At 35.3% G+C, this 115,343-nt stretch carries 99 protein-coding genes, 9 tRNA genes, 3 rRNA genes, 1 pseudogene and 1 riboswitch (2 of these 113 running past the window's edge); of the genes and pseudogenes, 9 read left to right on the plus strand and 103 right to left on the minus strand.

What is annotated here, in order from left to right; translation table 11 throughout:
* The 9 genes from ACYQ3D_RS03585 to ACYQ3D_RS03625 form a co-directional block, all read right to left on the minus strand.
* Positions 1-630, minus strand: the 5' portion of a protein-coding gene (locus ACYQ3D_RS03585; RefSeq protein WP_459836325.1) for a glycerophosphodiester phosphodiesterase. Its footprint begins 72 nt before the window's first position; the window shows 630 of its 702 coding nt (coding positions 1-630); its start codon is at positions 628-630; its stop codon lies beyond the left edge, outside the window.
* Between the two features lie 83 nt (positions 631-713).
* Positions 714-2,111: a YjiH family protein gene (locus ACYQ3D_RS03590; protein WP_459836327.1), complete on the minus strand. Its 1,398-nt coding sequence runs from the start codon at positions 2,109-2,111 to the stop codon at positions 714-716.
* Positions 2,111-3,199: an iron-containing alcohol dehydrogenase family protein gene (locus tag ACYQ3D_RS03595; protein ID WP_459836329.1), complete on the minus strand. Its 1,089-nt coding sequence runs from the start codon at positions 3,197-3,199 to the stop codon at positions 2,111-2,113. The genes ACYQ3D_RS03590 and ACYQ3D_RS03595 overlap by 1 nt, the downstream gene beginning before the upstream one ends.
* Complete coding sequence (locus ACYQ3D_RS03600) at positions 3,199-4,374, minus strand: pyridoxal phosphate-dependent aminotransferase (protein ID WP_459836331.1); 1,176 nt, start codon at positions 4,372-4,374, stop codon at positions 3,199-3,201. Before ACYQ3D_RS03600 ends, ACYQ3D_RS03595 begins: the two co-directional genes overlap by 1 nt.
* A 438-nt stretch (positions 4,375-4,812) precedes the next feature.
* A complete protein-coding gene (locus tag ACYQ3D_RS03605; RefSeq protein ID WP_459836334.1) occupies positions 4,813-5,586 on the minus strand; it encodes a sulfite exporter TauE/SafE family protein in 774 nt (257 codons plus the stop codon).
* 57 nt (positions 5,587-5,643) lie between these two features.
* Positions 5,644-6,189, minus strand: coding sequence for a TetR/AcrR family transcriptional regulator (locus ACYQ3D_RS03610; protein WP_459836336.1), 546 nt, complete (start codon positions 6,187-6,189; stop codon positions 5,644-5,646).
* A gap of 161 nt (positions 6,190-6,350) precedes the next feature.
* Positions 6,351-7,085, minus strand: coding sequence for an amino acid ABC transporter ATP-binding protein (locus tag ACYQ3D_RS03615; protein ID WP_459836338.1), 735 nt, complete (start codon positions 7,083-7,085; stop codon positions 6,351-6,353).
* A 14-nt stretch (positions 7,086-7,099) separates the two neighbouring features.
* Complete coding sequence (locus ACYQ3D_RS03620; protein ID WP_459836341.1) at positions 7,100-7,756, minus strand: amino acid ABC transporter permease; 657 nt, start codon at positions 7,754-7,756, stop codon at positions 7,100-7,102.
* A gap of 14 nt (positions 7,757-7,770) precedes the next feature.
* On the minus strand, positions 7,771-8,547 hold the full coding sequence (locus ACYQ3D_RS03625; RefSeq protein ID WP_459836343.1) for a transporter substrate-binding domain-containing protein: 777 nt from the start codon (positions 8,545-8,547) through the stop codon (positions 7,771-7,773).
* A gap of 223 nt (positions 8,548-8,770) precedes the next feature.
* Here ACYQ3D_RS03625 and ACYQ3D_RS03630 point away from each other — a divergent pair, with 223 nt between their 5' ends.
* The gene (locus ACYQ3D_RS03630) at positions 8,771-9,721 is read left to right on the plus strand and encodes a glycine betaine ABC transporter substrate-binding protein (protein ID WP_459836345.1); all 951 of its coding nucleotides are present in this window, start codon (positions 8,771-8,773) and stop codon (positions 9,719-9,721) included.
* A gap of 33 nt (positions 9,722-9,754) precedes the next feature.
* Here the strand turns inward: ACYQ3D_RS03630 and ACYQ3D_RS03635 are convergent, their stop codons facing one another.
* The 8 genes from ACYQ3D_RS03635 to ACYQ3D_RS03670 all read right to left on the minus strand — a co-directional run bounded on the left by ACYQ3D_RS03635 (position 9,755) and on the right by ACYQ3D_RS03670 (position 19,127).
* Entirely contained in the window at positions 9,755-11,239 is a 1,485-nt protein-coding gene (locus ACYQ3D_RS03635) for a glycoside hydrolase family 32 protein (RefSeq protein WP_459836347.1), read from the minus strand.
* A 312-nt stretch (positions 11,240-11,551) separates the two neighbouring features.
* Positions 11,552-12,916: a sucrose-specific PTS transporter subunit IIBC gene (locus ACYQ3D_RS03640; RefSeq protein ID WP_459836349.1), complete on the minus strand. Its 1,365-nt coding sequence runs from the start codon at positions 12,914-12,916 to the stop codon at positions 11,552-11,554.
* Positions 12,917-13,126: 210 nt separating this feature from the next.
* The gene (locus ACYQ3D_RS03645) at positions 13,127-14,134 is read right to left on the minus strand and encodes a LacI family DNA-binding transcriptional regulator (protein WP_459836351.1); all 1,008 of its coding nucleotides are present in this window, start codon (positions 14,132-14,134) and stop codon (positions 13,127-13,129) included.
* Positions 14,135-14,225: 91 nt separating this feature from the next.
* Positions 14,226-15,176 carry a carbohydrate kinase family protein gene (locus ACYQ3D_RS03650; RefSeq protein ID WP_459836354.1) on the minus strand — a complete coding sequence of 317 codons (951 nt, stop codon included), beginning with the start codon at positions 15,174-15,176 and terminating at the stop codon, positions 14,226-14,228.
* A 350-nt stretch (positions 15,177-15,526) separates the two neighbouring features.
* The gene (gene pnpS / locus ACYQ3D_RS03655) at positions 15,527-17,290 is read right to left on the minus strand and encodes a two-component system histidine kinase PnpS (protein WP_459836356.1); all 1,764 of its coding nucleotides are present in this window, start codon (positions 17,288-17,290) and stop codon (positions 15,527-15,529) included.
* Between the two features lie 14 nt (positions 17,291-17,304).
* On the minus strand, positions 17,305-17,997 hold the full coding sequence (locus tag ACYQ3D_RS03660) for a response regulator (protein ID WP_459836358.1): 693 nt from the start codon (positions 17,995-17,997) through the stop codon (positions 17,305-17,307).
* A gap of 14 nt (positions 17,998-18,011) precedes the next feature.
* On the minus strand, positions 18,012-18,830 hold the full coding sequence (gene pgeF / locus ACYQ3D_RS03665) for a peptidoglycan editing factor PgeF (RefSeq protein WP_459836360.1): 819 nt from the start codon (positions 18,828-18,830) through the stop codon (positions 18,012-18,014).
* 6 nt (positions 18,831-18,836) lie between these two features.
* Positions 18,837-19,127 (minus strand): spore germination protein GerW family protein, encoded by a 291-nt coding sequence (locus ACYQ3D_RS03670; protein ID WP_459836363.1) that lies wholly within the window; start codon positions 19,125-19,127, stop codon positions 18,837-18,839.
* A 103-nt stretch (positions 19,128-19,230) separates the two neighbouring features.
* Here ACYQ3D_RS03670 and ACYQ3D_RS03675 point away from each other — a divergent pair, with 103 nt between their 5' ends.
* Positions 19,231-19,404, plus strand: coding sequence for a hypothetical protein (locus ACYQ3D_RS03675; protein WP_459836365.1), 174 nt, complete (start codon positions 19,231-19,233; stop codon positions 19,402-19,404).
* A gap of 98 nt (positions 19,405-19,502) precedes the next feature.
* Here ACYQ3D_RS03675 and ACYQ3D_RS03680 read toward each other — a convergent pair whose 3' ends face one another.
* From ACYQ3D_RS03680 to ACYQ3D_RS03690, 3 genes are all read right to left on the minus strand, one after another.
* Positions 19,503-20,150, minus strand: a complete 648-nt coding sequence (locus ACYQ3D_RS03680; RefSeq protein WP_459836367.1) for a flagellar brake protein — start codon at positions 20,148-20,150, stop codon at positions 19,503-19,505.
* Between the two features lie 85 nt (positions 20,151-20,235).
* Positions 20,236-22,062: a HAMP domain-containing sensor histidine kinase gene (locus ACYQ3D_RS03685; RefSeq protein ID WP_459836369.1), complete on the minus strand. Its 1,827-nt coding sequence runs from the start codon at positions 22,060-22,062 to the stop codon at positions 20,236-20,238.
* On the minus strand, positions 22,055-22,747 hold the full coding sequence (locus tag ACYQ3D_RS03690) for a response regulator transcription factor (RefSeq protein WP_459836372.1): 693 nt from the start codon (positions 22,745-22,747) through the stop codon (positions 22,055-22,057). The genes ACYQ3D_RS03685 and ACYQ3D_RS03690 overlap by 8 nt, the downstream gene beginning before the upstream one ends.
* A gap of 395 nt (positions 22,748-23,142) precedes the next feature.
* Here ACYQ3D_RS03690 and ACYQ3D_RS03695 point away from each other — a divergent pair, with 395 nt between their 5' ends.
* Positions 23,143-23,664: a D-glycero-alpha-D-manno-heptose-1,7-bisphosphate 7-phosphatase gene (locus tag ACYQ3D_RS03695; RefSeq protein WP_459836375.1), complete on the plus strand. Its 522-nt coding sequence runs from the start codon at positions 23,143-23,145 to the stop codon at positions 23,662-23,664.
* On the opposite strand, the gene pdxR is transcribed toward ACYQ3D_RS03695, so the two are convergent.
* The gene (gene pdxR / locus ACYQ3D_RS03700; protein WP_459836377.1) at positions 23,661-25,127 is read right to left on the minus strand and encodes a MocR-like pyridoxine biosynthesis transcription factor PdxR; all 1,467 of its coding nucleotides are present in this window, start codon (positions 25,125-25,127) and stop codon (positions 23,661-23,663) included. The genes ACYQ3D_RS03695 and pdxR overlap by 4 nt on opposite strands.
* 208 nt (positions 25,128-25,335) lie before the next feature.
* On the opposite strand from pdxR, the gene pdxS reads away from it, so the two are divergent.
* Together pdxS and pdxT are read left to right on the plus strand one after the other, a co-directional pair.
* On the plus strand, positions 25,336-26,214 hold the full coding sequence (gene pdxS, locus ACYQ3D_RS03705; RefSeq protein ID WP_459836380.1) for a pyridoxal 5'-phosphate synthase lyase subunit PdxS: 879 nt from the start codon (positions 25,336-25,338) through the stop codon (positions 26,212-26,214).
* A 12-nt stretch (positions 26,215-26,226) separates the two neighbouring features.
* On the plus strand, positions 26,227-26,805 hold the full coding sequence (gene pdxT, locus ACYQ3D_RS03710) for a pyridoxal 5'-phosphate synthase glutaminase subunit PdxT (RefSeq protein WP_459836382.1): 579 nt from the start codon (positions 26,227-26,229) through the stop codon (positions 26,803-26,805).
* Positions 26,806-26,829: 24 nt separating this feature from the next.
* Here pdxT and pfkB read toward each other — a convergent pair whose 3' ends face one another.
* The 17 genes from pfkB to ACYQ3D_RS03795 all read right to left on the minus strand — a co-directional run bounded on the left by pfkB (position 26,830) and on the right by ACYQ3D_RS03795 (position 39,892).
* Positions 26,830-27,759, minus strand: a complete 930-nt coding sequence (pfkB, locus tag ACYQ3D_RS03715; protein ID WP_459836384.1) for a 1-phosphofructokinase — start codon at positions 27,757-27,759, stop codon at positions 26,830-26,832.
* A 95-nt stretch (positions 27,760-27,854) separates the two neighbouring features.
* Positions 27,855-28,634 (minus strand): LytR/AlgR family response regulator transcription factor, encoded by a 780-nt coding sequence (locus ACYQ3D_RS03720; RefSeq protein WP_459836386.1) that lies wholly within the window; start codon positions 28,632-28,634, stop codon positions 27,855-27,857.
* Positions 28,627-30,345: a LytS/YhcK type 5TM receptor domain-containing protein gene (locus ACYQ3D_RS03725; protein WP_459836388.1), complete on the minus strand. Its 1,719-nt coding sequence runs from the start codon at positions 30,343-30,345 to the stop codon at positions 28,627-28,629. The genes ACYQ3D_RS03720 and ACYQ3D_RS03725 overlap by 8 nt, the downstream gene beginning before the upstream one ends.
* A gap of 144 nt (positions 30,346-30,489) precedes the next feature.
* Complete coding sequence (locus ACYQ3D_RS03730; protein WP_459836390.1) at positions 30,490-31,923, minus strand: carbon starvation CstA family protein; 1,434 nt, start codon at positions 31,921-31,923, stop codon at positions 30,490-30,492.
* 176 nt (positions 31,924-32,099) lie between these two features.
* On the minus strand, positions 32,100-33,830 hold the full coding sequence (locus tag ACYQ3D_RS03735) for an ABC transporter ATP-binding protein (RefSeq protein ID WP_459836392.1): 1,731 nt from the start codon (positions 33,828-33,830) through the stop codon (positions 32,100-32,102).
* A 67-nt stretch (positions 33,831-33,897) separates the two neighbouring features.
* Positions 33,898-33,974, minus strand: a tRNA-Pro gene (locus ACYQ3D_RS03740).
* A 5-nt stretch (positions 33,975-33,979) separates the two neighbouring features.
* Positions 33,980-34,056: transfer RNA gene (locus ACYQ3D_RS03745), tRNA-Gly, on the minus strand.
* A 24-nt stretch (positions 34,057-34,080) separates the two neighbouring features.
* A tRNA-Met gene (locus tag ACYQ3D_RS03750) sits at positions 34,081-34,153 on the minus strand.
* A 4-nt stretch (positions 34,154-34,157) separates the two neighbouring features.
* Positions 34,158-34,233 (minus strand) — tRNA-Lys (locus tag ACYQ3D_RS03755).
* Between the two features lie 15 nt (positions 34,234-34,248).
* A tRNA-Thr gene (locus ACYQ3D_RS03760) sits at positions 34,249-34,324 on the minus strand.
* A 4-nt stretch (positions 34,325-34,328) separates the two neighbouring features.
* Positions 34,329-34,405: transfer RNA gene (locus tag ACYQ3D_RS03765), tRNA-Asp, on the minus strand.
* A gap of 107 nt (positions 34,406-34,512) precedes the next feature.
* Positions 34,513-34,588 (minus strand) — tRNA-Val (locus tag ACYQ3D_RS03770).
* A 215-nt stretch (positions 34,589-34,803) separates the two neighbouring features.
* Positions 34,804-34,879 (minus strand) — tRNA-Glu (locus ACYQ3D_RS03775).
* A 106-nt stretch (positions 34,880-34,985) separates the two neighbouring features.
* Positions 34,986-35,060: transfer RNA gene (locus tag ACYQ3D_RS03780), tRNA-Gln, on the minus strand.
* An 18-nt stretch (positions 35,061-35,078) separates the two neighbouring features.
* Positions 35,079-35,195, minus strand: a 5S ribosomal RNA gene (gene rrf, locus ACYQ3D_RS03785).
* A 104-nt stretch (positions 35,196-35,299) separates the two neighbouring features.
* Positions 35,300-38,262 (minus strand): 23S ribosomal RNA (locus tag ACYQ3D_RS03790).
* Positions 38,263-38,371: 109 nt separating this feature from the next.
* Positions 38,372-39,892, minus strand: a 16S ribosomal RNA gene (locus ACYQ3D_RS03795).
* The 16S, 23S and 5S rRNA genes sit together here with 9 tRNA genes alongside, the layout of an rRNA operon.
* 410 nt (positions 39,893-40,302) lie before the next feature.
* On the opposite strand from ACYQ3D_RS03795, the gene ACYQ3D_RS03800 reads away from it, so the two are divergent.
* Complete coding sequence (locus tag ACYQ3D_RS03800; protein ID WP_459836394.1) at positions 40,303-41,034, plus strand: PHP domain-containing protein; 732 nt, start codon at positions 40,303-40,305, stop codon at positions 41,032-41,034.
* A gap of 376 nt (positions 41,035-41,410) precedes the next feature.
* Here ACYQ3D_RS03800 and pepF read toward each other — a convergent pair whose 3' ends face one another.
* The 4 genes from pepF to ACYQ3D_RS03820 form a co-directional block, all read right to left on the minus strand.
* Positions 41,411-43,207, minus strand: coding sequence for an oligoendopeptidase F (gene pepF, locus ACYQ3D_RS03805; protein ID WP_459836397.1), 1,797 nt, complete (start codon positions 43,205-43,207; stop codon positions 41,411-41,413).
* A 54-nt stretch (positions 43,208-43,261) separates the two neighbouring features.
* Positions 43,262-44,188, minus strand: a complete 927-nt coding sequence (metA, locus tag ACYQ3D_RS03810; protein ID WP_459836399.1) for a homoserine O-acetyltransferase MetA — start codon at positions 44,186-44,188, stop codon at positions 43,262-43,264.
* A 94-nt stretch (positions 44,189-44,282) separates the two neighbouring features.
* The gene (gene pulA, locus ACYQ3D_RS03815; RefSeq protein WP_459836402.1) at positions 44,283-46,505 is read right to left on the minus strand and encodes a type I pullulanase; all 2,223 of its coding nucleotides are present in this window, start codon (positions 46,503-46,505) and stop codon (positions 44,283-44,285) included.
* A 266-nt stretch (positions 46,506-46,771) separates the two neighbouring features.
* Complete coding sequence (locus ACYQ3D_RS03820) at positions 46,772-47,779, minus strand: YeiH family protein (protein WP_459836404.1); 1,008 nt, start codon at positions 47,777-47,779, stop codon at positions 46,772-46,774.
* 113 nt (positions 47,780-47,892) lie between these two features.
* Between ACYQ3D_RS03820 and ACYQ3D_RS03825 the strand changes: the two genes are divergently transcribed.
* The gene (locus ACYQ3D_RS03825) at positions 47,893-48,789 is read left to right on the plus strand and encodes a selenium metabolism-associated LysR family transcriptional regulator (protein WP_459836406.1); all 897 of its coding nucleotides are present in this window, start codon (positions 47,893-47,895) and stop codon (positions 48,787-48,789) included.
* A 50-nt stretch (positions 48,790-48,839) separates the two neighbouring features.
* Here the strand turns inward: ACYQ3D_RS03825 and ACYQ3D_RS03830 are convergent, their stop codons facing one another.
* From ACYQ3D_RS03830 to ACYQ3D_RS03845, 4 genes are all read right to left on the minus strand, one after another.
* Entirely contained in the window at positions 48,840-50,153 is a 1,314-nt protein-coding gene (locus ACYQ3D_RS03830) for a cation:proton antiporter (protein ID WP_459836409.1), read from the minus strand.
* A 79-nt stretch (positions 50,154-50,232) separates the two neighbouring features.
* The gene (locus ACYQ3D_RS03835) at positions 50,233-51,513 is read right to left on the minus strand and encodes a cation:proton antiporter (RefSeq protein WP_459836412.1); all 1,281 of its coding nucleotides are present in this window, start codon (positions 51,511-51,513) and stop codon (positions 50,233-50,235) included.
* A complete protein-coding gene (locus tag ACYQ3D_RS03840; RefSeq protein WP_459836415.1) occupies positions 51,510-51,968 on the minus strand; it encodes a CBS domain-containing protein in 459 nt (152 codons plus the stop codon). The genes ACYQ3D_RS03835 and ACYQ3D_RS03840 overlap by 4 nt, the downstream gene beginning before the upstream one ends.
* Positions 51,969-51,970: 2 nt before the next feature.
* Complete coding sequence (locus ACYQ3D_RS03845; protein ID WP_459836418.1) at positions 51,971-52,918, minus strand: 1-phosphofructokinase family hexose kinase; 948 nt, start codon at positions 52,916-52,918, stop codon at positions 51,971-51,973.
* Positions 52,919-53,192: 274 nt separating this feature from the next.
* Between ACYQ3D_RS03845 and ACYQ3D_RS03850 the strand changes: the two genes are divergently transcribed.
* A complete protein-coding gene (locus ACYQ3D_RS03850; RefSeq protein ID WP_459836421.1) occupies positions 53,193-53,426 on the plus strand; it encodes a LysM peptidoglycan-binding domain-containing protein in 234 nt (77 codons plus the stop codon).
* A gap of 49 nt (positions 53,427-53,475) precedes the next feature.
* Here the strand turns inward: ACYQ3D_RS03850 and ACYQ3D_RS03855 are convergent, their stop codons facing one another.
* From ACYQ3D_RS03855 to ACYQ3D_RS04030, 36 genes and pseudogenes are all read right to left on the minus strand, one after another.
* Positions 53,476-54,669 carry an aspartate aminotransferase family protein gene (locus tag ACYQ3D_RS03855; protein WP_459836688.1) on the minus strand — a complete coding sequence of 398 codons (1,194 nt, stop codon included), beginning with the start codon at positions 54,667-54,669 and terminating at the stop codon, positions 53,476-53,478.
* Between the two features lie 378 nt (positions 54,670-55,047).
* Complete coding sequence (gene argB, locus ACYQ3D_RS03860) at positions 55,048-55,911, minus strand: acetylglutamate kinase (protein WP_459836424.1); 864 nt, start codon at positions 55,909-55,911, stop codon at positions 55,048-55,050.
* A 121-nt stretch (positions 55,912-56,032) separates the two neighbouring features.
* The gene (argJ, locus tag ACYQ3D_RS03865) at positions 56,033-57,223 is read right to left on the minus strand and encodes a bifunctional glutamate N-acetyltransferase/amino-acid acetyltransferase ArgJ (RefSeq protein ID WP_459836426.1); all 1,191 of its coding nucleotides are present in this window, start codon (positions 57,221-57,223) and stop codon (positions 56,033-56,035) included.
* Between the two features lie 285 nt (positions 57,224-57,508).
* The gene (argC, locus tag ACYQ3D_RS03870; RefSeq protein WP_459836429.1) at positions 57,509-58,537 is read right to left on the minus strand and encodes an N-acetyl-gamma-glutamyl-phosphate reductase; all 1,029 of its coding nucleotides are present in this window, start codon (positions 58,535-58,537) and stop codon (positions 57,509-57,511) included.
* Between the two features lie 136 nt (positions 58,538-58,673).
* Positions 58,674-60,233, minus strand: coding sequence for a DEAD/DEAH box helicase (locus ACYQ3D_RS03875; RefSeq protein WP_459836431.1), 1,560 nt, complete (start codon positions 60,231-60,233; stop codon positions 58,674-58,676).
* A gap of 103 nt (positions 60,234-60,336) precedes the next feature.
* A complete protein-coding gene (locus tag ACYQ3D_RS03880) occupies positions 60,337-60,750 on the minus strand; it encodes a hypothetical protein (RefSeq protein WP_459836433.1) in 414 nt (137 codons plus the stop codon).
* Positions 60,751-60,881: 131 nt separating this feature from the next.
* The gene (locus ACYQ3D_RS03885; RefSeq protein ID WP_459836435.1) at positions 60,882-61,337 is read right to left on the minus strand and encodes a hypothetical protein; all 456 of its coding nucleotides are present in this window, start codon (positions 61,335-61,337) and stop codon (positions 60,882-60,884) included.
* Positions 61,338-61,345: 8 nt separating this feature from the next.
* Entirely contained in the window at positions 61,346-61,732 is a 387-nt protein-coding gene (locus tag ACYQ3D_RS03890; RefSeq protein WP_459836437.1) for a TIGR04086 family membrane protein, read from the minus strand.
* A gap of 289 nt (positions 61,733-62,021) precedes the next feature.
* Positions 62,022-63,142, minus strand: a pseudogene (tnpB, locus tag ACYQ3D_RS03895) (IS200/IS605 family element RNA-guided endonuclease TnpB).
* A gap of 16 nt (positions 63,143-63,158) precedes the next feature.
* Positions 63,159-63,503: an IS200/IS605 family transposase gene (gene tnpA, locus ACYQ3D_RS03900; RefSeq protein WP_459836440.1), complete on the minus strand. Its 345-nt coding sequence runs from the start codon at positions 63,501-63,503 to the stop codon at positions 63,159-63,161.
* Between the two features lie 327 nt (positions 63,504-63,830).
* Positions 63,831-65,063: a chloride channel protein gene (locus tag ACYQ3D_RS03905; protein WP_459836442.1), complete on the minus strand. Its 1,233-nt coding sequence runs from the start codon at positions 65,061-65,063 to the stop codon at positions 63,831-63,833.
* A gap of 48 nt (positions 65,064-65,111) precedes the next feature.
* A complete protein-coding gene (locus ACYQ3D_RS03910) occupies positions 65,112-65,852 on the minus strand; it encodes a CPBP family intramembrane glutamic endopeptidase (protein ID WP_459836445.1) in 741 nt (246 codons plus the stop codon).
* A 70-nt stretch (positions 65,853-65,922) separates the two neighbouring features.
* On the minus strand, positions 65,923-66,795 hold the full coding sequence (locus ACYQ3D_RS03915; protein WP_459836447.1) for a helix-turn-helix domain-containing protein: 873 nt from the start codon (positions 66,793-66,795) through the stop codon (positions 65,923-65,925).
* Positions 66,796-67,019: 224 nt separating this feature from the next.
* Positions 67,020-67,751, minus strand: a complete 732-nt coding sequence (locus tag ACYQ3D_RS03920) for a GntR family transcriptional regulator (protein WP_459836449.1) — start codon at positions 67,749-67,751, stop codon at positions 67,020-67,022.
* A gap of 100 nt (positions 67,752-67,851) precedes the next feature.
* Positions 67,852-70,140, minus strand: coding sequence for an FtsK/SpoIIIE family DNA translocase (locus ACYQ3D_RS03925; protein WP_459836451.1), 2,289 nt, complete (start codon positions 70,138-70,140; stop codon positions 67,852-67,854).
* A gap of 56 nt (positions 70,141-70,196) precedes the next feature.
* Positions 70,197-70,964 (minus strand): undecaprenyl-diphosphate phosphatase, encoded by a 768-nt coding sequence (locus ACYQ3D_RS03930; protein ID WP_459836453.1) that lies wholly within the window; start codon positions 70,962-70,964, stop codon positions 70,197-70,199.
* A 24-nt stretch (positions 70,965-70,988) separates the two neighbouring features.
* The gene (locus tag ACYQ3D_RS03935; RefSeq protein WP_459836690.1) at positions 70,989-71,918 is read right to left on the minus strand and encodes a Na/Pi cotransporter family protein; all 930 of its coding nucleotides are present in this window, start codon (positions 71,916-71,918) and stop codon (positions 70,989-70,991) included.
* Between the two features lie 127 nt (positions 71,919-72,045).
* Positions 72,046-72,255, minus strand: coding sequence for a YlzJ-like family protein (locus tag ACYQ3D_RS03940; RefSeq protein ID WP_459836455.1), 210 nt, complete (start codon positions 72,253-72,255; stop codon positions 72,046-72,048).
* Positions 72,255-73,160 carry a ClpP family protease gene (locus ACYQ3D_RS03945; protein WP_459836459.1) on the minus strand — a complete coding sequence of 302 codons (906 nt, stop codon included), beginning with the start codon at positions 73,158-73,160 and terminating at the stop codon, positions 72,255-72,257. Before ACYQ3D_RS03945 ends, ACYQ3D_RS03940 begins: the two co-directional genes overlap by 1 nt.
* Before the next feature lie 213 nt (positions 73,161-73,373).
* On the minus strand, positions 73,374-76,085 hold the full coding sequence (locus ACYQ3D_RS03950) for a cation-translocating P-type ATPase (protein WP_459836462.1): 2,712 nt from the start codon (positions 76,083-76,085) through the stop codon (positions 73,374-73,376).
* Between the two features lie 290 nt (positions 76,086-76,375).
* Positions 76,376-76,507, minus strand: coding sequence for a hypothetical protein (locus tag ACYQ3D_RS03955; protein WP_459836464.1), 132 nt, complete (start codon positions 76,505-76,507; stop codon positions 76,376-76,378).
* An 80-nt stretch (positions 76,508-76,587) separates the two neighbouring features.
* Positions 76,588-76,863 carry a hypothetical protein gene (locus tag ACYQ3D_RS03960; protein ID WP_459836466.1) on the minus strand — a complete coding sequence of 92 codons (276 nt, stop codon included), beginning with the start codon at positions 76,861-76,863 and terminating at the stop codon, positions 76,588-76,590.
* Positions 76,864-76,966: 103 nt separating this feature from the next.
* Positions 76,967-77,707: a tetratricopeptide repeat protein gene (locus ACYQ3D_RS03965; RefSeq protein ID WP_459836469.1), complete on the minus strand. Its 741-nt coding sequence runs from the start codon at positions 77,705-77,707 to the stop codon at positions 76,967-76,969.
* A gap of 221 nt (positions 77,708-77,928) precedes the next feature.
* Positions 77,929-79,035, minus strand: coding sequence for a group II intron reverse transcriptase/maturase (ltrA, locus tag ACYQ3D_RS03970; protein WP_459835761.1), 1,107 nt, complete (start codon positions 79,033-79,035; stop codon positions 77,929-77,931).
* An 839-nt stretch (positions 79,036-79,874) separates the two neighbouring features.
* A complete protein-coding gene (locus tag ACYQ3D_RS03975; RefSeq protein WP_459836471.1) occupies positions 79,875-81,539 on the minus strand; it encodes a ribonuclease J in 1,665 nt (554 codons plus the stop codon).
* A gap of 144 nt (positions 81,540-81,683) precedes the next feature.
* Positions 81,684-82,562 (minus strand): 4-hydroxy-tetrahydrodipicolinate synthase, encoded by an 879-nt coding sequence (dapA, locus tag ACYQ3D_RS03980; RefSeq protein ID WP_459836473.1) that lies wholly within the window; start codon positions 82,560-82,562, stop codon positions 81,684-81,686.
* A gap of 18 nt (positions 82,563-82,580) precedes the next feature.
* Positions 82,581-83,801, minus strand: coding sequence for an aspartate kinase (gene dapG, locus ACYQ3D_RS03985; protein WP_459836475.1), 1,221 nt, complete (start codon positions 83,799-83,801; stop codon positions 82,581-82,583).
* A gap of 9 nt (positions 83,802-83,810) precedes the next feature.
* Positions 83,811-84,818 (minus strand): aspartate-semialdehyde dehydrogenase, encoded by a 1,008-nt coding sequence (locus tag ACYQ3D_RS03990; protein ID WP_459836477.1) that lies wholly within the window; start codon positions 84,816-84,818, stop codon positions 83,811-83,813.
* 133 nt (positions 84,819-84,951) lie between these two features.
* Positions 84,952-85,545, minus strand: a complete 594-nt coding sequence (locus ACYQ3D_RS03995; protein WP_459836479.1) for a dipicolinate synthase subunit B — start codon at positions 85,543-85,545, stop codon at positions 84,952-84,954.
* An 80-nt stretch (positions 85,546-85,625) separates the two neighbouring features.
* Entirely contained in the window at positions 85,626-86,507 is an 882-nt protein-coding gene (gene dpsA, locus ACYQ3D_RS04000; RefSeq protein WP_459836481.1) for a dipicolinate synthase subunit DpsA, read from the minus strand.
* Positions 86,508-86,580: 73 nt separating this feature from the next.
* A complete protein-coding gene (gene dapB / locus ACYQ3D_RS04005; RefSeq protein ID WP_459836485.1) occupies positions 86,581-87,375 on the minus strand; it encodes a 4-hydroxy-tetrahydrodipicolinate reductase in 795 nt (264 codons plus the stop codon).
* A gap of 97 nt (positions 87,376-87,472) precedes the next feature.
* Positions 87,473-87,639: riboswitch (Lysine riboswitch) on the minus strand.
* Between the two features lie 90 nt (positions 87,640-87,729).
* A complete protein-coding gene (locus ACYQ3D_RS04010; RefSeq protein WP_459836487.1) occupies positions 87,730-87,969 on the minus strand; it encodes a YlmC/YmxH family sporulation protein in 240 nt (79 codons plus the stop codon).
* A gap of 38 nt (positions 87,970-88,007) precedes the next feature.
* Positions 88,008-88,442, minus strand: coding sequence for a dUTP diphosphatase (gene dut / locus ACYQ3D_RS04015; RefSeq protein WP_459836489.1), 435 nt, complete (start codon positions 88,440-88,442; stop codon positions 88,008-88,010).
* A 56-nt stretch (positions 88,443-88,498) separates the two neighbouring features.
* Positions 88,499-89,392 carry a VanW family protein gene (locus ACYQ3D_RS04020; RefSeq protein ID WP_459836492.1) on the minus strand — a complete coding sequence of 298 codons (894 nt, stop codon included), beginning with the start codon at positions 89,390-89,392 and terminating at the stop codon, positions 88,499-88,501.
* A 7-nt stretch (positions 89,393-89,399) separates the two neighbouring features.
* Positions 89,400-90,137 carry a polysaccharide deacetylase family protein gene (locus ACYQ3D_RS04025; RefSeq protein WP_459836494.1) on the minus strand — a complete coding sequence of 246 codons (738 nt, stop codon included), beginning with the start codon at positions 90,135-90,137 and terminating at the stop codon, positions 89,400-89,402.
* A 9-nt stretch (positions 90,138-90,146) separates the two neighbouring features.
* A complete protein-coding gene (locus ACYQ3D_RS04030; protein WP_459836497.1) occupies positions 90,147-90,917 on the minus strand; it encodes a polysaccharide deacetylase family protein in 771 nt (256 codons plus the stop codon).
* Positions 90,918-91,093: 176 nt separating this feature from the next.
* On the opposite strand from ACYQ3D_RS04030, the gene ACYQ3D_RS04035 reads away from it, so the two are divergent.
* Positions 91,094-91,777 carry an N-acetylmuramoyl-L-alanine amidase family protein gene (locus tag ACYQ3D_RS04035; protein WP_459836500.1) on the plus strand — a complete coding sequence of 228 codons (684 nt, stop codon included), beginning with the start codon at positions 91,094-91,096 and terminating at the stop codon, positions 91,775-91,777.
* 230 nt (positions 91,778-92,007) lie between these two features.
* Here the strand turns inward: ACYQ3D_RS04035 and sleB are convergent, their stop codons facing one another.
* From sleB to ACYQ3D_RS04140, 21 genes are all read right to left on the minus strand, one after another.
* A complete protein-coding gene (gene sleB / locus ACYQ3D_RS04040; RefSeq protein ID WP_459836502.1) occupies positions 92,008-92,838 on the minus strand; it encodes a spore cortex-lytic enzyme in 831 nt (276 codons plus the stop codon).
* 173 nt (positions 92,839-93,011) lie between these two features.
* Positions 93,012-93,947 carry a cell wall hydrolase gene (locus tag ACYQ3D_RS04045; RefSeq protein ID WP_459836504.1) on the minus strand — a complete coding sequence of 312 codons (936 nt, stop codon included), beginning with the start codon at positions 93,945-93,947 and terminating at the stop codon, positions 93,012-93,014.
* A 29-nt stretch (positions 93,948-93,976) separates the two neighbouring features.
* Positions 93,977-94,816, minus strand: a complete 840-nt coding sequence (locus tag ACYQ3D_RS04050) for a deoxyribonuclease IV (protein WP_459836507.1) — start codon at positions 94,814-94,816, stop codon at positions 93,977-93,979.
* Between the two features lie 83 nt (positions 94,817-94,899).
* Positions 94,900-97,008 (minus strand): polyribonucleotide nucleotidyltransferase, encoded by a 2,109-nt coding sequence (gene pnp, locus ACYQ3D_RS04055; RefSeq protein WP_459836509.1) that lies wholly within the window; start codon positions 97,006-97,008, stop codon positions 94,900-94,902.
* Positions 97,009-97,164: 156 nt separating this feature from the next.
* The gene (gene rpsO, locus ACYQ3D_RS04060; RefSeq protein ID WP_459836511.1) at positions 97,165-97,431 is read right to left on the minus strand and encodes a 30S ribosomal protein S15; all 267 of its coding nucleotides are present in this window, start codon (positions 97,429-97,431) and stop codon (positions 97,165-97,167) included.
* Between the two features lie 125 nt (positions 97,432-97,556).
* Positions 97,557-98,471, minus strand: a complete 915-nt coding sequence (locus ACYQ3D_RS04065; protein ID WP_459836513.1) for a bifunctional riboflavin kinase/FAD synthetase — start codon at positions 98,469-98,471, stop codon at positions 97,557-97,559.
* Positions 98,472-98,499: 28 nt separating this feature from the next.
* Positions 98,500-99,474 (minus strand): DHH family phosphoesterase, encoded by a 975-nt coding sequence (locus ACYQ3D_RS04070; protein ID WP_459836515.1) that lies wholly within the window; start codon positions 99,472-99,474, stop codon positions 98,500-98,502.
* Entirely contained in the window at positions 99,461-99,820 is a 360-nt protein-coding gene (rbfA, locus tag ACYQ3D_RS04075; protein WP_459836518.1) for a 30S ribosome-binding factor RbfA, read from the minus strand. The genes ACYQ3D_RS04070 and rbfA overlap by 14 nt, the downstream gene beginning before the upstream one ends.
* 12 nt (positions 99,821-99,832) lie before the next feature.
* On the minus strand, positions 99,833-101,794 hold the full coding sequence (gene infB / locus ACYQ3D_RS04080; protein ID WP_459836521.1) for a translation initiation factor IF-2: 1,962 nt from the start codon (positions 101,792-101,794) through the stop codon (positions 99,833-99,835).
* 24 nt (positions 101,795-101,818) lie between these two features.
* Positions 101,819-102,868, minus strand: coding sequence for a transcription termination factor NusA (gene nusA, locus ACYQ3D_RS04085; protein WP_459836523.1), 1,050 nt, complete (start codon positions 102,866-102,868; stop codon positions 101,819-101,821).
* Between the two features lie 42 nt (positions 102,869-102,910).
* On the minus strand, positions 102,911-103,369 hold the full coding sequence (rimP, locus tag ACYQ3D_RS04090; RefSeq protein WP_459836526.1) for a ribosome maturation factor RimP: 459 nt from the start codon (positions 103,367-103,369) through the stop codon (positions 102,911-102,913).
* A 200-nt stretch (positions 103,370-103,569) separates the two neighbouring features.
* Complete coding sequence (locus tag ACYQ3D_RS04095; protein WP_459836529.1) at positions 103,570-107,856, minus strand: PolC-type DNA polymerase III; 4,287 nt, start codon at positions 107,854-107,856, stop codon at positions 103,570-103,572.
* 13 nt (positions 107,857-107,869) lie between these two features.
* The gene (locus ACYQ3D_RS04100; RefSeq protein WP_459836532.1) at positions 107,870-108,547 is read right to left on the minus strand and encodes an MgtC/SapB family protein; all 678 of its coding nucleotides are present in this window, start codon (positions 108,545-108,547) and stop codon (positions 107,870-107,872) included.
* Positions 108,548-108,563: 16 nt separating this feature from the next.
* The gene (locus ACYQ3D_RS04105; RefSeq protein ID WP_459836534.1) at positions 108,564-109,196 is read right to left on the minus strand and encodes a glycosyltransferase family 2 protein; all 633 of its coding nucleotides are present in this window, start codon (positions 109,194-109,196) and stop codon (positions 108,564-108,566) included.
* Between the two features lie 34 nt (positions 109,197-109,230).
* Positions 109,231-110,316, minus strand: a complete 1,086-nt coding sequence (gene ispG, locus ACYQ3D_RS04110; RefSeq protein ID WP_459836692.1) for a flavodoxin-dependent (E)-4-hydroxy-3-methylbut-2-enyl-diphosphate synthase — start codon at positions 110,314-110,316, stop codon at positions 109,231-109,233.
* On the minus strand, positions 110,304-110,888 hold the full coding sequence (locus tag ACYQ3D_RS04115; RefSeq protein WP_459836537.1) for an HD domain-containing protein: 585 nt from the start codon (positions 110,886-110,888) through the stop codon (positions 110,304-110,306). The genes ispG and ACYQ3D_RS04115 overlap by 13 nt, the downstream gene beginning before the upstream one ends.
* A gap of 7 nt (positions 110,889-110,895) precedes the next feature.
* Complete coding sequence (locus tag ACYQ3D_RS04120) at positions 110,896-111,297, minus strand: hypothetical protein (protein WP_459836539.1); 402 nt, start codon at positions 111,295-111,297, stop codon at positions 110,896-110,898.
* A 15-nt stretch (positions 111,298-111,312) separates the two neighbouring features.
* The gene (rseP, locus tag ACYQ3D_RS04125) at positions 111,313-112,386 is read right to left on the minus strand and encodes an RIP metalloprotease RseP (protein ID WP_459836541.1); all 1,074 of its coding nucleotides are present in this window, start codon (positions 112,384-112,386) and stop codon (positions 111,313-111,315) included.
* Positions 112,380-113,540, minus strand: a complete 1,161-nt coding sequence (locus tag ACYQ3D_RS04130; RefSeq protein ID WP_459836694.1) for a 1-deoxy-D-xylulose-5-phosphate reductoisomerase — start codon at positions 113,538-113,540, stop codon at positions 112,380-112,382. The genes rseP and ACYQ3D_RS04130 overlap by 7 nt, the downstream gene beginning before the upstream one ends.
* Positions 113,541-113,590: 50 nt before the next feature.
* On the minus strand, positions 113,591-114,652 hold the full coding sequence (gene ytvI, locus ACYQ3D_RS04135; RefSeq protein WP_459836544.1) for a sporulation integral membrane protein YtvI: 1,062 nt from the start codon (positions 114,650-114,652) through the stop codon (positions 113,591-113,593).
* 14 nt (positions 114,653-114,666) lie between these two features.
* Positions 114,667-115,343 carry the 3' portion of a phosphatidate cytidylyltransferase gene (locus ACYQ3D_RS04140; RefSeq protein WP_459836547.1) on the minus strand. It continues 115 nt past the right edge of the window, so 677 of the gene's 792 nt are visible here — the last part of the coding sequence; its start codon lies off the right edge, out of view; the stop codon is at positions 114,667-114,669.

The following is a 115,343-nucleotide window of genomic DNA, read 5'->3' on the forward strand; positions in this document are numbered from 1 at the left end:
TCTCTTATTAACTGTCCAAGTATTAATAAAATAACCTTTCCTCTGTACCTCTGTTACTAATTCTTTGGTTACAGCTAAATAATGAGAGTGGATCCCATCCGCCCTAGCCCACTTAATCATTTTAACTGGCTTAACTGGTAGAGAGGCAACTAAAATAGCCGTCTGTAAAGTAGCATCAAATTCTTTAACTTTCTGTAGTAGCCGATGATTAAAAGAAGAAATCAGAACTTCCGATTTAAAGTCCTCTCTAATTAGTAACCTTAGTAACTTTTTAATCACTAACTGAGGATAGTCTACCCCTGGTTTCAGCTCGATATTTAATTGGACTTTTCCCTTTACTAACTGAATTACTTCTTGTAAAGTAGGTATTCTCTCTCCTCGAAATCTTTCAGCAAACCAACTACCGATATCATATTGTTTTAACTGAGCTAAAGTTAAATCTTTAATTCGTAAATCAGCACCTGTAATCCGCTCTAAATTAGCATCATGAAAAACTACTAACTGATTATCTTTTGTCAGTTGAATATCTAACTCTATCAGATCAACACCTGTCTTTATTGCCTGCCTAAAAGAAACTAGTGTATTCTCCGGGGCCAACGCCCCAGCTCCTCGATGACCTATCTTAAGCATAATTTCCCTCCTTATCTACTAGTTTACCTAATATCCTACCAAATAACAAAAAACCTGTGCCTAGTTGGCACAGGTAAAGAGGATTAAACAAAAATATTAGCCAATAACACAATAATTGGAATCACTATAACTGTCTTTTCCAAGAATATAACTGCTAAATCTTTAAAATCAACAGGTATATTTGAAGTCAATAATAAGGTTCCCACTTCTGTCATATAGATAATCTGGACTAATGATAGAACACCAATAATAAATCTTGTTTTAACTGATTCTATACTAGCAGCTAAGATTGCTGGAATAAACATATCTGCAAAACCTACTATTGTTGCTGGAGCTGCCTCAAAAGCTTCTGGCACTCCTAAAACTTGTAAATAATAAGCAAAAGGTAAAGATAACCAATCAAATACAGGAGTATAAGTTGCTATTATCAAAGCTATCGTTCCCCAAGCCATTACTAAGGGCGCCAGACTGAAAATTATATTTAGGAAAGTCTCTAATCCTTGGTAGAGAATTTCAGTTACACTATCAACTTCTTGAGCTCGTTGCACAGCTTTTTGTAAAGCCCAATCTGTCTTTTTCATCCCAGCTGGTTCTTCTTCAGCAATCTGTTTCCCCACTTTAGAATGATAAGTACTAGGAAATTTACTTAATGGTGGAATCCGAGACATAATCACTACACTAAGAATACCGGTGATTACTACTGTAGCATAAAAAGGAATAAATAAATTATCTACTTCCAATAAAGCTGCTACAACTAAACAAAATGGTAAAGAGACAGCCGAAAAACAAGTTCCTATTGTAGCAGCTTCTCTACCAGTATAAAACCCTGCATCATACTGTTTTCTAGTCAAGACAACTCCTACATTACAATTACCAACCCAAGAAGTTACTAAATCTATAGCAGCCCGACCTGGTAAGGTAAATAAAGGCTTAACAACTCCTCTAACTACTGTACCTGTATAATCCATAGCTCCAAATTCTATTAATAACGGCATTAAAAAAGAAGCTGCAAAGAACCAAGCAATTAATTTCGAGATCAAGGACATCATAGTCCCACCAGTATCAGTAGAATAAATAATTTCTGTTCCCAATTCATTTAAAACTAAAACTGCAAATATAGATCCTATAATTCTAAAAGCTAAATAAAAATTACTAGTTGAAAATAATTTACTTAATAATTGATTATCAGTTATCAGCTTAGGTTTGAAAATAGTTGTTACTGTTGAAACTACAGCTGATAAAATAATTACTGTAGTTACTACTAATGGTAAATAAGCTTCTCCACTTGCCGCTAGCCATTCTGAGATAACACCTACCGGAGCACTAATTGCTCCATCATAAGGAACAGGACATAAAAACATAAAAACACCAATTAAGGAAGGCAGTAAAAACTTTAGTACCTTATACTTATTTATCTCCACCTGTTGATCAGTCTCGTGGGCCAAACCATAATCTAGTTCAGTTTCTAAACTATTATCCATTATGTCTCCTCCTTTTTAACATTTTCTAATCTTTTTATTGCCTTATAAAACATATCCTTAGTAACCTGATAAGGCATATCAACTAGATCCTCACTAGCTACTGCTGCTTTTAATACAGCTGCTAAATAATCTTTATCAACCTTAATTTTTAAATCAGCTACAGAAATAGGGAGTCCTAATTCTGCAAATAAGGAATAAACTCGCTGAAATTCTTCATTCTGCTGATCCATAATTAACTGGACTAAAACTCCATAGGCTACAATTTCTCCATGCAAATAATTTTCTTCTACCTCTTCTACTAAAGTTAATCCATAACATAATGCATGCGCACAAGCTCCATTATATTTTTCTTTAACTAATATAGAAACTAATCCAGTAGTAATAATATTATTTAAAATAACCTGCTCTAACGCAAAAGAATTATGATTCTTCCTACAGTCTTCAACAGCTTCAACACCATACTTGATTATAGGCTCAAGACACATACTACTCATTCTCTTTCCTAAAGCAGAACTATAAGCTAATTGATCGCCTCTAGATTTAATCTCTACTTCATAACGCTTAGCTACTGTATCACCTATACCAGCTCGTAAATAATTAGTAGGTGCATTAGCTATTATCTGGCTATCAATTACAATATGTACAGGTGGGTTAGTTAAATGAAAGAAAGAATCAAAATCGCCACTGGTATTATAAACAATTGAAATTGGCGTAGTTGCTGCACAAGTAGCTGCAATTGTAGGAACTGTAATTATAGGTAAGCCTGATTCTTCTGCTACTCCTTTTGCTGTATCTAAAGCTTTTCCGCCCCCAACACCTATAATTATATCAGTTTGAGTCCTCTTAACCTTACTACTACCTAACTTAATATTTTGATAAGTACACTCTCCTCCATACCACATAAAATCAATAATCTCTGACTTACTATCTTCTATAGTAGCGTTGATTTTTTCTTTTGTTTTTGCTAATGCAGTTTTACCGCCAATAACTAAAACTCGCTTACCATACTGTTGACATAAATCACCTAACTTTTGTATGACATTATCCCCCATAGTATAAGTAGAAAATCCAACTGTTAATTGATCCACTATAATCTTCCTTTCTTATTAAAAATATTCATATTTTTTAACCGATCAAAAGCCAACTTTAATTGTTCCTGCCCTACTGTACAAGCAATCCGAATATATCCTGCCCCACAATCTCCAAAAGCAACTCCCGGAATAGCTAATACTTTAGCTTCTTCTAACATCCGTTTACTAACTTCAACTGAAGTCAATCCAGTCTCTTGAATATTAATAAATAAATAAAAAGTCCCTTCCGGAGCTAAAACTGACAGATTAGGAATCTGCTTAATTCTTTGGTACGCATATGTTACTCGCTCTTTATACTCATCAATCATAGGTGGTTGAATTTGATCTCTCTTTCTTAAAGCATAAATAGCAGCTCTTTGCGAAATAGTAGGAGCTGAATAACAAATTCCTTCATTTATACTCTGCATACAATTTATTATAGGCGCTGGAGCTAATACATAACCTACTCTCCAACCAGTCATAGCATAATCCTTAGAAAAACTAGCTATTGTTATGGTCCGCTCCTGCATTCCTGCAATAGTAGCTAAAGGATTAAAAGAACCTTGAAATGTTAAAGATCCATAAACTTCATCTGCTAACACAATTAAATCTTTTTTCTGAGCCACATCAGCTAAATCTTCTAATGTCTCTTGACTCCAACAAGCTCCTGTTGGATTATTAGGCGTATTAACTATAATAGCTTTTGTCTGCTTAGTAACCACTGACTTTAATTTGTTAATATTAATTTCGAAACCATCTTCTTCAGTTGTTTCTAAAATTATAGGTGTTCCCCCAGCCAATTTAATTTGTTGTAAGTAAGGAGTAAAGTAAGGAGCAGGAATAATCACTTCATCTCCCTCATCTAAAATCGACTCTAGAGCTAAAAACATTCCATGACAGGCTCCTACTGTAACCATTACCTGAGACAAATCAATTTCCAATCCAAATTCTTGTTGATTGTAATTAATAATCTCTTCTCTTAGTTCAGAATCTCCTAAAGGAGCAGTATACCGTGTATGTCCAGCTTGAGCATCCGCAAAAGCTGATTCTATAACTTGGTTGTTAGTTGGATAATCTGGATCACCAAGACTCAAATTAATAATATCATCATATTCTTCTGCTAATTCTCCAATTTCTCCAATAATGGTCTGTTCTTGATCTATATAATCTGTAGCTAAATAATTATTTTTCATTTTCCCCACCTTCTTTGTCTGGTCTTATCTTTTGTTTGTATTATTATAAATGTTATTGAATAAAAATGCAATAGTAGTTTATAATTATCAACTTCTCTAACCCATTAAGAAAATATACTTAAAATTAAAAAATCGCCTCTTAAAAGGCGATTTACTCCCAATATTATACTCTACTCTCTACTTCCTCAAATTCATCTATCATCTGCTGATCTTCTTGTTCCACAAAAACATTAACTCCCGAAATTATGACCACATTACAGATGAAACCAGGGACAATCTCATATAGAGTACTTCCTAAACCTACTTGCTTCTAAACAACTAAAACTAATATAGCAGATTTAAAGTTAATCATAAAACAATTACTGAAATAAGTAACACACACATTCTACTAACTATTATTTCAGTTTCAAATACTTATATATTACATAAAAAGCAAAACTAATTAATAACAGAAATAATCCCCAGAATAACAAATATCCCTCCTACTATTTTAGATAAATTTTTTTCAGATATTGTGTTAGCATAAACAGCAGCCATAACAGCACCAATTAAACCTCCAAAACCACTAACTAAAACCTCAAAATATGGAATATGCTGATTAACAATAAAATGACTTATAGAGCCTAATAAAGCATTAAAAGTCATAATTAAAACTGAAGTTCCCACAGCAACATGAATAGAAAAACCATAAATAAAAGTTAAAACCATAAGAATCATCATTCCACCACCTGCCCCAAAAAAACCAGTCATTAACCCTATTACTCCTCCAAAAATTACAGCTGAAAAAGTCTTTCTTTTCTTCCAAAATGATAAATCAAACTTGTCTTGAAAATCTTTTAATCGTTCATCTAATGGTTTCCGTAAAAAAGATATTCCCATAAATAATATCACAAAACCAGTACTCCCTCCTAAAATAGAAGGAGACATATAATTAGATAGCCAACTTCCAATCATAGCAGCAGTTACAGAAGCCATTGCTAAATAAAATCCTTCTTTTAATTTTAAATTACCATGCTTTTGAAAAGTATAGGCTGAAATAGACGAAGCAACGACATCTGTTGCTAAACTTATTCCAATTGCTACATATGGAGTATACCCCAAAAATGTAATTAATACTGGAGCAACAATTACTACTGCCGAAGCTCCTACAAGTCCTGTAACTATTCCAGCTCCCCAACCTGCTAAAAGAATTATTAAGATTTCAATTTCCATTGCTATACTCCCTTCTTTTTATGAATTTAAATTCATTTAAAAGCAAATAATTAAAAATTAGTACAATAAATTTGATAATAATTTTTTAAGAAATGTCACATTTTCATCATGATAATCATTATAAGCACTTGATAAATTAATAATAGTCACTATAATAGTATCAACTAGCCTATAAGAAAAAAATTGATTCTTTCCTAAATCCAAAATATCAAATAAAGTCATAAATTTCATCTGCAATTTAGATTTTATTTTTTCAAATCTTTCCTCAGCAATAATATTGTTTTTTATTAATTTATTTCCTATCGCTTTTCTTTTAGAAATTTCTTCATAAAGAGTGATAACAAATTTTTCAACCTTTTTATTATTAGCAGAGTCTTCTTCTAATATTTGATCCAATTTTCTAAAAGTATTTTTCCAACTTTTACTAATAACATAAGAAATAAGTTCTTCTTTATTGGAAAAATAATTATAAAGTGTTCCCACTGCTATGTCTGTGTTTTCAGCAATCATCTTCATACTAGTATTTTTTAAACCATTTTGCTTTACCAACTCTATTACAGTATAAAATATTTTTTCCTCCACATTTTCAATTATTTTCGGCATAATCTCCTCCTTTTAAATTTTATGAATTTAAATTCATATTATCATAATAAAAATTGATTGTAAATATTTTTAACAAAGAAGTCTTTGCTATTAGTTATTTGCTCAACAACCTAATTAATATAAAAAGACTGGCAAGCTATTAGCCTACCAGCCATCTAACTTTATCTAATTACTCGCGCTAAAAACTCTTGGGTTCGGTCTACTTCAGGTTGAGAAAGCATCTTCTCTGGACTGCTAGCTTCTATAACTACTCCTTGATCCATAAAAACAATCTTATCTGCTACCTCACGAGCAAAATCCATCTCATGAGTGACTACTAACATAGTCATACCTTCTTGGGCCAACTCCTTAATCACTGCTAGCACATTCCCAATCAACTCAGGATCTAAAGCAGAAGTTGGTTCATCAAATAACATTAAGTCAGGATCAGTTGCTAAAGCTCTAGCAATCCCGACTCTTTGTTGTTGGCCGCCGGATAAAGAGGCGGGGTAAACATCTTCTTTCTCTTTTAATCCCACTTTAGTTAATAAATTCTGACCAACTGTTCTAGCTTCCTGAGAAGATAAATTCTGGACTACTACTAAAGCTTCAGTCACATTCTCTAAAGCTGTCTTATTCTTAAATAAATTATAACTTTGGAAGACCATACCTGTTCTCTGGCGCAATTGATGAATTTTAGTTTTATCTCTTTTACTGAGATCAACTTCTAAGTCTCCTAAAGTAAGTTGCCCTTGATTAGGAATTTCAAGATAATTGATACACCTCAATAATGTTGATTTTCCCGAACCACTAGCCCCAATTAAGACGACTACTTCTCCTTCCTCAATCTCTAAATTAATACCTTTTAACACTTCTAATTGATCAAATGACTTATGCAAGTTTTTTATTTTTAACATATTATCAACCAACCTTACCTATAAGCTCGTTCTAGATAGTTTTCTAGTAACTTTTGACTCTGGTAGATAACAAAGAATAAAATCAGATAAACTAGGGCAGCTGTAATATACATCTCTAAATAATTACCATGTAAAGCTGCTAGCTTTTTTGTCTTAGCCATGATTTCTTCAATACTAATCACAAAGACTAAAGAAGTATTCTTGATTAAATTAATAAAGGTATTACCTGTAGTTGGTAAAGCCACTACAGCAGCTTGCGGGAGAATAATCCGCCGCATGGCCTGCCAATAGGTCATCCCAACTGATAAAGCTGCCTCCAGTTGGCCCTTGTCAATTGATTTAATAGCCCCGCGAAATACCTCTGATAGATAAGCTCCTACATTAACTCCTAAAGCTAAATAAGCAGAATCAAAAGCATTAAACTCAACTCCAATTCGGGGTAACCCAAAATAAACAATATAGATCTGGACTAATAAAGGAGTCCCCCGAATAACAAAGACATATAATTCAGATACTTTATCTAATACTGGAATATTATATAACCTCAGCAAAGCAGTAACTAATCCTAATACTAATCCAATTCCCATTGCTATCAGTGCAATCTGGAGTGTAACTAATCCTAAAGGTAAAATCAATGGTAATTTATCAATTATTGCTGCAGTATTTATCATCTTTATCCCCTCAATTACTTGCTAACATCAACCCCAAACCATTTTTTAGAAATTTCTTTTAGCGTACCATCCTGCTTCATTTCTTGTAATGCTCCGTTGATTTTGTTCAGCAGTTGGTCATTATCTTTGCGTAATACAATCCCATTAACTACTTCCTTAACTGGTTCTCCAGCTAACTTAAGATCCAAATCAGTCTTTTGAATATTAATTCCTGCTACTAATTTATCATTTAAAGCTGCATCAATTCTACCTATTGCTACATCATTTAAGGTATCCAATAATACTTCGTAAGTCTTAACTTCTATTTCATTATGTTTATCAAAGTCATTAACGATTTGTCTATAATTACTACCCGCTCCAACTCCTACTTTTTTACCTTTTAAATCCTCTAAAGAATTAATATCATCCTGTCCTTCTCTAACAATCAATTGCGCCCCTGAATAAACATAAGGTTCAGTAAAAGCATACTTTTCTTTCCGTTCAGGAGTAATAGCAACCTGATTAACAATCAGATCAAACTTCCTAGCTTCTAGTGCCCCAAACATTCCTGACCACTTAGTAGGAACAAACTCAACTTGGTAACCAATTCTTTGGGCAATTTCTTGAGCTACTTCTACATCATATCCGGCTAATTCTCCGGCATCATTCTCAAAGTTAAATGGTGGATAAGTACCTTCTAAGCCTACTTGGAGTACTTTTTCCTCCTCAGCAGTCTGCTGACTAGTAGTACAACCTACTACCAAACCACCTACTAATATTAAAATAGTTAGTATAAAACCTATTTTTTTCATTTTTTCTCCTCCAATCTTTATTATACCTACCGGAATTGTTGGTTTTATTATACAGCACTAAAATAATAAAATCAAGTATAATTAACAAATAATAATAAAAATTAGAGTTAAAAAATTACAAAAAAACCAAATAAGCTCTTGATAAAAAGCAAATTCTATCTTATAATCCTATGGTGAAGGTTACATAAATATATTTTGTATTAATTCTCTAAGGAGGGAAAAAATGAATAACAAACGACTTACAAAAGTTCTTAGTTTAATGGCAATTGTGGTACTAGTCTTTACTATTATCACTGGTTGTACTAGCCAACAACAGGCTAGTCAGCAAAATGAACCACAAGATCAGGAAGAAAGTAAGCAACAAGAACAAGTTAAAGAAAAAGAGGTAGAAATTGGTTATGTGCAGTGGGCCTCAGCAGAAGCATCTACTTATGTAGTTAAAGAAGTATTACAAAGAATGGGCTATAAAGTCAAAACGCCTATTCTTCAATTTGCAGCTATGTACCAAGGAGCAGCTAAGGGAGACTTAGATGCCTTTGTTTGTGCTTGGCTTCCTAACACTGATAAAGAATACTGGGATAAATATGGTGATCAATTAACTGATCTAGGGGCCAACTATGATTCAGCTAAAATTGGGCTAGTAGTTCCTGAGTATGTTGATGTTGATAGTATAGCAGAACTAAAAGAAAATGCTAATAAGTTTGATAGTAAAATAGTAGGAATTGATCCGGGAGCTACTGAAATGCAGATAGTCAATAAGAAAACTATGCCTAGTTATGAAATTGATGACTGGAAGTTAGTTGGAAGTAGTGGGCCAGCAATGGCTACGACTTTAGGCAAAGCAATCAGAGAAAAAGAACCTATTGTAGTTACTGGTTGGAAGCCTCACTGGAAATGGTCCAAATGGGATCTTAAATTCTTAGAAGATCCGCAAAAAACAATGGGCGAAGGAGAAATGATTAAAAGTCTTGGTCGCCAAAATATTAAAGAAGACTTACCTCAGGTAGCTAAAGTACTATCCAATTATAAACTCAGTACTGAACAACTAGGAAGTCTCATGTTAAATATTAGTCAAGAAAATATGAAGCCAGAAAAAGCAGCTAAAAAGTTTGTTACTAATCATCCCGAGTTAGTTAATAGCTGGGTACCTGGTGACCAAAAAGTAGTAGAATAATTATTTAAAGGGCGGATTACCTCCGCCCTTCTTTTAATCCAGATCCCACTTATCAACTTGTTTCAGAGTAGCCCTTCCTTGCTGGGCAAAGAATTTAACTCCTGTACTATCGGGACTAGGATAGATTCTACTGCTAAATACCTCTCTTCCGCCATTAACAAATAATTCTACAGAAGAACGATCAATAAATAAATGTAATTTAATTGTATCTGGACTCTTTAAGCTACAACGTCGGACTCCGCCTGCCCCTTGACCAGAGTTGGACCGGTTAAAGACTAATTTTTCACTTTCTTTATTATACTTAATTACAGTTTCTTGCTTACCATTTTCCCCACATCTAATCTTAACTCCACATTCAGTAGCATCCTCTAGTTCAAACTTAGCCTTTAATTCAATCACATCACCTGAAACTCCAGCAAGTTCTAGTTCTTGATCATTGAGTTCTAAGTCACTCTCTGCTACATAATTATGTCTTAACTGTTTCATTTCTTCGACTGGTTGCTGGACTAATTTGTTATCTTCTCCTAATTCTAAAACACGCGGAATTGTTAAAGCGTGAATCCAACCATTTTTCCGTTCAATATAATTCTCATCCTGTTCTGGTAGCCCCATCCAAGCCACTAAAATCCTTCTCCCTTGCTCATCTAGTGTTGTTTGAGCAGCATAAAAATCAAATCCTCTATCTAATTCAGTAAATTCACCATGGGCAAACTCTCCTGTTTCATAATCTAAATCTCCTACAAAATAGCCTGCTTGATAGATATTATTGTATAAATCTCCTTCCGCCTCTAATCCCTGAGGAAGAACGATTAATACTTCTTTATCTCCTAATTCAAATAAATCTGGACACTCCCACATATAACCAAAGTCCTCTAGACCATGTAGGTTACTACCAGCTACTTCACCTACTAACTGCCACTCTTTTAAATCAGAAGATTTATATAATAAGACTCGCCCCTCTTCTTCAACAGTCTGAGTTCCAATTACCATATACCACGAATCATCTTTACACCACACTTTTGGATCTCTAAAATGAGCAGTATAACCTTCAGGTTGGCCCTGAATAACAGGATTATCTTTACTTTTAGTAAAGTCTATCTCATCATCAGTAGTAGCTAGACACTGATAGGAACTTCTGATTCCTTCTCTTTTTACATTTCCAGTATAAATTAAAGTAAGCTCTCCCTTATTATCTACAGCACTACCAGAATAACAACCATGAGTTTCATACCAAGTATCTGGTGCTAAAGCAATCGGCTGTTCACTCCAGTTTACTAAATCTTGACTAGTATAATGCCCCCAGAATTTCAGACCATCCTCAGCTCCAAAAGGATTAAATTGATAAAACAAATGATACGTCCCCTCAAATTGAATAAAGCCATTAGGATCATTTAACCAACCAGCTGGAGGCATAATATGAAACTGTAATCTATAATAATCAGCTGTAGCTTCTTTTCTTGCCTCAGCAATAGCTTGATTAGCTCTAGTTAATAAATCTTCTTGCTTTTCTTGGTCCATTTTATCCCTCCATCCTAGATTATTAATTATTGATATATTGTGTCACCGCAGGTGACACAGTCGTGAGTCATGTGTCGTGAGCTGTGGGCTAAATCAAAATCTTCAAACTCAAAATCAAAACCACTATAACTTCTAAACTTTAGAGATTAAATTAGATTTATGATTTTGACTTTGAATTGGCTCATGACTCATAACTCATAGCTCACGACTATTGATATAATGTGTCAGTGACACATTATATCAATAGTATCTAAATTATAAACTAAAAAAGGGAGGTTTCCCTCCCTTCCTGCAACTATTTATACCAGATTATTATTCTTCAAAACCTATCATCCAAGTACCAGCAAAAGCACCACCAAAGGCAATAATTAAACCAATAATATAATTAACAAGATCTCCTGAAGCTGCAATAGTAGCTGCCGGAATTCCTGTTAAGCCTAAACCAGTAAAACCTACATTAGTAAGTACTACATAAACTCCACCTAAAGCACCACCAATAGCACCAGCAATGAAGGGCTTCATTAATCTTAAATTAACACCAAAGATTGCAGCTTCGGTAATACCTAACAGACAAGAAGTTGCTGCAGGCAGTGAAATCTGCTTCATATTAGTATCATTAGTCATAAAGTACACTGCAAAAGCGGCACCACCTTGAGCAACATTAGCCATAGACCAGATTGGTAATAAGAAGTTAACTCCAATATCTGGATTAGACAATAATCCTGCCTCAATAGCATGGAAACTGTGATGGATTCCAGTTATTACAATAGTGGAATATAAACCACCAAAAATCAATCCTGCTACTGGACCAGCAACATCATAAATTGCTTGTAATCCAAAAGAAATACCATCACCAATAAATCTAGCAAAGGGGCCAATAGCCACTAATGAAATAAATCCTGTACTTAAAATAGTTATAAATGGCGTTACAATTATATCTAACACATCTGGTACAACTTTCTTTAAGAAACCGTGAATATACTTCATAATCCAGACAGCTAATAAGATTGGTAATACTGTACCTTGATAACCAACCATTCCAATCTCTAGACCATATAAATTAATTGATTTCTCAATACCTTTGCCAATTGTCCAAGCATTCTGTAAAGCAGGGTGGATCATAATCCCTCCTAATACAGAAGCTAAATAAGGATTAGTCTCAAATTCTTTAGCTGCACTAAAAGCAATGATTACTGGCAGAAAGACAAAGGCTGCATTAGAGAACATATTTAGCAAAGTAAAGGCTGCACTATCTCCACTAACAACTCCATAAGCCTTAAGCATTCCTAAAGTTCCCATTAAAACTCCACTAGCTACAATAGCAGGGATAATCGGTACAAAAATATTAGATAATATTCTAGCAAAGCGTTGGAAAGGATTTAAATTCTTCATTGCTTTCTGTTTAGCTGCACTCTTACTCACTTCTGAAACTTCACCTAGTTCAGTAAATTCCTCATATACTTTATCAACTGTACCTTGGCCAATAATAATCTGAAATTGGCCCGAATTCTTGAAAGCTCCTTTTACTCCTGCAACACTCTCTACCGCTTCTTGGTCAGCCTGGTCATTATCTTTAAGTACCAAACGTAATCTAGTTGCACAATGAGCTGCACTATCAACATTTTCTTTACCACCAATTGCCCGAATGATTTCTTCAGCTGTCTTCCTATAATCCATCTTTTATCCTCCTTTTTAATGTGGATAATAGAGGGGTTGTTTACTTATTAAGTCTCTAATCTTATTTCCTCTTTCTAAAGCTATAAACTAATTTTAAATATTATTAAAATTATAATCTTATGTATAAAGTTAAACTGTATTTTATAAACTTTTGGGATCCTTCCCATGAGATGAAAAAAATAATGGGAACCTTCCCAAAGGAAATTAAAATTAAACTTTAATTACACTATTTCGTTCAACTATATGGTGATCCATTACTAATTTATAAGGGATTTCTTGATTGTTAATATGCTGTAATAATAACTTAGAAGCCTCTGCTCCAGCCCGAAAATGATTATAATGAATAGTCGTTAATTCAGGAGTTATTAATGGACTTATATCAGCATCACCAATTCCCACTATTGATACATCTTCAGGAATTCGATATCCATTATCTTTTAGACACTTCATAGCTCCAATAGCTAATCGATCTGTAGCAGCAAAAACTGCTGTAGGCAACTTCTGAGTATTATTAATTATTTCTGTCATCCCTTGGTAACCTGAATCTATACTAAAACCATCTTTGTACATATATTCTTCTTTGACTGGTAAATTATTTTCCTGGAGTGCTGTCAAATAGCCTTGCTTTCTAAATTGACCTACGGCTTCATCATATTCTTCAACCCCAATGTAACCAATTCTGTTATGACCTTGTTCTATTAAATAATTTACTATATCCTGAGCTGACTGAAAATCATCATGAATTACACAAGGAATTTCTAAAATATCAGTAATATCCTGGCCTAGCACCACTACTGGAATATTCATTTTAGTCAACATTTCTACATGTTCTTCTGTAAACTGAGTACCAAAGAGTAAAATACCGCTAACTCTCTTTTCCTTAAGCAATTGTAAATGATTAATCTCTTCTTCATTATTTAATCTAGTATTAGTCAATAGAACATCATAACCATTTTCATACATCGTATTACTAATACCTTCAACTGCTGCCGAAAATGTGCTAGTATTTATCTTGGGTAGAATAACTCCTATTGTATCAGTTCGATTCCTGTGTAAATCCTTTGCTAGAGAATTGGGCGCGTATCCTGTTTCCTCTACAATCTGTTCTACTTTTTCTCTGACTTTATCACTTACATGGTCTGAATTATTAATCACTCGAGAAACTGTCGATTTAGAAACATTAGCTAATTTAGCTATTTCTTTAATAGTTATCGACATATTTAAACCCCTTCTCAACTATACATTATCCCTAACTTCTACTGACTACAATTATACACCATAAATAACCAAAAATCAACAAACAAGGACATTACTTATTTTCTAAAATGTTTTTAACTTCCTCTAAAGTTGGTAAAGCCGACATAGCACCACTCTCTGAAGCAGCTAAACCTCCCGATACACTAGCAAATTCAGTAGTATAATCTAAAAATTCTTTATCTAATTCTCTTAGATCTTTATCAGTCTGATTGATATTATATAAAATACCAGATACAAAGGCATCACCAGCTCCTGTTGTATCTACTGTTTCTACTTCCATAGCTGGAATAAATTCTATAGTACCCTGATAGTAATAATAAGCCCCTTGGCTACCAAAAGTAACATAGATTAAAGGAATATCATATTCTTCTTGTAGTTCTTGCGCACCTACTTCTACCTCTTGCGTTCCAGTAATAAATTCTAGTTCTTCTTCTGATATCTTTAGAATATCAGTCTCACCTAACATAGAAATAATCCCTGCTTTAGCATCCTGAGCAGTATCCCAGAGATTCATCCGCAAATTAGGATCATAAGAAACGACCAAATCATTCTCTTGGGCCAACTTCACTGCCTGCTTAATAGCACTCCGAGCTGGTTCATCAATTAAAGAAATAGAACCAAAATGAAAAATCTTAGGCTCAGAAAAAATATCCGGGTTAATCTCTTCTTCTCTTAAAAACCTATCTGCACTAGGATCAATATAAAAATCAAAATTCCTATCTCCCTGATCATCTAAAGTAACAAAAGTTAGTCCTGTTCTAGCTTCAGTAGTTAATAACATCTCACTTGTATTAACACCTTTATCTGTTAAAGTCTGTTGGAGAAAATTACCCAAAACATCATCTCCCACTTTTCCTACAAAACTAGTCTCAACTCCTAGACAGCTCAATCCGACTGCCACATTAGCTGGAGCGCCACCAGGATTCTTTTTAAACTTCATATTGTCCTCATCTAGAGGAGTAAAATCAATTAGTGCTTCACCTAAAGTAATTACACCACTCATTAGTAACATCAACTCCTTTTTTTACAAAGTAATTATATCTCTAGCAACAAAGTTTGTCAAATAAAAAAATATTATCGATTGTATCTAAGAATTAATGTAGAAACTCGATTTCCTTTATTAGAATGTAGATTAATTGATATAAAGTGCCACTTTATATCAGCTATCAGCTATCTGCTATGTGCCGTGTGCTAATTCAACCCCTTAAAACATAGTAATTTTAAGGGGTTAGATTTTGAATTTAAAGGTTTTGAATTGGCTGACAGCACACATGACGACTGTGTCACCATAGGTGACACAATATATCAATATAGGTTCATTTTAAATTGGAATATCTATAAAAAGTTGGCCCTTTAAAGAGCAAACTTAACAATAAATTTAGTACCTACTTCTAATTCACTTTCTACTTCAATTATACCATTATGTTGCTCCACAATATGCTTGACAATAGAAAGTCCTAGACCAGTCCCCCCTAGTTCTCTACTTCTTGCTTTATTAACTCGATAAAATCGTTCAAAGATACGCGATATATCTTCCTGAGGAATCCCCATTCCATTATCCTCTACTTCAATAACTAATTTATCATTCTCAGTATAGCTTTTAACTTCAACTCTCCCGCCTGCTGGAGTATATTTCAGAGCATTATCAATTAAATTAATCAATAACCGAGAGAGTTGTTCCTGATTACCAGTAATCTTAGGTAAATCAGATTCTATATCCAATTGGACATCAATATTTTTTTGTTCAGCTTTAGGAGCTAAGACAGGAATTACATCATTAATAATTTCTGGAATATATAACTCATCTTCTAATAAATTATTACCTGCTTCTATTTTAGATAAATCCAATATATCATTAATTAAATACTCCAGTCGTTCCGTTTCATCATCTATTACCTCTAAAAAAGAATTATACGTATCTAAATCTGGGTTGCTTTCCAATAACGTTTCTACATAACCTTTAATTGACGTCAAAGGAGTCTTTAGCTCATGAGATACATTACTAACAAATTCCTTTCTCATCTGTTCTAATCTCCTAATATCTGTAATATCTCGTAAACTAACTACTACTCCTCTTAACTGGTCTTTACGTTCAATAGGGGCCAACTGGACTCGAAAAGTTCTCTCCTCAGGTAATAATAAATCTACTTCCTCTGTTAATTCTTTTCCTGTCTCTAGAGATTCAGTGATTAATTCATCTAATTTATAATTTTTAGTAATCTGAATCACTGACTCACCTAGCACTTCTTCTTCTGTAATCTGGAATATTTCTTCGGCAGCTAAATTAACTAAAATGACTTCTCCTGACTCATTAACAGCAATTATAGCATCACCAATACTAGTTACAATTGCTTCCACTTTACTCTTTTCAGTGGATAATTGTTGCATATTTTCCTTAACTTGGTTAACCATATGATTAAACATTTTAGCTAACTTACCTATTTCATCTTCAGTCTTAATAACCAATTTCTGATCTAAAAAGCCATTAGCCATTCTTTGCGCAACAGAAGTCATCTCCCGGATAGGATTAGTAATCCGTTTGGCAAATTTAAAAGAAAGTAAAATAGATATTAAAAAAGCAATTATGCCTGTCTGAAATAAAACTTCCCAGATGCCATAATAGAGTCGATTTAACTTCTTTAAATCTAAAGCTGCTCTAATAATACCAATCGTTTCACCTTGATCTACAATAGGTAAAGCTACGTATCTCATATCAATATTTAATGTAGCACTATGTCTCATCGACTTACCAAGATCCTCTCTTAGCGCCTCTTGGATCTCAGGACGATCTATATGATTATCCATTTCGGCTGGATTTTCCCTTGAATCAGCTAATACTTGACCACTAGCGGCAACAACTGTAATCCTAGTCTGTAATTCTTCACCATATTCCTCAATTAACCTATCCAATTTGGTTGCTTCTTTAGTTTTAATCAGAGGCTTAACCACCCCAGTTACTAACTTCATCTCCCCCACTAATTTTTTATCTAACCAATCAGAAAAATAATCCTCTAGTGATTTTTGTAAAAAAAAGCCTGAAGCAACTAGTGTAACAACTAATAAAAGTAAATATAAAGTTACAATCTTCCATCGCAATTTTTTAAATCTCTGTAGCATTGTCTTCTAACTCCTTATTTGGATTCTACAAACTTATAACCTACTCCTCTAACAGTTTTAATATAGTCTAGAGTACTATACTCTCCAATCTTCTTTCTTAATCTTCTAATATGAACATCTACAGTTCTAGTATCCCCTTGGTAATCATAGCCCCACACTTCTTTTAGTAGATAACTTCTGGAAAATACCTGATTAATATTAGTTATTAAAATAGATAATAATTCAAATTCCTTAGGTGTTAAATCAATTTCAACCTCACTAACTTCAACTTGGTATTTATTTAAATCCAATCTAATATCACCTGCTTCAATCACCTCTGGGGTAGATGATTGGCCTTCAACTCGTCTTAAAACTGCCTTAACTCGAGCAATTAATTCCCGAGGACTAAAGGGTTTAGTAACATAATCATCTGCTCCTAATTCTAACCCTAGTATCTTATCCACTTCTTCTTCTTTAGCTGATAAAATAATAATCGGTAAGTTACTGTATTGATCATTTTGTCTAATTTTTCTACAAATATCAAACCCATCGACTCCAGGTAACATCAAATCTAAGACTATTAAATCAGGCTCCTGTTGTCTGACAAGCTCTAATGCTTGTTGGCCTTTAGAGGCAGTAATCACTTCGTATCCTTCTTTTTTTAAATTAAACTCAACTAATTGGACTATATTTTCTTCATCATCAACTACTAATATTTTAGCTGCCATAACCAATCCCCCATTTATTTTAATTTTATTAAACTAGCCATTCTACCAGTCCTTGTACCATCTCTACGGTGAGAATAAAATAAGTTAGAATCACAAGCAGTACATAAATTGCTATGTATAATATTCTTGCTAGGAACTCCTATTTCCTCTAGTTGAACCTGATTAGCTAAACTCAAATCCAACTTCCACTGGTCGTCAGCTACTTTATCCACTAACTGTTGCCACTGAGAAAACTGCTTTTGTAAAGGCTCAATAACTTTACTGTCCACTTGGTAACAACACTTACCAATAGCCGGGCCAACCCCCACCAACAAGTCATTTAGCTCTGTTCCGTACACCTCTTTCAGCTTCATAACAGTCTGTTGAGCAATTTTTTCTACTGTTCCTCGCCAACCTGCATGAACTAAACCTACTACTTCAGACTCAGGATCCAATAAAAAAATCGGAGTACAATCAGCATAATAAGAAGTTAACAAAATCCCAGATTCAGCTGTTAATAAAGCATCCGTATCATCTACGGCAGTCTCATAATCTAATGCTCCCTTACCTTTATCCTGAGCAGTAACTAACTTAATCTGATCACTATGTACCTGTTTTCCAGCTACTAAATTCTGGGGGTTACTATTCAATACTTTACAAATCTGTTTTCTATTTTTTAATACTGCTTCTTTTTTATCTGCTACATGCAAACCTAAATTTAAACTAGCATACTCACCTGTACTAACGCCTCCTACTCTAGTAGTAAAGGCGTGTTCAACTAATCCTGTCGCAGCAAATTCTTCAATGATATAATACTTAACTCCATCCTTTTGCTGTAGTTTAAAGATTGACATCCCTCCTCAATTAATCTCTTCTATTCTAGATAGTATCTCCGGTAATTGTTCCTTTACCTCCTGCTTTGAACAATCTTCTTTTAAAGACACAAAAGAAACCTCACCACTTGCTTTAATTATAATTATTGCTCTCGGAGTCAGACTAGCCCCTCCTCCGCTAGCTTCTTGTCCTCCTCCACAACCAAGTAAGATATCAACTATAGGAATTAAAGTCATCTCTTCTACCTGATAAGGAGTCCCAATCACTTGTTGGTAGTCAACTCGACTTTCTAGATAATCAATTATTTCTTGATTCATCTTTATTCCCCTCCATTATAATCCATAATCAATATTATTATATCCTATTTTTACTAGAGTATATTCTTTTAAGTTTGATATAATAATTTATAGGAGGGATAAAATGACACAAGAAGATCCCCAAACTTCTCCCGAAGAAAAAGAAACTAATCAGCAACTAGAAAACCAAAAAACTAAAGAAATTTTAAACAAAGTAGATGCTCAAGAAAAAAATGAACGTCTTAAAGATCCTAAACAAGCTACTCCAGACGCTCGTAGTGATCTCCCAAAAAGTTAAATAATCATTCTTTAAATTAGTTGAGGTCTAGAACAAGACTAAAATATCAACTCTTAATCTTGGCCTAGACCTCAACCTAAACTTAGATCCCTTATATATTAGATAATCCCTTTTTGGCGCAACTCTCTTTGTTTTTCAAATACCCAACTGATTATTTCTTCTTGCCTTTGCTTACTAGCCCCTATAAACTCTACTCCTAGCTGATATACTTTTTTATCTAAATCTGGCTCCTCTTCTTCGCTAACTCTTATTACTTGCCCATTAATTATATTAAAACTAAAATCAAAAGAATCTAACTGTAACTTTAATACCTGGTCTAGATCATACTTACTAAAATCATCAACCTTCATCTGTAATCCACCACCACTGATATCCATCACTACTGCTTCTTTAAGTTGGTTCTGGGAAGCAGATAATAAACTATAATGAATTTTTTTGTGGACTGGTACTCTGACATATTTTCTCCGTTGAATTCTTTCTAGCCCGCTATCTCTAGTCACTACTAAAAAACATTCAGTAGTCTTATCCACTACTACATTTAACTTATATAGTGCACTTTGGCCTACAAAAGATAAAACTAAAGTATTTCCTGGAGTAACAGATTCTAAATTATCTAGCTCAGCATCTAATAAATTTAATTTAATAGCCTCTCCCTCTAACTTAACTATCTCCGCCTCATATTCTTGCTCACCATCAATTGTACTTAGGTTAACATACTGATTAACAAATAATTTAGAGTCAGCCATCCCCTTCCTCCTTTCTATATTATTACTCTCTTATATGTTAATAATTGTATGTTAACCATTTTTCTCCTTGATTATTAAAAAATAACTATTGATTTTCTCTGTAAGGTAGCGAAAAAATGAAGTCAGTACCTACTTCTAGTTCACTTTCGACTCTTATCTTGCCTCCTAAACTTTCTATTATTTCTTTTACAATAGCTAAACCTAGTCCTGTCCCTTCACCAGCTGGTTTACGAGCCCGGTCAACTTGATGGAATCTCTCCCAGATATAATTCTGTTCTGCCTCAGGAATCCCTAAACCATCATCAATTATTTCTACTGTTACTTCTTGCGCTTGGTCTAATACTTTAATTTCAATTTTTCCATCTGGATCTGTAAACTTGATTGCATTACTCAGTAGATTAACAAGTACTTCTTCTAGCTTATTCTTATCTGTCTCTAGGACTAATTTAGCAGGAGTATTTAAAATCACTTCTCTTTTTTCAAGTCTAGATTCTAAATTAATCTTTACTGATTTAATTAATTTAATCAAATCCACCTGTTCCCAATTAAAATCCACCTGTCCGGACTGTAATCTGGATAAATCTAAAATATCTGCTACCAAATTAGACATTCTTTCTGTCTCACTTAAGACTCGTTGCAGATAATCTCTTTGCATCTTTTCTTGCTCTACAACTCCATCTAAAATCGCTTCTAAATAACCTTGTACTGCTGTCAAAGGAGTTTTTAGTTCATGAGATACATTAGCTACAAATAACCGTCTCATCTGATCTAACTTTCTAATTTCAGTTACATCACGCACCAAAATAATTACTCCCCATAATTTAGATCCAACTTGCACTGGAGCAGCTTGAGCAGCAATGATCTGTTCTTGCCAATCAAATTCTCTACTAGCTTCACTTTCTTCAGCCAATACTTCTTCTACTAAAGTAACTAATTCAGTAGGACAATGCGAATTGAATTTATGATTAATTATGTCTTGCTTTAAATTAAAAATTTCTTTTAATTTGGGATTAGCTAACATGATCTTTTTATCAGCTGTAACTCCTAAAACTCCTTCTGTCATACTAGTTAACATCTCTTCCATTCTACTCTTTTCAGCATCTAAAGCAGTGATATTCTTAGCTAACTGTTCTGACATATAATTAAAACTAGCTCCTAATTTCCCGATTTCATCCCCAGGTAAATCAGTTAATTTTTCATCAAAATTGCCAGCTGCCATCTTACGTGCTTGAATCTTCATCTTTTCTAAAGGACGAGTAATTCCTCGAGAAATAAAGTATCCTAGTCCTAAAGCTAATATAATAGCCCCCAAAGTAATTTGTAAAGTCAAGTTTCTAATTTTAACTACCATTTCTTGTAATCCTCTACTAGGAGAGATCAAAAATAAAGCTAATCGAGGTGAAACTTCTATAGGAATCCCTACAGCAATTATAGACTGACCCAACATAGGGCTTTTACCTTGAAAGGTAACAGTCTTACCAGCTAATACCTGATCTAATCCATCTTCTAAATCCAATAGTTCTTTTTGAAACCGATTCATCATAGAATTATGATTCATCATTCCTCTATGTGAGTCAGAATGGTCTCCCATTTTCGACTTCATTCTACCATGCATCTTCATCATTCTATTCATCTGCCGTCCTTGATTAATAATCTTACCTTGCTGGTTAATAACAATTATACTAGTATCTACTAGCTCTTCTAGATCAGATAAGGTATCATTTAACTCCTGTTGATTATTATTTTGGACTATCTTACTAACTAATTGTCCCTTGCTAGCTAATTCCTCTTTTTTATTTTCTAAAAAATAGTCTTCTAAATAATGAGGTAGAAATATAACTAGCACCAATAAAATCAAAATTGGAATTAAAATATAACTCCCCATAATCTTATTAAATAAGCTATTAATCATTACTATCCCCTACGAACTTATATCCTACACCCCAGACAGTCTTGATATAACCTAAATCTATCTTATCTCGTAACCAATTAATATGAACATCAACTGTTCTCAGATCCCCATAATGATCAATCCCCCAGATTCTATCATATAATCTATCTCGCTCAAAAACTTGTTTAGGATGTTTAGCTAATAATAATAATAATTCGTATTCTTTAGGAGATAAATTTAATTGCTCGCCAGCTACTTTTACTTCTCTATTAGCAGGATCAATTAGCAAATCTGGATAAGTTATTAAATCCTTAGTTGCTTCTTGATCTGGTTTATTTTTATCCAATCGTTTAAAAATAACCTTGGCTCTAGCAACCACTTCACGTGGACTAAAGGGTTTCGTTACATAATCATCGGCTCCTAACTCCAAACCTAATATTCTATCAAATTCTTCACTCTTAGCTGACAAAAAAATAACTGGCACTTCACTATCCTGTCTAATTTTTTTAATTACTTCTAAGCCATCTAACTTAGGCATCATAATATCTAAAATAAGCAAATCAGGTTGCTCTTCATTCATCAAATCTAACGTTTCTGCTCCATCTTGAGCAATGACCACTTCACAATCTTCTTCTTTAAAATAAAGACTCAGTATTTCCTGCACATGTTGGTCATCATCTGCCAATAATATCTTTTTTTCCTTCATCTTACCACCTCAAAATTAAATAAATATTGTTTAATTGATATAAAGTGGCACTTTCGTGCCACAGCTATCTGCTATCTGCTATGTGCCGTGTGCTAATTCAAATTCAAAACCACAGATCCAGTTCAATTCCTTAAAACATAGTAATCTTAAAGGGTTAGATTTTGAATTTGAATGTTTTGAATTGGCTGACAGCACACAGCACACCTTTCGGGTCTCACGACCACTTCATGATAAATCTACTGACGACTGTGTCACCTGCGGTGACACAATATATCAATAATACTTCTTAGAATTAAACTACTCACTAATTTAATTATTAACATGACCTCAGTATAATAAACAATTATTAAGAAAATATTAAACAATACAATATACTAGTCTAAGGAGGGAGCCGAATGAACAAAGCTGTATTTTTAGATCGTGATGGGGTCATCAATAATTATGATAAACCAGTTAATAGCCCCCAAGACTTAACCTTATATTCCTGGACAGCTAGTGCTATCAAAAAACTTAACCAGCAAGATTATAAAGTTTATATCGTAACTAACCAAGGAGGGATTGAATGTGGTTACTTTTCCCAGCAAGATTTAGATAAAATCCACCAACATTTAATCAGCACTTTACAAGATAATGATGCTATTATCAATGATATTGAGTTTTGTCCCCACTTTGAGACTGATTGTGATTGTAGAAAACCAAAGCCAGGTATGATTCTTAAATTAGCTAATAAACATAATGTTAATTTAGATCTTTCCTATATGGTTGGTGACCGCAAATCAGATATTATTGCCGGAAAAAAAGCTGGCTGTACAACTATTAAAATAGGGGCCAAATATCCAGGCGCTAACTACTCAACAGACAACCTCCAAGAAGCTACAAAACTTATTTTACAACTGGATAACCAAGTTCCTCACTAAACTAGAGGCATCATTGAAGTATCCCAGTTATCAGTATCAGCACTTAATTCCTCCTCTAAAACAGTAGCTAAAATCTTAACTCCAGATCTAATTTCCTGCTCCTTAACAGCTGCAATACTTAATCTGAGCCGATTCTTTCGTGGGTTACTAGAATAAAAAACTTCTCCTGGAGCAATATTAACTCCTTTAGCCAAGGTTTTCCTCTTTATTTTGGTAGCTGATAAACCCTGAGGTAGCTGTAACCAAAGATTCAGTCCTCCTTGCGGAGCTATAAATTCAATCTTTGGGGGCAATAGATCATCTAAAGCAGCAATCATTTTTTGATAACGCCGCTGGTAGGTATCTTTTAGATTAGCTAGTTGTTCGGCCCAGACTTCTTCTCTAAAGTATAAGTCCAGTACTCGCTGTACTAAACCATCAGTAAAAATATCAGACATATATTTAGCTAATAAAACATCAGCAAAATAATTAGCAGGAATCAATAAAAAAGCTAATCTTAAACCAGGCATAAATATTTTAGAAAAACTTTTGATATAGATTACCATCCCAGTTTCATCTAGTGATTTTAACGAGTGATTATCAGCTAAACTATAATTTAAATCACTTAAACAATCATCCTCTACAATTAATAAATCATGCTTATTAGCCAGCTCCATTAATCTCTTCTTTTTAGCCTGGGAATAGCTATAACCAGTTGGATTCTGAAAATTAGGCATTAGATATAAAAATCGGGGACTAAACTCTTCTAATTTAGCCTCTAAATAATCTAGATCTATCCCTGTCTCTGTAATAGGTATCTCCACAATATTAGCCTTTCTGGATTTAAAAACAGAAATAGCCCCTGGATAAGTAGGACGTTCAACAAAGACAGTATCTCCATAATCCAAAAAAGTCTTAGCTAAAATGTCTATTCCTTGTTGAGCACCAGAGACTATTTGAATCTCCTCGGGCTTACTTTCTATATCATATCTAGTTACATACTGACTAATAGATTGGCGCAAAGATAAATATCCTTGACTCTGTTGGTACCCAAAGGCATAACCTTGATCTCTATCTAACACCTTATTCAATAACTTCTTAAAGGTAGTTATTGGAAATAAATCTGGAGTGGGAGCAGCAGTAGCAAAATTAATCTGCTCTGGAGTAACCAATTTAGTATCTTCATCAATATATACCTGTTGGTCTAATTGAGATACTTGTTCTTTAGCTTCTTCTGGTGTAATATCAGCTACAAAAGTACCACTACCTACTTTTTTATTAACTAACCCCTCTTCTTCTAATAAATCATACCCTTTAACTACTGTTACATTATTAACCCCTAACTGCTTAGCTAACTTACGAATTGGTGGTAACTTAGTATCAGGCTGTAAGCTCCCTTCTTTAATTAAATCTCGAATCTGATTATATAACTGGAGATAAAGATGAATAGAAGCAGATTTGTCCAGTTTTATCTGATCTAACATACTAATCACTCCTTATTTTAAATACTCTTGCTATATTAAATTAAAATTAAACAATACAATTATCAATTTCAAATTATTATTGTTCCCTTCTTGACAATACAATAATATGTTATATAATTAATAATGGGTACAATATTAATGGTTTATTATTGAACCCATACAATCATTATACGCTAAATAAAATTTACTGTAAAGGAGTTGAGTAAATATGAACAATCGCTATCAATTAAATAAGAATTTAGCTCAAATGCTTAAAGGTGGCGTAATTATGGATGTCACTAGTCCCCAAGAAGCACAAATAGCCGAAGATGCAGGAGCAGTTGCTGTCATGGCATTAGAAAGAGTACCAGCTGATATCCGCAACCAAGGAGGAGTAGCTAGAGCTTCTGACCCAGCTATGATTAAAGAGATTATTGATACAGTTTCTATCCCCATAATGGCCAAAGCAAGAATCGGACATTTTGTAGAGGCGCAAGTACTAGAATCAATTGGAGTGGATTACATAGATGAAAGTGAGGTATTAACTCCGGCTGATGAGGATAATCATATCAATAAGACAGAATTTGAAGTTCCCTTTGTCTGTGGTGGAACTAACTTAAATGAGGTATTACGCAGAATCGGTGAAGGAGCAAGTATGATCCGGACTAAAGGAGAAGCAGGAACAGGAAATGTAGTAGAAGCAGTAAGACATATGAGAAAGATCAATTCGCAAATTCGACAATTAACTACCAAAGATAACGAAGAGCTAATGACTACTGCTAAGGAAATGAGGGCTCCTTTTGAATTAGTCAAGTATGTAGCTAACGAAGAAGAACTACCAGTTATTAATTTTGCTGCTGGAGGTATAGCTACTCCTGCTGATGCAGCAATGATGATGCAACTAGGCTGTGATGGAGTATTTGTAGGTTCAGGTATCTTCAAATCAGGAAATCCTAGTCAAAGAGCTAAAGCCATTGTTAAAGCTACAGCCTATTATGATGATCCTCAAATTATAGCTGAAGTATCAGAAAATATAGGCGAAGCTATGGTCGGAATTAACATTGATACTCTAGAGGACAAAGAAAAATTAGCCGACCGAGGCTGGTAAGGTGGTAACAATATGGTTAAAATCGGAGTATTATCATTTCAAGGTGGAGTAACAGAACATCTTAATCTACTAGATCAGATTCCTGATGTTACTCCTCTGGCAGTTAAAAAGAAGAAAGACTTTAGTACTTTAGATGGCTTGATTCTTCCGGGAGGAGAAAGTACTACTATCAATAAATTACTGAATATATTTGGCTTACAGGAGACTATTATTCAACTAGCCCAGCAAGGAATTCCTATTTGGGGAACCTGTGCGGGGATGATTCTGTTAGCTGATAGACTAACTAGCGGACCAGGTTATCTAAGACTAATGGATATTACAGTTAAGCGAAATGCTTATGGTAATCAATTAGATAGCTTTAAAACTAAAACCCAGATCCCTAAACTAACAGATAAAAAAATACCTTTAGTCTTTATCAGAGCACCTTATGTTACTCAAGTTGGCCCGCAAGTAGAAGTCTTACTCCAACTACAAGATCAAATAGTAGCTATAGAAGAAGATAATCTATTAGCTACTTCTTTTCATCCTGAATTAGCTACTGATTTAACTATTCATCGTTATTTTGTGGAAAAGGTTAAAAAAAGTATTTAAAGTAGATAAAGAAGATACTTAATATTAAGTATCTTCTTTATCTATCTTAACTTCATCGCTCCACTTCTTGACTTCTGATAACTCTCCTGTTTCAGTTCCTGGTTGTAATATAGTAGCCACACTGACTGCTATAGCAAATCTCAACATTTCTTCCGGTGGTCTATCATCCATATAACTACTAGCCATCCCCGCTACTAAACTATCTCCAGCCCCAACTGTACTTACTGGGTCAACTTGAGGCGGAATTGCTCTTATTACTTCCTCTTCGGTAATCAATACTGCTCCTTTAGCCCCCATTGATACTAATACCAATTCAATTCCCTCTGTTACTAGCTCCTGGCCTATATCTATAACACCATCTAATGATAACTCCTTACCATAGATTTCTTCTAATTCATGAATATTAGGTTTGATTAAAGTAGGGTTAGCTTCTAAAGCTAATTTTAAAGGTTGCCCAGAAGTATCTAAGAATACTTTAGTCTCCTCTTGGCCAAGCTGGGAAATCAAAGTTTGATAAAAGTTCTGGGGCAAACTAGGAGGAAGGCTTCCTGCTAAGACAATAATTTCACTATCATTTGCTGCTTTAATTATGTTTTGTTTAGTTTTCTCCAATACTACAGATGAAATATCAGGTCCTAATTGATTGATTTTTGTCTGACTACCAGATTTATCCACTACTTTTAGGTTAACCCGAGTCTCTTCTTCGGTCCAACTGATCTCAGACAGAATTCCTTTTTCCTCTAAACAATTAACAATATATTCTCCACTAGCCCCTCCTAAACAAGCTATAGCCCGAGCTTCCTTACCCAACTTAGTAACATCTTTAGCTACGTTAATTCCTTTTCCAGCGGCATCTTTACGCACAGATGCTACTTGATTAACTGTTCCTAACTCTAATTTAGAAGTCTCTACTGTATGATCAACTGCTGGATTAATAGTTACCGTAGTAATCACATTTACTCCTCCCCGATTAGATCTTATATTTATTATTTGCTTCTGCTAGAATTTAATGTACCAAAAAACAGAAAATTCACCATACTGGTGAATAATCATAAATCAAATATCTCTTGTATTTTTTTAACTTTAGTACGGCTAACTGGTACTTGTGTATTTGCTTTATCATTCATTACTACTTGATATTTTCCTTTGAACCAGGGAATAACTTCCTTAATTTGCTCTAGATTAACTATATAACTGCGATGAATTCGTAAAAAATTTGCTCCACTTAACTTCTCTTCTAATTCTGATAAGTTTAAATCAACCTCATATTCTTGCTCATAAGTTTTAGCATAAACTTGTTTATTTTTAGTATAAAAAAGAATTATCTGTTTATACTCTATTAGTTTCATTCGCCCCCGATTAGTTTTGACTGCTAACTTATCAATATCTATCCCCTGTTGGTTCTGTTCTAATTTATCAACCAATTTTTCAAATTTATCTTTTAATTGTTGATTAGAACCAGTATACAATTCTCTTACCCGATCAATTGTTTCGTATACTTGTTCCTTTTCGTAAGGTTTTAATATATAATTAATTGCATTTACTTGAAAAGCCTCTAAAGCATAATCACTGTAGGCAGTTAAAAAAATAATTTTAGGTATTTTAGCAAAATTTTGTACTTCTCTAGCAACTTCCAAACCAGTTTTCCCAGGCATTTGAATATCTAGAAACACAAGATCTGGTTCCTTGTTTTTAATCAATTGTAGAGCTTGTAGACCATTATTAGCCTCACCTATCAATTTTATATCATCAATCTCTGCTAATATAAAACTTAGTTCATTACGAGCAGGAAATTCATCATCAACAATAATTGTTCTTAAATTATTCATTTTTCTCAACAGCCCCCCTATTATCTGGTAATTTGATTTTAACTATTGTACCTTCCTGTAATTCACTTGAAATCGTTAATCCATATTCTGTGCCATATATTTTTTTCAGTCGCTGATTAACATTATTTAATCCTATTCCACTATTTTCTCCATAACCTAGTTTTAAAATATTATTTAATTTTGAGGCAGGTATTCCTACACCATCATCTTCAATCTTAATAATTAGATCCCCGTCTTCTTTAAAGGCTATAATCATTACTTGTCCTTTAACTGGTTGAGGGGCCAACCCATGTTTAATAGCATTTTCTATAATTGGTTGTAAAGTAAAACTAGGTACTTTATTAGTCAATAATTCATCTGGAATATCAATAATCATTTCCAGTTTCTCTCTATATCTAGCTTTTTCTAGAGCTAGATAGTCGCGAACATAGTCTAGTTCCTGTTCTAAAGAAACCAGTTTGCTATTTTGCTTTAATGTCTTACGGAAAAATTTAGATAACTTCAGCAATAACTCTCTAGCTTGCTCAGGGTCAGTTCTACAAAAAGAAACAATAGTATTTAAAGCATTAAATAAAAAATGGGGATGTATCTGAGCTTGCAAAGCTTTAAGTTCTGCTTCTGTTGTTAATTGAGCTTCTTGTTTTAAACTTGATATCTGTAGCTGAGTTGATAATAATCTAGCAATTCCTCGGGCCAACTCCAACTCTACATTAGTAATTCCTTGTTCAGTTGTCTTATATAATTTTAAGACCCCAATTATTTCTTCCCCTCTTTTTAAAGGCGCTATTACAGCAGAACGCAAAGAACAATCCTCAATTGGACAACCAATCCCTTCTTGATGCTCAATTAAAGTTACTTCTCCGTTAGCTAAAGCCTGTTTAGTAGCATCAGTTAAAATCTCTTCTCCCGCCTGATGATGGCCTTCACTAATTCCACAATGAGCTAAAACTTGTTCTCTATCAGTTATTGATACAGCTGCGATTTCTGTAATCTGTAAAATAATTTTAGCAGTTTCTAACGCTGATTCATAATTTAAACCATCACGTAAATAGCAAATACTTTTATTAGCAATCTTTAAAGCTTTATAAGCTTGCAAAGCCTTTACTTCCTCTTCTTTTTTAAAACTCTTTTGCAAAATATCAATGAAAAATACAATGCCTAAGGAATTACTTAAAATCATCGGAATAGCAATCACTTTTACTAATTGATAAGCTACAGGATATGGTTTACTTAAGCCAAGAACAAGCCCCATCTCTAAAACTTCAACTAGTACCCCCAAACTAAAACTTTCCTGTAAACTAATTCTATTCAGGGGGCGATAATAATGAACAAGTCCGCCAATTAAACCAGCCAGCGTAGTAGATAAAGCACAAGCAAAGGCAGTAAATCCGCCTAAATAAAAACGATGTAACCCTCCTATTAAACCAGCTAAAACACCAACAGTTGGCCCGCCAAGCAACCCACCAATCACAGCTCCAATAGCTCTAATATTAGCATAAGCACCTTGAATAAATATCCCGGAATAGGTTCCTAAAATAGAAAGTAAACCAAAAAAGAAAACTAAAAAGACCTTAGTTTGTAATTTAGTCCTCCGATTAAACAATTGATTAAATAGATTAGTTTCTAACCCCAATAGATAAGCAGCAACTGCTATCACTGACATACTTTTAATTAAAGCAAATAATAAATTATTAATTTGGTCTAACTCCATTGTTATCTACCTTCTTTATTATTTTTTAATCTTATTTTTAATTAATTTTTTTTATAAGCTAAAATTTATACATCTTATAATTTTTTAGGGGGTAGAAAAATTCTTCTACCCCCTAACCAGCTTAAGCTTTACCAAACTTATTATTTAATTGTCTAAAGTAGCTACTTCTGAATCTTTATTAGCTACTATTTGATCTGCTTTGAATAAAAAGAAAGCCAAGGAACTTACACCTGCTAATACTCCTACAATAGTAGGAAACATCCCTTGAATAGAAAATCCTTCTGGAGCAGTCAAAATATAAGAAATAGAAACCGCTGTCATAAAAGAAGCTGGTAGACTAGCAATCCAATGTAGTCTGCCTTCTTGCATTAAATAAACAGCTCCAGCCCATAAAGCAATCATTGCTAAAGTCTGATTAGACCAAGCAAAATAACGCCAAATAACAGCAAAGTCCATTTGAGATAAGACAATTCCAATAGTAAATAACGGAATAGCTAACTTAAATCTGTTACCTTTATCCTTTTGGTCTAATTCAAATATATCAGCTAGAATTAATCTTGCACTCCGAAAAGCAGTATCTCCAGAACTAATTGGTAAAGCTACAACACCTAACATAGCTAAGACACCACCTGTTACACCTAACATATTATCACTAACTAATTTCACAATTCCTGCTGGACCACCATTTTCCGCCATTGTAGTAGCTAAACCTTCTGGTCCCCCAAATAATGTCATAGCTGCTGCTGCCCAGATTAAAGCAATTATACCTTCTGCAATCATTGCTCCATAAAATACTTTGCGACCATCTTTTTCGTTTTCTAAACAGCGAGCCATTAAGGGCGACTGAGTAGCGTGAAATCCACTAATTGCACCACAAGCAATAGTTACAAATAACATTGGCCACATAGATAAATCTTCAGGATGCATATTAGTTAAAGTAATATTGGGAATTTCATAATCTCCAATAATTAAGCTCCCACCAATTCCTAAAGCCATAATTAATAATGAACCACCTAAGATAGGATATATTTTAGCAATAATCTTATCAACAGGCAAAATAGTAGCAAGGAAATAATAAATAATAATAATTCCTAATAATAAATTAACATTTAAATTCGTCATATTTGCTAATAAACCTGCTGGTCCTCTCATAAATACTGTTCCTACTAAAACCAATAAAACAATTGAGAAGACACGCATGAATTTACGAGCACCTTCTCCTAAATATTCACCTGCAACCTCAGAAATACTTGCTCCACCATTACGAATTGATAACATTCCTGATAAGTAATCATGAACACCACCGGCAAAAATAGAACCTAATACAATCCACAAAAATGCTGCTGGACCAAATAATGCTCCTGCTATTGCTCCAAAGATTGGCCCTAATCCCGCAATATTCAATAATTGAATTAAAAAGATTCTCATCCAACTAAGTGGTACAAAATCAACACCATCTTGTTTAGTATAAGCTGGAGTTTCTTTTTTTTCATCAGCACCAAAAACTTTAGCTACTATCTTTCCATAAACAAGGTATCCTACAATTAAAAGAATTAAAGAACTAATAAATGATAACATATTTTTACCCCCTATAATTATTTTAAGTCAACTTGTTATGGGGTTATAAAATTATTGCTAACTTGTTACCTAACATTATAGGGTAATTTGTAATAAAAATTATATTTTTTTGCTGAATAACATAAAACTAATGATAAACTGCATTATATGATTCTAAATTTTAATTAAAAATATATTTAAGCAAGTAATTGTTCACTAAACTGTTTACTATATAAATCTTTATAAACTCCATTTTCTTTAGCTAATAGCTCTTCGTGTCTTCCTTGTTCTACTATCCCTTCTTCAGATAACACAATAATTTTATCAGCATCTTGAACAGTAGATAATCTATGAGCTATTACTAAAGTAGTTCTATCTTTAGCCAACCGATTTATAGATTCCTGAATAATTTGTTCACTTTCATTATCTAATGAAGAAGTAGCCTCATCTAAAATTAAAATAGGAGGATTCTTTAAAAAGGAACGAGCAATGGAAATTCTTTGTTTTTGTCCTCCAGATAATCTCACTCCTCGTTCACCAATTTGAGTATCATAACCTTCTTCTAAATTAATAATAAATTGATGAGCGTTCGCTTTTTTAGCGGCTGCAATAATTTCTTCTTCACTAGCTTCTAATCTACCATACTTAATATTTTCTTTTATTGTACCATTGAAAAGAAATACATCTTGTTGGACAATTCCTATCTTTTCTCTTAGCGACTGCAAAGTTAAATCTTGAATATTATGATCATCGATTAAAATACTCCCCCTATCAAGCTCATAAAATCTAGGTAATAATTTACATAATGTTGACTTCCCAGCCCCAGAAGGACCTACAAAAGCAACTGTTTGACCGGCAGAAATACTAATATTAATCCCAGATAATACCTTAGTATGATCTTCATAACCAAAAGTAACATCTTGATAATCTATAGTTCCCTCTACATCAGTTAGCTTCTGGGCATCAGCTTGATTCTTAATTTTAGACTCAACAGCCAATAATGTAGTAAACCTTTGAAATCCAGCCATTCCTTTTTGAAATTGTTCATTAAACTGAACTAACTTCTCAATTGGTTTAATAAACATCTTAACATAGAATACAAAAGCTACTAATTCACCAACTGTTAACTGATTCAAATAAATATAATAGCCTCCTACTCCTAAAGTAATCAAAGTAATTAAATTACTTAAAAAATTCATCGTGGAATAAAAGGTACCCATTGTCTGCATCGCATCTTCTCTTGATAGACGATAACTATTATTTTCTGTAGCAAATTTATCTTTTTCAACAGTTTCATTAGTAAATGATTTAACTACTCTAATCCCGCTTAAACTATCTTCAATTTGAGAATTAACTTGTCCTAGCTCTTCTTTAATTCCCTTAAAAGCTTGATGCATTTTTGTCCCTAACTTAATAGAAATATAAATCATAATTGGCAATACAGCAAAAGTAAATAAAGCTAATTGCCAATTAATAGTAAGTAAAATAACAAAGGAACCTATAATCATAACTGTAGAGGTTAAAAAATCTTCTGGCCCATGATGAGCTAATTCAGAAATATTATGCAGATCATTTACAATTCTAGACATTAGATAACCTATCTTATTATTATCATAAAACTTAAAAGATAACTTCTGTAAGTGAGTAAATAAATCACGACGCATATCAGTTTCTATTCGGATTCCTACTACATGTCCCCAATAATGAACTATATATTGTAAAATATATCTTAGAATATATAGTCCTAATAAAATAAAAATCAACTTAGTTACTATAACAAAATTCCGGTTAGGAAAATGATAATCAATCATCTCCTTAATAAAAATGGGAAAGATTAAATCTAAACCAGACATTATAAAAGCACTTAGTATATCAATTAAAAATAATCTCCAATGTGCTTTATAATAAGAACTGAATTTTTTTAACATTGACTAGCCTCCTTACTATACCTAAACTACAAAAAAGCCTCTTTTAAGAGGCTTTCAAAAAATAAAGTGGTCGGAGCAGCAGGATTTGAACCTGCGACCCCCTGGTCCCAAACCAGGTGCTCTGCCAAGCTGAGCCATGCTCCGATAATTGGAGCGGGAAACCGGACTCGAACCGGCGACACCCAGCTTGGAAGGCTGGTGCTCTAGCCAACTGAGCTACTCCCGCATATATATTTAATTGAATTAAGGGTTGCGGGGACTGGATTCGAACCAGTGGCCTCCGGGTTATGAGCCCGACGAGCTACCAACTGCTCTACCCCGCGTCATTGGTGAGCCATGGAGGAGTCGAACCTCCGACACCCAGATTAAAAGTCTGGTGCTCTACCAGCTGAGCTAATGGCCCTTGTTATATTTGAAGTGGAGCTGACGACCGGACTTGAACCGGTAACCTGCTGATTACAAGTCAGCTGCTCTGCCAATTGAGCTACGTCAGCTTAATGGCGGGGACGACGAGATTCGAACTCGCGATCTCCGGCGTGACAGGCCGGCGTGTTAACCAACTACACCACGTCCCCTAGAAATTCAATTGACAATTTATAATTTGCAATTTACAGTTGAATTCAAGATCTAATAATTGATTTTTCAATTGTCAATTCTTAATTGTACATTGTAAATTATTTAATGGTGGGCGAAACAGGGCTCGAACCTGTGACCCCCTGCTTGTAAGGCAGGTGCTCTCCCAACTGAGCTATTCGCCCCTATTTTTAGTGTACAATTTACAATGTATAGTCTACAGTTGAAAATCTAAGTCTTTATTAAGAACTTAACTGTAAATTGTTAATTGTAAACTGCTAATTTAAATTGGTACCCCTTCGAGTCTAAAACCCAAGACTCTCCGTGGATATTAATAATTAATCTTTCCTCTTAATATTTTATAGTAAGAAGTAATTTCTTAACTTTATTGTAAGTTTGTTGGTACCCCCAAGGGGATTCGAACCCCTGCCGCTGAGATGAAAACCCAGTATCCTAGGCCGCTAGACGATGGGGGCCTATAGATAGTTGACAGTGTACAATTTAGAATTTACAGTTGAATTCAAATTATTAAAATCTTTAAATTATTTGCTTTTCTAACTGTTCACTGTAAATTTAATTCATTGGCTGGGGTGGCTGGATTTGAACCAACGAGTGCAGGAGTCAAAGTCCTGTGCCTTACCACTTGGCGACACCCCATTAATAAATTAATATTAATTCTGGCAGCGACCTACTCTCCCATAAGGCAACCCTTATAGTACCATCGGCGCAGGAGGACTTAACTGCTGTGTTCGAAATGGGAACAGGTGTTACCCCTCCGCAATCACCACCAGATTTTTTATTATCTGCCTTCTGCTATCTGTCTTCAGTTTTTCCTGACGACTGATAGCTGATGACTGATAAATATTATACCTTCAAAACTGCACAATAGGTCTTCCTAGATTAAATCCTCGTTCTATTAGTACCAGTCAGCTTAGTGTGTCACCACACTTACACTCCTGACCTATCTACCTGGTCATCTACCAGGGAACTTACTGGATTATTCCATGGGATATCTAATCTCGAGATCTGCTTCACGCTTAGATGCTTTCAGCGCTTATCAGTTCCGCACTTAGCTACCCAACAATGCCATCGGTTGACAATTGGTACACCAGCGGTACGTCCATCCCGGTCCTCTCGTACTGGGGATAGTTTCCCTCAAATATCCTGCGCCCACGGCGGATAGGGACCGAACTGTCTCACGACGTTCTGAACCCAGCTCGCGTGCCGCTTTAATGGGCGAACAGCCCAACCCTTGGAACCTACTCCAGCTCCAGGATGCGACGAGCCGACATCGAGGTGCCAAACCTCCCCGTCGATGTGAACTCTTGGGGGAGATAAGCCTGTTATCCCCGGGGTAACTTTTATCCGTTGAGCGATGGCAAATCCATACTCTACCATCGGATCACTAAGCCCGACTTTCGTCCCTGCTCGACCTGTATGTCTTGCAGTCAAGCTCCCTTCTGCCTTTACACTCTGCGTACGATTTCCAACCGTACTGAGGGAACCTTGGGGCGACTCCGTTACTGTTTAGGAGTCGACCGCCCCAGTCAAACTGCCCATCTGAAACTGTCCCAGTACTGGATCACAGTACATGGTTAGAACACCGGCACAATAAGAGTGGTATCCCAAAGACGGCTCCATTGACACTAGCGCGCCAACTTCCTAGCCTCCCACTTATACTGTACGTAGTGTACCAAAGTTCAATATCAGATTGCAGTAAAGCTCCACGGGGTCTTTCCGTCCAGCCGCGGGTAGTCTGCATCTTCACAGACACTTCAATTTCACCGAGCCCTTCGTCGAGACAGTGTCTAAGTCGTTGCGCCATTCGTGCAGGTCGGAACTTACCCGACAAGGAATTTCGCTACCTTAGGACCGTTATAGTTACGGCCGCCGTTCACTGGGGCTTAAGTTTGATGCTTTGGAACAAGTCCTAACATCTCCCCGTGACCTTCCAGCACCGGGCAGGCGTCAGCCCCTATACTTCGACTTGCGTCTTAGCAGAGACCTGTGTTTTTGGTAAACAGTCGCTTAGACTTCTTTGTTGCAACCTCTTCGGGCAAAACCCTAATGAGGCACCCCTTCTCCCAAAGTTACGGGGTTAGTTTGCCGAGTTCCTTGACGAAGGTTAACTCGCTCGCTTTAGAATTCTCATCCAGTCCACCTGTGTCAGTTTGCGGTACGGATACCTATCACCTTGCTAGAGGTTTTTCTTGGCAGTAGAGACTCAACTTCTTCGCTTCCGTAGAAGCTCCCGATCACACTTTAGAGTTAACAATACTCCGGATTTACCTAGAGTATCCTCCTTGGTGCTTCGACCTGACAAACCGTTGTCAGGCAAGTCTATCTTCCTGCGTCACCCCTTTGCTCAAATGGAGATAGGTAGTGTCGGAATCTTGACCGACTATCCATCGCCTACGCCTTTCGGCCTCAGCTTAGGATCCGACTTACCCTGAGCGGACGAGCCTTGCTCAGGAAACCTTGGACTTACAGCGAATAGGATTCTCACCTATTTCTCGTTACTCATACCGGCATTATCGCTTCTATACAGTCCACAGCTCCTTTCAGTACTGCTTCAGTCCGTATAGAATGCTCTCCTACCATCAATAAAGATCCGCAGTTTCGGTGGTAAGCTTAAGCCCCGTAAATTTTTGGCGCAAGACCACTTGACCAGTGAGCTATTACGCACTCTTTAAATGAATGGCTGGTTCTAAGCCAACATCCTGGTTGTCTAAGCAGTCTCACTTCCTTTGCCACTTAGCTTACACTTAGGGACCTTAACTGGCGATCTGGGTTGTTCCCCTCTCGACTATGAAGCTTATCCCCCATAGTCTGACTCCCGGAGTTAATACAATGGGCTTCGGAGTTTGACTGGATTCGGTAGCTTGGGTAAGCCCCTAGTCCAATCAGTGCTCTACACCCAAAATATATGCTCCGAGGCTAGCCCTAAAGCTATTTCGGAGAGAACCAGCTATTTCCGAGTTCGATTGGCCTTTCACCCCTATCCACAGTTCATCCCATGGCTTTTCAACGCCAATGCGGTTGGGACTTCCACAGGCTACTACACCTGCTTCATCCTGACCATGGATAGGTCACTCGGTTTCGGGTCTATGGCAAGCGACTTGCGCCTTATTTCAGACTCGCTTTCGCTACGGCTTCGCCTTGTTGGCTTAACCTCTGCCACTTGACATAACTCGCCGGTTCGTTAAGCAAAAAGCACGCCATCAGGCTGATAAATATACGCCCTCTGACCGCTTGTAAGCATATGGTTTCAAGTTCTATTTCACTCCCCTTCCGGGGTTCTTTTCATCTTTCCCTCACGGTACTGGTTCACTATCGGTCGCTAGGAAGTATTTAGCCTTAAGAAATGGTCCTCCTGGCTTCCCACGAGGTTTCAAGTGTCTCATGGTACTCAGGAAATCAGCTCAGTTTCAGTTAGTTATTGTCTACTGGACTATTACCATCTGTGGTATAGCTTTCCAGCTACTTCGACTAACTAACAGAAATCTGATAATGCCTTTATGGAAGCATTGTGCTGATTCCTACGACCCTGTAATAGCAACGCCCATAAGCTTAGACACCATTACAGTTTAGGCTCTTCCCTCTTCGCTCGCCGCTACTAAGAGAATCGCAATTGCTTTCTGTTCCTAGGGTTACTAAGATGTTTCAGTTCACCCGGTTCCCTTTCCAGAGCTATTCAAATTAACTCTGGAATGACATGAGTTATCATGTCGGGTACTCCCATTAGGACATCCTTGAGTCAACACTTGTGTGCAGCTCGTCAAGGCTTATCGCAGCTTGCCACGTCCGTCATCGGCTCCTAGCGCCTAGATATCCACCATACGCCCTTACTAATTTAATCTAGGCTCGGTATTTCTACCTATTGTGCAGTTTTCAAGGTACAAATATTTCAGTCTCTCAAAACTAAACAATGTAGTAGGTTTCAACTATCAACCGTTTAAACTCCTTAGAAAGGAGGTGATCCAGCCGAACCTTCCGGTACGGCTACCTTGTTACGACTTCACCCCCCTTATCGGGCACACCTTCGGCGCTAAAAGCGACTTCTGGTGCCCCCAACTCGGGTGGTGTGACGGGCGGTGTGTACAAGGCCCGGGAACGGATTCACCGTGACATTCTGATCCACGATTACTAGCGACTCCAGCTTCATGCAGATGAATTGCAATCTGCAATCCGAACTGAGGTCTGCTTTAGGAGATTGGCGCAACCTTGCGGTCTAGCCACTCTCTGTACAAACCATTGTAGCACGTGTGTAGCCCAGAACATAAGGGGCATGATGACTTGACGTCATCCCCACCTTCCTCCGCGTTGCTCCCGCGGCAGTCTTCTTAGAGTCCCCACCATAACGTGCTGGCAACTAAGAACAGGGGTTACGCTCGTTGCGGGACTTAACCCAACATCTCACGACACGAGCTGACGACAGCCATGCACCACCTGTCATCTGTGTCTCCGAAGAGAAACTTCCTGTTACGGAATAGTCACAGGGATGTCAAGTTCTGGTAAGGTTCTGCGCGTTGCTTCGAATTAAACCACATGCTCCGCCGCTTGTGCGGGCCCCCGTCAATTCCTTTGAGTTTCAACCTTGCGGTCGTAATCCCCAGGCGGGATACTTAAAGCGTTAACTGCGGCGCGGAGGGAGTTGAACCCCCAACACCTAGTATCCAGCGTTTACAGCTAGGACTACCGGGGTATCTAATCCCGTTTGATACCCTAGCTTTCGTGCCTCAGCGTCAGAGTCAGACCAGAAGACTGTCTTCACCATTGGTGTTCTTCCTGATATCTACGTATTTCACCACTACACCAGGAATTCCATCTTCCTCTTCTGCTCTCAAGTCTAACAGTTTCAAAGGCCCTTCACTAGTTAAGCTAGTGGATTTCACCTCTGACTTGCTAGACCGCCTGCGCACCCTTTACGCCCAGTAATTCCGGACAACGCTTGCCCCTTACGTGTTACCGCGGCTGCTGGCACGTAATTAGCCGGGGCTTCCTTGTGAGGTACCGTCAAGCCTAGCAGCTATTCGCTACTAAGTTGTTCTTCCCTCAAGACAGAGCTTTACGACCCAAAGGCCTTCATCACTCACGCGGCGTTGCTCCGTCAAGCTCTCGCTCATTGCGGAAGATTCCCCACTGCAGCCTCCCGTAGGAGTCTGGGCCGTGTCTCAGTCCCAGTGTGGCCGATCACCCTCTCAGGTCGGCTACCCATCGTTGCCTTGGTAGGCTGTTATCCTACCAACTAGCTAATGGGACGCAAGCACATCTTTAAGCGGTAGTAAAACCACCTTTGCTCACTAGGAGCTTATCTGACATTAGCCACTCTTTCGAGAGGTTATTCCAGACTTAAAGGTAGATGACTTACGCGTTACTCACCCGTTCGCTGCTTTACTCGCTACCCGAAGGTAGCTTTCTCGCACAACTTGCATGTGTTAAGCACGCCGCCAGCGTTCGTCCTGAGCCAGGATCAAACTCTCCGAAAAAGGAATGAGTTTGAAACTAGCTTAGAATAGTTGAAACTCTACATTGTTTAGTTTTCAAAGACCGAAAAATTTATCTGTCCTTTGCAAGCGACACTTACTATATTATCAGATAAGTGATCACTTGTCAAGACTTTTCTTCGTTCTTTCTTGCTTGTCCTGAGAAAAATGCTTTCTCTCTCAAGCGACATTTATTATATTATCATAACTTCCTGTCACTGTCAAGAACTTTCCTGCTTTTCTTTGTTGTTTCTCTGCTTTCTCTCAAGCACGCCTACTATTATAGTGTATAAATTAAAGTTTGTCAAGAAGAAATAAAATATATCTCTTAGATCAAAAAGTAAATTAAGTTTGTAGATCTATAATATAATTGATATAATTAAATTACAATCCATTATAAAAGGAGAATAATTATGATAACCAAAAACCGATTACCTAATTTTTTCACCCAGTCACTAACCAAAGAACCACAGTATATTGATCTTCACTTACACACTATTGCTTCTGATGGATTAATAAAGCCTAAATTTCTTAAGGAATTCCTCAAAAGTATTCCTCATCTAATCTCTATTACAGACCATAATTCAATTGCTAGTAATCTAGAGTTACATTCTACACCTGAAATTAATATAATCCCTGGAATAGAAGTTGGTTGCCAAGATGGTTTTGAATTATTAATTTACTTTCAAGATATATCTGACCTAAAACACTTTTATATAAATTATGTAGAGCCTTTTAAAAACAAATATAAAATTACTCGAACTAGTAGAAACTATTCTTATTATTTAAATAAAGCTCAAAACTATAACTGTCTTCTATCTATACCTCATCCGGCTGGAGTAGCCCACAAAAATTACTTAAAAAATAAATCTTATATCTATCAAGCAATCAAACAAATAGATGCTATTGAAATATACAATCACGCTATTTCTGAAAAAAAGAATGAAATCGCCTACCAAACACAAAAAAACAGAAATAAACTTGTTACTTTTGGCAGCGACGCTCATATTAAAAAAGAAGTCTTATCTTTTTATAAATACCAAAATAATAACTTTTCTAAGTTATCCAGAGTAAAAAAGATACTTTATAATTGTTGCTCAATAGTTGCTTTATTTAGTAAGCATCTCCATCACTTATTAAATTAAAATAAGCCAAAGGAACCCCTGGCTTATTAATCACTAATATATTCCACTATTAATTTATCCTCTTGCATAATATGTAAAGCAAACCAATCAAGTAACTCTTCTTTAATTTGCTGAACTAATTCTATAATATTATCATCAGAACTATAATAACGATATTTTCTGTATAATCAGTTAAAAATAAAACATTTCTTCTACTATATCTTGTAATTCTTATTCAGTAACACTTTCCTCTTCTTTTTTATTTCTAAACTACTTAAAAAATTATTAGTTCGAAAAAATCTCCTTATGTTGACGATCAATATTACTATTTCCTATCTTTAAATCATCTTTCCATTGGGTTAACTTAACATTAATATCCCTCCCTAATATTAGTAATCTAAATCATTCTTTTCATCTCTGTTACTGAATCAGCGAATACTCCTAGCGCCTTCTCAATTGGATCTGCTGAACTCATATCTACTCCAGCCTTGTTAAGTAATTCTAATGGATAATCAGAACTACCACTTGCTAAAAAGCTTAAATAACGATTAACAGCTTCACTACCTTCTTCTAAGATCTGCTGTGATAAAGCTACAGCAGCAGAAAAACCAGTAGCATACTGATAAACATAAAAATTATAGTAAAAATGAGGAATACGAGCCCATTCAATAGCAATCTCTTCATCAATCACTAACTGATCACCATAATATTTTTCATTCAATTCACGATACATTTCAGATAGTAAGTCAGCAGTTACAGCTTGACCATTTTCTACTCGGTGGTGAATCTTTTTTTCAAACTCAGCAAACATGGTTTGTCGATAAACAGTACCTCTAAACTGTTCCAAATAATGATTTAATAAGTACTTTTTCTGTAATTTATCTTCTGTAGTTTCTAATAAATGTTGAATTAATAATGATTCATTAACAGTAGAAGCTACCTCAGCTACAAAGATACTATAATCAGAATAAATATAGGGCTGTTTGTGCTGAGAATAATACGAATGTACAGCATGACCTAACTCATGGGCCAACGTAAATAAATCATTTAGTTCTCCAGTATAGTTTAATAAAATATAGGGATGAGCATCATAACAGCCAGCAGAATAAGCCCCACTTCTTTTACCTTTATTCTCGTAAACATCAATCCAACTATCAGCAAAAGCTTTTTCTATTACTTCTAAATATTCATCTCCTAAAGGTTGAAGAGCCTCTAGTATAATCTCCTGAGCTTCTTCATACTCTATATCCATTTCTATATCTTCAACTAACGGCACATACAAGTCATACATATGTAATTGATCAAGATCTAACCCCTCTTTTTTTAGACCAACATAATCATACATTGGTTTCAGATTATCTCCTACTGTTTCTAGCAGATTATTATAGACTTCAACTGGAATATTATCACTATCTAAAGCTGCTTCTAAGGAACTAGAATAATCTCTCACTCGCATATGAAAAATATCCTTCTTTATATTAGTACTTAAGGTAGTAGCAAAAGTATTCTTTTGTTCTTGATAATTGTTGAGATATGCTTTAAATGCTTTTTTACGTACCTGTCGATTATCATTTTTCAATAGCTCTACATAACGCCCATGAGTCACTTCAATCTCTTCTCCAGTTTCATCTTCAATAACAGGAAAGTTCATATCAGCATTATTGATCATTCCAAAAATATTCTCTGGGCCTTGAGTTACTTCACCGGATAAAGCCATAATCCGTTCTTCACTAGCAGATAAAAAATGTTCCTTTTGGCGCAATAAATCATCCAAATAATGCTGATATAATCTTAACTCTTGCTTATTAGCTAGAAACCGTTCTAGTTTATCCTCAGGAATCTGAATGATTTCTGGATTAATAAAGGAAGTAGCACTTGAAACTTGATTATCCAACCCTTGCACTCTAGAAACTAAAGCTTGGTATTTAGTATTAGTTGTATCTTGGTCACTTTTGCGTTGAGCATAATTATATAATTTAGCTAATTTCCGACTCAGTTGATTACTCGACTCTATAACTTCTAATAAATTCTGGGCTGATTCACCTATTTTTCCCTCATATTCTTTAATTTGAGGTAACTTATTTTTTACTTCCTCAAATTCAGCTTCCCAGGCCGTCTCATCTTCGTATAAAGCGGTTAAATCCCATTTGAACCGCTCAGTAATTTCATCTCTAGTAACTAACTCTTTTTCCATTTTATCAACTCCTTAATATTCCAGTGATTAAAATTATATCATTTAGTAATTTAATTATTCAATTTCATTAATATTATAAGGAGTAACTTGGTAAACATAATAATTTAACCAATTAGAAAATAATAAATTAGCATGAGCACGCCATTTGACTACTGGAGAATTAGTAGGATCATCTTCCGGAAAATAATTTTTAGGTTTAGCTATATCCAATCCCTTTTCTAAATCTCGTTTATACTCCTGTTGTAAAGTATTACGATCATATTCAGGATGACCAGTAACAAATATCTGCCGCCCATCTTGAGTAGCTACAATACAAACTCCTGCTTCTGCCGATTCAGTTAAGATTTTAAGATCAGAAACTGCTTCAATATCATTCTGTCTAACTTCAGTATTCCGAGAATGAGGACACAAATATTGGTCATCAAAACCACGTAGTAGTTTACAACTTTCTCTATGCTCTTCTCTGATATTATGAGCAAAAACTCCAAACGTCTTTTCCGGTAGTTCATACTTAGGAATATCAAAATGATGATATAACCCAGCTTGAGCAGCCCAACAAAGATGTAAGGTAGAAGTTACATTATGTTTACTCCACTCCATTATCTCCTGTAATTCTGACCAATAATTTACTTCTTTATACGTTAGATGTTCCACTGGGGCCCCGGTAATAATCATACCATCAAATTTTTCGTTTTTAACATCATCAAGAGTTTTATAAAAACTACTTAAATGTTCTTCTGATGTATTTTTTGGTGTATAACTATCAGGATGTAATAATCTCACATCCACTTGTAAAGGTGTATTTCCTAATAATCGGAGCAGATGAGTCTCAGTAACCTTCTTTAAAGGCATCAAGTTTAAAATCAAAATCTTAAGAGCACGTATATCCTGACTGTAAGCTCGACTATGCTTCATTACAAAAATATTTTCTTCTTCTAGTGTTTTTACCGCTGGTAACTTGTCGGGAACTTTAATCGGCATCCTTCTCACTCCTCTAGTACTTGTAATTTATAGATTGTCTAGTATTATAACATCTTTTTCTAAGAGAATAAAGAACTAGAGGAAATTTCAAACATTAATTCACCACTACAACTGGAGAAATAGCAGGTACTTCCATCTGATCTTGGTCTATAGTTACTTTAGTATCAGTTAGTGGGGTAACCCCTGCTTGTTGGTCATCAACTATTACTTGCCCTTCTTTATTTAATCCAGCAACAGCAATTCTTTGAGCCTGACGATTAGCATTATAGATAACTATTAGTTCTTGGCCCTTATCTACCAGTTTAAATCCAACTACATAATCTACTTCTGGAGCTAAAAAGGATAATTTAGTTTGAATCTCTTTTTGAGTCGATAACCGAAAAGCTGAATAGATCTGTCGTAATTTAATTAAACCTTGGTAATAATTAAAAATATCTTGGTGTTGTTCTTTTCTTGACCACTGAAGTTGATTAGTATAATCACTGGAATTATAGCTATTATGATCAAATCCCTTGTCTCGTTCTGGATTAGGCTTGCTGCGCAACAGTTCTGTTCCACCATGTAAAAAGGGAACTCCTTGGCTAGTTAAGATAATTGCTGTAGCTAATTTATGCATCCTTTTTCTTTCTTCTAAAGTAACCTCAGTAGTAGAACCAATAATCTTATCCCATAAAGTATAGCCATCATGACAAGTTACATAGTTGACTACTTCTTCTGGTTGATCTGTAAAACGATGGTAAGGGTCAGTAGCAATCGGTACATCAGTTTCATACTCCACAATTCCAGCGATAATCCCTGCTCTAATTAATTTCTGGTTATCAACTTCTTGTTGGATAAATCCTCCCTCTTCTAAAGAGGAGCCAAAATGACTATGCTTGATGCCATCTCTGATTGTATCATTAAATACTCCAGGTGCCGAACTAAACTTTAATAAGCTTCTTTTCTCTCCATCAGCTTTGACATACTTTTGCTCAGGAGATAAAGTACCTAAATTCCATCCTTCACCGTAAATCATAGCTGCTGGGTTGATCTTCCTAACTTCCTGAGCTACTTTAGTTACTGTTGTTTCATCATGTAACCCCATTAAATCAAATCGGAACCCATCCACATGATACTCTTCTGTCCAGTAAGTAGTCGAATCTATAATCAATTTTCGCATCATTTCCCGTTTTGAAGCAGTATCATTGCCACACCCTGAGCCATTAGTTAAACTACCATCATCGTGCCGTCGATAATAATAGTAAGGAACTATATCTTCAAATGTAGCAGTATCAGCAGTATGATTATAAACCACATCTAAAATAACACCAATTCCTGCCTCATGTAAAGCCTGAATCAACTTTTTAACTTCTTTAATTCTGATATGAGGTTGGCTAGGCTGTAAAGAATACCACCCTTCAGGAGTAAAGTAGTTATGGGGATCATATCCCCAATTGTAATTATATTCTCCTTCTAAGTCATCACTTACTGCTTCAAATTCTGTATTATATTCGTTGCCATAATGAAATTTTAAAATAGGCATTAATTGGACATGAGTTACTCCCAATTCTTTCAGATGAGCAATTTTATCAATAAAACCTAAATAGGTTCCTCTCTTTTCAGAAGCAACTCCTGAACTCTCTGCAATAGTAAAATCTCTAACTGACATTTCATAGATTATTGCATCCTGTGGTTTATCTAAAGCAATATAACCATCAGTGGCCCATCCTTCAGGATCAGTCTGATTCAAATTAACTACTGCTCCCTTACCTAATTTATCCCGATCCATATTAAATCCTGCCATTGATTTAGCATAAGGATCAAGCACTCTTTGCGATTGCTTTCCATTAGTAACTCGGTAAGTATAAAACTTACCTGCTAGATCTTCTTCAACTACTACTTCCCAAACTCCATTTTCTTGTTTGGTTAATGGAATCACCTCTTCTGGAGTGTCAGTAAAACCAGCCATAAATAATTCTAGTTCTACTTGAGTTGCTGAAGGAGCCCATAACCTAAATTTAGTTGCTTGAGGCGTATAGATAGCACCTAACTCTCCTCTATAAGTTAAATTGGATTCAATTAGTTGCGGACTTAAAATAGTTTTAATCTCTAATTCCCCTACTTTAACTATATAACTTTTATTATAATCAAGATCTTGCTCAGTAAATAAATGATAAGTAGGAGCGTCCGAATCATCTAACTTAACTACAGAAACCTGCTGTTTTCCATATTTAATTACAAATCGATTATTAATAGGTTGTTTACAGATTACTTTAATCCTATTTTCATTTATTATTATTGCTTCTTTAATTTCATTCTGCTTATAGTCCTCTACCACAATATCCCTCCTTAATACTAAAAAACTATTATCCATTATGATGATTTAATTATAGCTACTCTATACATTTTATTAGCGCTGAATTAAATTGTTAATATTTTAAGAAGATAGACTAATTGTATATCAGATGTTTATTAAAACCATTTTATTAATATTAAACAAAATAAATAGAAAATAGGCTTCGAAACCCTGAGCCTCCAATCTAGATTATTTGTATAAGACAACTGCTGAAATAGCTGGCACCTTAACCTTACTATCTTTTACTTCTAAGTTAAAAAATGAATTAACAAAGTAATTAATATTAACTGACTACTAAAAATTGCTACCCCTACTAACAGAGCTTTAGGTCCTTGATCAATTAAATTGGATAACTTAATCTCTAACCCTATTCCTGCCATGGCAATAATCAATAATATCTCACTTAAATAATTTAAATAATTAACAACTGACTCTGGTATTAACTGAAAACTACCTAATAAACTAAAAATAAAAAACCCAATAATAAAAGAAGGAACGGTTACTTTAGATTCATCTTGCTTAGTTGTTTGTTCTTTAAAGAAACTAATCACTAAAATTATTGGCCCTAACATTAATATTCTTCCCATTTTAACTACTGTAGCTAAATTTCCTATCTGATCATTAATCGAAAATCCTGCAGCTACAACTTGTCCTACAGCTTGCAAAGTACCTCCGATCATTAATCCACTATTAGCTTCTGTTAATTTTAGAATATAGGTTAAAAAAGGTAATAAAAAGATACCAATAGTCCCTAATAAATTAACTACTCCAATAGATAAACCAACTTCTTCTTCATCTTCAGCTACTAAAGGAGCCGTAGCACCAATAGCCGAAGAACCACATACTCCACTTCCTACTCCTAACAAAAGACTAAAACTACGTGATAACCCACATAATTGGCCACAAAATAATCCTAAAGCTACTGTAGCAGCTACCATTGTAATAATTATTAAGATGGATGATAAACCTAACTGCTCTAAAACAGCTAACTTAAGCTTTAAACCCATTAGTATTATAGCTATAGAAAGAATTTTCTTTTTAGCAAAATGAATGCCAACAGCATAGTTAGAGTTCATTTCCCAGTTATTACCAACTATTAATCCAAGTATAATAGCTAATGTTACTCCTCCTAAATTAGGAATCTTATTAGCTAAATATTTACTGCCTAATCCTATCCCTATTGCTAATAATAATCCAGGCATTTTAGTACTAATAGTTTGATTTAAATTATAAATTATTTTCTCTATTTTTTGCATAATATCACTCCTAATATTAATTTTAGTTACTTCTATTTTAATATCTGAGTTGATATTAGTAAAATAATATAATATTATAAGTCATATAACCATTTACTTATAAGGAGGCAAAAATGAACCTAAGACAACTACGGATTTTTACAGAAGTCTATAAAACAGGTAGTATGTCCCAAACAGCTAAACAACTATATATTACTCAACCAGCTATTAGTCAAACTATATCTGAGTTAGAAAGCGAACTAGAAGTGAAATTATTTGAAAGATTGAATCAGGAATTAGTTCTCACTTATGCTGGAGAGATATTACTAAAATACAGTAATAAAATATTATTATTAACAGATGAAGTTCAAAATAATATTCAAGATATCGCTAATATGAAACAAGGAAAATTAAGAATTGGAGCCAGTATGACTATCGGAACTTATCTACTTCCTGATATAATTAATAAGTTTAAACAAAAATATAAAAAAGTTAATATTAATCTTATTATTGATAATACTAGTGTAATTGAAGAAAAAATTTTAAATAATGATATTGATATTGGACTAGTAGAAGGACCCATTAACAGTAAAGATATTACCATAGATTCCTTCTTTGTAGACCACTTAATCTTAATTTGTTCTCCTAAGCATAAATGGAATCAAAAAACTGTACTTAATAAAGAAAAAATAAGAGAAGAAGATTTTATTATGCGAGAACAAGGAAGTGGTACTAGAGAAGTTATTGAAGATACACTCAACAAACATAATCTAACCTACCAAACAAAGCATACTCTAAATAATATAGAAGCAATTAAAAAAGCCGTCTCAGCTAATATTGGCATTTCAGTACTACCCAAAATAGCAGTTAAACAAGAAATTAAAGCAGGAGAGTTGGCCCAAGTTGCTATTAACCAAATTAATTTTTCACGTAAATTCAGTTTAATTTATCATAAAGATAAATACAAATCAAATTTATTTCAACAATTTACTAATCAGCTTAAAACACAAGCCACTACCAAAAATAAATAAAAAAGTCGCTATTTTAGTTAAAACTAAAATAGCGACTCAATAAAATCAAATTAATTATCTGCTAATTTTTCATGTTCTCCTGCTTCTCCTGCTTTAAAAATTGCATATTTGGTAGCTAATGGGCCAAATACCTCAGTTAAAGCTGCAGTAAATAATAAAGTATTAAAAACTAACAAACCAACTTCGGGAGCATGAGCAAAATCATTTTGTACAGTATAAGCTAAAGCAATAGCTACTCCACTCTGTGGTAATAGTCCAAAACCTACATATTTTCTTACCTTCTCTGGAGTACCTCCTAACCAAGCTCCTAAAGAAGCGCCACCTACCTTCCCCGTAATTCTAGCACAAGTATAAACAAAAGCAATTAATAGAAAACTAGGCGAACTTAAACTACCAAATTTAATCTCTGTTCCAGCTAAAATAAAGAACAAAGCATATAACGGAACAGTTAAGGTATCTAAGTAATCTGCAATATCCAAATTCTTTTTAGCAAAATTACGATAGGCAAAACCAACTGCCATATTAGTAATTAACGGTGACATATGAAATAGAATTGCTATAGCAGAACTACCTACTATTGTTGTAACTAAAGTTAAAATCTTCTTAGTTTTATCCTCTAGTTGAACCATGAATTTTTGGGAAATATAACCAACCAATAATCCACTAGCTATTGAACCACATATTTCAACCATTGGAATTAATAAAGTATTAGTTATAGCTAAATCACCTGTCCCAGACTGAAGAATTAAAGCTAATGGTTCTACTAAACTAAAAATAATTAAAGCTACTGCATCATCTATTCCTACAATAGCTAAAATCATAGAAGTTAATAAACCTTCTGCATCATATTCCTGCAAGACCATTACTGTAGCAGCTGGCGCAGTTGCTGAAGCAATTGAACCTAATAATAAAGCAAGATACAGCGGTTTACCAATTGCAAAGATTAATAACGTCACCAACACAAAAGAACCTAGTGCCTCTAATAAAACAATATAAAAAATCTTCTTCCCTAAATTTTTAAAAATATTAACTGATAATTCACTACCTATAGTAAAAGCAATAAAAGATAAAGCTAATCGCGGAATATAATCTAAATTACCAATTATAAAAGAATACCAGGCTTTTTGTTGAGCTGATAAAAAAGGTAACCGCTCTATTAAATCAACACTCAACAAAATACCTAAGAAAACATAACCTACTACAATTGGAATTTTATATTTTTTAGCTGCTAGAACTATCAATAAAGCCGCTAGGATTAAACCACCTATAATATAAATTATCTTATCGCCTAACTGATTACTAACTAACCATTCTTCTAAATAATATATTTCCTCAACTAGATCAACATCTTTTGTTAACTCCATCTTTATCAAACCACCTTTTGACTAGTTTACAACTACTAATTATACTCTTTTTAAAACAGGACAAAGTTATACTTACTTATTAACTTTTAATTTCTCCCGCTTTAAAGATAGCATACTTAGTAGCTAATGGGCCAACTATTTCAGTAATAGCAGTCGTAAATAATAAGACATTAAAGACCAGTAGACCTATATGTGGTAACTCGGCAAAGTCACGCTGAACAGTATAAGCTAAAGCTACAGCTACTCCAATTTGAGATAAAAGGCCTAATCCGACATATCTTTTAATTTTATCATCCGCCTTAGCAAAATATGCTCCCAAAGAAGCTCCTCCTACTTTTCCAATAATTCTAGTCAATGTATATACCATAGCTGTTACTAAAAATCCAGCCGAAGTAATAGCACCAATCTTAATCTTAGTTCCGGCTAGCATAAAGAATAAAGCATAAAGAGGAATCGTTAATGTCTCTATTTCTTCAGCAATACCTATATTTTTCTGAGCAAAATTCCGATAAGCAAACCCTACTGCCATATTAGTAATTAATGGTGATAATTGAAAGAAAACTGATATAGCTGATGAACCTAATACTGTTGCAACTAAAGTTAATACCTTTTTTGTTTTATCTTCAAAACCAACTAACATTTTTACAGATAAATAACCAATTCCTAAACCACAAATCACCGCACCAACTACTTCAAATAAAGGATGAAAAATAGCATTAGTAAAAGATAACTCTCCTGTTCCTAAAGCCTGAATCAAAGAAATAGGTTCAGCAAAACTGAAAATAGTTAAAGCTACTGCATCATCTACGCCTACTACAGCCATCAAAGTAGACGTCAACCTACCTTCAGCATTATACTCTCGCAACACCATTACTGTAGCAGCTGGTGCAGTAGCAGACGCAATAGCTCCTAGAATCAAAGCCAAATAAAAAGGTTTACCTATTGCTATCATTCCTAACATTACTAAAGTAAAAGCCCCAAAAGACTCCAACAAAACAATAAAAATAATCTTATTCCCTAAGCTCTTCAAAATTTTAATTGATAACTCACTACCTATAGTAAAAGCAATAAAAGCCAAAGCCAGATCAGGAATATAATTAAACTCTTCTATCACAAAAGCATACCATTCTTTCTGGCTTTCAGCTAAAAAAGGTAAATGTTTAATTATACTTACACTAAATAACATACCTAAAAAGACATAACCTACTACAATTGGTATCTTAAATTTTTTAGTAACTAATACAATAAATAAAGCTAAAACAACAAACAAACCAATTATATAAAGAGCTTTATTACTTACTTGATTAGACAATATCCAGTGCTGTAATTCATATAATGTCTGAACTGACTCTAATTTCATTCAACATCCGCCCCTACATCTAAAAGATAATGGAGTAAATCTGCTCGTGAAATATATCCTCTTAATTTTTCCTGTTCATTGACTACAAATAAATAAGACTCATCATTATTCAACATAATATCTGCTAAATTATCCATTTTAGACATTTCCTTGATTGGTACTGTATTAATGGACATATACTTTCTAACTCTTTGTCCTTTAATCTGAGTTAAATTTTCAGCTGCTTGATTAACTTCATATAATAAACGATGACTTTCTAAAAAGCCATATTCCTCAGGAATAATATTTTTTAAGATATTTTTACTATAAATAGTACCTAAGAATTTATTTTCATTATTTACTACTGGCAAAACTGACATTTCAGTTCTATACATAGCTGTAATTACATTTTCTATAGAATCATCTTTACAAACCGAATTCAAGGTGCGCATCATATATTTTTTAACTAAGCTCATTATTACACCTCCAACTTTTCTACTTCAACTTGATCTAAATGATTTTTAATCTCTCGTCTATTCTGTAAAAAGACCCCTTTTCTTTCAGCAATATCTAAAGCAGCTGCTCCAGCATATTTATTAGCTGCAACAAAATCAAACTTATTTTGAAAGATATAATCAAAAAAAGCTGCGTTATATGCCTCTCCAGCTCCTAACCAATTTCTCAAACAGAAATTTTTAGGGCTTAAAGAATAAACATCATCACCAGTAAATAATAAACGATCACAATGATAAGGTAACATTACATATTGTGCTCCGCGTTCAATTAATTTTTGGCCCGCCCAAATATAATCTTCAAACTCAGTAATAGGTTTATCTAAAATCTTATCTGTATGTTTAAAATAAGGAGCTACTACCATAGGATTCTCTTCTAAAGCCCGATTTAAAACCTCACCACTAGCATTTAAATAAACTCTTTTCCCTAAATCATGACAGATCTTAACTAATCTTTTGTAAATACTAAAATTAACTCCCTCAGGAATTGAACCAGAAATCATAATAAAACTACTATCAACAATACCTCGCTTAAATCGTTTAATAAGTTCTTTAATTTCTTGTGGCTCAACCCGATAAGTATAATCATTATAGTGAGTATAAGTTACAGGATCCTTCCCAATAATAAAGATACTATTCCGCATCTCATTTTCCGTATAAACATAATTAGTGGTGATTTTATGTTCCTGAACCATTTTTTCAAAAAATAACCCTTGCCGACCTCCTACAAAACCAATATTCTGCACATCGGAATAACCTAGATTCTTGAGACTAATACTGCTTAATACTCCTTTACCACCAGGATTAATATCAATATCTTGATCAGTGTAAATATACTGATGCTTACCAACCTCATTCTCCTCAACAAAATATTCTCTATCAATCGCTGGATTTAAAGTTACCGTGGTAATCATTTATAATCCCTCTCCTTTATCTAAAAATAATAATCTGCTATATTTATTATACTCCTTTCCTAAGAAATTTTAAAGCTAAAAATATAATTATATCTTCTTTTTACGATATTCATCCCCTGTCTAAAATATTCAAAAATGATTTGTTCTTAAAATTGCAATTAGTTTTATAATAATAATTTTATTATGTTATTAATTAACATTAATATAATAAATTAACATTTTACGATGTTATGAATATAATAATGTAAATCTAATCAAGAAAGGAGGTCTTAATATGGGTGATTATCGTCGACAGCCTGGTCGTCGGCCACCACGCCGGCGAAGATGTCCACGTGGAACAAGAGAATATAGAATTAGAAGACAGGATACCCTTTATTCAATAGCTAGAAGATATAATACTTCAGTCAGAGAATTAAGAAGGCTAAATCCAGGACTTGACCCAGATAGACTTAGAGTAGGTAGAATTATTTGTGTTCCAGATAACAGATATGATAGACCATGTCCTTAAAATATGATAACTCATTTTAAGCAGGCAAAGGTATACCTTTGCCTGCTATCTACTCTAAGTCAGCTAGTATTTGATCTAATATTTCTATTACTTCTATTACATGTTCTTGCTTAATAATTAATGGGGGCAGAAATCTAAGTACCTTTTGACCAGCATTTAAGATTAATATATTTTCTTCTCTCATCTGATCTATAACTTGCTTAACTGCTACCTCTAGTTCAACCCCTAACATTAATCCTGTTCCTCTAACATCTGTAATCACTGAATACTTATCCTTTAATCCTAATAACTTGTCTTTAAAATAAGCTCCTACTTGTTCTACCTGATCTAGAATTTCCTCTTCTAAAATAGTTTTTAAAGTAGTATAGGCTGCTCTACAAGCTAAGGGGTTCCCGCCAAAAGTAGAAGCATGATCTCCTGGTTCAAAAGCATCTGCTACTTCTCCTTTAGCTAAAACAGCACTAATAGGAACTCCATTACCTAATGCTTTAGCTAAAGTGAAAATATCTGGTTGGACTCCATATTCTTCGTAGGCAAATAAACTACCAGTCCGACCTATCCCTGTCTGAACTTCATCAAAAATTAACAAAATGTTTTGTTGATTACATAACTTTTGTAATCCTTGTAAGTATTTCTTATCAGCTGGATTAACTCCTCCTTCACCTTGAATTGGTTCTACCATTATTGCTGCTGTCTTATCAGTAACTGCTCTTTTAATTGCTTCTAAATCATTATAGGGAACAAATTCAAACCCTTTAGGTAATGGAGTAAAGGGTTTTTGATACTTCTCCTGACCAGTAGCCGCTAAAGTAGCCAATGTCCGTCCGTGAAAAGAATTTTGGGCAGCTATTATCTGATACTTATCTTTATCTTGTTGGGTAAAATACTTTTTAGCTAACTTAATTGCTCCTTCATTGGCTTCAGCACCGCTATTAGCAAAAAATACTTTATCTGCGCAAGAATTAGCAACTAATAATTCGGCTAATTTACTCTGGATCTCTGAATAATACAGATTAGAAGTGTGTAGTACATTCTCAGCCTGCTCTTTAATTGCTTGAGTAACTCGAGGGTGGTTATGTCCTAAAGCATTAACTGCTATTCCAGCTGCAAAATCTAAATACTGCTCTCCAGCTTGGTCATATAAATAAACTCCTGCTCCCTTATCAACTACAATAGGAATACGATCACCATAGACATTCATATGATACTTTTTTTCTGCTCTAATAACTTCTTCTTGTTGCATACTCACTACTCCCTCCTCAAATTAATTTATAATTGACAGTTTACAATTTACAATTAAGCTCTAAATCAAAAGAAAATAATCTCAGAAAACAAATTCACTTTTATAGTTAAGCTATATTGATATAAAGTGGCACTTTCGTGCCACTTTATATCAGCTATCAGCTGTCTGCTGTGTGTCGTGAGCTAAGTCAAATTCATCAATTCAAAACTATAAACCTAGTTCAACCTCTGAAAACATAGTAATTTTAAGGGGTTCGATTTTGAATTTAAAAGTTTTGAATTAGCAGATCCTACAAGTTTCACAGAAACTTTTCGTGATAGAAAGCATCCGCACACAGCACACGACACACGACTGTGTCACCTTTGGTGACACAATATATCAATTAGTTATCATACTCCCAATCCCCTGATCAGTAAATATCTCCAATAATAAAGCATGGTCAACTCTACCATCTAAAATATGAGTCCGATTAACACCTTGGTTAATAGCTTGCAGACAAGACTTAACTTTTGGTATCATCCCGCCTACTATCTGTTCCTTTTCTATCATTTGCTGGGCTTGATTGACATTAAGCTGGGAGACTAATGATTCTTCATCATCTGGATCTGTTAAAATACCTTCTACATTAGTTAATAAGATTAACTTTTCTGCTCCTAAAGCAGCAGCAATTTCACCAGCAACTGAATCAGAATTGATATTATAACTAGCCCCTTCTTTATCAACGCCTATAGGTGCTATAACTGGCAGATAATCATTAGCTATAACTGTTGTTAATAATTGCGGGTTAATAGTAGCTACTTCTCCTACGTAACCTAAATTGAATTCTTGGGCCAACTTATGTTGCCGAGCTTGAATCAAGCTTCCATCTGTACCAGATAACCCTACTGCTTGGGCACCTGCCTGATTAGCTAACGATACAATCTGACTATTAACCTTACCTACTAAGGTCTCCTCTACTACTTCCATAACCTCTTGACTAGTAACTCTCAACCCCTGCCTGAATTCTGTCTCTAACCCTAACTGATCCAAGTGCTGACTAATTGCTGGCCCGCCACCATGAACTAACACAGGATTGACTCCTACATACTTTAACAAAGTGATATCCTCTAGTACAGAAGCCATCAGATCAGGATTGATCATTGCATTTCCTCCATATTTAATAACAACTGTCTGATTAGCAAACTCCTTAATATAGGGGAGCGCTTCAATTAAAGTGCCCGCCTTTTTGATTAACTTCTCCACTACTGTCACCTACCTTTATTAATTAACAATTTACAATGTACAATTAAAATCATAATTTTAAATTACGTAAACCTCTCCACCTAAATCACAGGTCTAGATTGAAGATTTAATTGTCAACTATTTACGTATGATATTCAGCGTTTATTTCAACATACTCACAACTTAAATCACAGGTCCAGACTTGAGCTGTCTGGTGGCCTAAATTCAAATCAACAGTTATTAGCACCTCATCTGAGGCCAGTAGATCATCTGGAACATCATACTTCTTTTGCTCTGGGCCAAAAACTGGTTGCTCATTAATTGTAATTGTTAACTGATCCAAGTCGATCTCTATATTTGTAGCAGCTAAAGTAGCTACTATTCGTCCCCAATTCGGATCTTCTCCAAAAATGGCTGTTTTGACTAAGTTTGAATTAGCAATTTTTTTAGCCATCTGTTCTGCTAATGACTCCTCTCTAGCTCCTTGCAGATTGATCTCTACAAACTTCGTAGCCCCTTCACCATCTTGGACAATATCTCTAGCTAATTTACGACATATTTTCTCTACAGCTTCTTGGAACTTGTGATACTCTTGGTTATAATCGCTAATCAATTCATTACCAGCTTGACCATTAGCTAAAATCCCTACCATATCATTAGTACTTTGTTCTCCATCAACTGTAATCTGCTGGAAGGAATTATTAACTGCTTCCTGTAAAGCTTGCTGCAATAACTCACTCTCTATAGCCACGTCAGTAGTCACAAAGGACAACATAGTTGCCATATTAGGTTCAATCATGCCTGAGCCCTTTGCCATGCCACCTATTTTAACCTGCTTACCAGCTAATTCAATCTCTACAGCTTTTTCTTTTAGATAAGTATCAGTCGTCCTAATTGCTTGCGCAGCTTGGCTTCCTTTAGTAGCTCCTAACTGACTACAAGCTTGCCTAATACCTGTAGTCACCTGATCAACTGGCAATTCCTTACCAATAACACCTGTAGACGCTACTATAATATCTTCTTGGTCTAAATCAAGCTCTCTGGCAGTAGTTTCCGCCATCTGTTGAGCAGCTTTCCACCCTTCTTCTCCAGTACAAGCATTAGCATTACCACTATTAACTACAATAGCTTGAGCTTTTCCATTCTGACAATGCTGTCTACTAATCTTTACTGGAGCTGCTGCAGCTTGATTAGTAGTGAATACAGCTGCCACTTGGGCTGAATTTTGACTATACACTACAGCAATATCATCACCTGTTTCCTTCAATCCTGCTCTGCTACCAGAAGCCGAAAAGCCTTGAGCAGCAGTTACTCCACCAGTAATCTGTTTCATAGTTGGCCCTCCCCGGATTTATAGTTTATTGATATATTGTGTCACTAGAAGTGACAAAGTCGTCAGTCGTGTGCTGTTGCTGTCAGCTAATTCAAAACCTTCAAATTCAAAATCTAACCCTTTAAAATTACTATGTTTTAAGGAATTGAACTGAATCTGTGGTTTTGAATTTGAATTAGCACATGGCACATAGCAGATAGCTGATAGCTGATAGCTGTGTCACCTTTGGTGACACAATTCACTAAACAAAAATATCTTTACTCTTGAAAATAAATTTACAATCCATTATAAGTACAAACCAACATCCTCTAACCCTAGATCCTCTCTCCAACCAGCTAATAGATTTAAATTCTGGATTGCCTGCCCCGCTGAACCTTTAACCAAATTATCAATAGCAGATACAATCACAACTCGGTTTCGGTCAGTAGCTTGAATACCTATATCACAGTAATTAGAACCTGTTACATATTTAAGCTGAGGGAGTTTATCTTCTCTTAGTCGAATGAAAGGCTCCTGGTGATAAACTTCTTTGTACTTACTAAACAACTGATCAGTTGTTAAATCAACTGTTAAATCAGCATAAATAGTAGCTAAAATCCCTCGTTTAACAGGCAGTAAATGAGGGGTGAAATTTAGTTTAACATCCTGATTAGACCAAACGCTTAATTTTTCCTCTATTTCCGAACGATGTCGATGCCCTCCTACCTGATAAGCTTTAAAGTTACTATCAACCTCACAAAACTGTGTTCCTAATGATAATTTACGACCAGCTCCTGTAGCTCCTGATTTAGCATCTATAATAATACTCTGGGGCTCAATCACTCCCGCCTGTAATAAAGGCATTATAGCTAATAAAGAAGCTGTAGGATAACAACCAGGATTAGCTACTAGTTGACTAGCTTTAATCTGACCTTTATTTAATTCTGGTAAGCCATAGACCCCCTGAGCTAATAAATCAGGACTAGTATGATTATCATACCAGTCTTCATAAGTAGCCAACTCCTGATAACGATAATCACCACTTAAATCTATGACTGGTACTCCTGTAGCTACTAACTCAGGTACTACTTCCATTGCTACTCCATGAGGTAAAGCTGTAAATACACAATCAGAATTCTCAGCTAGCTGTTTACTATCTAACTCCTGGCAGGTGATATCCACCTTATCTGTCAAATGAGGATAAATATCAGCTATCTCTACTCCAGGAAAACTATGAGAAGTTAGCACCTCTAAATCCACCTTAGGATGCTTACTTAGTAATCTAACTAATTCAACACCAGTATATCCAGTAGCTCCTACTACACTTACTTGCATCTGATCCCTCCTCAACTCTTTTCTTATAATTATACATAAAAAAGTATAAAAATACAAACCATTTTCTTAGATAGCTCTAATTACTAGTTTCTGGTTCAAAAACAAAAGGACTCCAGTGAGGAGTCCTTTTATCAATTTATTCAGCTAATATTTCCTCACCTAAATCATCTAACTTAGTTTCTAATTCCTCTTCATTATCAGCAGCAGCCAAGATTTCTATAATATCAGTCCCTAGATCACTATTGACTTTATCAACAACTAAATCATTCAAACCTCCAATTACTGATTCAAAAAGGTTTATCTTCTTATCCAATAACTTAACAATCTTTTCTTCAATAGTATTAGAAGTGGTTAAATTATAAATTTGCACATCTTGGTCTTGACCTAAACGGTGTACTCGACCAATTCGTTGTTCAATCTTCATTGGATTCCAGGGGAGGTCATAATTAATAATTGTATTACAAAACTGAAGATTAATTCCTTGTCCTCCTGCTTCTGTGCTGACTAACACATCACCATCTTCCATAAATAAACCTTTGGCCCATTCTTTTTGGTTATCTGATAGACTACCATTAAAGAATACTGGATTATATCCTTGCTGCTGTAGATAATAACCAATATAACTTTGGGTTGCTTGATACTCCGTAAAAATAATCACTTGACCTGCCGTATTCTCTAAGATTTCTTCTACCGCTTTCATCTTTTGGTTATACTGAATACTAGTAGCTAATTCATATAATTCCTCTAATTCAGCTTGGATTGAACTATATCCCTCTTCTTGACACATCTTCTCTAATGTCTGAGCTACAGCAAAAGAACTGCTACATACTTCCCGTTGTAAAGTCAATAAGTGGAATATACTTTTATTTTTATTAATACATTTTTCATATTCACTAGTTACCAAATTAGTAATCCCTGTGTACAATTCTTTTTCCGGGGCAGTCAAATCCAAAGAAACCAATTCTACATTTCTCGCCGTATACTCTAATTGACTATCCGATCTACGATTTCTAATCATCACTTGAGATAACTGATCTTGTAAATCACTTAAATTTTCCTCATCAACTTCATGCTTGTTAGATATATACTGTTTCTTAAAGCTAGAATAGTCTCCAAATAATTGTGGTTTGACTAGCGTAACTAAATTATATAGTTCCTGGAGATCATTTTGGATAGGAGTTGCTGTTAATAATAATAGATATTCTTTAGGAATCCGGTTAACAAATTTCCAATTCATTGTCTGATCATTTTTAAGTTTATGGGCTTCATCTACAATCACCATATCAAATCCTCGTTGACAGATCGTATCACAATGCGGAGCCCGCTTAGCTCTATCTAAAGAAGAAACAATAACATCAAAATAATGCCAACCTCGGCCTTTGCGATTATTAAAAGCATCTATCTGAAATTTATCTGTTAATTCATTCCACCACTGAAATCCCAAAGAAGCAGGAGTTAGTACTAAACAAGTTTCTACTGTTCCTCTAACTAAGTATTCCTTTAAAATCATACCTGCCTCAATTGTCTTACCTAACCCTACTTCATCTGCTAGTATAGCTTGACCTTCTAAATCATTAATAACCTTCATTACTGTCTGATATTGATGGGGTAAAAGCGAAAAATCCTTAGTAGTCCAGTAGTCCTCTAGTTGTTGTAAAGCTATTAAATCATCAGTAGTTGCTTTAGTTACTGGCATAACTGTCACCTCATTTACTACTAATCTTCCCCAATATCATCCTTAAAATTAAAAAAATATAATCCAAAATAGATAAATTAAACTAAATAAAATAATAAATAACTTAATTTTTAATTTCAGACTGTTGGATGGTTATATAATATCCTAATCCCAAATGGACTACTAAAGCTAAAGCAAAGGTCAAAAACACATTCCAATTTAAATAATCTCTATAATTAAATAACACAGAAGCATATTCAAAAGCAGTAGTCGATAAGGCAAAAAAGAGAATATAAAGCATTTTTCCTAAAGCAGAACCAATTCGAAACCAAAAATATCTAAACACAATTACTGGCGGAATCCAAGCTAACAAAACTGCTATAGGAATCCCTTTAAACGATAAAAAGGCAACATTAAAACGCCACAGTTTTAATAAATCAACTGCTAGATATTGAATAATCACTGCTAAAACAAAGCCTCCAACTAATCCAAAAGGTAATAATTCCTTAATCTTTTCTAAAGGAACTAGAAAAAACATACCACCAGATAAAACCAAGAATAAATAAAACCAAATCAAACTAGTTGAGATTTTGTCACCACCTTATCACTATTATTCAATTATTTTATTTTTTTATACTCCAAAAAAATAAAATAGCACCCTAATGGTGCCTAATTAAAATCTCTCACTTGCCATTTTCCTGTATTATCTAATATAAGTTTAAGTCGTTTCACTTCTCTATTATTAACTATAACTGTAATTAAATCATCTAAATTACTGAGAGCTGTCTTAATAATTTGTGGATCATTATTATCTAACTTAGCTACAACCTTAACTCCTTGATAATTAAACTTAAATTCCAAATTAGGATTATCTCTTTTTTTACTATACAAAAAATCTTTAACTCCCTGCCAGATTTCACTACCAATTGACTTTAAAAAACCACTAGTAACTGTTCCTAATATAAAACTAACAACTGGTAACCATTCAATATCTTGCGATTTCAAGCCCTGCTCTTGATCTGCTAACCAGTCTAATAAAACATTTTGTACTCTATTAGCTACTTCTACTGACGACTCAAGACTAACTAAATCGATTTCAATTTTTTGGTCTCTAATTTCTAACACCTACTTTCTTAAATAATGTTCACTCCAATCATCCCTCCTAAAGCTGATACTAAACAAGCAATTACTACTTGTAAAACTAAAGAACCTGATAAAGTAAAGGGTAACCAAAATAAACTCACTAAGACTATTAATAGCATATAAACTAACCCTACTAACCCTCCATTTAACCACCCATTACTTTGAGCTACATAAGCTGCAGTCAGACCTCCTATAAAGAGAGCAGTATAATTTAACACTAATAATAATTTACTACTTAATTTAGTGATTAAATTTGTATAACTAACAACTATTCCTAATATTAAACCACTTACTAATAATAAAACTAAACTGACCACTACCCCACGCAAGATGCCAACTACTCCAATTGACGGTTCCTGAGAATCAAAATCAGACATTATAGTCCCCCCTTACTGTAAATAATACTTATACCTTCTTGTTAATAAGCTATTCAGTAAGCAGGAAAGTAATTACTATAAACCCCAGTTTTTAAGTTCTTCTAGCTTCTCCTTAGCTGTCAATTCTAACTCTAGAGAGATAATAGAGATTTGACACTCTGCGGGGCAAGCCCTCGCAGATTCCTTATTCGTAGAGAATTGCCTAATTAAAGCATAGCAAAAGCTAGATTAATTAGGTCTTATGCTCTCTCCAAAGGCGTAAATTTGGGTAAGCCCTACCCTAATGAAACTAATTTATACCTAGCTCTAATTTGCCTTGTTTTAAAAGGTTTTTACTAGCATTAATATCTCTGTTATGTGTTGCTCCACAACTACAAGTCCAAGTACGAACTGATAGGTCTTTAACTTTAGGATTTTTAGTACCACATTCTGAACAAGTTTGACTACTAGCAAAAAATCTATCTACTTTGTGTAATATACAATCATACCACTTGCTTTTATATTCCAACATAGTAGTAAACATGTTCAAAGCACAATCAGAGATATGTTTGCTAGTTTAGAATTTTTAAGCATTCCCTTTACATTTAAGTCCTCTATGACTAAAAGTTGGTTCTCCTTTGTTAGTCTAGTGGACAATTTATGCAAAAAGTCTTTACGAATGTTTTTAATTTTTTCATGAACTTTAGCAATTTTCTTTTTAAGTTTATGCCAGTTATTACTACCTTCTTCTTTACGAGCTAATCTCTTTTGGAGTTTAGCTAATTTATCTTCATATTTAGAAAGATGTCTAGGATTTGAGATATGTTCACCATCAGAAGTAGTTAAAAATTTTTTAATACCTAAATCTAGTCCTAACTCCCCTTGATTATTATTAACAACTGTTTTTAAAATTTCTCTAACATTAATTGAAATATAGTATTTGCCTGTTCTAGATTTAGAAACTGTAACATTATTGATTTTACCCTTAACTTCTTTGGATTTAGCAAACTTAACCCAAGATAGTTTAGGTAATTTGATATAATTATCTTCAATTTCAATATTGGTGCTACCACTAGGTCTAATGAATTTTTGAGTTCGATATGATAGTCTAGCACTCTTTTTAGATTTGAATTTAGGATAATTATATTTACCACTAAAGAAATTTTTAAAGGCTCTATCTAAATCTTTAAGAGATTGTTGTAATGCAATGCTATCTACTTCTTTAAGCCATTCATATTCTTTTTTTAATTGAGGTAGTTGTCTAGAGTATTTAGTATATGATTGGTACTCATTTTCTTTAGCTTTAGCTAAAAACTCGTTGTAAATAAATCTAGAGCAACCTATTGTTTTATCAATTAGTTCTTGCTGTTTTTGATTAGGATAGATTCTAAATTTGTAGGCTTTATTAATTGGTTTGAACTTTTTAATCATAATTCCACCTCGCTTTCTAATTAGAATTTTGATTTTGAATATATCTCTTAATAGTGTGAGAGCTTATATTGCCAATTGTACTAACAAAATATCCCTTACTCCAAAGAGAACCACAACGAGCATAAAATTTCTTTAATTTAGGGTATTTTTTAAAAAGCTCGATTGCTGATATACTTTTTAAAGTTCTAACTATGTCAGTAGGTGCTACTGTTGGTTTAGCTGATAGAAAGATGTGTATGTGGTCTGGCATTACTTCTAACTCTAAAATTTTATATTGGTATTTATTACATATATCAGCAAAAATATTTTTTAATGATTTCTTTATATAACTATTTTGGTATTCCTTAATAAATTCTCGCATATAACTAGCTCCAGCAGTGAACTACTCGGCAATGAATTGCCAAGCTTCGCAGTCGCCCAACCTTATGTGGCACAGAAACAATTCCACCCACAACTTCGGCATATTTTTTAGTTACTTTTTTAGAGTAAGGAGAACATTGACTAGTATTTGAATTTATACTCTAATTAATGGTAAATTTAATCATAAGACAGTTAGATTTAGAATTTAAAGGTTTTGAATTGGCTGATCCTACAAGTTTCGCAGAAACTTTTCGTGATAAAAAGCATCCGCACACGACACATAGCTCACGACTGTGTCACCGTAGATAACACAATATGCCAATGTAAACTATCGTTCTATATATTTAAATACAATTTTAGGTCTACCTACTAAAAAGCCAATAACTGCACCAATAACTACTGGTAAACTGGAATTTAAATTAAACATTTCTGTAACTAAAACTATAGTAGCTAATGGTACATTAGCAATAGAAGCTAAAGTAGCTGATAAACCAACAATCACTAAAACCGATAAAGAAAGAGTAGGAAATAAATAAGACAATAAATTTCCAGCAGCAGCCCCACTTAGTAAAGCTACATCTACTACTGCTGCACTTCCCCCGCTAGAAATAACTATAATTGCTAAACAAATTTTAGCTAACAAAAAAACACTAACAGTCTTAAGTGATAATAACTGAAAAAAAATCTGTTCCAAACCAGTACTATCAATCTGTAATTCTATATCCAACAACATATATATAACAACTACCAACCCACTAGCCACTAGCGGTTTAAAAAGAACAGGAATTGATAACTGAGCAAATTTTCTTTGCATCCAATTAAAAATTAGAATAAAACTTTGCCCTAGTAAACCACAGATTAAAGCAGCTACTATTAATAATAGAATATCTAAAGTAGTAAATTCAGGGAACTGAAAAGCTAGTTGAGATTGATTAACTGGTAGACTAGATTGATAAAAAAAATGACCCAGACTACTACTTAAAATAGCAGGAAAGAGGTCATTATAATCTAAAGATGATTTATATAATACTTCACTAGCAAAAATGCCTCCTCCTAGAGGAGCTCCTAACAGAGGCCCTAAAGTCGCTGCTGCCCCACAGACACTTAAAACTTTAATTTGTAATCGATTATCAGCTATATTCAACTGAAATAATTCCAGTACTCCCTTTAAACAAGACGCTAAACTACTACCTAACAATAATAAAGGGCCAACTAACCCCCCCACTCCAATTAATCCTAAAGTAATTTGGGTAGCAATTAATTTACTAACTAATAGTTTAACTGGAGCAGAAATAACCCCATTTCCTTTAGTCTGATTAATATATAAATTAGTACCTAAACCAGCTGCTCGATAATCAATATAATAAATAATAATCCCTACTAATGAGCCTCCAAACAGTGGGCTTACTAATTGATTAGCAGCTGCTAACTGACTTAAAAAATCAATTCCTTTATGTGTTATTAAAACTAGGTTGGCCCCTAAGGCTCCTAATAAGGTACTAAGTAAAGTCCACTTAATAATATAATAACTAATCTGGCTATATATTTTTTTATTAAGCATACTATCACCTTACATATAATATATTATCGGCTAGTTAAATCATAAAAATTAAATTATTCCTGACTTCCAGACAATAAAAATAAGTCCAACAATAATTAAATTCCAGACTCCATGGGCCAAAATAGAAGAGTATAACGAATTAGTCTGATCATAAATCCAAGCTAAAATAACCCCACCTAAAAAAGTAGGAATAAAAACCCAACCACTAAAATGGGCCCCACCAAAAATAACTCCATTTAATACTAAACCTAATTTAGCGCCAAATTTACTTTTGCAATAAGGATATACTAAACCTCTGAAGAAAATCTCTTCAGAGATAGGAGCTATAATAATAATTAAAAAACTATGTAAAATAAAATTTAAATTACTATCTGACTCCAACAAACTCTGGATCACCTGTTGAGTAGGTGGGTTGATACCATAAATTTTAGTGGCTAACATATGAAGTAAATTATTAGTTAACATAATAAAAAAACAAATAACTACTCCTCCGCATAATCCATACTTTAAAATAGAATCTAAACTAATCCTTCTTAACCCAAATTCTTGTAAAGAAAGATAATAACTTTTTGTTACTACTAGTAAAGTTAAACTAGCTAGAAGAATAGCCTGAATTAAGTTTAATAATAAAATTCTAAACTGTAACATAGCATCTACAACTAAAAAAATATCCAGACCAGCCCACAACATTTGAAATAGGATAGGAGTTACAGTAAAAGTCACCACTAAAACCACTATAATATCAGCTAACTCCCATTCTATATCTTCATTAGTCCTAATACCAGACATTAGACTACCGCCTTTCCAGCTAATATTAATCAGTAATTTTTACTAAATATATATTACTAGCTGTAATTTATTATTCCTCAGCAGTAGCAGAAAAGACTTTAGTAACTACTTCTCCTTCTTGTCCAAAAGGACCATAAGTATTATCTGCTTTGATCACCTTAACTCCAGCAGCATTACCTATCTTTAATTTCACTTTAGCGCCAGTAAATACTTTAGTCAATCCTGCTTTAACAGTTCCTCTAAATTTTATCTCATCATCTACCTCTACTGAATACCAGCTTTCTTGGGTAGTTGTTACCTTTATCTTTTGGATCTGGTTATCTACTTGCTTAGTTTCCTCAGAATTAGCAGAGGAAGTATTTTGTTCAGTAGTTACTTCATCTGCTGAGGAGTTATCTGTAGTGATCCCTTGTTGTTCTTTCTCAGCTAACTGATCCTCTGGTGTAGATTCTGTAGTAGCTACTTCTTCTTGGTCAATTTGATCTTTAATTTGATCTACATATCCTTCAATTTTAGTAACCAATTCTGTGTCAACCTGCTTACCCTGTAGCTGCTGATAAACAATAGTTCCTAAATAGATTCCACTAGCTAATAATGCTACCAACACTAAAATTATAACTCCTAATAAAAATCTATTCTGGTGACGATCAATAAAAGCAACTATTTGACTCCGGAAAGAAGTTGGTTTCTCTTCTTCAGGTAATTCTTCCTCTTGCTTTAATCTACTATAATCAGCTAAAATTTCTTCTCTATCCAAATCAAGATAATCAGAGTATACTTTAAAAAAACCTTTCAGATATACCTCGGGACCTACCTGAGAGAAATTACCAGATTCAATGTATTTTATAAATTGCAACTTGATATTAGTATCTTTACTAACCTGTTTTAAACTAAGTCCTAATTCTTGTCGCCTCTTTTTAAATTTTTTTGCCAGTTCTTCCATGTTTACTCCCTCCTTTCTTTCATTATTCTTTATGATTTTACAAATTCCTGGATACCAAAAAAATAAGTCACAGGAATTCCTGTGACTTATCAAGTCTATCGAGTACCTTTTTCAAATGGTTCACCACTAGCAGCAGGTGGAGTAGCCTGACCAATAACTCCCGCTAAAGCAATAAATCCTCGTCCAGCAGTCATCCCCCCTAAAATTTATTGCTTAGTACTTAATTAATCTCGATTACGCAAAACGTGAAACTCAAATTTATCATTTCTAAAATAATTCTCTGAATAAAGCACTGGTGTATCTCGATCATCATAATGCATCTGTTTTAGTAATAACAAAGGACTTCCCTGTTCTACACCTAACTTTTCCACTAATAAATCATCAGCAATTACAGCCATAATATCAGCTACAGCATAACTAATATATAAATTAGATTCTTGTTGTAAATAATCAAATAAAGAACCTTTAAATTCAGCTGCTGCTACTTCTGACTCTAAAAACTTCTGCGGTAAAAAATCTCTACAGTAAGCTACTGGTTCCCCATTAGCTGTTCTAGTACGCTGGAGAATTGCCATCTGCTCACTACTATCCACTTCAAATTCTTTAGCTAGATCAGGAAACTGCTTATTTAATTCCAATTCCAAGTCAATAGTCCCCGCTTCTAAATCCATTGCCTCAATTGTTTCGGTAATACTAGTTAATTCTTCTATCCCACTTCTAAATAAAGCCGCCTGCTCGGCAATAAAAGTTCCTACACCTTGTTGGCGATTAACCTTACCTTCCTTCTCTAATACACGCAACGCCTCTCGCAAAGTAGCCCTGCTAACACCAAATTTTTCTGCTAATTTAGCTTCAGAAGGTAACCTATCACCAGGTTGATATGTTCCATCATCTATCTGTTCATCCAACTTTTCTTTAACCAATATATATAATGGTCTAGAATCTTGTCTTAACAAATTATCCGACCTCCTTACTAAATATCAGTAAGATGTCTAACAACCACCTTTCATTATAATAGTACCACTATTTTTCAGAAAATTCAATATATTAGCTTGGTTAATCTAAAATCTCATTTAATTCCTCTTTAGAAATCAATACCTTACGAGCTTTACTACCTCGATGCGGGCCAACAATATTCTCCTCTTCCATTTGATCAATCATTCTAGCAGCTCGATTATAACCAATACTTAATTTTCGCTGCAAAAAGGAGATAGAAGCCCGATTATTAACAACTAACTGAACAGCCTTTTCATATAACTCGTCCTGTTCATCATCTAGTTCAATCTCTACCTGATCATCTTTAATATCAGCTATCTGTTCAGCATAATCCGGTTGATCTTGTTGTTTAACAAACTCAACTGTCCTTTTTATTTCTGCCTCAGAGATAAAAGCCCCTTGCAATCTAGTTGGTTGATTAGAACCAACAGGAGCAAATAACATATCACCTTGGCCTAATAATTTCTCTGCTCCTCCAGTATCAAGAATCGTCCGCGAATCAGCCTGGGAAGAAAGAGAAAAAGAGACTCGCGTCGGAATATTAGCTTTAATTACCCCAGTTACTACATCAACTGATGGGCGCTGAGTAGCTAAAATCATATGAATCCCTGCTGCTCTAGCCTTCTGAGCTAACCTACAAATAGCATCCTCTACCTCATTAGCAGAGACCATCATCAAATCAGCTAGTTCATCAATAATGACTACTATATAAGGCATAGGATCCTGATCAGATTTCTCGTTATAACTTTCTATTCCTCGAGCCCCACTACTAGCAAATAATTCATACCGCTTTTCCATCTCCTTGACTACCCAACGTAAAGCAGTAGCTGCCTTTTGGGGGTCAGTCACTACTGGAGAAACTAAATGGGGAATTCCTTGATAAGCATTTAATTCCACCATTTTAGGATCGATTAATAAGAACTTAACTTCTTCTGGAGTAGCTTTATGTAAAATACTATTAATTATACTATTAATGAAGACACTCTTACCTGAACCAGTAGCTCCAGCTACTAACATATGAGGCATTGCTGTCAAATCTGCTGTGGCCGGTTGGCCAGCAATGTTATTACCTAAACCAATAGTTAACTTAGAATCAGCTGTCTGAAATTTTTCTGTCTCTAAAACTTCCTGTAAAGTAACTAAAGTTTGTTCATCATTGGGCACTTCAATCCCCACAGCTGCTTTACCCGGAATAGGAGCTTCTATTCTAACATCTGAAGCTGCTAGCGACAAAGCTATATCATCAGCTAAATTAACTATCTTACTAACTTTAACTCCTGGGGCAGGTTCAATCTCGTAACGAGTGATAGTTGGCCCCCAATGCACATCAGTTATTTCAGCCTTAACACCAAAATTATCTAGTGTCTGCTGTAGTATATCAGTCTTATCTACAAACTGGGCTGTCTTATTCTCAACTTGATTTAATAAAGATAAAGGAGGTAATTGATACTCCTCACTAGCTGTAGCTTGGTCAACAATCTGTAATTGTTGAGATTTCTGTTTCTTAGTCTGTTTCTTAGTCTGTTTCTTAGTCTGTTTCTTAGTCTGTTTCTTAGTCTGTTTCTTAGTCTGTTTCTTAGTCTGTTTTGTGCTCTGCTTCTTATTTGCTAGTCCTTCCTGGTGGTTAGACTTAGATTTTGCCGGTTGACTAGCAGCTACTTGTTTATGAGCCTGCTTAACTTCTGGCACAGAGTTAACCTCTGCTGTATCATTTTTCTCTTTATCATCTGCTTTAAAATAATTAACTATTTTTTTAAACCATGATTGTTTTACTTTAGTAACTAACTTCTTCTTTTTAGCCCCTAATCTATCCTTTTGTTGTCCTAACCATTCTTTTAGCGACTGGTATTGTTTCCTGACCCAGTCTATTACATTAGCTAATAAAACATCAGTAAGTAACAAACTACCTACTAAAACTATAGCTGCTAAGATAATTTTACTTCCTAAATCACCAAATCCTTGCCGCAACAGATATAAAAAGAAGCCTCCGACTACTCCACCACCTTGTTGACCAGCTAAAGCAACTTTTATTTCTTGCTGAACTTCAACCCCTAAATGGGAATACAACAAAAAAGCAAAAAATAAGATAAAAACTCCTATATACTGCGAACTCATCTGCAATCTAACTTCTGCTCTATAAATAACACTCAAACCCCAGATAAAAATAAATGCAGGAATCGCATATCGTCCTGTCCCAAATAATATCTGTAAACTAGAAGCCATTGCTTCTCCTATAACTCCTACTTCAGTAAAAAAACTTAACTCGGTTAAGATACTTAGTACTAAGATCACAACTCCAGTCAATTCAAACTTTCGTTTGTTAAAAATATCTTTTAGAGCCTCTTTCATCCTTGCTCACCTCATAAATAAGGTTCTATCTTACTATTTAAATTCCTGCTTATAAACTACAAATTAATCAAGATAGTTATAATTCCTACTCCCCAACAATAATAGGCAAAGACACTCAATCGTTCTTGATTGATTAATTTTAATAATAACTTAATTGCTAAATAGCCTACTAAAGTAGAAGTCAGAGTACCTACTATTAGATAAAAAATACTATTAGTCCCTACTCCTTGCACTACTAAATCTGTTACTTTTAATAAAGTAGCACCAGCAATAACAGGAATCGATAATAAAAAGGAGTATTTAGCAGCTAATTTCCTTTCTAACCCACTAAATAAACCTCCTACAATAGTAGAGCCAGAGCGAGAAATACCAGGAATAATTGCTAAAGCTTGAGCAAATCCTACTAATAGAGAATCTTTAGCAGTCATATCCTCCATTCTGCGACTAGTATTTTCAAATCTATCTGATACCCATAATAACCCACCAGTAACTAATAACATAAAACCTACCGCAATTGTAGTAAATAAACTAGTAAAGAAATCTTCAAATAAAATACCTATTACTCCAGCAGGAATAGAACCTAAAATTATATACAACGCAAATTTACGATATTTAGGTTTAAAAGTTATTATATCCCAAATATCAGTCCAGTATACAATACATACAGCTAATAAAGTACCAAAATGTAAGAAAACATTCAAGACTAAATTTTGTTCTAAACCTAATAAACTACGAAACAGGACTAAATGGCCAGAACTGCTAACAGGTAAAAATTCAGTTAGCCCCTGGACCGCTCCTAAAATGATAACCTTAATCAGTGACATAATCTCCTCCTCATCACTTATCAGTTATACCTTATAGTCTGTGATTAAGCTGAAAAAATGTTGTCTGATGCTCAAAACTACTACTGTATTAAGTAAATTAAAAATAGTATGAGCATTAGCAATCTGGCGTACCAACTCTTCACTTGTCAAACTAATTAAACTACTAAATAAAGGAAGTAAGGGAAGAAAAATAATCACACCAGTAATATTGAATAACAAATGAACCTTAGCTATCTCTTTAGCCATTTGCGATGCATCCCAGGCAGCTAAAAAAGCTGTAATACAAGTCCCTACATTACTGCCTAAAGCAAGACTGATTGCGGCTGGTAAATTGATCAAATTAACTCTTGCGATAGCTACTACTACCCCATTTACAGCACTACTACTTTGAATTAGGGCAGTTATTAGTCCTCCTACTAGTAGTCCCCAGACAGGATTATTTGCTAAATGAGCTAACAAGCTAACAAACCACTCTACATTCTGCCAGCGCACTAAGAGATTACTTAATAAATCCAAGCCCCACCAGACTAAACTAAAACCTAGTAATCCTCTAGCTACATAACACAATTTAGAATAATTAGTCAACCAATAAAAAATATATAAAATCAAGCCTAACATTAGTAACCAACTTATATAACTATCTAAATTAAAAGATAAAAGCTGAACAGTTATAGTAGTACCAATATTAGCCCCCATTACAACACCTACAGCTCCTTGAAAAGAAATTAAATTAGCATTTACTAAACTAATAATAATTACTGTAGTAGCACTACTACTCTGGATTAAAATAGTTACTAATATTCCAGTTAAAATCCCAGTTATAGTATTAGTAGTTAAGACGCTAATAATCTTCTCTAGTTGGCTACCAGCTGCTTGATAAAAACTACTCTTTACTGCTTGCAAACCACCAATAAAGAGGCTTAAACCTATACTTAATTGTACTACAGAATAAATAAAAAAACAGCTCCTCTCTTAGAATACTGTAGTACAACCATATTATAACTAACATAATATTATAACATAAATTAAATAATTAAAACAGATTAAATATAAAAAACCGTCCTTACGGACGGTAACTAATCTACTCTAAAGTTGGCCCGAATTCTACTTTGGCCCCTGGGGCATAATTCATATAATCTTGGGGGTTAGAGCTAATAATCCTTACTACTTCACCTGAATAAGGATCATCTAATTTAACTTCCATAGTAACTCCTTCTATTTCTATTTCTTTATACTCTGAGTTAGCTTCTTCCTCTACTAACTCCTCGCTAGGAATAATAGAATAGATCATTATCTATCACCTTCAAGATCTAAACTTTCTATCAGTTCCTGGTCTACATCTTCCTGAGCTAGAGCTTGCCGAACACTTTCTCGAGGACTAGTCTCTCCATTTGCTTGTCTAGATTCAGGTTCTTGATACTTTTCTGGATTCTTTTGTTGATCCTCTTTAATCAAATCATTCAATTTATTAATTGCTTGACCCAGGCCACCTACTTGATCAATAATTCCTTCATTGACTGCTTCATCACCAATTAATACCGTACCAACATCTCTTACTAACTCCCCTGTCTCAAACATTAAATCTTCAAACTTATCTTCGGCAATATCAGAGTGATGAGCCACAAAATGAGTAATCCGCTCTTGCATTTTATTGAGATAGTCATAAGTCTGTGGTACTCCAATCACCATTCCAGTAAGCCGAATAGGATGGATTGTCATTGTAGCCGATTCAGCAATATAAGAATAATCTGAAGCTACTGCAATAGGCACACCAATACTATGGCCACCACCTAATACTAAAGAAACAGTTGGCTTAGATAAACTACTCATCATTTCTGAAATAGCAAGACCAGCTTCAATATCACCTCCTACAGTATTAAGAATATTAATAACTCCTTTGATCTTAGGATTTTGTTCAACAGCTACCAGCTGCGGAAGTAAATGTTCATATTTAGTAGTTTTATTCTTAGCCGGCAGTGCTTTATGACCTTCTATTTGACCTACAATTGTCAAGGCATGAATATTGCTTTCAAATTTAGGAAGATTTAATTGCCCTAGTTGTTTTAAGTTCTGTAATTGCTTTAACTTTTGCTCTTTTGCTTTTCTCTTCTTTTGTTGTTGTTTCTTTTTAGGCGAGGCAGGATTAGAAGGATTAATACTAGGTACATTCTCATTAACAAATTTATTGTAATTCACTAATTATCACTCCCTATCAACAACATTTTTTTGTAGTAGACATTATTTAGTATGAAGTAAAGATAAATTTATATACACAATTAAAAAAAATCAGCTAATAACTGGCCTTAATCTTCTTCAATAAATACCTAATTTTGGGTACAACTCTTACTACAATACATTTTATCAAGTTGATTTAAAATTAAAAAACGCCCAGGACAACCTGGACGATGATTATTCTCTAGCTAAAAGAAAATTAATACTTTGGATTACCATAACTGGCAGTACTGAACCAATTAAAACCAATAACCACATCTCAAAATCAAGTGGAGCTGTATCTAAAATCTGTTGTAAAAAAGGCAGATAGACAGCTAGTAACTGTAACAAAATAGTTAAAGCAATTGCGCCCCATAAATAAGGATTGGCAAATAAGGTGGCATCAAAACCAGTCCCTTGTTTACGACGAGCATTAAATACATGGAATAATTGTACTAAAGCAAGGGTTACAAATCCAATAGTTCTACTAACTGGTAATGCCAAATCTAAGTTAAGTGCATATAAATAAGTTGCTAAAGGTCCTAAAGAAATAATTAATCCGTGCAATCCTATTTTTTGCTTAAAATCAGCTGTTAAAATAGATTCTCCTGGATCTCGAGGAGGATTAGTCATTACCCCTTCTTCCGGTGTCTCCCAGGCTAATACAAGAGCCGGAAAAACATCGGTAACAAGATTTAACCACAGAATTTGTAAGGCAAGTAACGGCATAGGAATCTGAAGTAAAATCCCTAATAAAATAAATAGAATTTCACTTAAGTTACAGGAGAAAAGAAAATAAATGAATTTTTTAATATTATCAAAGATAACCCGCCCTTGTTTAACTGCCTTAACAATAGTAGCAAAGTTATCATCTAGTAATACCATATCAGCTGCTTCCTTAGCTACTGCTGTGCCGCGTTGGCCCATAGCTACCCCAATATCAGCTTTTTTTAAAGCTGGAGCATCATTGACTCCATCACCTGTCATAGCTGTAATCTGATCCTCTTCATTTAAGGCATCCACAATATCCAATTTATTCTCAGGTGATACCCGAGCAAAGACTGAATTTATCTTAACTTGCTCTGCTAACTCTGCTGTAGATGATTCCTCAATCTGCTGACCGCTTATCACTTCTTCTTGACTAGTAATTCCAACTTGTTCCCCAATTGCCTGAGCAGTATCACTTTGATCACCAGTAATCATAATCGGTCTAATGCCTGCCTCCTGAGCTTCACTAATTGCTCCTTGTACATCAGGTCGAGGTGGATCCACCATTCCTGCAAATCCTAAAAAGACAAGTCCAGACTGGAGAGTGGATTCTAATTTACTATCTTGTTCATTCCGTTGGTAGGCAACAGCTAATACTCGCAATCCCTTCTGGGCCAACTTCTGGTTCTGCTCCTTTAATTGTTGTAACTTTGTCTCTGCTAACTCCTCTGTCCCAGCAGCAGTATCAATCCGATCACACAGATCAAGAATTACTCCCGGAGCTCCTTTAACAATAGTTAAATTATCTTCCTCTGGTGTCTGATAGGCTACTGCCATATACTTCTCCTCTGAGCTAAAGGGAACTTCTTCTAGCTTTTCATAACCTGTTTCCTGTTCTAACTGTTGACGCTGAAAACCAGCCTTCTGGGCTGCTGTTACTAAAGCTCCTTCAGTAGGATCACCTACCACACTCCAGAGGGAGTCTTCTTCGTTAATAACTGCATTACTGCATAAAGTAGCCGACTTTAAGAATAAAGACAACCTAGCATCTGATTGGGGATCAATAGTCTCCTGGTCTACTTCAAATTCTCCTTCCGGTTGATAACCAGTCCCAGTCACAGTAACTAACTTATCTGCCAGATAGATCGTTTTGACTGTCATTTGATTTTCGGTTAAAGTTCCTGTCTTATCGGTACAAATTACCGTTGTCGAACCTAGAGTTTCTACTGCCGGCAACTTTTTAACTAATGCATTATACTGGGCCATCTTCTTCATTCCAATTGCTAAAGCAATTGTGGCAACAGCAGGCAAACCTTCTGGGACAGCTGCAATAGCCAAAGCGATCCCTGTCTTAACCATTTCGACAACTTCTCGACCAATAAAGATACCAACTACTGACACTAAAGCAGCAATAATTAAAGTTAATACAATCAAAGATTTACCCATCTGGTCCAGTCTCTTCTCGAGAGGTGTCTCCTCTGATTCAGTCTCCTGGAGTAGATTACTAATTTGGCCCATTTCTGTATCAGTACCAGTCCCAGTCACAACTGCCATACCATTGCCCCGAGTTACTGCTGTCCCCATAAAGACCATATTGCTTCTTTCTGCTAGTGGAGTTTCAGCTGCTAATTTTTCTACCTGTTTGGTTACTGCTTCTGATTCTCCAGTTAAGGCTGCTTCAGCTATGGATAGATTATCAGCAGTAACCAATCTTCCATCAGCAGTAATTCTATCTCCTTCCTCTAAGACTAACAGATCACCTGGTACTACCTGATCAGCTTCAATTTCTGTTAAACTACCATCCCGAATCACCTTAGCTTTAGTCGTTACCATCTCTTTTAAGGCAGCAACAGATTTTTCAGCTTTATACTCTGTTACAAATCCAAAGATAGCATTTAAAATAATAACTGCTAAAACTGCTACTGCCTCAATAACATCTCCAATAACAAAAGAAATTCCAGCAGCTACTAACAATAAAATTACAATAATATTTTTAAACTGTTCAATTAGTATCTCCCCTATAGAGATACCTGCTTCCTCTTTTAGTTGATTAGGGCCATAGTCTTCTAGCCTCTTTTTAGCTTGGCTAGCGGATAATCCTGCTTCCTCGTCTGTCTCAAACTCAGTAATAATCTCCTGCATAGATTGTTGATAAACGGTTATAGACTCTTGTTTATCTTCCTCAGAATCGATATAGATCACTCCTCCCTTCTTCCAACCAACTATTTTCATTTTTAGTATAAGAAGGTTTCATCTTTTTATACATTAGTTTATCATTATCCTGTTACTTAGATTAAAACTATATTCTAATCATTTGTGGTAAATTTATGAATAAAAATATAAATAAAAAAAGAATCCTAATCTAATTTTAGCTAGACTAGGATTCTAATACAAGATGATATATTCAGTTATATTAGCAAAATTTATTATATTACTACTTCTTTTCCAGTTTAGCATAAGCATCATGCGGATGAATTGACTAAAGATTTGCTCTATAATATCTTATCTGTAGCCTCTTTTTCTAACTCTCCTTCTACATTATCTTGTTCCTTCATCTGGAGTCGATTGATAAAGATTTGTCTTTCAGCCATTCTATCTTTAACTCCTGTTAGATCTAGTTTCATATCACTCCCTCCTTCTTACAATTTATTGTACCCGATTTAAATCGAAAATATAAAAAAACCGCCTTTAAAAGGCGGTTAAATCATTGCTTATAAGACATCATCTGTAATTTTCCTTTTACGGAACGGATGAAATTTTTTTCTATATGATTACCACAACCATCCTCTAAATTTTCCTCTATATAAGTTAACATTCCTTCCGGCGAATCTTTCCAGGTTACCTCACTATAGGAAGAATCATGATTATAATTCCCTATCCCATACTGATTACCAGCCCGCAATAAAGCATAACTATTATTGCTATCATCGGCAGCAGTAATCTCTAATAATAATTCATAATCCCAACCATCATCCCTCATAACTATCCCTCCTCACTTTTATTATACTATATGTGTGAAAAACTTAACAAGTGTTAATTTAAAAAAAGAAATACCTAATATCTTGAGCACTCCTTTCTTAATTCTATTTAGTTAATAAATCAGTTACCCGATTTAAATTAACTTCTGCTTTTTGATAATTAGAATCAAGCTCTAACGCCTGCTGATAGGCCGACTTAGCTTCTTTTAACTGATCAGTATTCTCATAGGCAATACCTAAATTATTATATAGATAAGGTAGCTGCACATCTGCTTGGGCTCCCTGCTGTAAAATATCAATTGCTTTCTGATACTCTCCTACTTGCAGATAAACAAAACCTAAATTATTAATAGCATAATAATTTTGCTCACTCTGCTTAACTGCCTGCTGATAATTCTTAATAGCTGACTTATATTTTTCTTGTTTCATATATACTCTACCTAATACATTATAAGCGCTATCTGCCTCAGGTTTAAGCTCAATTCCCTGCTCTAAAATTTCTCTAGCTTGCTCCAACGAATCTTGCGCTAAATAAACCCGACCTAAATTAACTGCTCCTCTATAATGTTGGGGATTGATTTGATGAGCCTTTTCCAATTGAGTCTGAGCAAAATCAAACTCATCTAATCTCATATAGCTTAATCCTAATACATAATGCGGATAAAAAAGACTAGAATCTTCAGATATAGATTCTATTAGTTGAGAAATTGCTTGTTGATAGTTACCAGCTCTATAATCCTGTAGTCCTGCTTTATATTTTTCCCTAGCTACTTGAGAACTAGCCCAACTAATAGTGCTAAATAATAAGATTGTTAATACTAATAAGACTAACACCTTTTTTCTCATTTCCATCAACTCCTATCGTTAGGTATTTATAGTCTATGTATAATTTCTATTTTAATAATCTATTCCCTCCAAAAAAATAAAGTAGGACCAGCTTCACAGCTGGGACCCCTTATCAAACTGCACGAACGGTTTTCCCGTATACAGCTTTCGGTTATTGGTGCTCCATATCAGAGAGTAAGTCAGCGACTCTATGTTACCATAGATGTATATTTCACTCTCGATTACAGCACATCAGTAAGCAGTGAATCTAGTCCTTCTTCTCTTAAAAACTTATTCGATAAGCGATAATTCTGATGAATTATCGCTTTCTTTCCTTCTATGAAAGAACGTATTCTCATTCTTATCCATTTATCTAATTTCCTATATAATGTTTTGATATTGCCTATTTTAAAGTAATGTCCCCAGCCTTTTAGTACTAAATTTAACTCATCAATTATTATTTCCAATTTCTGAGGTCTATTTCTTCTAGTTATATCTCTTATTCTATCTTTAAAGTTATTTATTGCTCTATCTCTTGGACTTTTATAATACCAATGATGAAATCTAAATCCTAGAAATTTAAACCCATCATAAAAGTTTGTTATCACTGTCTTCTCAGGATGGAGTTTTAATTTTAATTCATTTTCTATTATCTGACGAGTTACTTGTAATGCTCTTTTGGCTTTATCTTTACTTTTGGTCAATACTACAAAATCATCAGCGAAGCGAACTAGTTTATATCCCCTTCGAGTCATCTTCTTATCAAAGTAATGTAAATAGATATTAGCTAATAAAGGAGAGATCACACCTCCTTGAGGTGTTCCTTCTTTAGTCTCTTTTCTTCCTTCTTCGGTCATGACTCCTGCAGTTAGCCACGATCTAATTAAGTCTAATACCCATCCATCACTTATATATTCTACTATAAAATCCATTAATAAATCATGGTTTATAGTATCAAAATAAGATTTTATATCTGCATCTACTACCCAATCGTAACCTTGCTGTTTATATTCTTCTATTTTCTCTATTGCATCATGGGTTGATCTGTTAGGTCTGAATCCAAAAGAACATTCACAAAACAATCTCTCAAAGTATATTTCTAAGATTTGTTTGACTGCTTGTTGGGCAATCCTATCTTTAATTACTGGAATCCCTAGTGGTCTCTTTTCTCCATTTTCTTTTGAGATATACGTTCTTAGTACTGGTCGTGGCTCATATCTATCCTCTCTTAACTGCCTATATAATTCTTGCATATTCAGTTTATAGTTATTTCTATATTCATTGATACTTACATTATCAATTCCACCACAACCACCATTAGCCAGCACTTTTTGTCCTGCCTTATGCATTCGCCATTTATCTGTGATTAAATCTTTCAGACTGTATAAGGTTCGAAAATTTTTTTCACCTATCCTAATTTCACTACTTACCAGTTCTTTCTTTCCTGTCTCGATATCTTAACCCTTATCTTCATAGTACTCCTAAGCACGTCTTTAGGCTCTCACCAATCGCACCTCTTAGTTCACTACTACTTAAGTCATGGTATTCCCTAAATTCATCATATTTTCAGTTATTATTTCCTGTCTATATTTCTTTTAGAGCTCACTATCTTTAATAGCGTCTAAACCATTCTTATTAAGATATCATTGACAGTCTATTCTTAACTTCAATAACCTGACTATCCTTCACTGTAATCAACTTTCATTGATTTTTTTCGCTACTATGATAGCTTCTGAACTCTAATATATCCTCACTCTGGCTTTCCCATTTTAGGTTATACCATCATTTATCTCTATAGATTTCTATACAGAACTATATTAGAGACTCCTCTGGTCAATTACGAAAACTATTATAGCCATCCCAACCATAATCACACCTAGTAATTCGACATGGACACTCTCGTTATCTCGCTTTTTATCCAGAGCCACCTGCATCCCCCAAGTCGACATTGGACTTCTTCATTTTTATGGTGAATCGCCACTACTAAATGCCACCGACGGTTCACATATTGTTTTAGGCTGACTATTCACCTCAAACTCTTCAGATTCTATCTCACGATAGACACCCTGTTACTATTGGTTTCACACACCGATACGACGAAAACAGCATGGATAGAATTCTCATCTACTATTTTCATAATCTACAGAGCACACATAAAAATTAGGGTGGTTTAAACCACCCTAATAAATTAAACTTCCATAATAATAGGCATAATCATTGGGTTTCTTTTAGTTCGTCTATAAAGATAACCATCTAAGGCATCTCTAATTTCAGATTTAAGAACAGACCATTCTGTAATCTGCTTTTCTTCACACTTACCTAATGCCTTTTCTACTCGCTTAGTTGCATCATTAATTAAGTCTTCTGAACCTCTGACATAAACAAAACCACGAGTAATAATATCTGGACCTGCTACTACTTGTCCTTTACCATTAATAGTAACTACCACCATTAAAATTCCATCTTCAGATAACATTCTTCTATCACGTAAAACAACACTACCCACATCTCCTACACCTGATCCATCTACTAAAATTCTACCAGCTTGAACAGTACCTTGCGTATAACCTTTTTCTCCAGTCAGTACTATTCTATCTCCTAAATCAGGCAAGAAAATATTTTCTTGCGCAACTCCTATCTCTTTAGCTAAATTAGCATGTAAGTGTAAATGTCTATACTCACCATGAACAGGGAAGAAATATTGAGGCCGAGTTAAATTTAACATTAATTTTAGTTCTTCTCGACTAGCGTGACCAGATACATGAACTCCCGATACTGCCTCATAAATCACTTCTGCTCCTTGTTGGAATAGCTGATTAATCGTCTGACCAACAGCTTTGACATTCCCTGGAATAGCAGTCGCAGAAACTACTACTGTATCTCCGTCCTTCACATTTATCTTATGGTCCCCTCTAGACATCCGAGTTAAAGCTGCTCTAGGTTCACCTTGACTACCAGTTATTAATAAAACTGTTTTCTCAGGTGGTAACTTGCTAATTTCTCTTGTATCCAACAGTAAATGATCTGGAATATCAAAATAACCTAACTCTCTACCGATCTTTACATTATTTAGCATGCTCCGACCACTAAGAGCTACCTTACGGTTATGCTTAACCGCCATATCAAAAACCTGCTGGATCCGATGGAAATTAGAAGCAAAACTAGCTACTATAATCTTTTGATCGGCTCCTTTAAAAGCTTTATCTAATGTCTGTCCTACTTCCTTTTCCGAGTGAGTAAATCCTTCTCGTTCTACATTAGTACTATCAGAGAATAAAGCTAATACTCCCTTCTTCCCTAATTCAGCAAATTTATGAATATCCGTCATTTTTTCATTAATTGGAGTTTGGTCAAACTTGAAATCACTAGCGTATACAATTGCTCCTAAAGGAGTATGAATTGCTAATGCACAAGCATCAGCAATACTGTGGTTCACCCGAATAAAATCAACTTTAAAAGAACCAATCTGAGCTGTACCACCAGGATTAACCTCTGTTAAATGAGATCTCGAAAGCAGATTATGTGATTTTAGCTTCTCCCGTAATAATCCTAAAGTTAATTTTGTTCCATAAATAGGAACATTTAATTTTTTAAGAATAAAAGGTAAAGCTCCAATATGGTCTTCATGACCATGAGTTAAAACAATTCCCTTCACCCGTTCTCTATTCCTCAGCAAATAAGAGATATCAGCAATTACTAAATCTACCCCGTGTAGGTCTTCTTCAGGAAACTTTATTCCCGCATCTATTACCAAAATTTCATCATTCTTTTCCACTAACATCATATTCTTCCCAATCTCTCCGACTCCGCCTAGTGGAATAATCGAAACCGAATCATTATTTATTTGTGACATTTACTAAAACCTCCGTCTAATAATCTGATATTTTTTCCTTTTTTAAAATTATCCGCAATCAACTCTATTTTATATTATAAATGATTTCACTGATAAATACAAGATAAGATTATAGTAATAAAAAAAGCTACCATAACTGGTAGCCTACACTAAATCATAACTAGTTAATATTTGTTTAAGTTCTGATTCTTGCTGAGTAGGCAATTCAACTAATGGTGCTCGCAAACCTCCTACTGTAGGGCCAACTAAATTTAGTGCTTTCTTAACTGGAATCGGATTAGTAGTCATAAATAAGCCAGCAAATAAATCAGCTAACTCTTTATTTTTAGCAGCGGCTAAATCTATCTCTCCTGCTTTATAGGCCGTAATCATTTCTTTAATTTCCTCTCCTACCAAATGAGAAGCTACACTAATAACTCCTGTACCCCCAACTGATAAGATAGGTAACGTTAAACTATCATCACCACTGTAAATCATAAACTTATCATCTGTTAGAGCATTAATCTTAGTTGCTTGCTCTACACTGCCACTAGCTTCTTTAACAGCTACAATATTATCCACCTTAGATAACTTAGCAATAGTACTTGGTTCTAAATTTCTACCTGTTCGGCTAGGTACATTATATAAAATAATAGGCAACTCAGTAGCTGATGCTACCTGTTTAAAATGATTCTCTAGACCAGCTTGAGGTGGTTTATTATAATAAGGAGTGACTAACATAACTCCATCCACTCCAGTTTCTTCTGCTTGAGTAGTAAACTCAATACTTTTATAAGTTGCATAAGAACCAGTTCCTGCTACAATAGTTGTTTCCTCTCCTACTTCAGCAACAATGACTTCTAATAACTTTAATTTTTCTTCTTGGGATAAAACAGGTACTTCACCAGTTGTACCTAAGACTAACAGACCATCTGAACCATTATTAATTAAATAGCGGGCCAACTTAGCTGCTTGCTCATAATCCACTTCTAAATTATCATCAAAAGGCGTTACCATTGCTGTTAAGACTTCTCCAAACTCCATTCCTAGCCACCTCCAGAGTTAATTGCCTAACTTAAAGTAATCATGTAAAGCGCACAAACTATCCTCTTCATCCTCGTCTTTAATCAAACAAGAAATAGTAGTATGTGAATCAGTCGTTTGATAGATAGAAACCCCATTATCAGTTAAGGCCTCTACTACTCGAGCCATAATCCCTGGAATACCAGTCATTCCTGCTCCCACTACTGATACCTTATTAAAATCAGTGAAAATTTCATAATTATAACCTTCAGCATCCAATAACTCACTAGCCTGTTCTGCTAAATTTTCATTAATCATAAAACTGATTAAATCAGCCCGAACATTAATAAAATCAACACTTATATCAGCCTGAGCCAACGTTCTAAAGCAACCTAAAGTAGCCGTGACCTCTTGCTGAGCTCTAGGATAAATCTTAACTAGTATCAAATTACTCCGACTTGTGATCCCAGTTACTGGTTTATCTCCTTTAATCTCTATCTGTTGTTGTTCAAAAACATTAGAGATCACCGTTCCTTCAGCTTCACTAAAAGTAGATTGAATAATCACTGGCACCCGCTCTCGTTTAGCAATTTCAGCTGCCCGAGGATGGATTACTCTAGCACCTTGGTAAGCTAGCTCACAGACTTCATCATAGGTTACATGTTTTAAAGTTTTAGCATTTGGTACAATCCTTGGATCAGCTGTCATGACTCCTTCTACATCAGTATAAATCTCTACCATTTCCGCATGTAAAGCAGCACCTAAAGCACAAGCTGTTGTATCAGAACCGCCTCTACCTAAGGTAGTAATTTCTCCTGTTTCTGATACCCCTTGAAACCCTGCTACTACAGGAATTTTACCCTCATCTACCACTTCTAAGATGCGTTCAGTTTGAACCTCTTTTATTTTAGCATTCCCAAATTCTTCATCGGTAATAATTCCAGCCTGGGCACCAGTTAATGGTTCAGCCTCATAACCTCTAGCCTTAAGTGCCTGAGTAATAACTGCTGTGGAAATAACCTCGCCACAGGACATCAATAAATCCTTAGCTCTAGGATCTAATTGCTCATGAACATCTTGGACAAAGTTAAGCAGAGTATCTGTAGCATAAGGCGCTCCTTCTCTACCAATAGCAGAAACAACAAGAACAGGTTGCGAACCTTGGTTAATACAGTCTAATATTTTATCAAGCACCTGTTCTCGTCTCTCTGCAGTTGCTACTGAACTACCACCAAACTTCTGGATTACTATGTCACGCATTCAGTCACCTCACTTCTTTGCCAGCAACCTCTCAGCAATCTGAATCGTATTTAAAGCTGCTCCTTTCCGCAGATTATTAGCCACAATCCACAGATTTAAGCCACAATCAATAGTATGGTCCTCGCGAATCCGCCCTACTAGTACATCATCAGTTGTAGTAGCTGCACTCTGAAGAGGATAAGTTAACTCCTGGGGATCATCTTCCACTCTAACTCCTTCTGTAGCAGCCAATAACTCTTTAACTTCCTCACCTGTTAATTTATCATTTGTTTCAATATTTACTGATTCAGCGTGACCATACAGCACTGGTACTCTAGCAGCTGTAGCAGTAACTTTAATATCGCTATCATTCATAATTTTTTGGGTTTCATTAACCATTTTCATTTCCTCTTTAGTATAGCCATCATCATAAAAAATATCAATATGCGGTAAAACATTAAAGGCTATCTGATGAGGATAAATCTCGGACTCAACTTCCTCTTCATTTAATACCTGCTTACTCTGCTCCCATAATTCATCCATAGCATCCTTACCAGTCCCTGACACAGCTTGGTAAGTAGAAACAACAATTCGCTCTATGCCTGCTGCCTCATGAATTGGCTTTAGTGGAGCTACCATTTGAATAGTAGAACAATTAGGATTAGCAATAATTCCTTGGTGTTCAAAAATAGCTTCGGGATTAACTTCTGGTACTACTAGTGGCACCTGATCATCCATCCGATAGGCGCTACTATTATCTACTACTACTGCCCCACGCTCCACAGCCTCGGGAGCAAGTTGCTTACTAGCACCTGAACCAGCACTGAATAAAGCTATATCAACTCCTGTAAAAGAATCAGGTGTAGTCTCCTCTACTACATACTCTTCTCCTTGACAAGTCATCACTGTTCCCGCAGATCTTTCTGTCGCCAATAACTTCAGATCAGCAAAAGGAAAATCTCTTTCTTCTAAAATACTAACCATTTCCCGACCAACTGCTCCAGTGGCACCTACTACCGCTACATTTACCTTCTTCATACTCACTACCTCCTGAATTAGTGTATAGTTTACAGTTCACAGTGTACAATTGACAGTCAAGTTCACAACATTTATTATTAGGGTTTAATTAGATTTAACTGTAAACTGTAAATTGTAAACTGTCAATTGCTTTTTAAATCCCTTTATACTCAATCAACACTGGTTCCAACTGCTTCCCATCTAAAGCATACTTAGTAGTATCAACAATCAATTCCATTCTAGCTACTAATGAATTAGGTTTATCAGTCGGATTATCCTGACCAAAAGGTACAAAATAAATATGGGGCGTACTTAAGACTAAACCTAAATTTTGAGCATTATTGCCTAAAGCATCATTAGTAGCAATAGCCAAGACAACAGGCCGACTATTTCTTAGTTGGGCTTTTACTGCCATAGTAACTGTTGTATCAGTAATTCCATTAGCAATCTTAGCTGTAGTATTTCCTGTACAAGGAGCAACAACCAATAAATCCAATAGTCCTTGCGGGCCAATAGGTTCTGCTTCTAGAATTGTAGTTATTGGTTCGTGACCAGTTATCTCAACTATCTGTTCTCTCCATTCTTCACTAGTTCCAAATCTAGTATCATGCTGTTGGACTGCTTCTGATAAGATAGGATATACAGTAGCCCCTTGCTCTACCAATTTTTCTAGAGCGGGAATAACTTTAGCTAATGTACAATGCGAACCAGTTAAAGCAAAACCAATAGTTTTATCTGCAACCTCCACAGACAAGCACCTCCCTAATTTAGTGTATAGTTGAGAATTGACAGTTGATAGTTAGAAACTCAAATCTAAACTACTCTCAACTATACACTATTAACTATAAGTCGAGGGATAACAGCACCTAATATCTCTCCAGCACTATCAGGAGCTACTTTACCAGGTAATCCTAAGGCTAATTCAGCTTGAATACCTAATTGTTCAGCAGCTGCAAAATCTGTCCCTCCTGGCGCAGAAGCCAAATCTATAATAAGGGTTTCTGAATCTACCTGCTCTAATACTGACTGCTCCAGCACCTCAACTGGTACTGTATTAAAGATAAAATCAGCTTTACTTATCTCAGCTGCTAAATCAGCAAAATCAACTGGAGTAAGGCCCATCTCTTTAGCTCGGGCTAAATCTTTATGTTTTCTTGCTACCCCAAAGGTAGTACTACCTAACCCCTGTAACATCCGCGCTAGGGTCAATCCTACTCTACCTAGTCCTAAAACAAAGGAATTATTGCCGTGTAAATTAATAGCTGACTCTCTAATTGCTAATTCAATCGCCCCTTCAGCAGTAGGTATAGCATTCAAAATAGCTACCTCATCTAAATCGGCTAATTCCACTAAGTTTAGCTGGTACTTAGCACACCAATTCTTGATCTGAGGGGTAGCAAACCCGATAAAGAATTTAGTACCTGGCTTTAATTGAGCAAAAAAATCTTCCTTTAATCTCACTTCCTGATTACTAAAGGTCTTCTTGATTTGGTGTTGCTGATCCACTCCAGTCATAGGAGCAATAACTGCAGCTAGATCTGGAGATAATTCTTGCAGAGAATCCACTATAGTAATCCCAGTTGGCTGAGTAGCCGGGTCACCTAGTACTTCTAGCTTAGCTCCTGTAGTATTTAAGATAGATAGTAACTTAAGTTCTCTCTGATCTCCACCTAGTAGAGCCAATTTCTTTCCTGTTAGATTATGACTCACTAGCTATCCCTCCTTTTCTTAACACCATTATATGTAACAAACTTCTAAGTAGTGCTTGTCTGGTTTAATTTTTTTATAAATCAAGTAAATTTTCTAATCCATAAACAACTCCCTCAACTGTAGAACACCGTCTGATAGCTAACTCAACTCCGGGCATAAAGGACTTCCGGTTAATAGAATCATGCTGGAGTTTGAATGTCTGACCTTCACCACCAAAGATAACTTCTTGGTGGGCTACTAAACCTGGCAACCGAACACTGTGAATATTAATTCCATCTTGTTGACCACCTCGAGCTCCTGTTAATTCCTCTATTTCTTCTATTGCTTGCTCTGTACTATCTAAGTTCTCATTAATCAACTCTGCTGTCTTAAGTGCTGTTCCTGAAGGAGCATCTAATTTATTATTATGATGAAGTTCAATAATCTCTACATCATCCATAAACTTAGCTGCTTGCTGGGCAAAATTCATCATCAGGACAGCTCCAATAGCAAAATTAGGAGCAATTACAACTGTATTAGCTCCTTGATTCAAGTCTTCAATCTGAGCTAAATCTACTTCAGTAATTCCAGTAGTCCCTACTACAATATCCACCCCTTGCTCTAAAGTAGTCTTAATCTGCTCCATTACTATCTGGGGAGTAGTAAAATCCACTACTACATCAGGGTTAACCTCTTTTAAAGTAGCTTCTAAATCCTCTCTAATCTTAACTGGTTCCTCCTCTAATCCTAATAATTGGTTGATATCCTGACCTACCTGAGATACATCTACGGCACCAACCAACTTAAAATCCTCTACTTCAGCTACCATCTCCACTACTGCTTGCCCCATTTTCCCATTAGCTCCCGAAACTAAAACTTTAGTTGCCACTTTATCACCTCTTTGATTGATTTAATTACCAGATTGAATAATTTAATTAGCAAATAACAAAAGCGATTGGTAGCTACCAATCGCTTCGCAATCGAAACGATAAGATAGCACTTCACTAGAAGTCTAGCGACAGTTTTGTATCTCTTAAATACAAACCCAGTTTAACTCTAATTATAATCAGAGTTAAACTTCGGCAATAACTCCTTTCATTATCCAAGTTAGCTCCAGATAACTACTGATAATTATTGCACCTCAATCTTACCCTTATTATTTACTTAGACTGTCTATTATATTGTCTAATATTTAATCGACTTTGTCAAGCCTAAAAGGATAAAAATGTTAGATCATTGCTAGCTACATCATCTCCAGAGGCAAGTCTACAATTATTATCTCCGTTCCTATTTTAACTATTGCATCCCAAGGGACCTCTAACTCCTCTCCTCGACTAAAAAAACCTCTTTGGATAGGTAATAAGATAGACTCTAAAGCACCTGTCTTGCTATCAAAGACTAATTCTGTCTCATTAATCAAACCTAACCGTTCTCCATTATGTAGATTTATAACTTCCTTTCCTTCTAACTCACTAAGTCTCATTTAACCACTCCTTTCTGACAGATTAGAGCTAAGAGACTTTAAACACCTGTATGTCCATAACCACCTGTTCCTCGTTGGGTAGCAGTTAAATCAGTTACTTCTTCCCATTCTACTCTTTCGTACTCTTCTATAATTAGCTGGGCTATCCTAGCACCCTGGTCTACTTGATAAGGCTCTGAACCATGATTAATCAAAACAACTCCTAGCTCTCCTCTATAAGCGGGATCAATAGTTCCTTCAGCATTTAAGACTGTAACTCCCTGGCGGAAAGCAAGTCCACTTCTAGGGCAGATCTTGCCCATATAACCACTAGGTATTTCTAAAGCTAGACCAGTTTTAAATAACTTATACTCTCCAGGCTGTAAAATTTTAGCTTCAATTGAGTGCAAATCAAGTCCCGCATCTTCCTGACTCCCGTGTTGATATTCTGGTAAAATAGCTGCTTCATCTAATTTTTTAATTTTAAGTTTCATTTAAATTCCTCCTTTAGATATTTTGAAGTTTACTTAGTCTTAATCATAAACTGAAGTTATTCAGTTTCCTGTAACTTCTTCTGGGCCAATTCCTCTTTTCCTGCTTTCTGACCTAAAATAACCACTTTTAATCTAACTCCTTGTAGCTGAGCTCGAATAATAACTGGACTAGCTAATTTATTCTTAAATTTAAGATCAAAATAATCCCAAGCTACAGTAGCATCTTGCCCTTCTGGCACATAGCCTACATCCCGAGAGTGGAAATGGCGCTCTATGATCTTAAGTTCATCAACTGCTGGTATAGCATTAAATAAAGTACTGGACACCTGGCAGATGCCACCTCCTACTCCTGTAGTCACCTGACCATCAATAATTTCTGGGCCTTCTTGAAAGCCATTCTCCTTAGTCCGCGGGCCAACTACTTGATTAAAAGAAAATACCTCTCCGGGAGCAACCAACTGATTATCAATCAGCTTAGTAGCTAATTTAATATTAGCCTTCCGACTTTGACTGCCAGTTACTATGGTGCTATAACTACTTAATTCATAGTTGATTTTTTCAATCTCTGCTGCTTTTAAATAAGGTTCTAGAGAATACATAACAGGTTCGATTTTACTGTCTGGCTTTGCTGTATAAATCCGATTCAAAGTAGCAGTAATATCCACTATCTGGCCCTTAACTGCTGGCTTTATCTTGCCTGTAGCAGCATCAAGCCGAGCCGGTAAGGGATAACTAGTCAACTGTGAAGTTTTATTATGAACTAAATCCTCCACTTCTACAGGAAGGTAACCACCTAAATTTTGATCTCTAAAATAAACATCCTCTTCTACTCCCCCAAAAAAACGAATTAAATTATCCACCTCAGCCACTAAAACAATTACTAAAGAAACAATTACTACAACAATAGCTAGTAAAATTAGTTTACGCCGTAGATTAGTTTGATATCCCATCTATATCCTACTCCAGCAGCTGCGAGACAGTTTCTAATTGATATCCTTGTTCCCGTAGTCTAGTAATTATCTGCGGCAGTGCTTTAACTGTTGGCTGAGTAGGATGCAGCAGTATAATTCCGCCTGGCTTAATCTTGTCTGTAACTCGTTGGATGATCACTTCTGGTTGGGGACGTTGCCAATCAATAGTATCCACACTCCACATAATGGTCTTATACCCTATTTCACTAGCTATCTTAGCTACTCTATCATCTACCTCACCATAAGGGGGAGCAAATAAATCAGTCTTATAATCTGCTATCTGTTGGATTAACTTCTGATTATCTAAAATCAAATCCTTTAACTCCTCTTTAGATAGTTGCTTAGGATGTAAATGTTCAAATCCATGGTTACCTAATTCATGGCCTCGCTGTTTAATTTCCTGGGTCAGTTCAGGATATTTCTCTACCCAGGTACCAACAAAAAAGAAGGTTGCCTTTACATCATATTCATCTAAGATATCAAGCAGTTCAGGAATGTACTCCTGACCCCAGGCTACATTAATAGTCAAACTGGCAACTTGTTGGTCAGTTGGCCCTTGGTAATAAGGCTCTACCTGCTGGCGAAAGACAGGTTGTTCTACTACTGACCCAGCGCTATCAAACTTAATCAAGCCGAAACTAACTAACATAATTACCCCAATCAACCCCCAGATCACCTGACGATTTAATGGTAAATAAAAAAATTGAATCTTATCTCGACTCATTTTTTCACCTCACCTAACCTTTTTTTGCAGTCCTGAATGAGGAACAACATAATAATCATCCTGATAGATTAACTCAGATACAGGAACAATCTCATATCCCCTCTCCTTAAGTTGAGGAATTAATTTAGCTAAAGCATCAGCTGTATGAGTGCCATTATTATGCATTAAAACAATACTTCCTGGTGCAGCATTTTCTAACACTCGATTAACAATAAAATCGGTACTAACATCCTTCCAGTCCAGAGAATCAATAGTCCACTGTACTACATGATAATCTAATTCATGAGCTACTTTAATTAACTGATTATCATACTCACCAAAGGGAGGTCTAAATAACGTTGGTTGTTGGCCAGTCAGCTTTTTAATTAATTCACTAGTTCTGGTTAATTCCTTTTTAATTTGCTGAGCACTCAACTTGGTCATATGAGGGTGTGTATAGCTGTGATTACCAATTTCATGACCATTAGCAACTATCTCCTGGACTAAATCCGGATATTCCTCTAACCAGTTGCCCCCAAAAAAGAAGGTCACATAGATATCATGCTTCCGAAAAATCTCTAATAATCTATGAGTATAATCAGCCCCCCACATGCCATCTAAAGTAATTGCTATTTTTTTCTCTGTAGTATCCACTTGATAAATCGGGGCCAACTTTTGGTCAGTTACTGGCAGAGTCTCTTGAAGAAAAGAACTATCAATTGCTATTCCTAACAAAAAGAAACTAACACTTAATATTACACATAAGATTAAGACATCTGATGTAGTCAATTCAATGCGCATACTGATTCCTCCTTCACCATCCCTTGCTATCTACTTATGTAACAGAGAGGTTAAATATCACCTCAAGCAATAAAATAAGTACTAGAAACATAATTTTAATTTAAGATAATATAATTAGTTATAAGACAATTACAATTTCAACTAAAAATAGATGGTCCATTTAAAGGATGGGGATAATGGAAAAAATTAGATTTTATTTTATCTCAATGCGCACTTTAATCTATAGTCTATTGTCAATTTTAATAGTTAGCTCCCTAATCAGTTGGGGACTTAACAGCCAACCGGTTACTACCTCTCAATTACAGAAAACAATAGTTATTGATGCTGGTCACGGTGGAATTGATCCGGGGACCCATAAAGAAGGTGTCTTAGAAAAAGATATCAACCTAGCAATTGCTCATAAATTAGTTCAAAAACTGGATAAAGGAAACATCAAACTGATTATGACTCGCAAAGAGGATAAGCTATACCAAGATGATCGCAATAAGGATATAATCCAGAGAGCTAAAATAGCTAACCAACAGGAGGTAGACCTACTAGTTAGTATTCATGTTAACAGTTTCCCTAGTGCTAATTCTTTTGGCGGGCAGACTTTTTATGCTGCTGAGGATAAAGAAAGTAAAAAATTAGCAGCAGCAATCCAAGAACAATTGATCAAAATTCAACCCGATAATTATCGCCAGATCAAAACTGGTTCCTACTATCTATTACGTAAGACTGATATTCCAGCAGTTATTGTCGAAGTTGGCTTTATCAGTAATCCGCAAGATCGCAAAAGAATCAATGATCCCCAAGAACAAGCCAAAATTGCTCAGGCAATTGCCCAAGGAATCATTAATTATCTCAATGATAATTTATAGTTATAAGCTGTGTGTCGTGTGCTGTGTGCTATCAGCTATCAGCTAATTCAAGCCCTTAAAATTCAAAATCTAAATCTTTAAAATTACTATATTCTAAAAATTTGAATTGTGTCTATGATTTTAAATTTGAACTGGCTGACGACACATAGCTGATAGCTCACGACTAATTATACTTTGCAAAAAATATTAGAGGGCCAACCGCAAAGTTGGCCCTCAGAATTATGATAACTTTAACCAGCAAAATAATGTTTACCGATCTTTTTAATTATATCTCTAGTATAGATCCAGTGGGAAGTTACTTTAACTGGATTATAATAAAAAACTGCTCTACCAGTAGGATCCCAACCCTGGACAGCATCTAAAGCAGCTTTTCTAGATCTTTGGTCAGGCTCTAACCAGAATTGTCCATTGTGAACTGCCGTGAAAGCCCAAGGTTGAAAAATAACTCCTTTAATTGTATCAGGAAATCTAGGATCTTCAACTCGATTCAAAATAACTGCTGCTACAGCAACTTGGCCAGTATAAGACTCCCCTCTAGCTTCAGAATAAACTGCCTTTGTCAACAAATCCAACTCCTGCTTTGATAAATCCAACCTAGTATAATTACCACTAGAAGAAGTACTAGATTTAGGAATTGTTAACTTTTGGCCAGGATAAATAGATTCCGACTGTAATCCATTAACTTCTTGTAGTGCTTGTACCGAAGTATTAAACTTATGAGCAATTTTAAATAAGCTATCACCAGACTGAACCTGATAATTATTATTTGTTACTTGTTTTAAATTTTGTATAGTATTCCACCCTGCAAGGCCATCAATAGTTAACTGCTGATCAATTTGAAATTCAATCACCGCATCTTCAGTCTGCCCCCCATAAAAACCATCAATTGCTCCCTGATAATGACCTACTGTCTGTAATTTCTGTTGTAATTTTTCTACATCTGCACCTGTATGCCTAAACTGTAATGTCCTAGCTCCTAAGGAAAGTGCATTAGCACTTGTTGTAAATAAGATTACTGCTAGTACAATCAAACTACATGTTACTTGTAACTTCTTAGACACTCACTGCACCTCCTTGCTTAATTGTTAAAATACTCCCTATAATGTTAATATAACAGCTTTCAATTAGCAATAGTAGTTACTGTAAAAAAAGAAGTAAATTACCTTACACACAATTCATAACACTATATCGCAATAAAAAAAGCCCTTTCTCTCCCCTAAGGAGAAAAAAGGACTTATTTAGCAAAAACATGATTTCCAATTTCAACAATTACTTCTCTAGTTTTAAACCACCACATATCCCGAGCCGTCTGGGGGTTATAAAAATACTGGGCCCCTCGAGTAGGATCTTTACCCTGTAAAACCGCTTTAGCTGCTTGATAGGCAGTCTCATCGGCCGATAATTTAATTTGACCATTAGCTACCGGAGTAAATTGATTTGGTTGATAAATTACCTTTTTTATAGTATCAGGAAAATAAGAACTAATTACTCTATTTAAAATAACAGCACCCACAGCAACTTGTCCAATATAGGATTCACCTCGAGCCTCACCATGAATTAACCTAGCCAATAAATCAATTTCTTGATCATTGATAGTATGATAGAGAACTTCTTTTTGACTTAAATTATTAATTGGTAATTCAATCTTATCTCCTTTTTGAATTACATTAGACTCCAGACCATTTAGCTTTTTTAACGTAGCTACACTAGTATTAAACTCATTAGCTAATTCATATAAGTTATCACCTGATTTAACATGATAACTTAACGTCCGCAACTGACTAACATCAACTTCACTTGACGGTTTCTTTTCAATCTTAACTTCATACTGCCCATTACAATTCAATTCATACTTTTCTAAATCACCTTGTGGTTGATAAAAAGAAAAGAAGAGCTGTTGGTCAGTCGATACCTTTTTAGTTGATACACTATGCCCCTGAGGAATGACTAATTCGTCTCCGTATCTAATAAATTCCTCTGGACCTAAGTCATTAACCTCTTTAATCTTATCTACAGTAACATCAAATCTATGTGCTAATTTAACTAAGGCATCTCCTTCTTGAACAGTATAGATTAATTTAACTTTAAAGCTAGGAGCTGCCTGACTTACTTGCTGGACTGTAAAAACTAACATCAGACATACCAATCCTACTAATAAAAACTTTTTCACAACCTCTAACCTCCCTTTTAGTAACTAAATTACTCCTTAAGACTACGCAAAGTAGCTAAATTCTGTTGATCGTCTCCTGCTTCATCAACTGGTGTTTCCAAAATAAAAGGCTTATCCTGTAATAAAGGGTGACAAATTAGATTCTTAAAACCAACTAATCCTATTTCTCCTTGCCCGATATGTTGGTGGCGATCTTTATTAGAACCTACTTCTCCTTGAGAATCATTAACATGGATGACTCCTAATTTTTCTAATCCAAAAGTAGAATCCAGATTAGTTACTAACTGATCAACCACTTCTTTATCTCTTAAATCGTAACCAGCTGCAAAACCATGACAAGTATCAAAACAAATTCCTAATTGATCTACATCATCCACATAAGTAAATATTCGGGCCAATTCTTCTCTGCTAGCCCCTACTGCAGTACCTCTCCCAGCTACATTCTCCAATAAAACCATTACTTCAGGATCTACTGCTGCTAAAACATTATCTAATGCTTGGCCTACTCTAGCAATTCCTGCTTCAATACCAGAACCAGTATGACTCCCCGGATGTAAAACAAGATAGTCAGCTCCTAATCTATCAGCTCGCCTAACTTCTTGCTTTAAAGCCTGCTGGGATTTAGCATACAAATCCTCTTTAGGTGAAGCTAAATTCAATAAATAAGGTGTATGAATCACTAAAGGTTGTAGCTTATATTTTGCTAAATTATCCTGTAACTGTTCTACTTCTGTAGCTTCTATTTCTCTAGCCTTCCAACCACGCGGATTACTAGAGAATATCTGTAAAGTAGCACACTCTAAATCAGCTGCTCTTTGAGCTGCCTGGTCAAAACCATCCGAAATAGAAGTATGGACTCCAAATTTCACTTTATCACCTCTTAATTATACTAAAAAAGAAAACAAAAAACATAAACCAGAATAACTCCAGTTTATGTTTTATAGGACTTATTTTAATTATCTTCTGCTTCACTTAAAGCTTGCTTCCGAGATAGACTAATTCTATCCCGATCATCAATATCAATTACCTTAACTAATAACTCATCACCTTTTTCTACTATATTCTCCACATCTTTAACATGGCGATCAGCTAATTCAGAGATATGAAGTAATCCTTCCTTACCAGGAGCAACTTCTACAAAGGCACCAAAATCTGTAGTTCGTTTCACTTGGCCCATATGATAATCTCCTACTTCAATCTCTTTAGTCAACTCTTCTATTATCTGTTTAGCTTCTTGACCACTAGTTTGGTCAGCAGCAGAAATATAAATTGTACCATCATCTTCAATATCAATATCAACTCCTGTTTCATCAATAATCCCCTTGATAGTCTTACCACCTTTACCAATTACATCTTTAATCTTATCTTCATCAATCTCAAGAGTCATAATTGCAGGAGCATGTTCAGATTTTTCTTGTCGTGGTTGATCAATAGTTTCTAACATTTTATCTAAAATATGAAGTCTACCTTCTCTAGCCTGCTGTAGACCCTGCTCTAAGATATCAGTAGAGATCCCTTCGATCTTAATATCTAATTGTAAAGCAGTAATTCCCTCTTTAGTTCCCGCTACTTTAAAGTCCATATCTCCATTATGGTCTTCAATACCTTGGATATCAGATAAAATAGCTATTTCATCATCACGTTTAATTAAGCCCATAGCAATTCCTGCTACTGGTGCTTTAATAGGAACTCCAGCATCCATTAAAGCTAATGTACTACCACAGATACTAGCTTGGGAAGTGGAACCATTAGAGGATAAAACTTCAGAAACTAATCGCAGCGTATAAGGAAATTCATCACTATTAGGAATCATTGGTCGTAAAGCTCTTTCTCCTAGTGTACCATGACCAATCTCTCTTCTACCTGGGGATCTTAGCGGATTAGTTTCTCCAACACTATACGGTGGGAAGTTATAATGATGCATATACCGCTTGGACTCTTTCTCCTCTAGCCCATCTAATACCTGCTCGTCACCTACAGCACCTAGAGTAGCTACTGTTAAAGCTTGAGTTTGACCACGAGTAAAGACACCAGAACCATGAGCGCGAGGTAGTAAATCAACATCGCTCCAAATAGAACGTACCTCGTCCAAGTCACGACCATCAATTCGTGTTCCTTCTTCCATAACTAAATTGCGAATTGCCTCTTTACTAATCTGGTCTAAAGTCTCACTAACTGCTTGTTTAATTTCTTCTAAATCTTCAGCTTCATCATATTTATCAACAAAATGATTTGTAGTTTCTTCTTTAACTTGGTCTACTTGTTGATCACGAGTTGCTTTATCCTTAGTCTGGAGAGCTTCTTTCATGCTATCTCCTACATACTCTCTTACTTCTGTAGCAATCTCTGGTCTATCTACAATCTCTAGATCAACATCAGCCTTTTCTTTACCGATCTGAGCTACCATTTCCTGCTCTAATCTCACAATCTCTTGTACAGACTGGTGACCAAAATCAATAGCTTCTATAATTTCTTCTTCCGGTACCTCATTAGCACCTGCTTCAACCATCATTACTGCTTCTTCAGTACCTGCTACTGTTAAATCTAATTCGCTTTCTTTCATCTGCTCAATACTAGGATTAATAATATATTCTCCCTCAATTAATCCTACCTTAACCCCTGCAATTGGCCCGTCAAAAGGAATATCAGAAATAGATAACGCAGCAGAAGCACCAATCATTGCTGCAATATCAGGAGCATTATCAGAATCCACTGATAAAACAGTAGCAATCACTTGGACATCATGTCTAAAACCTGTTGGAAATAAAGGTCGGAGTGGTCGATCAATCAACCGAGCTGTTAAAGTAGCAGCATCACTTGGTTTCCCCTCTCGTTTAATAAAACCACCAGGAATTTTACCTGCAGCATATAACCTTTCCTCATAATTAACCATCAGCGGAAAATAATTAATTCCTGGTCGGGGATCAGACATAGTAGCTGTTACTAACACAACTGTATCCCCATAACGTACCAGCACAGACCCATTAGCCTGTTGAGCTAAATCACCTGTTTCAATTGTTAAGTTAGCTCCACCTAACTCCATTGACCATTCATTAGCCATAAATTTATCTCCTTTCTAAAGAATATTCACACTTTTAGTATTCGAGGCTACTCAATCTTAATATACATTCTAACTGGTGAAAAAGTATTTATAATATGTAAATACTATAGTTACTAAAACATAAGAGCGGGAAATCCCGCCCTTACTAAACCCAGCCTAGCCTCTAATATCCAATTTATCAATTAGCTCTCGATAGGCTTCAACATCATTCTTTTGTAAGTAACTTAATAATTTCTTTCTCTTCCCTACCTTCTGCATCAAACCACGTCGAGAATCATGATCTTGGTGATGATCCTCTAAATGGTCAGTCAATTCTTCAATTTCAGCTGTTAGTAAAGCAATTTGGACTTGAGAAGAACCAGTATCATTTTCATGAGTTCCGTACTCAGCAATAATTTCTTGCTTTTGTGCTTCAGATAACATCTTGTCACCTCCTTATTTTGTCTAAGCCCCAATTTACCAAGTCAATTATCGGAGGACTAATTAACCTAGTAAATGGTTAACTTCAGATTAAATTTTAACATATTAATTTGCAAAAGTAAACCTGATTAATCAAAATTCAGTATCTTTTTTGCTTCGATAATATCTTGCTCAATCTGAGTTATCAATTCCTGACTAGTATTATACTCTTTTTCCGGTCTAATCCGCTCCACAAATTCCAACTCCAGTTGTTTGTCGTAAATATCTGCTGCAAAATCAAATAAATGAACTTCAATAGTAAACTTCTCTTCAGCAAAAGTGGGACTCAAACCTAAATTAACTACCCCAGAATAAAAATCACCTGCCCAATGTACTCGACAAGCATACACTCCAGTCGGTGGAAGAGCATAATCTACAACTGGTTTTAGATTAGCAGTTGGAAAACCTAATTCTCGCCCGCGTTGCTTACCTGATACTACTGTACAATCCAGAGCAAAATTTCTACCTAATTGCTCTCTAGCCCCTGCTAGATCACCTGCTGTAATCAGCTCTCTAATATTGGTACTACCTATTTCCTGCCCAGCTATCTTCACTGCTGGTACAGCTTGTACTTCAAATCCTAACTCAGCTCCTAAATCAGCTAGTTTAGCTGGAGTTCCTTGGCCTTGCTGGCCACAACTAAAGTCCTCTCCTACAATAATCTCTGCTAGAGGAACTTGACGGTGCAAACTAGTTATAAATTCTTGGTAAGAAAGCTGAGCAAACTCAGTAGTAAACTCCTGGCAAATAATCTTATCTATTCCTAACTTTTTAATCTGCTCTTTTTTCTGGGGCCAACTAGTTAATTTAGCTGGAGCTTCTTCCGGACCTACTACTGCCAACGGATGAGGCTTAAAAGTAAATAAGACACTTGTTCCTCCTAATTGGTTAGCCTTTGTAACAGCCAACTCAATTATCTTTTGGTGTCCTAAGTGTACCCCATCAAAGGTACCTAAATTAATTACTACCGGAGAATCGAATTTGCAACTAGAAAGTATGTCCATCTCATTGCCACCTTTCTCGCAACTACTACTATATTGCTAACGCCTCTTGTAAAGCTGTAATTACTTTTGTTTCTGCTTCCTCTAAACTAACCTCTAATAGACAACCAGCAGCTCTAGGATGGCCCCCACCAGAAAACTGATGAGCTACTTGATTAACTGGTAAAAAAGTATTCGAACGAAGACTAACTTTAATCTCTTCTGGAGCTTGTTCTTTAAATAAGACTCCTACTTCAGCTCCTGCTAAACTTCTAGGATAACCTACTAGTCCTTCAGTATCATCCCAAGTAGCACCTGTTTCCTCTAATAGTTCCTGATCAACTTTAAGCCAAGCGATCTGGCCTGTTTGATCAGTCTGTAAATTTTGTAACACAGCCCCTCGTAATTTTAAACTCTCGTAGGAGTTAGTGCCAAATACTTTTCGGGCAATATATGATGTATCAACCTCATACTTTAGTAAATCAGCCATAATTTGATGGGTTTGAGCAGTTGTATTAGCATAACGAAAAGAACCAGTATCAGTTAATAAACCAGTTGCTAATGCCTGAGCTAAGGCAGGAGTTAAATTCACCTGGGACATAGCTGTTACTAGCTGATAAACTATTTCTGCTGTAGCTGCCACTTCTTGAACTAAATTATAGTCCCCAAAGTAAGTATTATCCTGATGATGGTCAAGATTAATCACTGGTTGACCAGCAATTAACTCTGCTACTGCTCCCACTCTGTCCTGATTGCTAGCATCTAAAATACAAACCACATCATAATCAAAATCCAAGGCTGGACTATACTCTACAATTTGATCAATAGCAGGTAAAAAGGAAAAACAGTCCGGGATAGTATCAGCCAATACTACCTGGACTTCCTTTCCTATCTGCTCTAAAATTAACTTAAGTGCTAAAGTTGAACCTAGATTATCACCATCTGGGCCAATATGACTAGTTAACAAGAAGCTATCTTCTTCTTTAATAAACTGAATAATCTCAGCTAAAGAGTTATTCTGTTTCATCCTCAGGCTCCTCATCAATATCTTCTAAAATCTCAAAGATACGTGCCCCGCGCTCTATTGAGTCGTCATATCTAAAGATAACCTCAGGCGTATGACGCAGTCTGATTCTTTGACCTATCTCTGTTCTAACAAATCCTTCTGCTGATTGTAGAGCTTCCATAGTTTCCTCTTTATCATCGTCACCTAAAATACTAACAAAGATTTTAGCATGGCGTAAATCACCAGAAACTTCCACATCAGTAACTGATACAAATCCAATTCGAGGGTCTTTCATCTCTCGTTGTAACAAATCACTAACTTCTTCTTGGATTAATGATGCTACTCTTTGTTGGCGATGATGTCCCATTTATATCAGCTCCTATAAAGTTCTCTTAACTGCTTTTAGTTTATAAACTTCTAACACATCTCCTACTTTAATATCATTATAATCTTCAATTCCTACACCACATTCATATCCTTCAGCCACTTCCCGAACATCATCTTCAAAACGCTTTAAAGAACTAATAGTTCCATCATGAATAATCTGATTATCTCTTAGTAATCTTATCTTAGCATTGCGATTTATTTTTCCTTCTGTAACATAAGTTCCCGATATGATTCCTACCCCAGGAACTTTAATGGTATCCCTCACTTCAGCTCGACCAATCACTACTTCTTTGTAATCAGGGTCTAATAATCCTTCCATAGCATCTTTAACATCTGAAATTGCCTCATAAATAACTTGATAAGTCCTAATATCTACGCCTTCTTTTTCTGCTATTTTACGAGCTGCACTACCAGGTCGCACATTAAAGCCGATAATAATTGCTCTAGAAGCAGAAGCTAACATAACGTCAGTCTCAGAGATAGCACCTACTCCTCCATGAACTGTATTAACCTGTACTTCATTAGTACTTAATTGAACTAGTGATTCTTTAACAGCCTCTACTGTTCCTTGGACATCAGCTTTAATTACTACATTTAATTCTTTAATCTCACCTTTTTGGATTTGGTCAAATAAATCATCTAAACTAACAGCTGCCTTACGCTTTAAATCTTCAACTCGTTTTTGATCCTGTCGTCTTTCAGCAATCTTTCTTACTTGTTGATCATCTTCTAATACTTCCAAGAGATCTCCTGCACTTGGTACCTCAGATAAACCTAATACTTCTACTGGAGTAGCCGGACCAACTTCCTCTACTCTATTACCATGATCATCAATCATAGCCCTTACTCTACCATGAGCTAAACCAGCTACTATAGCATCTCCGACCTGTAAAGTACCATTCTTAACTAAAACAGTAGCTACTGGACCACGACCACGATCAAGCTCAGCTTCTACAATCACTCCATTAGCCTTCCGATTAGGATTAGCTGTTAACTCTTCCATTTCAGAAGTCAATAAGATCATCTCTAGCAATTCATCTAAATTCTCTTGCTTAAGAGCAGAAACAGGAACACAAACAGTATCACCACCCCATTCTTCTGGTACTAAACCATGCTGGGTTAATTCCTGTTTAACTTGTTCCGGTTGAGCATTTGGTTTATCAATCTTATTAATAGCTACAATAATAGGCACTTCAGCAGTTTGAGCATGATTAATTGCTTCTACTGTCTGCGGCATAATACCATCATCAGCACTAACTACCAAAATAGCAATATCCGTTGCTTGTGCTCCTCGAGCTCGCATCTGCGTAAAGGCTTCATGACCTGGTGTATCCAAGAAAGTAATTCTATCCCCATCAATTGTTACCTGATAGGCACCAATATGTTGAGTAATTCCTCCTGCTTCACTAGCAGTTACATTACTCTCCCTAATAGCATCTAAAAGAGTAGTTTTTCCGTGGTCAACATGCCCCATTACTGTAACTACTGGTGATCTTACTTCCAAATCAGCCGGATCATCTTCAATATCACTAATCAATCCAAATACATCATCACTATCTTCTTCTTCTGAAGTAACATTTTTAACTTGATAACCATATTCATCTGCTATCTCTTCAATAGTCTCCAGGTCAAGTTCCTGGTTAATAGTAGCCATGATCCCAGAACTAATTAATTCAGTCATTAAAGAATTAGGAGCTATATCCAATTCTTCAGCTAATTCTTTAACTGTCAGAGTATCTTCAATTTCAATTAAATTATCAGCTTCTGTAGTCTCTTTTGCTTCTTCCTCTTCTTCCTCTTCCCCAAAGATCATTTCAGTAACTAACTCTGCCGTATCTTTATCTATTGTATTCATGTGACTATCAACTTCTTCTCCTAAATCCTGTAACATCGCTATCAATTCTTTACTATCTAATCCTAATTCATCAGCTAACTCATGGATTCTAACACCCATAAATTAACACCTCCATATATAGTTTTAAGCTAATTCATCTTCAACTTGCGATTCACTTTTGATATCAATCTTCCAACCTGTTAATTTAGCAGCTAATCTAGCATTTTGTCCTTGCTTGCCAATAGCCAATGATAATTGGTGATCAGGTACTATTACTTCTGCTACATCTTCATCCTCATTCGCTGTTACCTTAACTACTTCCGCTGGACTCAAAGCATTAGCTACAAATTCTTTAATATCCGAACTCCACTCTACAATATCTATCTTTTCTTCGCTTAACTCAGTTACAATTGCTCTAACTCGAGAGCCATTAGGACCTACATAGGAACCTATAGGATCAACATTATCATCTGCAGCATAGACTGCTATCTTAGAACGTTCCCCAGCTTCTCGGGCAATTGATTTAACTTCTACTGTGCCATCCTGAATCTCAGGAACTTCTATCTCAAATAACCTTTTTAATAAACCAGGATGAGTCCGGGAAACTAAGATATTTGGCCCCTTAGTCGTCTGTTCTACTTCTACAATATAAACTTTAAGACTATCATTAGGCCGATAAATTTCTCCATCAATTTGTTCTCTAGGAATTAATAAAGCTTCCGTTCGGCCTAAATCAACAATTACATTATCCTTCTGACATCTTTGGATAGCCCCATTAACAATATCACCTTCACGCGTGATAAACTCCTCATAAACAATCTCTCGTTCTGCTTCTCTAATCCGCTGAATAACTACTTGTTTTGCTGTTTGAGCAGCAATCCGCCCAAAATTACTAGGAGTAGCCTCTAATTTAATTATATCTCCTAGTTCACACTGAGGATTCTCTTTTTTAGCTTGCGCTAGAGAGATTTCTTGTTCCTCATTCTCTACCTCTTCTACTACCTTCTTTTGCGAGTAAACCCGTACCTCACCCGTATCTTCATTAATTTCAATTTCAGCATTTTCTTTGGAACCATGACCACTTTTATCATAAGCAGACTTAAGAGCTGCCTTAAGGCCACTTAATAATTTTTCCTTCGGAATACCTTTGTCTTTCTCTAAATCATCTAGTGCCTGGATTAACTCTATATTCATTTAAAATTCCTCCTCCAGCAAATTTCAGAGCACTTTAGTATTCTAAAATTCAACTGCTAATTTAGTCTGAGCAACTTTAGACCGGGGGATTAGAACTTCTTCTCCATCCACCTGCAACTTAACATTTCCCTCTTCTAGACCTAACAATTCTCCTTCCCAGTTCTTCTCTCCCTTAACAGGAGCATATGTAGAAACTTCAACAGTTTCTCCGCTAAACCGAACAAAGTCCTCCTTATCTTTAAGCGGACGATCAAGACCAGGGGAAGAAACTTCTAGTATATAAGAGTGATCAATTGGATCTTCTATATCCAGTTGAGTACTTAACTCCTCACTAATTGCCTGACAGTCTTCTAAAGCTACTCCTTCTTCTTTATCAACTAGAACTCTTAAGATCCAGTTTTCTCCTTCTTTTTGGTATTCAACATCAACCAACTCTAAACCTTCAGTAGCTACAATAGGTTCAGCTAAATCTATTACAATATCCTTTACTTGGCGTCCCATTTTTAACCTCCTTATTTTAAAATATCTGATCTAAGGTCTTTTATCTTAATTATTTCCAGATTAATCTTTTTTATTAATATCAGTTTTATTAATATCAGTCGAAATATACATGACTAAAGAGTGGGCCAAGACCCACTCTCGCCTACAGATCCATATATTTTCATTACTATTTTAGCATATTACTAACTATTTTGCAACCATTAGCCAAAGAGGGATAACTGATTAGTCTCTGGTAAATCATCTAAACAACCATGTAATCTTAAAGCTTCAATTACTGTCTTACTAGCAGCAGCTCGATTCTTTAAATTCTCTATTGAAGTATACTCTCCCTCTGCTTTAGCATCTACTAAATTTTGAGCAGCACTGCTACCTATACCATCTAAACTAATAAAGGGAGGGCGTAATAATCCTTCTTCAGTCATTGTAAATTTGTAGGCTAGAGAATCATATAAATCAACAGGAGCAAATTCAACCCCTCGAGCTAATGCTTCCACTACAATCTGTAATATTTTTCTTGTTCTATTATCTTTAGCTGTAGCATCATTGCCTTTAGCTTTAATTTCTTGGATTTGCTCTTCTACATGCTCTCGACCTTGAATTACAATTTGAGCATCAAAATCAGAAGCTTTAATTGTAAAGAAAGTAGTATAAAAAGCCTTAGGATAATGCACCTTAAAGTAGGCAATTCTAAAGGCCATCATTACATAAGCAGCAGCATGAGCTTTAGGGAACATATAATTGATCTTTTTACAAGACTCAATATACCAGTTCGGGACATCATTTTCCCGCATAGTCTGTTCTTCTTCCTCTGTAAGTCCTTTTCCTTTTCTAACATGCTCCATAATCCAAAAGGCCTGAGAAGGTTCTACTCCTTTCTGGAGTAAATAATTCATAATATCATCCCGAACAGAAATAACTTCTGCTAATTCTGCTGTCCCTGATCTAATTAAATCCTGAGCATTATTCAACCAGACATCAGCTCCATGGGATAAACCACTGATCCGGACTAATTCAGCAAAAGTTGCCGGCCTTGTCTCCCGGAGCATACCTCTTACAAACTGAGTTCCAAACTCAGGAATCCCTAAAGTTCCTAATTTAACTCCAGCCTCTTCTTCAGTTACTCCCAATGGTTCGATACTGGAGAAAATACTCATAGTTTCTTCATCATCTAGTGGTATTTCTTTCGGGTCAACTCCAGTAAAATCTTGGAGCATCCGAATACTTGTCGGATCATCATGACCCAAAATATCTAACTTAAGGATTCGACCACTAATTGAATGATAATCAAAGTGAGTAGTTAATGTATCACTATCTAGATCATTAGCTGGTCGCTGAATAGGCGTAAAATCATGAATATCTTTATTCTGGGGCACAACCATCAAACCGCCAGGGTGTTGTCCGGTAGTTTTTTTAACCCCTGTACATCCATCTGATAGACGGTCAATCTCTGCTTGGCGTAAGGATAAATCATTATCCTCCATATGACCTTTAACAAAACCATAAGCTGTCCGATCAGCAATAGTAGAAATAGTTCCTGCTCTATATACATATTCTTCTCCAAATAACTCTTCGGTATACTGATGAACTTCAGGTTGGTATTCACCGGAAAAGTTAAGATCAATATCTGGAACCTTGTCCCCTTCAAAACCTAAAAAGACTTCGAAAGGAATATCATAACCATCCTTAATCAAGAAAGCACCACACTCAGGACAATCTTTATCTGGTAGATCAACCCCTACTCCTACTGATCCATCAGTAAAGAAGTTAGCATGTTTACACTCGGGACATCTATAATGAGGTGGAAGCGGATTAACTTCCGTAATATCGGTCATTGTAGCTGCAAAAGAAGAACCAACTGAACCTCTAGAACCTACTAGATAACCATCACTTAAAGACTTTTTAACTAATTTATGAGAGATCAAATAAATCACAGCATAACCATTACCAATAATTGAATCTAATTCACTTTCTAATCTATCGACTACTAAATCAGGTAATGGGTCACCATACCACTCCCGAGCTTTGTTGTAGGCCATCTGTCTGATCTCTTCTTCAGCCCCCTCAATTTCTGGGGTAAATAATCCATCTGGTACTGGTTTAACTTCCTCTATCCCCTCATAGATCTGGCGTGGATTATCAACTACTAGTTCCTGGGCTTCTTCCGAGCTAAAGTAATCAAATTCAGCTAGCATTTCTTCTGTAGTCCGCAAGTATAAAGGTGGCTGGTTAGCAGCATCATCAAAACCTTGTCCTTCCTTTAAAACTCTTCTGTAGACATCGTCTTCAGGATTTAAAAAGTGGACATCACCAGCAGCTATCACTGGTTTACCTAATCGGTTACCTAACTCATAAATTTTACGATTAATCTCCTGTAATTCCTCGTGAGAATCAACTTCTCCCTTGGCCAATAAAAACTGATTATTACCTAACGGCTGGACTTCTAAATAATCATAGAATTTAGCTAATTCAACTAGTTCATCCTCCGATTTACCATGTAATATAGCCTTATAAAGTTGACCTGCTTCACAAGCTGAACCAATAATCAGCCCTTCTCGTTTTTTCAATAATTCGCTTTTTAAAATCCGAGGCACCCGGTGAAAATTATTGATATGAGACTGAGAAACTAACTGGTATAAATTTTTGAGACCTTGTTGATTCTTAACTAAGATTGTCGTATGATAGGGATGCATCCTTTTATAGTCAATCTCACTAGTTAATTGATTAATTTCAGTCAGCTTAGTAATTTCTTCCTCAGTAGCTAAGTCTATTAGCTCCAATAATATCTCAGCAGTTACCTGAGCATCATCATCAGCTCGATGGTGATTAGCTAAGTCTTTATTAAATCTAGCAGCTAATTTTTTTAATTTATGGCTCTTCATCTCAGGCAGTAAAGCTCGAGATAAATCCAAGGTATCAAGAGCTGAATTAGCTAACTCTGGGTGATTTAATCTCCGCAACTTATCCTCAATAAAACCTAAATCAAAAGATAAATTATGAGCTACTAGAGTAGCCTCCCCTACAAAATCCAAAAACTCAGGCATTATGTCTTCTAAGCTAGGAGCATCAGCCACCATCTCTTGTTTAATACCTGTTAATTCCACAATTTCTTGTGGTATCTCTTCTTCAGGTTGCACAAAAGTCTGATAAGTATCACTTATCTGGCCTGCAACAATCTTAGTAGCTCCAATTTCTATAATCTCATCCCGGTGGGGATTAAAACCTGTTGTTTCTAGATCAAATACAACATAAGTTGCTTCCTCTAAAGATTGTTCAACTGGATTAAGGATAATTGGTTCTCCATCATCTACTAGATAGGCCTCTAACCCATAAATTAATTTAATATCTTTATCCTGAGCTGCATTATAAGCCTCAGGAAAAGATTGGACTACTCCATGATCAGTAATAGCAATAGCAGGATGGCCCCATTCAGCGGCCTGTTCTATAGCATCTTCTACATCTAGTACTGAATCCATATCACTAATTTTAGTGTGTAAATGTAACTCAGCCCGTTTTGTATCTGCTTCATCGACCCGCTGGGGAGCTGAACTAGATACTACACTATTAGGCTTCAGCATTAACTCCTGATCATAAGTATCAAATTCAACCTTTCCTGCTACTTTAACCCACGCTCCAGTGCTAACTTTACTAGCCAAATCCTGATCTTGATCTTCAAATAACTTAACAGTAATAGAATTAGTCCCATCAGTAACAGCAAACATAACTAGTTTGCTACCACTTTGTAGTTCTTTGATTTCTGTAGTAAAAATTTCTCCCTTGATTACTATATTTCGTAATTCACCTGTAATTTCAGCTATAGAAACAGGCTCTTGCTTGATCTTGCCTCCTAGCCAAACACTACCAGCGGATTGGCCCCTAGCTGGAGCTCCTTCTTCCTGGTGAGCAATAGTTTCTACTAGGCTATCCATATAAGCTTCTGTTTCCTGGGCCTGTTGATTAGCTAATTGAGTCGATTCCTCTTGAAAATCACCTGTCACAAACTCCACTGTTACCTGTTTTTGGTAATCTCTTGCTAGAATCTGAGCTAAAACTCGATCACAACGATTACTTTCTAAAGCATCAACTGCTATTTCATTTTCCACTTCTACTTCCAATTTATTACCCTTTATCTGCCAGTTTGATAAAGACAACCAGCCATTAGTTTGCGGACATTCCTGCTTTATTTGCTTGATCAATTGTTCCCAATTATTCTCTAGAATCACTTCTAAAGGTAAATCAGGATCATAATACTCAATCTGATACTCTAAAGTTCCTATTGTAAAGAATTCCTCTCCTAACTCCTCAAGTTCTGTAGTAATCTTGATCCCCTCAGGAACTTTTAACTGCAGGGTACAAGTTTTAGTAGCAATATCAACTTCCACCGAGTTAAACCTAATCTTATCCACTAACTGATTACTAGACTCGACTTTCTTTTTCAGTTGCTTACAGAATGGATTATTCTGATCAGGCTTAATTATAACCTGTGTCATGCTTATCTCTCCTTTAGTCAACCTTTTCCAGCTGAATTTCAATAACACTATTTAATTTAGTTAACAGAGTAATTAATTGATTTCTAGCTAACTGTTTAGGTTTTTTAATAGTTAAATTAAGATAAAAATTCGGTTCATCATATACTTGTTCAATACTAATATCTTTAATGACCACATCATTCTCAGTTAGGACTGACCCAATCTTACCTAAATTACCTGGTTGATCAAAAATTTTAATCCGTAATACATAATTAAGCTGAATATTATATAATTTCCGTTCTACTTTACTTAACAAAGTCAAAGTTATAATTACTAATAAAGTAGCTACAGTTGCACTAGTATACAAGCCAGCTCCTAGAGCAAGACCAACTCCAGCAACTGCCCATAACCCTGCTGCAGTAGTAAGCCCTTTGACTGAAAAGCCTTCTCGAATAATTGTTCCCGCCCCTAAAAAGCCTATTCCACTAACAACTTGAGCTGCAATTCGGCCTGGATCAACTTGAGGATAATTAAACATTAAATGAATTCTAATAGAAACAATCATAATCAAAGTAGAACCAACTGAAACTAAAATGTTCGTTCTAAAACCAGCTGGTCTAGAGCTTCTCTCTCGCTCTAAACCAACTAAACCTCCTAATAAACACGCTAAAAACAATCTAGTTACTATCTGTTGAATACTTATTATCGTCACCTCTACTCTAACTCACTTATAAATCATTGGAGAGATTCTTAATTATCTCCCAGTACATCTTTAACCTAGCTTTGATTCCTTTAACCAGACCTAATTTTTCTTCTTTCATTCTATGGGTTAAATCCTCTAATTCAACTTCTGTGATCTGAATATCATTATCTGTAACATACTTAGTTAAAGCTACCTCAACTCCAAACTTAGTCATATCTAAATTTGATATATTTTCTAATAATTCACTTTTAATAGCTCGTTGGCCGGATAAAAAAGGAGTAATCTTTTGCGCTAAATCTGTAGCTACTCTCCCCGCACTAAAAACCCCTACTGTCATTGCTGCTTCATCTTTGATTACTGGCAATAAAAGTTGGTCAATATGTTGAGGAGTCAACCCCAGTAAATCAGCATCTAAAAATAAAATAACATCAGCTTCAGCAAGATCAATCCCTTTTTGCATTGCTGCTCCCTTGCCTGAATTTTCTGCTAATTCTATTACATTAGCTCCTTTGGTTTTAGCTATAGCGGCAGTAGCATCTTCTGAACCATCACTAACAACAATCACTTCCTCAATCAATTGATGGTTGCTAACTTTAGTTACTACATCCCCGATAGTCTCTTCTTCATTATAGGCAGGGATCACTGCCGTAATTAACATTTCTTCTACCTCCTAGCACACAGAAAATGGATTTTTAATTGTCAATTATCTTATATACTTCCTCCATTAATTCATCAATCAATTTATCTCCTGGTACCTTCTTTAAAATTTCTCCTTCTTTAAAGATCAACCCTTCCTGGTGACCACCAGCAATCCCAATATCTGCTTCTCTTGCTTCCCCTGGGCCATTAACTGCACAACCCATAACTGCAACTTCTAGTGGTTGATCTAGACTAGCCAGGCGTTCTTCTACTTGATTAGCAATCTCTACTAGCTCTATCTGGCAGCGACCACAGGTAGGACAGGAAACTAACCGAGGACCCTTATCTCTTAAACCTAAAGATTTAAGAATCTCATAACCTACTTTAACCTCTTCTACTGGATCACCAGTTAAGGAAATCCGAATAGTATCTCCTAACCCCTGGGCCAAAATACTACCTACTCCTACAGCCGATTTAATAGCACCTGACCTAACTGTTCCTGCTTCAGTAATTCCTACGTGCAAAGGATAATCCACTTGATTGGCCATCTGCTGGTAGGCTTTAATAGTCATCATTACATCAGAAGCCTTCAGAGAAATAATAATATCCTCAAAAGCAAATCTTTCTAGCATTTCAATATGCTCTAAAGCACTTTCTACCATTGCCTCAGCAGTAGGATGACCGTACTTAGCTAGTAATTCCTGATCCAATGATCCAGCATTAACTCCTACCCTAATAGGCACTTCTTGGCGAGCTGCCTCTAAAGCTACCTGCTTAACTTTATCGACTCCACCAATATTGCCCGGATTAATCCGTAAACCAGCAATCCCTCGTTCTAATACTTCCAAAGCTAACTGGTGATCAAAATGGATATCAGCTATTAAGGGAATCTCGATTTTAGACTGAATCTGGTCTACCTTAGTAGCTGCTTGATAGTCAGGAATTGCTACTCGTACTAACTCGCAACCTACTTCCTCTAATCTTTTAATTTGCCTAACTGTTGCCTCTACATTTCTAGTATCTGTATTAGTCATTGACTGAATAGAGATAGGAGCAGTCCCACCAATAGTAACCTCTCCTATCTGAACTGATTTAGTCTGCTTCTTCATCGTCTCCCTCCAGACTCTTACTGGTTCAATTTACATTTATTCTGCCAATCACACTGTTGACAAATATTTTGATTATACTTAATATGCCTATGTACTAACATATCAAGCCTTCTGACTCTTTGTAAAGCTTCCATAAAATTAATTTTAACCTGGTGGTGTTCGCCACCTTCCTGTTTATCTAGGTCATCAGCTTGACTGATGACCTCCTGTAAAGAAGTTAACTCCACATTCTTATTAACAGGACTAGAACTACTATGGAATAGAATAGACAAAGCAATATCTCGAGCTTTACCTAAGTCTTCTCCCTTTAAAGTTAGTAATTCATGAGCCCGCTCGGCTCCCTTAATTGTATGAATATCAAATTCTCTATAAGATTCATAATCCCATTCACCTTGGCTTTCCCAACTAGTATGCCCAATATCATGTAATAACCCAGCTTTAGTAGCTAAATCAACACATACTCCATTATCAATTGCTAACTCAAATGCATTTTCTGTAGTAGATACTACATGAGCATAACCAGCTTTAGGTAGGTGTTTTTTAGCTACACTATCAGTTAATAAAGTTTCTAAAGTAACGTATTCTTCAAAAATACTATTCACCTCCTAGCTAACGACCTGCACAATCATCACATAAACCATCATTTCTTTGTACCTGAGCTCTTGCTTCTTTTCCACATTCGCGACAATTAGTCCCCATTAATTCAAAACATTTTTCACAAAAACCATGTTGCCTAGCAAAATCAGGATCAGCTGTACCACAAATACGACAGACACAGTCCTTACAATATCCATCATTTTCCTGCACTTGTTTAGGTGCTACTTTACCACAGCCCTTACAAGCATACTTTCCTTCTTTTTTTTGTCTTAAATTTTCTACACAGTCTTCACAGATATTAGCGTGCTTAAGAATCCTTACTTGGGTCGCTTCCGACCCACATATTCTACAATATCTTTCTGCCTGACGACCACTTACTTGATTAGGATCTAACCACTTATCCTTTTGGCCCATAACTATCACCTCTAATTAGATTATAGATGTAACATCTTTAATTACAATCAGTATAAACAAGGCTATTAAAATCATAAATCCAACTAAATGGACTAGTCCTTCTTTTTCCGAATCAATTGGTTCTCCGCGAATAACTTCAACACCTAAAAAGACCAATCTTCCTCCATCAAGAGCGGGAAAAGGTAATAGATTCATAACCCCTAAATTCACACTAATAATAGCTGATAAATTTAGTAAACGCAATAAACCAGATTCAGTAGCTTGCCCTACCATCTGGGCTATTTTAACTGGCCCTGATACTTGAGCTGCCATCTGACCAGTAATCATCTTATACAAAGCAGCTATCAATCCATAAATTACTAAACCAGCTTGCCTAATCCCTAACCAGACTGCTTTAACTAAACTAACAGACTCTCTTTGTAAAATAGGAACAATCCCAATCAACCCTACATCTCGTTCCTGGTCCAAGCGAGGGGTTACTTCTAAATTAAAAACTTCTTGCTCACGCTGTACCTTTAGAATTATCTCCTTCTCAGGGTGGTTATTAATTCTTGTAGCTAACTGAGTCCAATTTTCCACCTGGTGGCCATTAACTGCTAAAATTTCATCTCCTTCTTGTAAACCAGCCTGTTGGGCTGGTTGATCAGGTATTACCCGACCGATTACTGTACTAGAAGAAGTATCCACTGGTTGCCCAAAAATAGTAAAGATCGACATAAATAGTATTGCCGCTAACAAAAAATTCATTACAGGACCCATACTGATAACTGCTATTCGTTCTCCTACTGATTTTTGGAATAAACACTTACCTTTATCTAAAGCTTCCTGGTATAATCTAACTTCTTCTGGGTCACTATCTTCCTCATCAACAGGCATTTCTCCAGTCATTTTACAAAAACCGCCAAGTGGGAAAATACGGATTGAATATAATGTTTCCCCTACTTCCTTACCTGCTAATAGAGGACCCATCCCAATTGCAAATTCTTCTACCTGGACTCCTACATACTTAGCTACTAAAAAATGACCTAATTCATGAATAAAAACTAATACACCTAAGACAACTATAAAGGAAATAATAGTCGTTAACAAATTACTTCCACCTCTCTTTGTGCCTCTTTTCTAGCCCAAGTATCTGCCTGTAATATTTCTTCTAACGAAGGTTCGGTTATCACTTCGTGATTAGACATCACTTGCTTAATTAATTTAGGTATCTCAACAAATTTCAACCTTTCTTGCAAGAACAGATTAACAGCTACTTCATTAGCAGCATTTAATACAGCAGGCATCGTACCTCCTGTTTTCCCAGCCTGATAGGCATACTGTAAGCAAGGAAATACATCTTTTCGAGGAGCTTCAAAAGTTAACTCTCCTACTTGGGCCAACTGCAAACTCTCTAGATCATTTTGCTCTCTAGTAGGATAAGTTAAAACATGTTGAATAGGCACCTTCATATCAGGTAAACCTAACTCCGCTAACGTAGAATGATCCTCTAACTCAACTAAAGAATGGATAATACTTTGGGGATGAACTACCACATCTATTGTAGCAAAGTCGAGATCAAATAACCACTTAGCCTCAATAACCTCTAATCCTTTATTCATCAACGTAGCAGAATCAATAGTAATCTTGCCCCCCATATCCCAGTTAGGATGATCTAGGGCATCAGCAATTGTTACTTCCTCTAATTCTTCTGCTGTTGCTTCTCTAAAAGGACCACCAGAAGCTGTCAAAATGACCCGGTTAATATCCTCTTTATCTTCACCTTGTAGAGCTTGAAAAACAGCATTATGTTCACTATCAATTGGCAATAAATTGACATTATTTGCTTTAGCTTCCTCAGTCACAATCGAACCAGCTGTTACTAGTGTTTCTTTATTAGCTAATCCAATATCTATACCTGCTCTAATAGCTGCTAAAGTAGGTTTGACACCTATAGCTCCTACTACAGAGTTAACTACTAAATCCAACCCTTCTAAAGTAGCAACTTCAATTAATCCTTCTAGTCCTGTCAAAACTGTAGTAGAAGTTCCAGCTAATTTATTATGTAATTCATCGACTCGTTGTTGATTCATTAGGACAGCATATTCTACAGCAAATTCCTTAGCTTGCTGGGCCAACAAATCCACACTATTGTTGGCAGTAACTGCCATTACTGATATATCTTCTTCTAATTCTCTAATCACCTCTAGAGTTTGACTACCAATCGAGCCTGTAGAACCTAAAATAGAAATTTGTTTCATAATATCTGTCGTTTATCCAACGACATACCTCCTCTCTCTTAATTATACGCTAGTTAATCACTAATAATTAGTGAAATAAATCCTGTACTAAATATTGCCTTAAGCACAATTAATAAAGCAGGACCAATAAAAAAGCCAGTTGTGCCAAATAATTGGATCCCTAAATAAATAGAAACTAAGGTAGCTAAAGGATGAATCCCAATACTCTCTCCTACTATCTTAGCTTCAGCTACTTGGCGTATAATAGTAACAATTCCATATAACAATAATAATCCTAGACTAAACTTAGTATGCCCAATTATTAAATTATAACCCAACCAAGGAAAATAAATCATCCCCGGGCCAATAATCGGGATTAAGTCCAAAATACCAATACTTAATCCAGCTACTAAAGCATAATTACTCTGTAAAATAACTAATCCTATAATTGATAATACAGTAGTTATCGAAATCAAGATTAATTGGGCCCTAATAAAACCTACAGCTGCATTAATAATTTCTACTTGAACTTGAATCAATTTTTTCTGCCAAGACTCAGGAAAAGGCGCTAAACAAGTCTCTGTAATTAACTCTTTATCCCGACTGATAAAGAAAGTAGCAATTAAACTGATTAATAAAATGGTTATTAACTTAGGTAGTTGTTTGACTGTATTTAATAAAGACGTAATTCCCGATTGGATCACATTCTTAATTCGATCATAAATTGCTTGCAGATTATTATTAATTGATTCTTTGATTGAAGCAGAAACTTCCCATTCTTCAATCAACCGACTAAATTCCTTATTTTGCTCGACTAGCCAATTAACTCTATTACCTATAGACTGATAGTCAGGTAGATTATTAACCAAATTATCTAATTCTATAAATAATCTAGAAATAGAAATAGCTAATAAAAGACCAATTATAATAATTATAATCGCTAGTATAATAGCTACTGCAATCCCCCGAGAAAACCGGGCTTCCTGTTGTAAAAAATCAACTACTGGTTCAATAAAGCTAGCTAAGATAATAGCTATAATAAAAGGCAATAAATAAGCCACAGCATACTTTAAAAAAACGATACTAGCTAGCACTAACCCTAGTATCCCTAAGACTAACTTATACGTCTGCTTCATAATCTCCTCCTCACCTAAAGAACAAAAACTTGTAAATAATAATAAACAATTGGTAAGGCAAATAATAGACTATCAATTCTATCTAACAGACCACCATGACCAGGAATCAAGTCCCCCGAATCCTTAATCTGGGCATCTCTTTTAAAGGCTGATGCAGCTAAATCTCCTAACTGAGCTACTACAGCTATTAAGATCCCTAATATAACCGCTTCTAAATACCCTAAATTAAAATACAAACTAAATATTAAAGTACCTAGTACACTACCTAAGATGCCTCCTAGAGCTCCTTCTATTGTCTTATTCGGACTGATCTGAGGAGCTAAAGCATGTTGGCCCCAATTTAACCCAGTAAAGTAAGCTCCTGTATCTGTCAACCAAGTAGCCACAATAGGTAACCAGACAAGCAAAGCACCTGCTTCTAAATTATATAATAGACTAAGATGACTAAATAAACCAGCAATATATAATACTCCAAAATAGGTTGTTGCTGTAGCTAAAATTACTGATTGATCTAATTTAACTAGTATCTGCTTTAATAAAATAATTATTAATCCTAAAACCAATAGAGTAAACAAATTAGCTAAACCGAGATCAAGATAACAAATTATACTTAGCAAGCCACCTAACAAGATTCCTAAACCTCTACTAGGAGTTACTCCTTTATTAGCTACTAACTTATAATATTCCTGTA

This window comes from Halanaerobaculum tunisiense (assembly GCF_054657635.1).

What these genes read in the sequence shown, in the direction of transcription:
- ACYQ3D_RS03890 (WP_459836437.1), bottom strand. Translation starts at nt 61,732, where the DNA reads ATGTCTGATTTTGATTCTCAGGAACCGTCAATTGGAGTAGTTGGCATC.
- ACYQ3D_RS03610 (WP_459836336.1), bottom strand. Translation starts at nt 6,189, where the DNA reads ATGCCGAAAATAATTGAAAATGTGGAGGAAAAAATATTTTATACTGTA.
- ltrA (WP_459835761.1), bottom strand. Translation starts at nt 79,035, where the DNA reads ATGCATAAGGCAGGACAAAAAGTGCTGGCTAATGGTGGTTGTGGTGGA.
- nusA (WP_459836523.1), bottom strand. Translation starts at nt 102,868, where the DNA reads ATGAATATAGAGTTAATCCAGGCACTAGATGATTTAGAGAAAGACAAA.
- ACYQ3D_RS03915 (WP_459836447.1), bottom strand. Translation starts at nt 66,795, where the DNA reads ATGGAAGAACTGGCAAAAAAATTTAAAAAGAGGCGACAAGAATTAGGA.
- ACYQ3D_RS03685 (WP_459836369.1), bottom strand. Translation starts at nt 22,062, where the DNA reads ATGATTAATAGCTTATTTAATAAGATTATGGGGAGTTATATTTTAATT.
- ACYQ3D_RS03600 (WP_459836331.1), bottom strand. Translation starts at nt 4,374, where the DNA reads ATGAAAAATAATTATTTAGCTACAGATTATATAGATCAAGAACAGACC.
- ACYQ3D_RS04105 (WP_459836534.1), bottom strand. Translation starts at nt 109,196, where the DNA reads ATGTTAATTACGGCAGTGATCCCTGCCTATAATGAAGAAGAGACTATC.
- ACYQ3D_RS03880 (WP_459836433.1), bottom strand. Translation starts at nt 60,750, where the DNA reads ATGTTTTTTCTAGTTCCTTTAGAAAAGATTAAGGAATTATTACCTTTT.
- ACYQ3D_RS03975 (WP_459836471.1), bottom strand. Translation starts at nt 81,539, where the DNA reads ATGTCACAAATAAATAATGATTCGGTTTCGATTATTCCACTAGGCGGA.
- ytvI (WP_459836544.1), bottom strand. Translation starts at nt 114,652, where the DNA reads ATGAAGCAGACGTATAAGTTAGTCTTAGGGATACTAGGGTTAGTGCTA.
- ACYQ3D_RS03855 (WP_459836688.1), bottom strand. Translation starts at nt 54,669, where the DNA reads ATGCAACAAGAAGAAGTTATTAGAGCAGAAAAAAAGTATCATATGAAT.
- ACYQ3D_RS03960 (WP_459836466.1), bottom strand. Translation starts at nt 76,863, where the DNA reads ATGAGGGATGATGGTTGGGATTATGAATTATTATTAGAGATTACTGCT.
- argC (WP_459836429.1), bottom strand. Translation starts at nt 58,537, where the DNA reads ATGCAAGTAAGTGTAGTAGGAGCTACTGGATATACTGGTGTTGAATTA.
- ACYQ3D_RS04025 (WP_459836494.1), bottom strand. Translation starts at nt 90,137, where the DNA reads ATGAGTCGAGATAAGATTCAATTTTTTTATTTACCATTAAATCGTCAG.
- pnpS (WP_459836356.1), bottom strand. Translation starts at nt 17,290, where the DNA reads ATGCTACAGAGATTTAAAAAATTGCGATGGAAGATTGTAACTTTATAT.
- ACYQ3D_RS03850 (WP_459836421.1), top strand. Translation starts at nt 53,193, where the DNA reads ATGGGTGATTATCGTCGACAGCCTGGTCGTCGGCCACCACGCCGGCGA.
- ACYQ3D_RS03830 (WP_459836409.1), bottom strand. Translation starts at nt 50,153, where the DNA reads ATGGAGTTAACAAAAGATGTTGATCTAGTTGAGGAAATATATTATTTA.
- pdxT (WP_459836382.1), top strand. Translation starts at nt 26,227, where the DNA reads ATGGTTAAAATCGGAGTATTATCATTTCAAGGTGGAGTAACAGAACAT.
- ACYQ3D_RS04070 (WP_459836515.1), bottom strand. Translation starts at nt 99,474, where the DNA reads ATGAAACAGAATAACTCTTTAGCTGAGATTATTCAGTTTATTAAAGAA.
- ACYQ3D_RS03940 (WP_459836455.1), bottom strand. Translation starts at nt 72,255, where the DNA reads ATGATCTATTCTATTATTCCTAGCGAGGAGTTAGTAGAGGAAGAAGCT.
- ACYQ3D_RS03955 (WP_459836464.1), bottom strand. Translation starts at nt 76,507, where the DNA reads ATGAAACTAGATCTAACAGGAGTTAAAGATAGAATGGCTGAAAGACAA.
- rbfA (WP_459836518.1), bottom strand. Translation starts at nt 99,820, where the DNA reads ATGGGACATCATCGCCAACAAAGAGTAGCATCATTAATCCAAGAAGAA.
- ACYQ3D_RS03825 (WP_459836406.1), top strand. Translation starts at nt 47,893, where the DNA reads ATGAACCTAAGACAACTACGGATTTTTACAGAAGTCTATAAAACAGGT.
- ACYQ3D_RS03820 (WP_459836404.1), bottom strand. Translation starts at nt 47,779, where the DNA reads ATGCAAAAAATAGAGAAAATAATTTATAATTTAAATCAAACTATTAGT.
- ACYQ3D_RS04065 (WP_459836513.1), bottom strand. Translation starts at nt 98,471, where the DNA reads ATGGACATACTTTCTAGTTGCAAATTCGATTCTCCGGTAGTAATTAAT.
- ACYQ3D_RS03930 (WP_459836453.1), bottom strand. Translation starts at nt 70,964, where the DNA reads ATGTCACTGATTAAGGTTATCATTTTAGGAGCGGTCCAGGGGCTAACT.
- ACYQ3D_RS03875 (WP_459836431.1), bottom strand. Translation starts at nt 60,233, where the DNA reads ATGCCAGTAACTAAAGCAACTACTGATGATTTAATAGCTTTACAACAA.
- pnp (WP_459836509.1), bottom strand. Translation starts at nt 97,008, where the DNA reads ATGGCTAATGAATGGTCAATGGAGTTAGGTGGAGCTAACTTAACAATT.
- ACYQ3D_RS03625 (WP_459836343.1), bottom strand. Translation starts at nt 8,547, where the DNA reads ATGAAAAAAATAGGTTTTATACTAACTATTTTAATATTAGTAGGTGGT.
- metA (WP_459836399.1), bottom strand. Translation starts at nt 44,188, where the DNA reads ATGCCGATTAAAGTTCCCGACAAGTTACCAGCGGTAAAAACACTAGAA.
- ACYQ3D_RS03690 (WP_459836372.1), bottom strand. Translation starts at nt 22,747, where the DNA reads ATGAAGGAAAAAAAGATATTATTGGCAGATGATGACCAACATGTGCAG.
- ACYQ3D_RS03675 (WP_459836365.1), top strand. Translation starts at nt 19,231, where the DNA reads ATGACACAAGAAGATCCCCAAACTTCTCCCGAAGAAAAAGAAACTAAT.
- ACYQ3D_RS03605 (WP_459836334.1), bottom strand. Translation starts at nt 5,586, where the DNA reads ATGGAAATTGAAATCTTAATAATTCTTTTAGCAGGTTGGGGAGCTGGA.
- ACYQ3D_RS03660 (WP_459836358.1), bottom strand. Translation starts at nt 17,997, where the DNA reads ATGGCAGCTAAAATATTAGTAGTTGATGATGAAGAAAATATAGTCCAA.
- ACYQ3D_RS03720 (WP_459836386.1), bottom strand. Translation starts at nt 28,634, where the DNA reads ATGAATAATTTAAGAACAATTATTGTTGATGATGAATTTCCTGCTCGT.
- ACYQ3D_RS04010 (WP_459836487.1), bottom strand. Translation starts at nt 87,969, where the DNA reads ATGAGACTTAGTGAGTTAGAAGGAAAGGAAGTTATAAATCTACATAAT.
- pgeF (WP_459836360.1), bottom strand. Translation starts at nt 18,830, where the DNA reads ATGTCAATCTTTAAACTACAGCAAAAGGATGGAGTTAAGTATTATATC.
- ACYQ3D_RS03645 (WP_459836351.1), bottom strand. Translation starts at nt 14,134, where the DNA reads ATGTCGATAACTATTAAAGAAATAGCTAAATTAGCTAATGTTTCTAAA.
- argJ (WP_459836426.1), bottom strand. Translation starts at nt 57,223, where the DNA reads ATGAAACAGATTACTGGTGGAGTAACTGCTGCTCAAGGCTTTTCGGCT.
- ACYQ3D_RS03670 (WP_459836363.1), bottom strand. Translation starts at nt 19,127, where the DNA reads ATGAATCAAGAAATAATTGATTATCTAGAAAGTCGAGTTGACTACCAA.
- ACYQ3D_RS03680 (WP_459836367.1), bottom strand. Translation starts at nt 20,150, where the DNA reads ATGGCTGACTCTAAATTATTTGTTAATCAGTATGTTAACCTAAGTACA.
- ACYQ3D_RS03640 (WP_459836349.1), bottom strand. Translation starts at nt 12,916, where the DNA reads ATGGATTATAGGAAGACAGCTGAAGAAATCATTCGGGCAATTGGTGGT.
- ACYQ3D_RS03835 (WP_459836412.1), bottom strand. Translation starts at nt 51,513, where the DNA reads ATGAAATTAGAGTCAGTTCAGACATTATATGAATTACAGCACTGGATA.
- pdxR (WP_459836377.1), bottom strand. Translation starts at nt 25,127, where the DNA reads ATGTTAGATCAGATAAAACTGGACAAATCTGCTTCTATTCATCTTTAT.
- dapA (WP_459836473.1), bottom strand. Translation starts at nt 82,562, where the DNA reads ATGGAGTTTGGAGAAGTCTTAACAGCAATGGTAACGCCTTTTGATGAT.
- rimP (WP_459836526.1), bottom strand. Translation starts at nt 103,369, where the DNA reads ATGGGACGCCAAGTAAAGGATATTGTAATAGATTTAGCTGAACCTATT.
- ACYQ3D_RS03725 (WP_459836388.1), bottom strand. Translation starts at nt 30,345, where the DNA reads ATGGAGTTAGACCAAATTAATAATTTATTATTTGCTTTAATTAAAAGT.
- ACYQ3D_RS03965 (WP_459836469.1), bottom strand. Translation starts at nt 77,707, where the DNA reads ATGAGAAAAAAGGTGTTAGTCTTATTAGTATTAACAATCTTATTATTT.
- ACYQ3D_RS03845 (WP_459836418.1), bottom strand. Translation starts at nt 52,918, where the DNA reads ATGATTACCACGGTAACTTTAAATCCAGCGATTGATAGAGAATATTTT.
- pdxS (WP_459836380.1), top strand. Translation starts at nt 25,336, where the DNA reads ATGAACAATCGCTATCAATTAAATAAGAATTTAGCTCAAATGCTTAAA.
- ACYQ3D_RS03615 (WP_459836338.1), bottom strand. Translation starts at nt 7,085, where the DNA reads ATGTTAAAAATAAAAAACTTGCATAAGTCATTTGATCAATTAGAAGTG.
- ACYQ3D_RS03990 (WP_459836477.1), bottom strand. Translation starts at nt 84,818, where the DNA reads ATGAAGAAGGTAAATGTAGCGGTAGTAGGTGCCACTGGAGCAGTTGGT.
- ACYQ3D_RS03905 (WP_459836442.1), bottom strand. Translation starts at nt 65,063, where the DNA reads ATGCTTAATAAAAAAATATATAGCCAGATTAGTTATTATATTATTAAG.
- dapG (WP_459836475.1), bottom strand. Translation starts at nt 83,801, where the DNA reads ATGCGTGACATAGTAATCCAGAAGTTTGGTGGTAGTTCAGTAGCAACT.
- ACYQ3D_RS04035 (WP_459836500.1), top strand. Translation starts at nt 91,094, where the DNA reads ATGGAAAAAATTAGATTTTATTTTATCTCAATGCGCACTTTAATCTAT.
- ACYQ3D_RS03620 (WP_459836341.1), bottom strand. Translation starts at nt 7,756, where the DNA reads ATGATAAATACTGCAGCAATAATTGATAAATTACCATTGATTTTACCT.
- ACYQ3D_RS03800 (WP_459836394.1), top strand. Translation starts at nt 40,303, where the DNA reads ATGATAACCAAAAACCGATTACCTAATTTTTTCACCCAGTCACTAACC.
- ACYQ3D_RS03730 (WP_459836390.1), bottom strand. Translation starts at nt 31,923, where the DNA reads ATGTTATCATTTATTAGTTCTTTAATTCTTTTAATTGTAGGATACCTT.
- ACYQ3D_RS03840 (WP_459836415.1), bottom strand. Translation starts at nt 51,968, where the DNA reads ATGAGCTTAGTTAAAAAATATATGATGCGCACCTTGAATTCGGTTTGT.
- ACYQ3D_RS03590 (WP_459836327.1), bottom strand. Translation starts at nt 2,111, where the DNA reads ATGGATAATAGTTTAGAAACTGAACTAGATTATGGTTTGGCCCACGAG.
- ACYQ3D_RS04120 (WP_459836539.1), bottom strand. Translation starts at nt 111,297, where the DNA reads ATGGGCCAAAAGGATAAGTGGTTAGATCCTAATCAAGTAAGTGGTCGT.
- ACYQ3D_RS03630 (WP_459836345.1), top strand. Translation starts at nt 8,771, where the DNA reads ATGAATAACAAACGACTTACAAAAGTTCTTAGTTTAATGGCAATTGTG.
- ACYQ3D_RS03650 (WP_459836354.1), bottom strand. Translation starts at nt 15,176, where the DNA reads ATGAGTGGTGTAATTACTTTAGGTGAAGCACTAATTGATTTTACTCCT.
- ACYQ3D_RS04020 (WP_459836492.1), bottom strand. Translation starts at nt 89,392, where the DNA reads ATGGGATATCAAACTAATCTACGGCGTAAACTAATTTTACTAGCTATT.
- ACYQ3D_RS03695 (WP_459836375.1), top strand. Translation starts at nt 23,143, where the DNA reads ATGAACAAAGCTGTATTTTTAGATCGTGATGGGGTCATCAATAATTAT.
- dut (WP_459836489.1), bottom strand. Translation starts at nt 88,442, where the DNA reads ATGAAACTTAAAATTAAAAAATTAGATGAAGCAGCTATTTTACCAGAA.
- ACYQ3D_RS03925 (WP_459836451.1), bottom strand. Translation starts at nt 70,140, where the DNA reads ATGAAAGAGGCTCTAAAAGATATTTTTAACAAACGAAAGTTTGAATTG.
- pepF (WP_459836397.1), bottom strand. Translation starts at nt 43,207, where the DNA reads ATGGAAAAAGAGTTAGTTACTAGAGATGAAATTACTGAGCGGTTCAAA.
- tnpA (WP_459836440.1), bottom strand. Translation starts at nt 63,503, where the DNA reads ATGCGAGAATTTATTAAGGAATACCAAAATAGTTATATAAAGAAATCA.
- ACYQ3D_RS03735 (WP_459836392.1), bottom strand. Translation starts at nt 33,830, where the DNA reads ATGTTAAAAAAATTCAGTTCTTATTATAAAGCACATTGGAGATTATTT.
- ACYQ3D_RS04095 (WP_459836529.1), bottom strand. Translation starts at nt 107,856, where the DNA reads ATGACACAGGTTATAATTAAGCCTGATCAGAATAATCCATTCTGTAAG.
- ACYQ3D_RS03910 (WP_459836445.1), bottom strand. Translation starts at nt 65,852, where the DNA reads ATGTCTGGTATTAGGACTAATGAAGATATAGAATGGGAGTTAGCTGAT.
- ACYQ3D_RS04030 (WP_459836497.1), bottom strand. Translation starts at nt 90,917, where the DNA reads ATGCGCATTGAATTGACTACATCAGATGTCTTAATCTTATGTGTAATA.
- rpsO (WP_459836511.1), bottom strand. Translation starts at nt 97,431, where the DNA reads ATGTTATCTGAAGCACAAAAGCAAGAAATTATTGCTGAGTACGGAACT.
- infB (WP_459836521.1), bottom strand. Translation starts at nt 101,794, where the DNA reads ATGGGTGTTAGAATCCATGAGTTAGCTGATGAATTAGGATTAGATAGT.
- ACYQ3D_RS03635 (WP_459836347.1), bottom strand. Translation starts at nt 11,239, where the DNA reads ATGGACCAAGAAAAGCAAGAAGATTTATTAACTAGAGCTAATCAAGCT.